The 113,168-nt window shown below is 66.1% G+C and carries 105 protein-coding genes and 1 tRNA gene (2 of these 106 only partly in view); 54 read left to right on the forward strand and 52 right to left on the reverse strand.

What is annotated here, in order from left to right; translation table 11 throughout:
• From C8J43_RS14660 to C8J43_RS14675, 4 genes are all read left to right on the forward strand, one after another.
• On the forward strand, nt 1-416 hold the 3' portion of the coding sequence (locus C8J43_RS14660) for an SUF system Fe-S cluster assembly protein (protein WP_133031571.1). 46 nt of this gene lie to the left of the window's left edge; only the last 416 of its 462 coding nucleotides appear in the window; the start codon falls outside the window, past its left edge; its stop codon occupies nt 414-416.
• Between the two features lie 138 nt (nt 417-554).
• On the forward strand, nt 555-908 hold the full coding sequence (locus C8J43_RS14665) for an iron-sulfur cluster assembly accessory protein (RefSeq protein WP_060523833.1): 354 nt from the start codon (nt 555-557) through the stop codon (nt 906-908).
• 308 nt (nt 909-1,216) lie between these two features.
• The gene (locus C8J43_RS14670) at nt 1,217-2,608 is read left to right on the forward strand and encodes an amino acid permease (RefSeq protein ID WP_133031572.1); all 1,392 of its coding nucleotides are present in this window, start codon (nt 1,217-1,219) and stop codon (nt 2,606-2,608) included.
• Nucleotides 2,605-3,474 carry an S-methyl-5'-thioadenosine phosphorylase gene (locus C8J43_RS14675; RefSeq protein WP_133031573.1) on the forward strand — a complete coding sequence of 290 codons (870 nt, stop codon included), beginning with the start codon at nt 2,605-2,607 and terminating at the stop codon, nt 3,472-3,474. The genes C8J43_RS14670 and C8J43_RS14675 overlap by 4 nt, the downstream gene beginning before the upstream one ends.
• Nucleotides 3,475-3,580: 106 nt before the next feature.
• On the opposite strand, the gene C8J43_RS14680 is transcribed toward C8J43_RS14675, so the two are convergent.
• From C8J43_RS14680 to C8J43_RS14695, 4 genes are all read right to left on the reverse strand, one after another.
• A complete protein-coding gene (locus C8J43_RS14680) occupies nt 3,581-3,850 on the reverse strand; it encodes a hypothetical protein (protein WP_133031574.1) in 270 nt (89 codons plus the stop codon).
• A gap of 209 nt (nt 3,851-4,059) precedes the next feature.
• On the reverse strand, nt 4,060-4,587 hold the full coding sequence (moaB, locus tag C8J43_RS14685; protein WP_133031575.1) for a molybdenum cofactor biosynthesis protein B: 528 nt from the start codon (nt 4,585-4,587) through the stop codon (nt 4,060-4,062).
• Between the two features lie 5 nt (nt 4,588-4,592).
• Entirely contained in the window at nt 4,593-6,479 is a 1,887-nt protein-coding gene (locus tag C8J43_RS14690) for a lytic transglycosylase domain-containing protein (protein WP_133031576.1), read from the reverse strand.
• Entirely contained in the window at nt 6,476-7,258 is a 783-nt protein-coding gene (locus C8J43_RS14695) for a uracil-DNA glycosylase (protein ID WP_133031577.1), read from the reverse strand. The genes C8J43_RS14690 and C8J43_RS14695 overlap by 4 nt, the downstream gene beginning before the upstream one ends.
• A gap of 139 nt (nt 7,259-7,397) precedes the next feature.
• Between C8J43_RS14695 and C8J43_RS14700 the strand changes: the two genes are divergently transcribed.
• The 6 genes from C8J43_RS14700 to C8J43_RS14725 all read left to right on the forward strand — a co-directional run bounded on the left by C8J43_RS14700 (nt 7,398) and on the right by C8J43_RS14725 (nt 15,439).
• Nucleotides 7,398-9,059 carry an electron transfer flavoprotein-ubiquinone oxidoreductase gene (locus C8J43_RS14700; protein ID WP_133031578.1) on the forward strand — a complete coding sequence of 554 codons (1,662 nt, stop codon included), beginning with the start codon at nt 7,398-7,400 and terminating at the stop codon, nt 9,057-9,059.
• A gap of 7 nt (nt 9,060-9,066) precedes the next feature.
• Complete coding sequence (locus tag C8J43_RS14705) at nt 9,067-10,473, forward strand: tetratricopeptide repeat protein (RefSeq protein ID WP_243645589.1); 1,407 nt, start codon at nt 9,067-9,069, stop codon at nt 10,471-10,473.
• Nucleotides 10,474-10,826: 353 nt separating this feature from the next.
• Nucleotides 10,827-11,759: a 4-(cytidine 5'-diphospho)-2-C-methyl-D-erythritol kinase gene (locus tag C8J43_RS14710; protein WP_133031579.1), complete on the forward strand. Its 933-nt coding sequence runs from the start codon at nt 10,827-10,829 to the stop codon at nt 11,757-11,759.
• A 633-nt stretch (nt 11,760-12,392) separates the two neighbouring features.
• The gene (gene recA / locus C8J43_RS14715; RefSeq protein ID WP_056047175.1) at nt 12,393-13,466 is read left to right on the forward strand and encodes a recombinase RecA; all 1,074 of its coding nucleotides are present in this window, start codon (nt 12,393-12,395) and stop codon (nt 13,464-13,466) included.
• A gap of 298 nt (nt 13,467-13,764) precedes the next feature.
• Entirely contained in the window at nt 13,765-14,787 is a 1,023-nt protein-coding gene (locus C8J43_RS14720) for a methyltransferase domain-containing protein (protein WP_243645590.1), read from the forward strand.
• A 16-nt stretch (nt 14,788-14,803) separates the two neighbouring features.
• Entirely contained in the window at nt 14,804-15,439 is a 636-nt protein-coding gene (locus C8J43_RS14725; protein ID WP_133031580.1) for a glutathione S-transferase, read from the forward strand.
• A 153-nt stretch (nt 15,440-15,592) separates the two neighbouring features.
• Here C8J43_RS14725 and C8J43_RS14730 read toward each other — a convergent pair whose 3' ends face one another.
• Nucleotides 15,593-16,930 (reverse strand): dicarboxylate/amino acid:cation symporter, encoded by a 1,338-nt coding sequence (locus C8J43_RS14730; RefSeq protein WP_107953686.1) that lies wholly within the window; start codon nt 16,928-16,930, stop codon nt 15,593-15,595.
• Between the two features lie 71 nt (nt 16,931-17,001).
• On the opposite strand from C8J43_RS14730, the gene C8J43_RS14735 reads away from it, so the two are divergent.
• Both C8J43_RS14735 and alaS read left to right on the forward strand, forming a co-directional pair.
• Complete coding sequence (locus tag C8J43_RS14735) at nt 17,002-18,282, forward strand: Xaa-Pro peptidase family protein (RefSeq protein WP_133031581.1); 1,281 nt, start codon at nt 17,002-17,004, stop codon at nt 18,280-18,282.
• A gap of 352 nt (nt 18,283-18,634) precedes the next feature.
• Nucleotides 18,635-21,286, forward strand: a complete 2,652-nt coding sequence (gene alaS / locus C8J43_RS14740; RefSeq protein WP_133031582.1) for an alanine--tRNA ligase — start codon at nt 18,635-18,637, stop codon at nt 21,284-21,286.
• 293 nt (nt 21,287-21,579) lie between these two features.
• Here the strand turns inward: alaS and C8J43_RS14745 are convergent, their stop codons facing one another.
• The gene (locus C8J43_RS14745) at nt 21,580-23,220 is read right to left on the reverse strand and encodes a thiamine pyrophosphate-binding protein (RefSeq protein ID WP_133031583.1); all 1,641 of its coding nucleotides are present in this window, start codon (nt 23,218-23,220) and stop codon (nt 21,580-21,582) included.
• Between the two features lie 104 nt (nt 23,221-23,324).
• Between C8J43_RS14745 and C8J43_RS14750 the strand changes: the two genes are divergently transcribed.
• From C8J43_RS14750 to nadA, 16 genes are all read left to right on the forward strand, one after another.
• On the forward strand, nt 23,325-24,035 hold the full coding sequence (locus tag C8J43_RS14750; RefSeq protein ID WP_133031584.1) for a CoA transferase subunit A: 711 nt from the start codon (nt 23,325-23,327) through the stop codon (nt 24,033-24,035).
• A gap of 185 nt (nt 24,036-24,220) precedes the next feature.
• Nucleotides 24,221-24,967: an HAD family acid phosphatase gene (locus C8J43_RS14755; RefSeq protein ID WP_243645631.1), complete on the forward strand. Its 747-nt coding sequence runs from the start codon at nt 24,221-24,223 to the stop codon at nt 24,965-24,967.
• On the forward strand, nt 24,967-25,275 hold the full coding sequence (locus tag C8J43_RS14760; RefSeq protein WP_165899641.1) for a DUF5076 domain-containing protein: 309 nt from the start codon (nt 24,967-24,969) through the stop codon (nt 25,273-25,275). The genes C8J43_RS14755 and C8J43_RS14760 overlap by 1 nt, the downstream gene beginning before the upstream one ends.
• Nucleotides 25,275-25,910: a 3-oxoacid CoA-transferase subunit B gene (locus tag C8J43_RS14765; RefSeq protein ID WP_133031587.1), complete on the forward strand. Its 636-nt coding sequence runs from the start codon at nt 25,275-25,277 to the stop codon at nt 25,908-25,910. The genes C8J43_RS14760 and C8J43_RS14765 overlap by 1 nt, the downstream gene beginning before the upstream one ends.
• On the forward strand, nt 25,910-26,593 hold the full coding sequence (locus tag C8J43_RS14770; protein ID WP_133031588.1) for a glutathione S-transferase family protein: 684 nt from the start codon (nt 25,910-25,912) through the stop codon (nt 26,591-26,593). Before C8J43_RS14765 ends, C8J43_RS14770 begins: the two co-directional genes overlap by 1 nt.
• The gene (locus C8J43_RS14775; RefSeq protein WP_133031589.1) at nt 26,593-27,495 is read left to right on the forward strand and encodes an alpha/beta hydrolase; all 903 of its coding nucleotides are present in this window, start codon (nt 26,593-26,595) and stop codon (nt 27,493-27,495) included. Before C8J43_RS14770 ends, C8J43_RS14775 begins: the two co-directional genes overlap by 1 nt.
• Before the next feature lie 231 nt (nt 27,496-27,726).
• Nucleotides 27,727-28,947, forward strand: a complete 1,221-nt coding sequence (locus C8J43_RS14780) for a hypothetical protein (RefSeq protein WP_133031590.1) — start codon at nt 27,727-27,729, stop codon at nt 28,945-28,947.
• A gap of 87 nt (nt 28,948-29,034) precedes the next feature.
• Nucleotides 29,035-30,474: a 3-isopropylmalate dehydratase large subunit gene (leuC, locus tag C8J43_RS14785; protein WP_133031838.1), complete on the forward strand. Its 1,440-nt coding sequence runs from the start codon at nt 29,035-29,037 to the stop codon at nt 30,472-30,474.
• A gap of 97 nt (nt 30,475-30,571) precedes the next feature.
• Nucleotides 30,572-31,201, forward strand: a complete 630-nt coding sequence (leuD, locus tag C8J43_RS14790) for a 3-isopropylmalate dehydratase small subunit (protein WP_133031591.1) — start codon at nt 30,572-30,574, stop codon at nt 31,199-31,201.
• On the forward strand, nt 31,164-32,162 hold the full coding sequence (locus C8J43_RS14795) for an NADPH:quinone oxidoreductase family protein (protein WP_207893414.1): 999 nt from the start codon (nt 31,164-31,166) through the stop codon (nt 32,160-32,162). Before leuD ends, C8J43_RS14795 begins: the two co-directional genes overlap by 38 nt.
• A gap of 113 nt (nt 32,163-32,275) precedes the next feature.
• Nucleotides 32,276-32,599, forward strand: coding sequence for a DUF1476 domain-containing protein (locus tag C8J43_RS14800; protein WP_056047222.1), 324 nt, complete (start codon nt 32,276-32,278; stop codon nt 32,597-32,599).
• Between the two features lies 1 nt (nt 32,600).
• On the forward strand, nt 32,601-32,831 hold the full coding sequence (locus tag C8J43_RS14805) for a BolA family transcriptional regulator (RefSeq protein ID WP_133031592.1): 231 nt from the start codon (nt 32,601-32,603) through the stop codon (nt 32,829-32,831).
• Nucleotides 32,832-32,853: 22 nt separating this feature from the next.
• Nucleotides 32,854-33,177 (forward strand): Grx4 family monothiol glutaredoxin, encoded by a 324-nt coding sequence (gene grxD, locus C8J43_RS14810; protein ID WP_107957228.1) that lies wholly within the window; start codon nt 32,854-32,856, stop codon nt 33,175-33,177.
• A 439-nt stretch (nt 33,178-33,616) separates the two neighbouring features.
• The gene (locus C8J43_RS14815) at nt 33,617-34,474 is read left to right on the forward strand and encodes an MBL fold metallo-hydrolase (protein ID WP_133031593.1); all 858 of its coding nucleotides are present in this window, start codon (nt 33,617-33,619) and stop codon (nt 34,472-34,474) included.
• Nucleotides 34,456-35,181, forward strand: coding sequence for a DUF4230 domain-containing protein (locus C8J43_RS14820; protein WP_133031594.1), 726 nt, complete (start codon nt 34,456-34,458; stop codon nt 35,179-35,181). Before C8J43_RS14815 ends, C8J43_RS14820 begins: the two co-directional genes overlap by 19 nt.
• 28 nt (nt 35,182-35,209) lie before the next feature.
• The gene (gene nadA, locus C8J43_RS14825) at nt 35,210-36,208 is read left to right on the forward strand and encodes a quinolinate synthase NadA (protein ID WP_133031595.1); all 999 of its coding nucleotides are present in this window, start codon (nt 35,210-35,212) and stop codon (nt 36,206-36,208) included.
• Nucleotides 36,209-36,212: 4 nt separating this feature from the next.
• Here the strand turns inward: nadA and C8J43_RS21925 are convergent, their stop codons facing one another.
• Nucleotides 36,213-36,362, reverse strand: a complete 150-nt coding sequence (locus C8J43_RS21925) for a hypothetical protein (protein WP_165899642.1) — start codon at nt 36,360-36,362, stop codon at nt 36,213-36,215.
• Nucleotides 36,363-36,525: 163 nt separating this feature from the next.
• Here C8J43_RS21925 and nadC point away from each other — a divergent pair, with 163 nt between their 5' ends.
• Genes nadC through C8J43_RS14840 form a run of 3 tightly spaced genes read left to right on the forward strand, consistent with a single transcriptional unit; the run spans nt 36,526 to nt 38,584 of the window.
• A complete protein-coding gene (gene nadC / locus C8J43_RS14830) occupies nt 36,526-37,389 on the forward strand; it encodes a carboxylating nicotinate-nucleotide diphosphorylase (RefSeq protein WP_133031596.1) in 864 nt (287 codons plus the stop codon).
• 53 nt (nt 37,390-37,442) lie between these two features.
• Entirely contained in the window at nt 37,443-37,874 is a 432-nt protein-coding gene (locus C8J43_RS14835; RefSeq protein ID WP_133031597.1) for a hypothetical protein, read from the forward strand.
• A complete protein-coding gene (locus C8J43_RS14840; RefSeq protein WP_133031598.1) occupies nt 37,871-38,584 on the forward strand; it encodes a ribonuclease T in 714 nt (237 codons plus the stop codon). The genes C8J43_RS14835 and C8J43_RS14840 overlap by 4 nt, the downstream gene beginning before the upstream one ends.
• 150 nt (nt 38,585-38,734) lie before the next feature.
• Here C8J43_RS14840 and C8J43_RS14845 read toward each other — a convergent pair whose 3' ends face one another.
• Both C8J43_RS14845 and C8J43_RS14850 read right to left on the reverse strand, forming a co-directional pair.
• Complete coding sequence (locus tag C8J43_RS14845; protein ID WP_056047244.1) at nt 38,735-39,160, reverse strand: DUF4112 domain-containing protein; 426 nt, start codon at nt 39,158-39,160, stop codon at nt 38,735-38,737.
• A 5-nt stretch (nt 39,161-39,165) separates the two neighbouring features.
• Nucleotides 39,166-40,656, reverse strand: coding sequence for an ABC transporter substrate-binding protein (locus C8J43_RS14850; protein ID WP_347812512.1), 1,491 nt, complete (start codon nt 40,654-40,656; stop codon nt 39,166-39,168).
• 137 nt (nt 40,657-40,793) lie between these two features.
• On the opposite strand from C8J43_RS14850, the gene C8J43_RS14855 reads away from it, so the two are divergent.
• Nucleotides 40,794-41,225, forward strand: coding sequence for an excalibur calcium-binding domain-containing protein (locus C8J43_RS14855; RefSeq protein WP_243645591.1), 432 nt, complete (start codon nt 40,794-40,796; stop codon nt 41,223-41,225).
• Between the two features lie 42 nt (nt 41,226-41,267).
• On the opposite strand, the gene ychF is transcribed toward C8J43_RS14855, so the two are convergent.
• Nucleotides 41,268-42,365: a redox-regulated ATPase YchF gene (gene ychF / locus C8J43_RS14860; RefSeq protein WP_133031599.1), complete on the reverse strand. Its 1,098-nt coding sequence runs from the start codon at nt 42,363-42,365 to the stop codon at nt 41,268-41,270.
• Nucleotides 42,366-42,716: 351 nt separating this feature from the next.
• Between ychF and C8J43_RS14865 the strand changes: the two genes are divergently transcribed.
• Nucleotides 42,717-43,781, forward strand: a complete 1,065-nt coding sequence (locus C8J43_RS14865) for an NAD(P)-dependent alcohol dehydrogenase (protein WP_133031600.1) — start codon at nt 42,717-42,719, stop codon at nt 43,779-43,781.
• A gap of 305 nt (nt 43,782-44,086) precedes the next feature.
• On the opposite strand, the gene C8J43_RS14870 is transcribed toward C8J43_RS14865, so the two are convergent.
• From C8J43_RS14870 to C8J43_RS14885, 4 genes are all read right to left on the reverse strand, one after another.
• Complete coding sequence (locus C8J43_RS14870) at nt 44,087-44,692, reverse strand: TIGR02466 family protein (RefSeq protein WP_133031601.1); 606 nt, start codon at nt 44,690-44,692, stop codon at nt 44,087-44,089.
• Nucleotides 44,689-45,258: an aminoacyl-tRNA hydrolase gene (gene pth, locus C8J43_RS14875; RefSeq protein ID WP_133031602.1), complete on the reverse strand. Its 570-nt coding sequence runs from the start codon at nt 45,256-45,258 to the stop codon at nt 44,689-44,691. The genes C8J43_RS14870 and pth overlap by 4 nt, the downstream gene beginning before the upstream one ends.
• Before the next feature lie 228 nt (nt 45,259-45,486).
• The gene (locus tag C8J43_RS14880) at nt 45,487-46,185 is read right to left on the reverse strand and encodes a 50S ribosomal protein L25/general stress protein Ctc (protein ID WP_056488652.1); all 699 of its coding nucleotides are present in this window, start codon (nt 46,183-46,185) and stop codon (nt 45,487-45,489) included.
• Nucleotides 46,186-46,764: 579 nt separating this feature from the next.
• Nucleotides 46,765-47,631: a TraB/GumN family protein gene (locus tag C8J43_RS14885; protein WP_133031842.1), complete on the reverse strand. Its 867-nt coding sequence runs from the start codon at nt 47,629-47,631 to the stop codon at nt 46,765-46,767.
• Between the two features lie 189 nt (nt 47,632-47,820).
• Here C8J43_RS14885 and C8J43_RS14890 point away from each other — a divergent pair, with 189 nt between their 5' ends.
• The 3 genes from C8J43_RS14890 to ppdK all read left to right on the forward strand — a co-directional run bounded on the left by C8J43_RS14890 (nt 47,821) and on the right by ppdK (nt 54,063).
• Entirely contained in the window at nt 47,821-48,660 is an 840-nt protein-coding gene (locus C8J43_RS14890; RefSeq protein ID WP_056047263.1) for a glycine--tRNA ligase subunit alpha, read from the forward strand.
• Between the two features lie 232 nt (nt 48,661-48,892).
• Nucleotides 48,893-51,307 (forward strand): glycine--tRNA ligase subunit beta, encoded by a 2,415-nt coding sequence (glyS, locus tag C8J43_RS14895; protein ID WP_133031603.1) that lies wholly within the window; start codon nt 48,893-48,895, stop codon nt 51,305-51,307.
• A 92-nt stretch (nt 51,308-51,399) separates the two neighbouring features.
• Nucleotides 51,400-54,063: a pyruvate, phosphate dikinase gene (ppdK, locus tag C8J43_RS14900; protein ID WP_133031604.1), complete on the forward strand. Its 2,664-nt coding sequence runs from the start codon at nt 51,400-51,402 to the stop codon at nt 54,061-54,063.
• Between the two features lie 222 nt (nt 54,064-54,285).
• Here ppdK and C8J43_RS14905 read toward each other — a convergent pair whose 3' ends face one another.
• From C8J43_RS14905 to C8J43_RS14940, 8 genes are all read right to left on the reverse strand, one after another.
• Nucleotides 54,286-54,678, reverse strand: coding sequence for a hypothetical protein (locus tag C8J43_RS14905; RefSeq protein ID WP_133031605.1), 393 nt, complete (start codon nt 54,676-54,678; stop codon nt 54,286-54,288).
• A 69-nt stretch (nt 54,679-54,747) separates the two neighbouring features.
• Nucleotides 54,748-55,740, reverse strand: coding sequence for a type II secretion system F family protein (locus C8J43_RS14910; protein WP_121903874.1), 993 nt, complete (start codon nt 55,738-55,740; stop codon nt 54,748-54,750).
• A gap of 10 nt (nt 55,741-55,750) precedes the next feature.
• Nucleotides 55,751-56,722 (reverse strand): type II secretion system F family protein, encoded by a 972-nt coding sequence (locus C8J43_RS14915; protein ID WP_133031606.1) that lies wholly within the window; start codon nt 56,720-56,722, stop codon nt 55,751-55,753.
• Nucleotides 56,722-58,011: a pilus assembly protein CpaE gene (locus C8J43_RS14920; protein ID WP_133031607.1), complete on the reverse strand. Its 1,290-nt coding sequence runs from the start codon at nt 58,009-58,011 to the stop codon at nt 56,722-56,724. Before C8J43_RS14920 ends, C8J43_RS14915 begins: the two co-directional genes overlap by 1 nt.
• Nucleotides 58,011-58,640: a CpaD family pilus assembly protein gene (locus C8J43_RS14925; RefSeq protein WP_056047277.1), complete on the reverse strand. Its 630-nt coding sequence runs from the start codon at nt 58,638-58,640 to the stop codon at nt 58,011-58,013. The genes C8J43_RS14920 and C8J43_RS14925 overlap by 1 nt, the downstream gene beginning before the upstream one ends.
• A 48-nt stretch (nt 58,641-58,688) precedes the next feature.
• Complete coding sequence (locus tag C8J43_RS14930; RefSeq protein WP_133031608.1) at nt 58,689-60,293, reverse strand: type II and III secretion system protein family protein; 1,605 nt, start codon at nt 60,291-60,293, stop codon at nt 58,689-58,691.
• Nucleotide 60,294: 1 nt separating this feature from the next.
• Nucleotides 60,295-61,332, reverse strand: a complete 1,038-nt coding sequence (cpaB, locus tag C8J43_RS14935) for a Flp pilus assembly protein CpaB (protein ID WP_133031609.1) — start codon at nt 61,330-61,332, stop codon at nt 60,295-60,297.
• A gap of 49 nt (nt 61,333-61,381) precedes the next feature.
• The gene (locus tag C8J43_RS14940; protein WP_133031610.1) at nt 61,382-61,855 is read right to left on the reverse strand and encodes a prepilin peptidase; all 474 of its coding nucleotides are present in this window, start codon (nt 61,853-61,855) and stop codon (nt 61,382-61,384) included.
• Between the two features lie 19 nt (nt 61,856-61,874).
• On the opposite strand from C8J43_RS14940, the gene C8J43_RS14945 reads away from it, so the two are divergent.
• From C8J43_RS14945 to C8J43_RS14960, 4 genes are all read left to right on the forward strand, one after another.
• Nucleotides 61,875-62,885, forward strand: coding sequence for an alpha/beta hydrolase (locus tag C8J43_RS14945; RefSeq protein ID WP_133031611.1), 1,011 nt, complete (start codon nt 61,875-61,877; stop codon nt 62,883-62,885).
• A complete protein-coding gene (locus C8J43_RS14950; protein WP_133031843.1) occupies nt 62,885-63,970 on the forward strand; it encodes an FAD-binding oxidoreductase in 1,086 nt (361 codons plus the stop codon). The genes C8J43_RS14945 and C8J43_RS14950 overlap by 1 nt, the downstream gene beginning before the upstream one ends.
• Before the next feature lie 401 nt (nt 63,971-64,371).
• Complete coding sequence (locus tag C8J43_RS14955) at nt 64,372-65,013, forward strand: hypothetical protein (protein ID WP_133031612.1); 642 nt, start codon at nt 64,372-64,374, stop codon at nt 65,011-65,013.
• A 22-nt stretch (nt 65,014-65,035) separates the two neighbouring features.
• Nucleotides 65,036-65,392 carry a hypothetical protein gene (locus C8J43_RS14960; RefSeq protein WP_133031613.1) on the forward strand — a complete coding sequence of 119 codons (357 nt, stop codon included), beginning with the start codon at nt 65,036-65,038 and terminating at the stop codon, nt 65,390-65,392.
• A 24-nt stretch (nt 65,393-65,416) separates the two neighbouring features.
• Here C8J43_RS14960 and rnhA read toward each other — a convergent pair whose 3' ends face one another.
• The 3 genes from rnhA to ispH are packed head-to-tail and all read right to left on the reverse strand — an operon-like array spanning nt 65,417 to nt 67,790.
• The gene (gene rnhA / locus C8J43_RS14965; RefSeq protein WP_121886083.1) at nt 65,417-65,872 is read right to left on the reverse strand and encodes a ribonuclease HI; all 456 of its coding nucleotides are present in this window, start codon (nt 65,870-65,872) and stop codon (nt 65,417-65,419) included.
• Nucleotides 65,869-66,819 carry a homoserine kinase gene (gene thrB / locus C8J43_RS14970; RefSeq protein ID WP_133031614.1) on the reverse strand — a complete coding sequence of 317 codons (951 nt, stop codon included), beginning with the start codon at nt 66,817-66,819 and terminating at the stop codon, nt 65,869-65,871. Before thrB ends, rnhA begins: the two co-directional genes overlap by 4 nt.
• Nucleotides 66,820-66,833: 14 nt before the next feature.
• The gene (ispH, locus tag C8J43_RS14975; protein ID WP_133031615.1) at nt 66,834-67,790 is read right to left on the reverse strand and encodes a 4-hydroxy-3-methylbut-2-enyl diphosphate reductase; all 957 of its coding nucleotides are present in this window, start codon (nt 67,788-67,790) and stop codon (nt 66,834-66,836) included.
• 80 nt (nt 67,791-67,870) lie between these two features.
• On the opposite strand from ispH, the gene C8J43_RS14980 reads away from it, so the two are divergent.
• On the forward strand, nt 67,871-68,551 hold the full coding sequence (locus C8J43_RS14980) for a hypothetical protein (protein WP_243645592.1): 681 nt from the start codon (nt 67,871-67,873) through the stop codon (nt 68,549-68,551).
• A gap of 67 nt (nt 68,552-68,618) precedes the next feature.
• Here C8J43_RS14980 and C8J43_RS14985 read toward each other — a convergent pair whose 3' ends face one another.
• Nucleotides 68,619-69,221 carry a DNA starvation/stationary phase protection protein gene (locus C8J43_RS14985; RefSeq protein ID WP_056047308.1) on the reverse strand — a complete coding sequence of 201 codons (603 nt, stop codon included), beginning with the start codon at nt 69,219-69,221 and terminating at the stop codon, nt 68,619-68,621.
• A gap of 190 nt (nt 69,222-69,411) precedes the next feature.
• Between C8J43_RS14985 and C8J43_RS14990 the strand changes: the two genes are divergently transcribed.
• The 3 genes from C8J43_RS14990 to C8J43_RS15000 all read left to right on the forward strand — a co-directional run bounded on the left by C8J43_RS14990 (nt 69,412) and on the right by C8J43_RS15000 (nt 74,251).
• Nucleotides 69,412-70,326 (forward strand): ROK family protein, encoded by a 915-nt coding sequence (locus C8J43_RS14990; protein WP_121886081.1) that lies wholly within the window; start codon nt 69,412-69,414, stop codon nt 70,324-70,326.
• A 107-nt stretch (nt 70,327-70,433) separates the two neighbouring features.
• Complete coding sequence (locus C8J43_RS14995) at nt 70,434-72,353, forward strand: EAL domain-containing protein (RefSeq protein ID WP_133031616.1); 1,920 nt, start codon at nt 70,434-70,436, stop codon at nt 72,351-72,353.
• Nucleotides 72,353-74,251, forward strand: coding sequence for a CHASE4 domain-containing protein (locus C8J43_RS15000; protein WP_133031617.1), 1,899 nt, complete (start codon nt 72,353-72,355; stop codon nt 74,249-74,251). The genes C8J43_RS14995 and C8J43_RS15000 overlap by 1 nt, the downstream gene beginning before the upstream one ends.
• 27 nt (nt 74,252-74,278) lie before the next feature.
• Here the strand turns inward: C8J43_RS15000 and C8J43_RS15005 are convergent, their stop codons facing one another.
• On the reverse strand, nt 74,279-75,457 hold the full coding sequence (locus C8J43_RS15005; RefSeq protein ID WP_243645593.1) for an SET domain-containing protein-lysine N-methyltransferase: 1,179 nt from the start codon (nt 75,455-75,457) through the stop codon (nt 74,279-74,281).
• 174 nt (nt 75,458-75,631) lie between these two features.
• Nucleotides 75,632-76,714, reverse strand: a complete 1,083-nt coding sequence (gene dinB / locus C8J43_RS15010) for a DNA polymerase IV (protein WP_133031618.1) — start codon at nt 76,712-76,714, stop codon at nt 75,632-75,634.
• Between the two features lie 99 nt (nt 76,715-76,813).
• Here dinB and C8J43_RS15015 point away from each other — a divergent pair, with 99 nt between their 5' ends.
• The gene (locus C8J43_RS15015) at nt 76,814-78,241 is read left to right on the forward strand and encodes a phospholipase D-like domain-containing protein (RefSeq protein ID WP_133031619.1); all 1,428 of its coding nucleotides are present in this window, start codon (nt 76,814-76,816) and stop codon (nt 78,239-78,241) included.
• 203 nt (nt 78,242-78,444) lie between these two features.
• Here C8J43_RS15015 and C8J43_RS15020 read toward each other — a convergent pair whose 3' ends face one another.
• From C8J43_RS15020 to C8J43_RS15030, 3 genes are all read right to left on the reverse strand, one after another.
• Nucleotides 78,445-79,146, reverse strand: a complete 702-nt coding sequence (locus C8J43_RS15020) for a response regulator transcription factor CtrA (protein ID WP_055872989.1) — start codon at nt 79,144-79,146, stop codon at nt 78,445-78,447.
• Between the two features lie 203 nt (nt 79,147-79,349).
• Nucleotides 79,350-80,696: a HAMP domain-containing sensor histidine kinase gene (locus C8J43_RS15025; protein WP_133031620.1), complete on the reverse strand. Its 1,347-nt coding sequence runs from the start codon at nt 80,694-80,696 to the stop codon at nt 79,350-79,352.
• Nucleotides 80,697-80,737: 41 nt separating this feature from the next.
• On the reverse strand, nt 80,738-81,403 hold the full coding sequence (locus tag C8J43_RS15030; RefSeq protein ID WP_133031621.1) for a response regulator transcription factor: 666 nt from the start codon (nt 81,401-81,403) through the stop codon (nt 80,738-80,740).
• 126 nt (nt 81,404-81,529) lie between these two features.
• Here C8J43_RS15030 and C8J43_RS22195 point away from each other — a divergent pair, with 126 nt between their 5' ends.
• Nucleotides 81,530-82,207, forward strand: coding sequence for a hypothetical protein (locus C8J43_RS22195; protein ID WP_207893415.1), 678 nt, complete (start codon nt 81,530-81,532; stop codon nt 82,205-82,207).
• Nucleotides 82,208-82,258: 51 nt separating this feature from the next.
• Here C8J43_RS22195 and C8J43_RS15040 read toward each other — a convergent pair whose 3' ends face one another.
• From C8J43_RS15040 to C8J43_RS15050, 3 genes are all read right to left on the reverse strand, one after another.
• The gene (locus tag C8J43_RS15040; RefSeq protein WP_133031622.1) at nt 82,259-82,492 is read right to left on the reverse strand and encodes a hypothetical protein; all 234 of its coding nucleotides are present in this window, start codon (nt 82,490-82,492) and stop codon (nt 82,259-82,261) included.
• Nucleotides 82,489-83,619 (reverse strand): PepSY domain-containing protein, encoded by a 1,131-nt coding sequence (locus C8J43_RS15045; RefSeq protein WP_133031623.1) that lies wholly within the window; start codon nt 83,617-83,619, stop codon nt 82,489-82,491. Before C8J43_RS15045 ends, C8J43_RS15040 begins: the two co-directional genes overlap by 4 nt.
• 329 nt (nt 83,620-83,948) lie before the next feature.
• The gene (locus C8J43_RS15050; RefSeq protein ID WP_207893416.1) at nt 83,949-84,623 is read right to left on the reverse strand and encodes a fumarylacetoacetate hydrolase family protein; all 675 of its coding nucleotides are present in this window, start codon (nt 84,621-84,623) and stop codon (nt 83,949-83,951) included.
• Between the two features lie 124 nt (nt 84,624-84,747).
• Here C8J43_RS15050 and C8J43_RS15055 point away from each other — a divergent pair, with 124 nt between their 5' ends.
• From C8J43_RS15055 to C8J43_RS15065, 3 genes are all read left to right on the forward strand, one after another.
• Entirely contained in the window at nt 84,748-85,842 is a 1,095-nt protein-coding gene (locus C8J43_RS15055) for a catalase family protein (RefSeq protein WP_133031625.1), read from the forward strand.
• Between the two features lie 7 nt (nt 85,843-85,849).
• Complete coding sequence (locus tag C8J43_RS15060; RefSeq protein ID WP_133031626.1) at nt 85,850-86,605, forward strand: metallophosphoesterase; 756 nt, start codon at nt 85,850-85,852, stop codon at nt 86,603-86,605.
• A gap of 215 nt (nt 86,606-86,820) precedes the next feature.
• Nucleotides 86,821-87,834 carry a VacJ family lipoprotein gene (locus tag C8J43_RS15065; protein ID WP_243645594.1) on the forward strand — a complete coding sequence of 338 codons (1,014 nt, stop codon included), beginning with the start codon at nt 86,821-86,823 and terminating at the stop codon, nt 87,832-87,834.
• 21 nt (nt 87,835-87,855) lie between these two features.
• On the opposite strand, the gene C8J43_RS15070 is transcribed toward C8J43_RS15065, so the two are convergent.
• Nucleotides 87,856-88,641 carry a hypothetical protein gene (locus C8J43_RS15070; protein ID WP_133031627.1) on the reverse strand — a complete coding sequence of 262 codons (786 nt, stop codon included), beginning with the start codon at nt 88,639-88,641 and terminating at the stop codon, nt 87,856-87,858.
• Nucleotides 88,642-88,819: 178 nt separating this feature from the next.
• Here C8J43_RS15070 and C8J43_RS15075 point away from each other — a divergent pair, with 178 nt between their 5' ends.
• Nucleotides 88,820-89,125: a hypothetical protein gene (locus C8J43_RS15075; RefSeq protein ID WP_133031628.1), complete on the forward strand. Its 306-nt coding sequence runs from the start codon at nt 88,820-88,822 to the stop codon at nt 89,123-89,125.
• 302 nt (nt 89,126-89,427) lie between these two features.
• On the opposite strand, the gene C8J43_RS15080 is transcribed toward C8J43_RS15075, so the two are convergent.
• From C8J43_RS15080 to C8J43_RS15135, 11 genes are all read right to left on the reverse strand, one after another.
• Entirely contained in the window at nt 89,428-91,194 is a 1,767-nt protein-coding gene (locus C8J43_RS15080; protein WP_243645595.1) for a HAMP domain-containing methyl-accepting chemotaxis protein, read from the reverse strand.
• A gap of 326 nt (nt 91,195-91,520) precedes the next feature.
• The gene (locus tag C8J43_RS15085; RefSeq protein WP_133031629.1) at nt 91,521-92,231 is read right to left on the reverse strand and encodes a hypothetical protein; all 711 of its coding nucleotides are present in this window, start codon (nt 92,229-92,231) and stop codon (nt 91,521-91,523) included.
• Nucleotides 92,232-92,835: 604 nt separating this feature from the next.
• Nucleotides 92,836-93,363 (reverse strand): hypothetical protein, encoded by a 528-nt coding sequence (locus C8J43_RS15090; protein WP_207893417.1) that lies wholly within the window; start codon nt 93,361-93,363, stop codon nt 92,836-92,838.
• 150 nt (nt 93,364-93,513) lie between these two features.
• Nucleotides 93,514-93,590, reverse strand: a tRNA-Arg gene (locus C8J43_RS15100).
• A gap of 135 nt (nt 93,591-93,725) precedes the next feature.
• The gene (gene nth / locus C8J43_RS15105) at nt 93,726-94,427 is read right to left on the reverse strand and encodes an endonuclease III (protein WP_133031631.1); all 702 of its coding nucleotides are present in this window, start codon (nt 94,425-94,427) and stop codon (nt 93,726-93,728) included.
• A gap of 4 nt (nt 94,428-94,431) precedes the next feature.
• The gene (gene dapB, locus C8J43_RS15110) at nt 94,432-95,211 is read right to left on the reverse strand and encodes a 4-hydroxy-tetrahydrodipicolinate reductase (RefSeq protein WP_121903572.1); all 780 of its coding nucleotides are present in this window, start codon (nt 95,209-95,211) and stop codon (nt 94,432-94,434) included.
• A gap of 60 nt (nt 95,212-95,271) precedes the next feature.
• Nucleotides 95,272-96,039: a nucleotidyltransferase family protein gene (locus C8J43_RS15115; protein ID WP_133031632.1), complete on the reverse strand. Its 768-nt coding sequence runs from the start codon at nt 96,037-96,039 to the stop codon at nt 95,272-95,274.
• Nucleotides 96,036-96,929 carry a hypothetical protein gene (locus tag C8J43_RS15120; RefSeq protein WP_133031633.1) on the reverse strand — a complete coding sequence of 298 codons (894 nt, stop codon included), beginning with the start codon at nt 96,927-96,929 and terminating at the stop codon, nt 96,036-96,038. Before C8J43_RS15120 ends, C8J43_RS15115 begins: the two co-directional genes overlap by 4 nt.
• Nucleotides 96,926-98,014: a diacylglycerol kinase family protein gene (locus tag C8J43_RS15125; RefSeq protein ID WP_165899643.1), complete on the reverse strand. Its 1,089-nt coding sequence runs from the start codon at nt 98,012-98,014 to the stop codon at nt 96,926-96,928. Before C8J43_RS15125 ends, C8J43_RS15120 begins: the two co-directional genes overlap by 4 nt.
• Before the next feature lie 85 nt (nt 98,015-98,099).
• A complete protein-coding gene (locus tag C8J43_RS15130) occupies nt 98,100-98,561 on the reverse strand; it encodes a DUF2141 domain-containing protein (RefSeq protein WP_133031635.1) in 462 nt (153 codons plus the stop codon).
• Nucleotides 98,562-98,692: 131 nt separating this feature from the next.
• Nucleotides 98,693-100,057 carry a lipopolysaccharide biosynthesis protein gene (locus tag C8J43_RS15135; protein ID WP_133031636.1) on the reverse strand — a complete coding sequence of 455 codons (1,365 nt, stop codon included), beginning with the start codon at nt 100,055-100,057 and terminating at the stop codon, nt 98,693-98,695.
• 139 nt (nt 100,058-100,196) lie between these two features.
• Between C8J43_RS15135 and asnB the strand changes: the two genes are divergently transcribed.
• On the forward strand, nt 100,197-102,146 hold the full coding sequence (gene asnB, locus C8J43_RS15140; RefSeq protein ID WP_243645596.1) for an asparagine synthase (glutamine-hydrolyzing): 1,950 nt from the start codon (nt 100,197-100,199) through the stop codon (nt 102,144-102,146).
• Nucleotides 102,147-102,300: 154 nt separating this feature from the next.
• On the opposite strand, the gene C8J43_RS15145 is transcribed toward asnB, so the two are convergent.
• The 3 genes from C8J43_RS15145 to C8J43_RS15155 form a co-directional block, all read right to left on the reverse strand.
• Complete coding sequence (locus C8J43_RS15145) at nt 102,301-103,425, reverse strand: CDP-alcohol phosphatidyltransferase family protein (RefSeq protein ID WP_133031637.1); 1,125 nt, start codon at nt 103,423-103,425, stop codon at nt 102,301-102,303.
• Nucleotides 103,426-103,640: 215 nt separating this feature from the next.
• Entirely contained in the window at nt 103,641-104,756 is a 1,116-nt protein-coding gene (locus C8J43_RS15150; RefSeq protein WP_133031638.1) for a hypothetical protein, read from the reverse strand.
• A complete protein-coding gene (locus tag C8J43_RS15155) occupies nt 104,753-105,505 on the reverse strand; it encodes an NTP transferase domain-containing protein (protein ID WP_133031639.1) in 753 nt (250 codons plus the stop codon). Before C8J43_RS15155 ends, C8J43_RS15150 begins: the two co-directional genes overlap by 4 nt.
• Nucleotides 105,506-105,611: 106 nt before the next feature.
• On the opposite strand from C8J43_RS15155, the gene C8J43_RS15160 reads away from it, so the two are divergent.
• Complete coding sequence (locus tag C8J43_RS15160) at nt 105,612-106,691, forward strand: mechanosensitive ion channel domain-containing protein (protein WP_121903565.1); 1,080 nt, start codon at nt 105,612-105,614, stop codon at nt 106,689-106,691.
• Nucleotides 106,692-106,844: 153 nt separating this feature from the next.
• Here the strand turns inward: C8J43_RS15160 and C8J43_RS15165 are convergent, their stop codons facing one another.
• The 3 genes from C8J43_RS15165 to otsB are packed head-to-tail and all read right to left on the reverse strand — an operon-like array spanning nt 106,845 to nt 110,814.
• The gene (locus tag C8J43_RS15165; protein ID WP_121903867.1) at nt 106,845-108,233 is read right to left on the reverse strand and encodes a trehalose-6-phosphate synthase; all 1,389 of its coding nucleotides are present in this window, start codon (nt 108,231-108,233) and stop codon (nt 106,845-106,847) included.
• Complete coding sequence (locus tag C8J43_RS15170; protein WP_056060739.1) at nt 108,230-110,026, reverse strand: glycoside hydrolase family 15 protein; 1,797 nt, start codon at nt 110,024-110,026, stop codon at nt 108,230-108,232. Before C8J43_RS15170 ends, C8J43_RS15165 begins: the two co-directional genes overlap by 4 nt.
• The gene (gene otsB / locus C8J43_RS15175; RefSeq protein ID WP_243645597.1) at nt 110,023-110,814 is read right to left on the reverse strand and encodes a trehalose-phosphatase; all 792 of its coding nucleotides are present in this window, start codon (nt 110,812-110,814) and stop codon (nt 110,023-110,025) included. The genes C8J43_RS15170 and otsB overlap by 4 nt, the downstream gene beginning before the upstream one ends.
• A 501-nt stretch (nt 110,815-111,315) precedes the next feature.
• Here otsB and C8J43_RS15180 point away from each other — a divergent pair.
• Entirely contained in the window at nt 111,316-112,797 is a 1,482-nt protein-coding gene (locus C8J43_RS15180; RefSeq protein ID WP_133031640.1) for an efflux transporter outer membrane subunit, read from the forward strand.
• Nucleotides 112,797-113,168, forward strand: the start of a protein-coding gene (locus C8J43_RS15185; RefSeq protein ID WP_133031641.1) for an efflux RND transporter periplasmic adaptor subunit. The gene runs 1,011 nt beyond the window's last position; only the first 372 of its 1,383 coding nucleotides appear in the window; the start codon lies at nt 112,797-112,799; its stop codon lies off the right edge, out of view. The genes C8J43_RS15180 and C8J43_RS15185 overlap by 1 nt, the downstream gene beginning before the upstream one ends.

A 113,168-nucleotide genomic window follows, 5' to 3' on the forward strand; every position in this document is an offset into this window, starting at 1 on the left:
CGCCCAAGGCGCGCGTCGTGATGGAGACGGACTCCGACGCGGAGCGGAAGCGTGATTATCTCGCAGGCTTCCTGGCGCAGAAGCCGCAGGTGGACTCGCCCGGCGAGCCCGGCGGCGCGGTGTACGATGCGATCATCGACGCGCTGAAGGAGATTTACGATCCCGAGATCCCGGTGAACATCTATGATCTGGGGCTGATCTACGGCGTCGAGGTGACCGATGACGGGCATGCGGTGGTGGCGATGACGCTGACGACGCCGAACTGCCCGGTCGCAGAGTCGATGCCGGCGGAGGTCGAGATGCGCGTCGGGTCGGTGCCGGGCGTCGGGTTCGCGGAAGTGAATCTGGTTTGGGATCCGCCTTGGGATCCGCAGAAGATGTCGGACGAGGCTAAGTTAGAGCTGGGCATGCTCTAGTTTCTACTTCCCCTCCCGCAAGCGGGAGGGGGCAGGGGATGGGCACGCGCTCACCTCTCGAACGACGGTTATGAGTGGCTGGCCGGGAGCCCACCCCCGGCCCCTCCCGCACGCGGGAGGGGGGAAGGAAGGACGATCATGGCGACGACATTGCGAGCACGGCCGGCGGCGCTGAACCTCACCGAGACGGCGCATGCGCGGATCGCCGACCTTATGGCGCGGGCTCCGGAAGATGCGATCGGGGTGAAGCTGTCGACGCCCAAGCGTGGGTGTTCGGGGCTGGCCTATTCGGTGGATTACGTCACCGAGGCCAAGCCTTTCGACGAACGGATCGACACGCCGGGGGGGACCTTGTTCGTCGATGGCGGGTCGATTTTGTACCTGATCGGGTCGACGATGGACTGGGTCGAGGACGACTTCACCGCGGGGTTCGTGTTCCAGAATCCCAACGCCAAGGGCGCGTGCGGGTGCGGCGAGAGCTTTACCGTTTAAGTCCCAACGTAAGGTAGCTTGTGTCCCCGCGAAGGCGGGGACCCAGACTGGGCTCCGGCTTTCGCGGGAGAACAAGGACGAGCGGACTGCCGTTCGATCTCAGCTTCCCTTCTACCACTCCGGCGAAGGCCGGGGCCCAGTTGGGAGACGCTGCTGACATAGCGCTGTGCATCGTCACAATGACCTTGCCAACTGGACCCCGGCCTCCGCCGGGGAGGATATTTTCGCTGGGGTAGGTGGTTGGCCGCTGGCCTTGCCCCCCGGTCCCGTCCTGTGCCACTCCCCGCGCCAAAGAAGAGGGGATATACGTGGCAAGTCTGTTTCGCCGAAAAATCGTCACCGAGCAGCCGCCCGAGCATCAACTCGCGCGCACCTTGTCGTGGCCGCACCTCGTGGCGATGGGCGTTGGCGGGATCGTCGGCACCGGGATCCTGACGCTGATCGGCGTGGGGGCAGGGCTCGCCGGGCCGGCCGTGATCCTTTCGTTCGTCATCGCCGGCGGCATCTGTGCCTGCGCGGCGCTCGCCTATGCCGAGATGGCGACGATGATCCCCGCCTCGGGAAGCGCATATACCTACAGCTATGTCGTGCTCGGCGAGCTGATCGCCTGGGTGATCGGCTGGAGCCTCATCCTCGAATATTCGCTCGTCGTGTCGACCGTCGCGGTCGGCTGGTCGGGCTACGCGGCGCCGTTGTTGCGCGGTGCGTTCGGCTTCCCCGAGGCGCTGACGCTCAGCCCCGAGCTCGGCGGCATCCTCAACGTGCCGGCGATCTTCATCATCGCGGTCGTGGCGGGCGTGCTGTCGTTCGGCACGCGCGAGAGTGCGACGCTGAACGCGGTACTGGTCGGCGTGAAGATGATCGCGCTCGCCGTGTTCGTGTTCATCGCGCTGCACTATTTCAACAGCGCCAACCTGCACCCGTTCATTCCCTACGGCTTCCCCAAGGCGGTGCAGCCCGACGGTGCCGAGCGCGGCGTCATGGCGGCGGCGGCGATCATCTTCTTTGCTTTCTATGGCTTCGATGCGATCTCGACGGCGGCGGAGGAGACCAAGAACCCTGGCCGCGATCTCGCGATCGGGATCGTCGGGTCGATGGTCGCCTGCATCGCGATCTACATCCTCGTCGCGGTCGCCGCCGTCGGCGCGCTGTCCTACACCAAGTTCGCCGGCAGCGCCGAGCCGCTCGCGCTGATCCTGCGCGAGATCGGCCGGCCGGGGTTCGCAACCTTCCTCGGCGCCTCGGCCGTGATCGCGTTGCCAACGGTGCTGCTCGCGTTCCTGTTCGGCCAGAGTCGGATCTTCTTCACAATGGCGCGAGACGGCCTGCTCCCACTGAGCCTCGCCAAGGTCTCGCGGCGCGGCGCTCCCGTCCGCATCACCTGGATCACCGCGGCGATCGTTGCCGTCATCGCAGGCCTGTTACCGCTCGCAGAGATCGCCGCGCTCGCCAACGCGGGCACGCTCGCGGCGTTCGTCGCGGTCTGCGCCTGCATGCTCGTGATGCGCCGCCGTGCGCCCGATGCGATCCGAACGTTCCGCGCGCCGGCCGCAACTCTGGTCGGCACGATCGGCATCCTCGGCTGCCTGTACCTCTTCTTCAGCCTCCCCTCGAAGACGCAGCTGTATTTCGGGCTGTGGAACCTGCTCGGCCTCGCGATCTACTTCATCTACGCGCGGCCGAGGGCGCTCGCCAAGTGACCGGCTGGACGATCGGCATCATCGGCGGGTCGGGGCTGTACGCGGTCGACGGCATCGAGGACGGCCGCTGGCAGACGGTCGAGACGCCGTGGGGCGAGCCATCGGACGCGATCTACACCGGCCGCGTCGGGCATGTCGGCGTCGCATTCCTGCCAAGGCACGGCCGAGGCCACCGCATCTCTCCCTCCGAGCTTAACGCGCGGGCGAACATCGATGCGCTGAAGCGGCTCGGGGCGACCGATATTCTTGCCGTGTCGTCGGTCGGCTCGCTCGTCGAGCAGCGCCCGCCCGGCAGCTTCACCGTCGTCGATCAGTTCGTCGACCGCACCAAGGGGCGCCCCTCGAGCTTCTTCGGCACCGGCCTCGTCGCGCACGTCTCGATGGCCGACCCGGTCTGCCCCCGCCTGTCGCGCTATGCCGCCGACGCCGCGCGCGAGGCAGACGCGCAGGTCGACGACCGCGGAACCTATCTCGCGATGGAAGGCCCGCAATTCTCGACGCGCGCGGAAAGCCGGCTTTACCGGCAATGGGGCTGCGACGTCATCGGCATGACCGCGATGCCCGAGGCGAAACTCGCGCGCGAGGCGGAGCTGCCCTACGCGCTGGTCGGCATGGTGACGGATTACGATTGCTGGCGGGAGGATGAGGCGGGCGTCGACGTCGCGCAGGTGATCGCGCAACTCGGCGCGAATGCGGCCAAGGCCCGCGCGATGGTGATGGCGCTCCTCCGCGCGTTACCGGCGGAGCGTTCGGCATCGCCGATCGATACCTGCCTCGACAGCGCGATTATCACCGCCCGCGACGCGCGCGATCCGGCTCTGGTTGCGAAGCTCGCCGCGGTCGCCGGCCGGGCCTTGCGCGGTTAGCGCGGAGGCTCGGTCGAGATATCCTCCCTCTCGAGGGGGAGGGTGGTTCAGCCTAGAACGGCGGGGCGACATGCTGGCCATGTCGCCCCGAGCGTCGGTTCGAGCGTTACTTCTCGACGATCGTCGCAACCGTCCTCGTGTCGCCGATCGCCGCCTTCGGCATGTCGAGCCCGTCGGCGCTCCACTGCGTCGCGGTCTTGCACGTCTTGCGCTGAAGATGGCTGCCGGTGACGGCCGGATCGGTCACGCAGTATTTTTGCGTCTTCGCGTCGTATTTCAGTTCGGTCGTCGGTTGCGATCCACCGGCAGCAAGAACTGGTGCGGCGGAGACGAGCGCGGTGGCGACGATCAGGCTCTTGAAGATGAACGATGACATGAGGGCGTCCTTCGGATTGTTGGCGTTGCAATCTGATCGGATTGCCTGATCACCAATGCACCGAGTGTGCCAGTTTGTTAGTACAGCGACACGCTACCTTCAACGCACTCACAAAGCGTCATAAATTGTCGAATTTCTTCCAGGGCAGCTAGCATTGCGCACCGAACGCAGCACCATGATCTGGCGCGTGATACGGGAGGTTGGTGCGTTTACCGCTCCAGCAGCCGCGGCATCAGCTCGACGAAGTTGCAGGGCCGGTGGCGGCTGTCGAGCTGGTCGCGGAGAATGCCGTCCCAGCCGTCCTTCACCGCACCGGTCGAGCCCGGCAACGCGAAGATATAGGTGCCATGCGATACGCAGGCGCACGCGCGCGACTGGACGGTCGAGGTGCCGATCGTCTGGTAGCTGAGCATCCGGAAGAGTTCGCCGAACCCCGGGATCATCTTCTCCGCGACCTGCTCGACCGCCTCCGGGGTCACGTCGCGCCCGGTGACGCCGGTGCCGCCGGTGGTGATGATGCAGTCGATCTCCGGATCGCCGATCCACGCATGCAGGCGCGACACGATCGTCTCGATGTCGTCCTTCTCGATCCGGCGGTCGGCGAGGACGTGGCCCGCCTCGGTCAGCCGCGCGACCAAAGTGTCACCCGAGCGGTCCTCGGCAAGGCCCCGCGTGTCCGACACGGTCAGCACGGCAATCCGCACCGGCAGGAAAATCCGGCTTTCATCGATCGGCATGAAACTCAGTCCGCGCGCGTGACAGTGGTGGAGCGTGGCCCGACGCTGGCATTGACGGCGACGGTCGCGTTCAAGGGCGCCGTGCTGGCCTGGTATTGCGTGTACGGCTTGGCCGCCATCCGCACCGCGGTCGCACCCGGCAGGCCGGGGAAGCGCGGCCACATGCCCTGCGCCAGGGCATTACGGCTGACCGACGCCTTCTTGCCGCCCTGCGCTTCGTACATCCAGTAATTGCGCAGCACGGTGGTCACATACCCGCGCGTTTCCCAATACGGGATGCTCTCGATATACATCAGCGGATCGCCGTTATCGTGGACGATCGCATTCCAGTCGCCGACCGGGCGCGGGCCGGCGTTATACGCCGCGATCACCTTCGGCAGCAGCCCGCCGGTGACGCCCGCCATGTCGCGCAGCCGCTCGAGATGACGCTGGCCGACATCCATGTTGGTGCTCGGCTTGGTCAGCGCCTTCACGTCGATCGAGGTGCCACGCTCGCGCGCGAAATCGGTCGCGGCGGCGGGCATGATCTGCATCAGGCCGTACGCGCCGGCCGGGCTCTTCACGGTGTTGCGGAACCGCGACTCCTCGAGCGTGTGTGCATAGACCAGCGCCTTGTCGATGTGCCAGCCGCTATCGGGCGTCCAGTTCGGCGTCGGATAGCGCGCCTCGGCGGTCGACGTGACCCCCTGCGGGCAATTGTGCGCGAGCCAGACGGTCGTAGCGGGCAGGCTCAGCGCTTCCGCCACCCGGACCAGGTTGGCAAACTCGCGCGGATCGCCGATCTTCGCCTGCTGGCGGATGACGGTATCGGCCAGGTCGGTCTCGCCGACCTCGACCAGTGCCGCTGCGACACGAACGTTCGGACGCTTGCCGACGACCTTCCAGTCGCTGGCCACGAGCCCGCCGACCGACGTGCCCTTGTCCTTCATCGCGAGCTGCTGGCGCGCAAGCTGGCCGTAGAAGCTCTCGCCGAACTGCGCCGCCGCCTTCAGCCGGCCCTCGATCTTGTCGGGGCGCGAGCACACCATGTCCGCACGCGACGCCCAGTATAGAGCGGCGGCGCGCATATCGACGTCGCCGGCCCGTGCCGCGACACCCTCGAATCCGGTCTCGGCATTCGCGCAGTCATTCTGCCGCCACGCCGACAGCGCGCCGACCCAGCGGCCCTGGACGGCCCAGTCGCCGACGCCGTCCTGTGCCTTCGCCGCCATCACGCGCGCGTTCACGTCGTCGCCCTGGAGGAAATAGATCCACGCGATCTTCTGCTGCCACTCGGTCAGCGCCTCTGGGGTGAGCCCCGGCGTGCTTTCCAGCAGCGACTGCGCCTCACGACCCATGTCCGCCTTGACGTAGGGCTGCATCTTCATCGCGAGATCGGCGGCGATCATGTCGCCCTGCAGGCTTTTGGCGCGGACCCGACGCGGCGCGCCATCCTGCCAGATCAACCGCTGCGCTACGGGCAGGGGCGGCAAACCGACCGCGCCGCGCGTCGTCGCAAGGCGCGAGATCTGCGCGGCTTCGGGCAGTTCGGGTGCTTCGTTGAGCAGCGCGACCAGCGGCTCCATCTCGACGCGTGGCGAGCCCTTCGCCGTGTACATCTCGGCGCGCGCGATCGCATGCAGCGGGCCGGGCTTCATCGTGTCGAGCCCGATCTGCGCGTCGGTCCACTTGCCGTCGCGGATCGCCGCGAACACCGTCTTGTAGGCCTCGCGCTGGCTGGCATCGAGCTGGTCGGGGATCTGCTCCAGCGTCGGCGCCCCGACCAGCTTGGTCGTCCCGAGCCGCGCATCGCCGGCAGGCTCGCCCGCGGCGGTCGCCGCCAAGGCCGGGAGGGGGAGGGCGCTGAGGCCCAGGGCGATAGCCGCCCAGGAAACCGATCGGATCCGAATCATCTCACACCCTCTTGCGACGTCAGTCCGCGCATCAGCATCTGCAAATCCTTCCAGGCCTCGGCCTTGGCCGCGGGCTTCTCGATCAGAAACCGCGGGTGAAAGCTCGCGACCACGCCGGTTTCGTCGGATGCTTCGCCAGACGCCGAACCGGACTCCGTTTCTCCGATCTTATGGTTAAACTCGTGTAAACGCCCGCGCGCCGCCTGTAATTCCGTCCCGAGGATCGCACGGCTCGCCGCATTGCCCAGCAACAGCAACCGCTTGGGCGCAACCAACCCGATGTGATGCTTGGCGATTTCCGACAGCCGCGCCTCGACCTCGCTCTGGATCCGCCCCGCCGTCGGCCGCTTTGCGCAGACCGCCGCGAGATGCACTTCGTCGCGCGTAAGCCCGATCGCCGCGAGCATCTTGTCGAGCAGCCGTCCCGACGCACCACTCAGCAACGCACCCGCATCGCCGTCGTCTCGGTCGGGGCAATCGACAAGCACCATGACCGTAGCGTCAGCGGGACCAACCGCGGCCAGCGAAACCCCGCTCCAGTCCGCCTCGGGAACCTCCGCGCTGCTCCGCCAGGCCAGGAAATCGGCTAGCAAAAGCGGCATGGTGGACGGTGCCACGACCGGCGCAACCGGCGTCGCGGCATGTACGACCAGTGGCTCAGGTGCCGCAAACCAGTCGCGCGGGACATCGTCGACCAGCGTGTCGACGCCAGCCTCGTGCCACCAGTCAAGCGCACTCGCCGCGGCGTTTCGCCAGTCGATGGTTTGGTCCGCCCCCACAGGGTAACCTATGCTGCACGGTTGACGTGGCGGTCAACTCGCGCAATCGCCATATTGGACAAGATGGTGCCGGCCCGAGCCCGAACGAAGGGTGGGGCGCAAAGCTGAGGCAAAAGGGGACATCCCCCGGGAGACGATGATGACGACACGTGAATCGATGCCGTACGACGTGGTGATCGTCGGCGCTGGCCCGGCCGGTCTCTCGGCAGCGATCCGCCTGAAACAGCTGGCCGCGGAGAAGGACGCCGAGATCAGCGTCTGCGTGCTCGAAAAGGGCTCCGAAGTCGGCGCGCACATCCTGTCGGGCGCGGTCATCGATCCCAAGTCCCTCGACGAACTGCTGCCGAACTGGCGCGAGGACGGCTGCCCGCTCGCCGAAGTACCCGTGACCGAGAACCATCACTGGATCCTGACCAAGACGAAGAAGAGCGAAATGCCGCACTTCGTCACGCCCTCGTTCATGCACAACAAGGGCACGTACACCGGCTCGCTCGGCAATTTGTGCCGCTGGCTCGCCGGCAAGGCGGAAGAGCTAGGCGTCGAGATCTTCCCAGGCTTCGCCGCGGCGGAAATCCTGTTCAACGACGACGGCTCGGTGAAGGGCGTCGCGACCGGCGACATGGGCGTCGCGCGCGACGGCACGCACAAGGGTGACTACACCCCCGGCCTCGAACTCCACGCCAAATACACCTTCTTCTCGGAAGGGTGCCGCGGGCACCTCACCAAGGAACTGATCCGCAATTTCGCGCTCGACAAGGACAGTGACCCGCAGGTCTACGGCCTCGGCATCAAGGAGCTGTGGGACATCGATCCCGAACTCCACGTCCCCGGCCGCGTCATCCATACGCAGGGCTGGCCGCTGTCCGAGACCGACGGCTCGAACGGCGGCGGCTGGATCTATCACCAGGCGAACGGCCAGGTCTCGATCGGCTTCGTCACATGGCTGAACTATACCAACCCGTATCTCTCGCCGTTCAGCGAGATGCAGCGCTGGAAGACGCATCCCGAGATCGCCGCGCTGCTGAAGGGCGCCAAGCGCGTCAGCTACGGCGCGCGCGCGATCAGCGATGGCGGGCTCCAGTCGATCCCCAAGCTCGTGATGCCAGGCGCCGCTCTCATTGGCGACAGCGCGGGCTTCCTCAACGTGCCGCGCATCAAGGGCACGCATACCGCGATGAAGTCCGGCATGATGGCCGCCGAGGCTGCGGTCGAGGCGATCGTCTCGCAGCGCGGCCACGACGAGCTCGCCGCCTATCCCGAGGCGTTCGAAAAGTCGTGGGTCAAGAAGGAGCTGTCGGTCGTCCGCAACGTCGTGCCGCTGGTCAAGAAGTTCGGCGACCTGATCGGTTCGGGGCTCGCCGGCGTGACGATGTGGATGGAACATCTCGGCATCAAGGTGCCTTTCACGATGCACCACCATCCCGACAACGAGAGCCTGTGGCGCAAGGATCTCGTCAAGCCGATCGTCTATCCGAAGGCCGACGGTGTCCTCACCTTCGATCGCCTCTCGTCGGTGTTCATCTCGAACACCAACCACGAGGAGGACCAGCCGGTCCATCTGACGCTCAAGGATGCGAGCGTGCCGATCGAATACAACCTGCCGATGTACGACGAGCCCGCGCAACGCTATTGCCCGGCCGGCGTTTACGAGGTCGTCGGCGAGGACACGTCCGATCCGAAGTTCGTCATCAACGCGCAGAACTGCGTCCACTGCAAGACCTGCGACATCAAGGACCCCACCCAGAACATCAACTGGGTCGTACCCGAGGGCGGCGGAGGCCCCAATTATCCCAACATGTAAGCCTGCATTGCTCGCGCTCGGTCTCGTCCTGGCGACCCCCGCCATGGCCGGGCCGGGTGATCTGTCCGCCTATCTGACGGCGCGCGCGGCCGACGCTGCCGGCGAGACGAGCCTGGCCGCCGCCAGCTATGCGAAGGTGCTGGCGGCTGCACCCGACGACCCCGTCGTCGCGATCCGCGCCTATCGTGAGGCGCTGGAAGCTGGCGACGTGCCGCTCGCCACCCGCGCCGTCGCAGTGCTGAACAAGGCCGGTGTCGCCCCCGCCGACGCCGCGCTGATCCCGCTCGCCGATGCCGCGCGACGGAACGATGCGAAGGCCGCCGGCGCAGCGATTGCGACGCTGTCGAGCGGCCCCCTCGTAGTCCTTGCGCCCTCGCTCCACGCCTGGGTCGCACAGGCCGAAGGTCGCGATCCCGAACCCTCGCTAGCGACCGCAGCGAAGGATCCCGTCGCCAACCGCTTCGCCACCGAAACCCGCGTGCTGATCGCCGCGGCACCGCGCAAGCAACCGCTGTCGATCGGCGTCTCGCGCCTGCTCGCCCGCCTCGCCAGCGACCTCAGCGCAGGCGAACCCTCGCCGCTGTCAATCGCGCTCTCCCAGGCAGCCCTGCGCGCAGACCCCAGCTACGACGCGGCGCGCGTCCTCCTCGCCGACGCGCTCGCCCGCAACAAGCTGGTCGACCGCGCGCTCGTCGTGCTCGACGGCGTCGACGCCAAGAGCCCGTCCGCACCGGCCGCCGCCGCCGAACGCATCGACATCCTCGCCACCGCCGACCGCAACGGCGAAGCGCTCGCCGCCGCCAAGAACCGCGTCGACCAGACGGGTTCGGCGCCCGCCGACTGGCAACGCTACGCCGACCTGCTGTTGACCACCGGCAACCCCGCCGAAGCCGCGACCTGGTACCAGCGCATCATCGCCGCCGACGGTGCAAGGGGCGGCAGCTGGGGCAATTGGCTGCAATATGGCGGCGCGCTCGATCAGGCCGGCCGCTGGCCCGAAGCGCGCGACGCACTGGAAAAAGCCGTCGCCCGCGGCCCAGCGCAACCGCTCGCGCTCAACTATCTCGGTTTTGCGCAAGTCGAGCATGGCGACGACATCCCCGCCTCGATCAAGCTGCTCGAACGCGCCAGCCGGATCGATCCCACCAACGCCTCGATCACCGACTCGCTCGGCTGGGCCTATCACCTCTCCGGCAACACCGCGCGCGCGCTCCCGCTGCTCGAAACCGCTGCGCAGGCCGAACCCACCAACGCCGAAATCGCCGACCACCTCGGCGACGCCTATTGGAGCACCGGCCGAAACTACGAAGCGCGCTACGCCTGGCGCGCCGCCTTGCTGACCGCCGAACCCGCCGACACGGCGCGCATAACCGCCAAGATCGCCAACGGCCTGCCGCCGAAAGCCCGCCGCTAAAATTCATCTCCCGCCGGGAGAGGGAAGGCCTCGCAGGTGTGGGGACGGCAAGGCGAGTTGATGACAAAGTGGCCGTTTTGCGAGATCGTCACCAAATTTCGAGCCGAATTCCGAGCGCCGAACGAGCCGTAAAAGTGATCGTGACAACGCCCAAAACTGGCGAGGTGCGCGGCACCTCACCTCCCCCGTCATCCTGACGAAAGTCAGGATCCAGAGTAACAATAGATGCCATGCTTGGCTCTGGATCCTGACGTTCGTCAGGATGACGGCCGCTGGAGGACAGGCCGCTAAAGTTGCCAGCGCCCACCCATCGGCTAAGCCATGCCCAAACCAGCCAAACCTCGAGACTGACAATGCCCGCCATCACCGAACCCGCCCCCGCCAAGATCAACCTGGCCCTGCACGTCCGCCGCCGCCGTCCCGACGGCTACCACGATCTCGAAACGCTCTTCGCCTTCGCCACCGACGGCGACCTGGTCACGGTAGAACCCGCCCAAACCAACAGCTTCACCATAACCGGCCCCTTCGCCGCGGCCCTCCTCCCCGCCCAAAACGCCACCCCGACCCCCAATACCCCCCCGGCGAAGGCCGGGGCCCAATTGGGGACCGACAATGACGAAGCACCCCGCTCGTCCGGCGCCGCCCCCTGGCAGGGCAACCTCGTAACCTCCGCAGCGGACGCCTTCACCACCGCCTTCGCCCCAGAAACCCACCACGCCATAACCCTGGAAAAGCACCTCCCCATCGCCTCAGGCATAGGCGGAGGCTCAGCCGATGCCGCCGCCACGCTCCGAGCGCTGGCCCGCCTCCACGGCGTACCCCCAACCGAACCCCGCCTCCACGAAATCGCCGCAAAGCTTGGCGCCGACGTCCCCGCCTGCCTCGCCAACCGCATCACGCTAGGCACCGGCAAGGGCGACATCCTCACCACCCTCGAAGGCCTGTCCGGCACCCCCGTCCTGCTCGTGAACCCAGGCGTCGCGGTCTCCACCGCCGCGGTCTTCAAGACTTGGGACGGCCACGACCGAGGCCCAATCCCCGAAGGCAATCTCCTCGACCGTGCAAAAGCCGGCCGCAACGACCTCGAGCCCCCCGCGCTGGCCCTCGCCCCCGTAATCGCCGAAGTCCGCACGCTCCTCGACGCAGCCCAAGGCACCCTCCTGTCGAGAATGTCCGGCTCCGGCGCTACCTGCTTCGCCCTGTTCGAAACCCCCGAAGCCAGAGACACCGCCGCCACCGCCGCCCAAGCCAAAGGCTGGTGGACGCTCGCAACGAAGCTCGCCTGATCGATCGATAGGCGGCGGCACCTTTGAGACGGGGCGTCACAGCGCCGCCACCGCCCGTCGTCCTGACGAAAGTCAGGATCCAGAGCCGCAAACGAACTGCCCGTCATAGACACCCTTCAAACTTTAGATCAGTCGGCCGTCAAAACCCTGCATCCAAACAACCCGAACCAATCTCGACCTAAGCGCCCACACCGCCGATCCCGTCCCTCGTCGGTCATCCCGAACGTGTTCGGCATTATCTCCCACAACAAAAGCACCTTCCCGGCGAAGGCCGGAGCCCAGTTGGGAAACGCTCCTGACGACAGCCGCACGCCGTCACGCCAACCTCTCCACCTGGACCCCGGCCCCCGCCGGGGAGGTGCACTTGCCCGAATCGTGTCCGCACCGAACGTCTTCCAACGCCTGCACTCCACGAACTCGCGAACGCGTGGCCCGGAGCTTCGGGCATGCAGACCCGGCAGATGCTAGAATGACGCTGTCCTCGCGGCCAAATGGTTCTGCACGACGCCACCGCCGCAAATTTCCCGCAACAAACCTACCGTTCCCCACTTGTTCCAAAAGAACAAAGAGAATACATGGTGTTTGACGCGTTGAATGGCACGCGCGCTTGCTTTAGCGATGGGAGCATATTCGATGGCCGCTAATCTGAAAGTGATCGACACCGGCATGGCAACCGCAACCAACGACCGGCAGAAGGCGCTCGACGCCGCGCTCGCGCAGATCGACCGCGCCTTCGGCAAGGGCTCGGCAATGCGCCTGGGCTCCAAGGAAACCATGCAGGTCGAGGTCATCTCGACTGGCTCGCTTGGGCTCGACATCGCGCTCGGCGTCGGCGGCCTGCCGCGCGGCCGCGTGATCGAGATCTACGGTCCGGAAAGCTCGGGCAAGACCACGCTCGCGCTCCACGTGATCGCCGAAGCGCAGAAGGGCGGCGGCACCGCGGCGTTCGTCGATGCCGAGCACGCGCTCGACCCGGTCTACGCCAAGAAGCTCGGCGTCAATATCGACGAACTGATCGTCTCGCAGCCCGACACCGGCGAGCAGGCGCTCGAGATCGTCGACACGCTCGTCCGCTCGAACGCGATCGACGTGCTCGTGGTCGACTCGGTTGCAGCACTCGTGCCGCGTGCCGAAATCGAAGGCGAGATGGGCGACAGCCATGTCGGCCTTCAGGCCCGTCTCATGTCGCAGTCGCTGCGCAAGCTCACCGGCTCGATCAGCCGCTCGCGCTGCATGGTGATCTTCATCAACCAGCTCCGCATGAAGATCGGCGTCATGTACGGCAACCCCGAGACGACGACCGGCGGCAACGCGCTGAAGTTCTACGCCTCGGTCCGCCTCGACATCCGCCGCATCGGCGCGATCAAGGCCGGCGAAGAGGTGACGGGCAACCAAACGCGCGTCAAAGTCGTCAAGAACAAGGTCGCGCCGCCGTTTAAGCAGGTCGAGTTCGACATCATGTACGGGCAGGGCGTCTCCAAGCTCGGCGAGATCCTCGATCTTGGCGTAAAGGCGGGCTTGGTCGAAAAGTCTGGCGCCTGGTTCAGCTACGACAGCGTCCGCCTCGGCCAGGGCCGCGAGAACTCGAAGACGTTCCTCAAGGACAACCCCGAAACCGCCGACCGCCTCGAAAAGCAGATCCGCGCGCGCACGGACAAGGTAGCCGAGGAAATGATGGCCGGCCCCGAAGAAGGCGACGACGCCTAACCCCACTTTCCCTCTCCCTCAGGGGAGAGGGAGGGACCCATTGCCTCCGCAATGGGAGGGGGCACGCGGGACATGATGCGTAGTGCATGGATCATCCTGCCGAGCATATACACGGCCGATGGTTCACACGCGTGGTAAACTAACACCGCGCCAATCTACCCACGGCACCACCCCGGCGAAGGCCGGGGCCCAATTGGTATGACCCCGCAAATAGAGTCCTGTGCCAAGCCAAGCCTTGTCGGATCATCAACTCCGTGTTTGACGACGCGCCCCTACACCCTTGATATCTCGCACTCCCTTGTTCTCCCGCGAAGGCGGGAGCCCAGTCTGGATCCCCGCCTCCGCGGGGCAACAAGGAAGAGCAGCGCGCCAGGCTCGGGAAACCCTCGAAATCTCGCAACACCAAACCCACGCCAGCGTCTACACTTCCTATACTTCACTCCAAACCACCGCCCCGAAACACAACCAAAAAGCACCCCAGCCCATGACCACCGCCTACGACTGGACCGGCAGAATAGGCGATGTCTGGGCCGCGGAATGGCGCCGAACCGACCGCAGCTTCACCAACCTGACCCCGCATTTGAACGCCGCGATCCTGTCCGCCGCCGCCCCCCAAACCCGCAAGATTATCGACATAGGCTGCGGCGCCGGAGCAACCTCACTGGCCACCGCGCAAGCGCTCCCAATTGCACGGATAACCGGCATAGATCTCTCACCAAACCTGATCGAGATCGCCAAACACCGCGCCAAAACCCAAGCCAACGCCAGCTTCGAATGCGCGGACATCACCGCCGCCGCCCCGAACCACGCCCCAATCGACCTCTACGTCTCCCGCCACGGCGTCATGTTCTTCGCAGACCCCGTCGCCGCCTTCACCACTTTGGCCGAAGCCGCCGCTCCAGACGCAACGCTCGTCTTCTCCTGCTTCGCCGACCGCGCTGCCAACCGCTGGGCCACCGAAATCATCACCGCGACCGGCGGCAATGCAGACGCTCCGGCAAGCACCGCACCCGGCCCCTTCACCTTCGCCGATCCAACCTACGTCGCGAGCATCCTCGAAAAATCCGGCTGGCACGTCGCGGCACCCGAGCGTGTCGAATTCGCCTACCGGGCAGGGGAGGGCGCCGCCCCCGTAGCCGACGCAGTCGACTATTTCCGCCGCATCGGCCCCGCAGCATCCGCCATTCGCGACGCGGCCCCCGAGGAACGCGAGCGCCACATCGCGCGTCTCACCCAGGTCTGCGACCGGTACAGAAGCGGCGACACGGTGGAATTCCCCGCCGCCGCCTGGATCTGGACCGCGCGCAAATCGTCCGAATAAAAACAGGGGGTTCAGCATGATCATCGTCCACCACCTCGAAAACTCGCGATCGCAGCGGATCCTGTGGATGCTCGAGGAACTCGGCCTCCCCTACGCAATCAAGCGCTACGAGCGGAACAAGGCAACGATGCTCGCCCCGCCCGAACTCAAGCAGGTCCACCCGCTCGGCAAGTCGCCGGTGATCGAGGATGCCGATGTTCAGGGTGGTCAGGTGGTCGCCGAAACGGGCGCGATCGTCGAATATCTCGTCGACAAGGCGGACGGCAAGCTCGGCGCCCCCGCCAACCGCGCCGACGCGCTGCGCTACCGCTTCTGGCTCCACTATGCGGAGGGCTCGATGATGCCGCCGCTGCTGCTGAAGCTGGTCCTCGCGCGCATCCCGATCCTGGGGAAGGCGGCGACCAAGAAGATCCAGCCGATGATCGACGTGCACCTCGACTATGTCGAATCCGAACTGTCGCAGCGCCCCTGGTTCGCCGGTGCCGAGATGACCGCCGCCGACATCATGATGAGCTTTCCCCTCCAGGCCGCCCGCAGCCGCGGTGGCCTCAACGAGTCCCGTCCCGCGACGATCGCGTGGCTGGCAAAGGTCCACGCGCGGCCGGCGTATCAGGCGGGGCTCAAGAAAGGTGGGCCTTACGCCTACGCCTGACCCGCTGCGATAGGGTCCGAGTCTACCCAACCACTCCGTCATCCTGGGCTCGACCCAGGATCCAGAGCCGCAAACACTGGCGCTCGTGGCTCTGGATCCCAGCGTTCGCTGGGATGACGGAACAGTGGTGCGACGCTTCGTGCAAGCGTCGACTCAAACCTGCCCCGGCCCGATCTTCTCATAGCTGTCCACGTCCACCTTCGGCCCGTGCCCGGTCGGCGCATGCGGAAAGTCCCGATCAGCCGGCTCGCGCTCATCGAGCCCACCCTCCCATTTCGCCACCACGGTCGCCGCCACGGCATTCCCGATCACGTTCGTCGCCGACCGCCCCATGTCGAGGAAGTGATCCACCGCCAGGATCAGCAGGATTCCCGCCTCCGGGATCTTGAACATCGACAGCGTCCCCGCGATCACTACCAGCGATGCGCGAGGGACCCCCGCAATGCCCTTCGACGTCACCATCAGCACCAGCAGCATCGCGATCTGCTGCCCGATCGGCATGTGGATACCGTACGCCTGCGCGATGAACAGCGACGCGAACGTCATGTACATCATCGACCCGTCGAGATTGAACGAATAGCCCAGCGGCAACACGAAGCTAGCGATCCGCGGGGGCACGCCGAACCGGTCGAGCGCCTCCAGCGTCCGCGGATACGCCGCCTCCGACGATGCCGCCGAGAACGCCAGGATCAGCGGATCGCGGATATACCGCACCAGCAACCGCGTCCGCGGCCCGATCAACAGGAACGCGATCCCGATCAGCATCGCCCACAGCAGCGCGAGCCCGATATAGAAGCTCAGCATGAAATAGCCGAGCTGGCCGAGGATCGTCGGCCCCCGCTCGGCGAGCGTCGCGGTCACCGCCGCGAACACCGCGAACGGCGCGAACCGCATCACGTAATTGGTGATCTGGAGCATCACCGCGACCAGCGCTTCGATCGCCTTTACGAGCGGCGCGGCCTTCTCGCCGACCGCGGTGATCGCGACGCCGACGAATACCGAGAACACGACGATCTGGAGGATCTCGTTGCCCGCCATCGCCGCGATCATCGAATCGGGGACGATATGCGTGATGAACTTGGCGAGATCGAACGCCGCGCGGTCGACGCCGCTAGACGCGGTGGCCGGCGGGATCGCGAGTGCGAGTCCGACACCCGGCTGCAACACGTTGACGAGGATCAGGCCCAGGGTGAGCGACAACAGGCTCGCACAGATGAACCAGCCAAGGCTCCTAAGGCCCACCCGCCCGAGCGCGCCGGTATCGCCCATATGCGCGATGCCCACGACCAGCGTCGAGAACACCAAAGGCGCGATGATCATCTTGATCAGCCGCAGGAACAGCGTCGTCACGATCGAGAAGTAGCCGGCGATGTCCTTCAGCCGTTCGGCGGACTCGGCCGTGCCGTCGTCGATCGACGCGTTCAGAATCCAGCCGACGACCATCCCCGCGACGAGGCCGAACAAGATGTAATAGGTTAGCCGCTTGGCCATTAATCGCTCCCGAGAATTGCCGACAGGGAAGGGGATTGCGGCGCCCGGGTCAAGGACCCTATCGTCCGGCGATGTCGACCGCACGCCACAAGCCCGCCTTCAGCCCCTCGCGTCGCGACCTGCTGAGCCTCGCCATCGCGGCGCCGTTGCTGTCGACCAGCGCGATCCTCCGCGCCGCCGAACCCGACCTGTCGGCACTGTCCGACATCACCGGCGGCACCAGGCCGATCGACGCCACCGAACGCGCCGCGCGGCTGGTCCGTGCGCAATCGCTGATGAAGGCGGCTGGCATCGGCGCGGTGCTGATCGAGCCGGGATCGTCGATGATCTACTTCACCGGCGTCCGCTGGCACACGAGCGAGCGGCTGACGCTGGCGATCCTGCCGGTCGAGGGCGAACCGTGCATCGTCACGCCGTTCTTCGAGGAACCGTCGGTGCGCGAGACGCTCGCGGTCCCCGCCGAGGTCCGCGTGTGGCAGGAGGACGAGAACCCGCTCGCCGTGGTCGCGGGCTTCCTGCGCGACCGCAAGCTCGCCGTGCGGCCGATCGGGCTTGAGGCGGAGGTGCGCTACTTCGCCTATGCCGGGCTCGCGCGCGTGTTGCCCGGGGCGAAGATCGTGTCCGCCGACCCGGTCGTCCGCGCCTGCCGGATGATCAAGACCCCCGCCGAGATCGCGCTGATGCAGGCGGCGACCGAGGTCACGCTGGCGGCGTATCGCTGGACGAAGCCGCGTGTCGAGAAGGGCATGACCGGCCCCCAGATCGGAACGCTGATGAACGCAGCGACCGAGAAACTCGGCGGCGCGCCCGAGTTCGCGCTCGCACTGATCGGCGAGGCGTCCGCCTATCCGCACGGCAGCCGCGAGATCCACCGCGTCGCCGACGGCCAGGTCGTGCTGATGGACTGCGGCTGCACCGTGCAGGGCTATCAGTCCGACATCTCGCGCACCTGGGTCCACGGCGCGGCAACCGCCGACCAGCGCAAGACGTGGGACCAGGTCGCACGTGGCCAGCAGATCGCATTCGCCGCCGCCAAGATCGGCGCACACGCCGGCAGCATCGACGACGCGGTCCGCCGGCATTACGAAACGCTCGGCTACGGGCCGGGGTACAAGCTCCCCGGCCTGTCGCATCGCACCGGCCACGGCATCGGCATGGACGGCCACGAACCGGTCAACCTCGTCCGCGGCGAGATGACCAGGCTGGCGGCGGGGATGTGCTTCTCCGACGAGCCGGGCATCTACATTCCCGGGAGGTACGGCGTGCGGATCGAGGATTGCTTCCACATGACGGATACGGGCCCGAAATGGTTCAGCGAGCCGCCCAAGTCGCTGGATGCGCCTTTGGGGTAGTGCCTCCAACGAGGCAGTCACGCTCACCGCGCACTCCACCACCCCGGCGAAGGCCGGGGCCCAATTGGGGGACGGCGGTAACGAGATGTTGCGCTCCGTTATTCCGACCTTTCCAATTGGGCCCCGGCCTCCGCCGGGGTGGTGGCACCCGCGAGGTGGTGGCCCGCGCCGTGGGTGGTGACTCGTACCGAACGGCAGCTCTTACCTTCCTTGTTCTCCCGCGAAGGCGGGAGCCCAGTCTGGGTCCCCGCCTTCGCGGGGAAACAAGCTATCTTCGTTTCAATCGGATACGTCCGCACCTCCTTACACACCTCACTTGAGCGAACCGCCCCGCTCGCCTAAGTCCCCGCGCATGACATCGACGAACGACATCCGCCGCGGCTTCCTCGACTATTTCGGATCGCAGGGGCACCAGATCGTGCCCTCCGCGCCGCTCGTGCCGCAGAACGACCCGACGCTGATGTTCGTCAACGCCGGGATGGTGCCGTTCAAGAACTTCTTCACAGGCCTCGAATCGCGCCCCTACACCACCGCGACCTCGTCGCAGAAATGCGTCCGCGCCGGCGGCAAGCACAATGATCTCGACAATGTCGGCTACACCGCGCGCCATCACACCTTCTTCGAAATGCTCGGCAATTTTTCGTTCGGCGATTATTTCAAGGAACAGGCGATCGTTCACGCCTGGACCCTGCTCACCCGCGAATGGGGCCTGTCGCCCGACAAGTTGACCGCCACCGTCTACCACACCGACGACGAGGCGTTCGACCTCTGGAAGAAGATCGCCGGCCTCCCCGATCACCGCATCATCCGCATCCCGACCAAGGACAATTTCTGGTCGATGGGCGACAACGGGCCGTGCGGGCCGTGCTCCGAGATCTTCTACGACCACGGCGACCATATCTTCGGTGGCCCTCCCGGCAGCGCCGACGAGGACGGCGATCGCTTCGTCGAGATCTGGAACCTCGTGTTCATGCAGTATGAGCAAGAGAATGCCGAGATCGTCGGCAACCTGCCCAAGCCGTCGATCGACACCGGCATGGGGCTCGAGCGCATCGCCGCGGTCATGCAGGGCGTCACCGACAATTACGACACCGACACGTTCAAGGCGCTAATCGCCGCGTCGGGCGCACTGACGCACACCGCAACCGACGGCGCCAACACCGCCAGCCACCGCGTGATCGCCGATCACCTGCGCACCGCGGGATTCTTGATCGCGGACGGCGTGCTGCCCGCGAGCGAGGGCCGCGGCTATGTCCTGCGCCGGATCATGCGCCGCGCAATGCGCCACGCGCACATCCTCGGCGCCAAGCAGCCGCTGATGCACCGGCTCGTCCCCGCGCTCGTCACCGAGATGGGCGCCGCCTATCCCGAACTGTCGCGCGCGCGACCGCTGATCGAGGCGACGTTGGAGCAGGAGGAAACGCGCTTCCGCCAGACGCTCGACAAGGGGCTGAAGCTGCTCGACGAAGCGACCACCGGGATGACCGACGGCACGCTGGCCGGCGACGTCGCGTTCAAGCTCTACGACACCTACGGCTTCCCGTACGACCTGACCGAGGACGCGCTGCGCGAACGCAACATCGCGGTCGACCGCGAAGGCTTCGACACCGCGATGGCCGAGCAGAAGCGCGCCGCCCGCGCCGCCTGGAAGGGCTCGGGCGCGAAGGCCTCGGACGACATCTGGTTCGACATCGTCGAGCAGACCGGCGGCACCGAATTCCTCGGCTACGCGTCGGATACGGGCGAGGGCGAGGTCGTCGCTTTGGTCAAGGACGGCGCCCGCGTCGACCACGCCACCACTGGCGACACCGTCGCGATCGTCGTCAACCAGACGCCCTTCTACGGCGAAAGCGGCGGCCAGGTCGGCGATGCGGGCCACATCTCGAACGACAGCGGCCTGCGCGCGAACGTCACCGAGACGTCGAAGCAGCTCGGCCGCGTGTTCGTCCACCATGCGATCGTCGACGCCGGCGAGATCAAGGTCGGCGACCCGGTCAAGCTCCAGATCGACGTTGCGCGCCGCGCACAAATCCGCGCGAACCACTCCGCGACGCATCTGCTGCACGAGGCCCTCCGCGAACGCCTCGGCACGCACGTCGCACAGAAGGGCAGCCTCGTCGCGCCCGATCGCCTGCGCTTCGACTTCTCGCAGCCAGTCGCGATGACCCCCGCCGACATCGCGCAGGTCGAGGCCGACGTGAACGCGCAGGTCCGCGGCAACGGCGCGGTGACGACGCTGCTGATGACCCCCGACGACGCGATCGCGATGGGCGCGATGGCACTGTTCGGCGAGAAATACGGCGACGAAGTCCGCGTCGTGTCGATGGGCTCGACGGAGGACGGCACCTATTCGATCGAGCTGTGCGGGGGCACGCACGTCAACGCGCTCGGCGACATCGGCCTGTTCAAGGTCGTCGGCGAAGGCGCAGTCTCCAGCGGCATCCGCCGTGTCGAAGCGCTTACCGGCGAAGCGGCGCGCGCTTATCTGACCAGCCGCGACGATCGCCTCCGCGAAGCCGCAGCAGTCCTGAAGTCGACCCCCGACGAGGTTCCGGCGCGCGTCGCGTCGCTGCTCGAAGACCGCCGCCGGCTCGAACGCGAACTTGCCGACGCGAAGAAGGCGCTTGCGCTCGGCGGTGGTGGTTCGGGCGAAGCGGCCGGCCCCGAACAGATCGGCGGCGTCGCGTTCATCGGCCAGGTGCTCAACGACTTCGAAGCCAAGGGCCTGCGCGGCGCAGTCGACGAAGCCAAGCAGCGCCTCGGCTCGGGCATCGCGGTAATGGTCGCGATCAAAGACGGCCGCGCCTCGGTCGCGGTCGGCGTGACGGCGGACTTGGTCGCCAGCCACAACGCGGTCGACCTGCTCAAGATTGCGGTGGCGACGCTGGGCGGGCAGGGCGGTGGCGGCCGTCCCGACATGGCGCAGGGCGGTGGTCCCGATGGTGACAAGGCCGCGGACGCCGTCGCGGCCGTCCGGGCTAAGCTCGAAACGATGGGCGGCTGAAACTCACCTACGTCGCACACTAACCGCAAGCAATGTTCCCCCGCGGACGCGGGGGCCCAGCTGAATACCGCTAGCTACCTTGGCTCCTGGGCCCCCGCCTTCGCGGGGGAACAGGCTGCGCTGATGAAGTCGCCCGCTACGCCTACCTCCACCCCGGCGAAGGCCGGGGCCCAATTGGCAAGGCCGATATAACGGAGGCTCGTCCCTCGTTACCACCGTCCCCCAATTGGGCCCCGGCCTCCGCCGGGGTGGTGCTCGTGTGTTGGGTAAGTGGTTCGAGCGGGAAACGAGGCTCAGCCCCCACGCACCTTCGACAGCGTAGTCCCCGCAGTAATCGCCTCGATATCCGTCACCAGGTGCAACATCCGCACCCCGCCACGCCCCATCGCCCGGTCCAAAGCCCCCGCAAAATCCTCAGTCCGCTCGACCGTCTCGGCCCAACACCCATAAGCCCGCCCCAGCGCGGCAAAGTCCGGGTTCCGCAACCCAGTCCCCGAAACCCGCCCCGGATATTCCCGCTCCTGATGCATCCGGATCGTCCCGTACCCACCATTATCCACCACCAGCACCAGCATGTCCGCACCATGCGCAACCGCAGTCGCCAGTTCCTGCCCGTTCATCAGGAAGCACCCGTCGCCCGCCAGCGCCACGACCGTCCGCTCGGGATGCCGCAACGACGCCGCAACCGCCGCCGGTACGCCATACCCCATCGCCCCGGCAGTCGGCGCGAGCTGCGTCCCCGGCCCGGCATACGCCCAGTACCGATGCCACCAGCCCGAGTAATTCCCCGCGCCGTTGCAGATGATCGCATCCGCCGGCAGCCGCTCGCGCATCGCCGCGACACACGGCCCAAGGTCCATGACCAGATCCCGCGGCGCCGGCGTCGACCATGCAACCCACTCCGCATGCGCCTCCTGTCCGGAAGTGCGCGGCGGCAGGTCGACCACCAGCAACGCCTCCGCAAACTCCGCCATCCCCGCACATACCGCCACATCCGCGCGGTAGGCCCGATGCAGCTCGTCCGGATCGGGATGCACATGGATCAGCCGCTGCCCCGGATGATCCGGCGTGATCAGCGCATACCCATCGGTCGTTGCCTCCCCCAGCCGCGGCCCGACGATAAGCAGCAGATCTGCCGCCTTAACCCGCTCGACCAGCGTCGGATTGGGCCCATACCCCAGGTTTCCAGCCCACACCGGGCAGTCGTTCGGAATAGCATCCTGCCGCCGAAACGCCGCTGCCACCGGAATGCCGTTACGATCCGCCCAGGTCGAGAACGCCCCCGACGCCGCCACATCCCAGCCCGCCCCGCCAACGATCGCCACTGGCCGCTCGGCCGTCGTTAGCAAATCCGCGAGCAAGTCCATCGTATCGGCGTCACAGCCTTGCGCGACCCGCTCGACCCGCGGCCGATCGACCGCATCGACGACATCGAGCAGCATGTCCTCAGGCAACGCCAGCACCACCGGCCCCGGCCGCCCCGACATCGCCGTCGCATAGGCGCGCGCGACATATTCCGGGATCCGCCGCGCATCGTCGATCCGCGCCGCCCACTTGGCGATCGGCGCGAACATCGCCTGGAAATCGATCTCCTGAAACGCCTCGCGGTCACGCGTCCCGCGGTCGATATCGCCCACGAACAGGATCATCGGCTGAGAGTCCTGCATTGCGACGTGCACGCCGATCGACGCGTTGGTCGCGCCCGGCCCGCGCGTCACGAACGCCACCCCCGGCCGGTGCGTCAGCGTCCCATCCGCGCACGCCATGAACCCGACGCCGCCCTCCTGCCGGCACACGACGAGGTCGATCGCGGGCGTATCGTGCAGCGCGTCGAGTACCGCCAGGAAGCTCTCCCCCGGCACCGTGAAGACGCGGTCGCACCCTTGTGCGATGAGTTGATCCACCAGAATGCGGCCGCCGGTACGCTGGGTCATGCAAATCTCCTCGCCGCATCCTAGCCGGGCGGCGCGCGCGAAGTCGAGGCGTTGCCGTCGCTGCCGCCGCGCTTTATGCGAGATGAAAGACCTGAGGAGGATGCATGGCGAACAAGCGCTACACCGATGCGGCAACGGCACTCGAAGGCGTGCTGTTCGACGGCATGACGATCTGCGCGGGCGGGTTCGGGCTGTGCGGCATCCCCGAGCGGCTGATCGACGCGATCGAGGCGTCTGGCGTAAAGGACCTCACGATCGCCAGCAACAATGCCGGGATCGACGGGCAGGGGTTGGGGAAACTGCTCCGCTCGCGCCAGGTGAAGAAGATGATCTCGTCCTATGTCGGCGAGAACAAGGAATTCGAGCGGCAATATCTCAGCGGCGAACTCGAGGTCGAATTCTGCCCGCAGGGCACGCTCGCCGAACGCTGCCGGGCAGGGGGGGCTGGCATCCCCGGCTTCTACACCAAGACCGGCGTCGGCACGCAGGTCGCCGAGGGCAAGGAAACCAAGGTCTTCGACGGCCAGGAATACATCCTCGAACGCGGCATCCGCGCCGATCTCGCGATCATCAAAGGCTGGAAGGCGGACGAAAGCGGCAACCTCATCTTCCGCAAGACCGCACGCAACTTCAACCAGCCGATGGCCACCGCGGGCAAGATCTGTGTCGCCGAGGTCGAGGAGATCGTCCCTGTGGGCAGCCTCGATCCCGACACGATCCACCTGCCGGGGATCTACGTGAAGCGGATGATCGTCGGCGCGCCGTACGACAAGCAGATCGAGTTCCGCACCGTCCGCGAGCGCGCGACGGCATGAACGCTCTGCCGCTCTCCTGCGAACGCAGGAGTCCAGGGTCACGGGTGCTGCGGGTGGTATCCTGGGCCCCTGCGTTCGCAGGGGCACTGGCTCTACAGGGATGCGTCAGCGTGTCAGCGCCGACGTCGATAGCGTCTTCGCCAAGCATTGCCGCCCCCGTCACCGTCGACGGCGTCCCCGCAGGCATGCAGTATCTTTACGCCTCGGGCGAAGCCGCAGCAGTCAGCATCCAGTCCTGGAACGCGCTCGTCGGCTATGTCCGCGCGCAACGCACACCAAACTCCGTCGTCCTCGCCCAAGGCGCCTCGCTCGCCGTCCCCACCTGGACCACCTGCGGCACCAAGCCAAAAGCCGCCGTGTTCGACGTCGACGAAACAGTGCTCCTCAATCTCGGCTTCGAATACGACGCATCCTCTGGCCAAGCATGGTCCGATCCCCGCTGGCAGGAGTGGGAGCGCACCGGCGTCAAGCAGGTCGCCCCCGTCCCCGGCGCGCTCGCCGCGCTCACCCAACTCCGCGCGATGGGCGTCACGGTGATCTTCAACACCAACCGCTCCGCCGCCAACGCCGCCCAGACTGAGGCCACGATCGAAGCTGCGGGCCTCGGCCCCGCGCGCCACGGCGAAACGCTGTTCCTCGCCGGCGACGACGCGATGGGCTCGAAGAAGGACGGCCGCCGTGCGACGATCGCCGCGAAATACTGCGTCGTCGCGATGGGTGGCGACCAGCTCGGCGACTTCAGCGACCTGTTCAACGCCGGCCAGACCCCAGCCGCCCGCCGCGCAACAGTCCAGTCGCCCGCGATTGCCGCGAAATGGGGAGCAGGGTGGTTCGTCCTCCCCAATCCGGTCTACGGCACCGCGCTGAAAGGCAACCGCGACGAGGTATTCCCGCCAGCAGTCCGCTGGGTCCCGACAGGAGGCGCACGCTGATGGCCGACCATCCCAACGCGATCGCACTCGACAAGGGCGCGCAACTCACCAGCGAATCGGTCGAGGTCGCGCGGATCTGGATCACCAATGGCGCGGGCAGCAACGTGCTGATCGACGCGGGCATTCTCGAGGATCCGACCGTGTTCGGCTACCTTCTCGCCGACACGATCCGCCACGCCGCGCGCGCCTATGCGGGCACCTGGGGCCTCGACGAGGATGCCGCGTTGCAGGCGATCGTCGACGGCGTCAGCACCGAGCTCCGCGAACAATTCACGACCATCACCACCATCCAGGAAGGAATGCACTGATGCCCTGGGACCGTAACCAGATGGCCGCGCGCGCGGCGCAGGAACTGAAGGACGGCTATTACGTCAATCTCGGCATCGGCATCCCGACGCTGGTCGCGAACAACATTCCCGAGGGCATGACTGTCACACTCCAGTCGGAAAACGGCATGCTCGGGATCGGCCCGTTTCCGTATGCGGGTGAAGAGGACGCCGATCTGATCAACGCTGGCAAGCAGACGATCAGCGAACTCCCTTCGTCGGTCTATTTCAGCTCGTCGGACAGCTTCGCGATGATCCGCGGCGGGCATATCGACCTGACGGTGCTCGGCGCGATGGAGGTCAGCGAAGGCGGCGACATCGCCAACTGGATGATCCCGGGCAAGATGATCAAGGGCATGGGCGGCGCGATGGACCTCGTCGCGGGCGTCAAGCAGATCATCGTCGTGATGGACCATACCGCCAAGGACGGCACACCGAAGTTCATCCCGTCGTGCACGCTGCCGCTGACCGGCAAGAACGTCGTCGACATGATCGTCACCGATCTGGCCGTGTTCCAGCGTTCCGATCACGACAGCCCGTTCAAGCTCGTCGAGATGGCGCCGGGCGTCACTGCGGACGAGATCGCCGCGAAGACCACCGCGCGCTACACCGCCTGATGCGCTACACCCTCGTCACCGCGAACCGCAATTACTCGAGCTGGTCGCTGCGCCCCTGGGTCCTGATGAAGGCGCTCGGCATCGACTTCGAGGACCGGATCGAGCCGTTCCTGGAGCCGGTGAATTACGAAGCGTTCCGCGCCTTCTCACCGACCGGGCAGGTGCCGGTGCTGATCGACGGCGAGCGGACGGTGTGGGATTCGCTCGGCATCGTCCTCTATCTCGCCGAGCGCCACGACGGCGTCTGGCCGATCGACGCCGACGCACGCGCGTGGGCGATCTGCGCGACCGCCGAAATGCATGGCGGGTTCTCCGCGCTCCGCAACGAGCGCACGATGAACGTCGGCGTCCGAGTCGATGCTGCGCCCGGTAGCGACGCGCTCGACCGCGACGTTGCGCGGATCGCCGAACTCTGGAGCGAGGGACTCGATCGGTTCGGCGGCCCCTGGCTTGCCGGCGCAGAGTTCACTGCCGTCGATGCGTTCTACGCCCCGGTCGCGTTCCGAGTCCGGACCTACGGGATCGACGTCGGTGCGGCAGGTCTGGCCTGGGTCGAGCGGGTCATCGCGCACCCGGCGATGCGCGAATGGGAAGCGACCGCGCTCGCCGAGACATGGCGCGAGGAAAGCCACGAGGCCGACCTCCTCACCTGCGGATCGATCACCGCGGACTTCCGCCGCTGATGCGCCGCGCCGCGATTATTGTTGCGATCATCGTGATCCTGATCGCGGGCGCGGCGTTCACCGCAGGCCCCGGTACGCTCAGCATCCTCGACGGCGTGATGGGCGGCGGACGCGGGACGGCGCGCATCCGCGAGGGTGTCCCGTTCGGCACGCACGGCCAGAAGCTCGACGTCTGGCGCCCATCCGGCGGCGCGAAGACCGGCCTGCCGGTGCTGATCTTCTGGTACGGCGGCGGCTGGGTCCACGGCTCGCGCGGCGCCTATGCGTTTGCGGCGCGTGCCTATGCGAAGGCGGGCTACGTCGTCGTCATGCCCGACTACCGCAAAGTGCCGGACGTCCGCTTCCCCGCCTTCCTCCAGGACGGCGCCGAAGCGGTGAAATGGACCCGCGACCACATCGCGCAGTCGGGTGGCGACCCGAACCGGATCGCCGTCGCCGGCCATTCCGCTGGCGCCTACACCGTCGCGATGCTGACGCTCGACCAGCGCTGGCTAAAGGCGGAGGGCGTCGACCCGCACATCATCAAGGCCGCGGTCGGCCTGTGCGGGCCGTACGACTTTTACCCCTTCACCGCCAAGCGAGCGATCGACGCGATGCAGGGCGCCGCCGACCCGGTGATGACCCAGCCGATCCACTTCGCGCGGCCGGACGCCCCGCCGATGCTGCTGATCACCGCCGGTGACGACACGCAGGTAAAGCCGCACAACGCGATCAACCTCACCGCGCGGCTGAAGGCACTCGGCGCGCCGGTGACGCATATCGACTATCCCGGTTTGAGTCACGAGAACGTTGCGATGGCGCTATCGAAACCGTTCCGCGGGAAAGCGCCGGTGCTCGCCGACAGCGTCGCGTTCCTGAACCGCGTGCTGGACGCATCGGCGAGCGTACCCGCCGTCCGCTAAGAATTTCGATAGTTCGCACGTCACGCCATATCGGATGCGATACTATTGGAATCTCTGATTCTGTTGTTGTGAGAGAGATCCTTAATGCTCCTGTAATGCTTCATAATGGACGCTGTCGTCGTTGACGATAGTAACCGAAGAGTCCGACCTTGCAGATGGCGCTGGAACGTCGGGAGAGGATCCGTAATCTTTGCCTGGTGGATATCTGCGTCTTTTTCTGAAAGGAAAGTCATGTCAGATCCCGGCACGGTTCTCGATACGGTGAACGCAAAATGGTACAATACGCTGGCCAAGGAGCTCAACCTGTCGGTGGAGGAGTTCCAGCTCTGCCAGGGTGACGTCATCCTGCCGCGGACGACCGACGAACTTTGGGACATGATGGACGCGCTGCCCGCCGACACGGTTATCCAATATTATTCGCCCGACACGCTGGTCAGCCTTTCGAGCCAATACACCTCGCTGCTGTCGTTCGTGCAGGCATCGAGCGTGGTGGATCTGAACAAGGCGATGGGCGCGGACAACACGAAGTCCTGGGCCGCCGCGAAGAGCGCCTATTTCCAGGCCAATCCCTCCGCATTCAGCGATTCCGCGATCGTTCTGCAGACCGCGTTGCAGAATCTGTTCCAGAACTGGTCGATGGCGGAATTGGTTCCGAACCCCGGATCCGCTGCGCAATGCTATACGCTGTACCGCGCCGGATTCGAGAATCCGATCTACATCGCGCAGGAGTTGCAATTGAACCTGCCGCTCGGCGGCCCGGCGGCATTCAACCAGACCTATGAAGGCGTGCTGGGCGACATCGGCGTCGCACCCGGCGTGAATTTTACGATGGAGTCGGCCCAAGCCTCGTCGGACATCAGCAATTCCTGGGCGAACAGTAGCAGCTCGACCGGCGGGACGTACTTCTATTCCAAGTCGAGCAGTTCGGCATCGACCGATTTCTCACAGACGTTCGCCTCGTCCTCCTTCACGGTCGCGGTGTCCTACGATCATTTCATCAACGTGGCGGCGCTGCCGCTCTCCGGTGAATCGATCGACGCCGACAAGACGACGTATCTGCCGTGGTATTATGGCGCCGCACTGGCCTACGCTTACAACAACAAGACGGCCGCGGTATGGACCGATCTGACGCAGTGGGATGCGCTGTTCGGCCCCGAGGGATCGATGCAATATGTCGTCACCAGCTTGATCATCGCCGACGGTACGTCGACGACGACGACATCGTCGCAGGCGTTCAGTACCGCGGAGCAGACCTATGCCAACGCGCAGAGCAACGAGGGCTATGGTTGCTGGCCCTATTATGTCAGCAACAGCTCCGACAGCACGACCAACACGAGCACGACGTTCAATGCGTCCAGCAATCTGGTCGTGACGACGACATCGGCGCTCGGCAATCCGATCGTCGTCGGTGTCCTGGTGTCGTCCGTGAAGGATCTTGCGCAGGACGCATAAGTCGAATGCGGCGATGCCTGCATGGATCAAGGCCGATAGTTGCGCCGGGGCTTTGCCCCGGCGCAACTATCGGTTAAACGCCCGCCCATCATGGCCACTCCGCAAACGCTGTACGAAAAGATCTGGGCGGCGCACGTCGTCGAACGCCGCGACGACGGCACCTGCCTGATCTATATCGACCGCCACCTCGTCCACGAGGTCACCAGCCCGCAGGCGTTCGAAGGCCTCCGCGTGGCAGGCCGTAAGGTCCGCCGCCCCGACCTGACGCTCGCCGTCCCCGATCACAACCTGCCGACCACCGCGCGCAAAGACGCCGCCGGCCGCGTCCTGCCGATCGCTGACCCCGAAAGCGCGCAACAGCTCGACGCACTCCGCCGCAACACCAGCGAGTTCGGCATCGATTATATCGACGCGACTGCGATTGAGCAGGGCATCGTCCACGTCGTTGGCCCGGAGCAGGGCTTCACACTTCCGGGCACCACGCTCGTCTGCGGCGACAGCCACACGTCGGCGCACGGTGCACTCGGCGCTTTGGCGTTCGGGATCGGCACCAGCGAGGTCGAGCATGTCCTCGCCACGCAGACCTTGCTGTTGTCGCAGGCCAAGACGATGGAAGTCCGCGTCGACGGCGAACTCGGCTTCGGCGTCAGCCCGAAGGACGTTATCCTCGCGATCATCGGCAAGATCGGCGCGGCGGGTGGCACCGGCCACGTCATCGAGTTCACCGGCAGCGTGATCCGCAACATGTCGATCGAGGGTCGCCTGACGATCGCCAACATGTCGATCGAGGCGGGCGCGCGGGCGGGCCTGATCGCGCCCGACGACACGACCTTCGCGTACCTCAAGGGCCGCCCGATGGCGCCGACCGGCGAGAACTGGGACAAGGCCGTGACGTGGTGGCGCAGTCTCGCGACCGATCCCGGCGCGCGTTACGACAAGTCCGTCGTGCTCGACGCCGCCGAGATCGCCCCCGGCCTCACCTGGGGCACCAGCCCCGAGGACGTCGTCCCAATCACCGGATTCGTCCCCGAACCGTCGAGCTTCGCCGATCCCGCCAAGCAGGCTGCGGCGCAGAAGTCGCTCGACTATATGGGCCTCACCGCCGGCACCGCGATGCGCGACGTCACGATCCAGCACGTCTTCATCGGCAGCTGCACCAACAGTCGCATCGAAGACCTCCGCGCCGCCGCGGCGATCGCCGACGGCCGCCATGTCGCGACCGGCGTCCGCGCGCTCGTCGTCCCCGGTTCCGGCCTCGTGAAGCGCCAGGCCGAAGCCGAAGGGCTCGACCGGATCTTCATCACCGCAGGCTTCGAATGGCGCGAACCGGGCTGTTCGATGTGTCTCGCGATGAACCCGGACAAAGTCCCTGCGGGGGAGCGTTGCGCTTCCACGTCGAACCGTAATTTCGTCGGCAGACAGGGTCCCGGAGCGCGCACGCATCTGGTATCACCCGCGATGGCGGCAGCGGCGGCGGTGACCGGTAAGCTGAGCGACGTCAGAGAGTTGATGGGGGACAGAGCGTGAAGAAAGTTTTCGTATTGCTGGCGGCTGGCGCGATGATCAGCGGCGTCGCGGCCTATGTCGCATCGGCGCGTGTCGTTCCGGAGCGTACGGAACAGCGATGACCCCCGTCACGACCGTCTCGGGCCGCGCCTATCCATGGGGCGCGAAGAACATCGACACCGACGTCATCATCCCGGCGCACTGGCTGAAGACGATCACGCGCACCGGCCTCGGGCGCGGCGCGTTCGAGACGGTTCGCGCGCAATCCGGCAACATCTTCGACGATCCGCGCTATGCAGGGTCGCCGATCCTCATTGCCGGCGATAATTTCGGCTGCGGCTCCAGTCGCGAGCATGCCGCGTGGGCGCTCGCCGACATGGGTATCACCGCGGTGATCGCGCCGAGCTTCTCCGACATCTTCTCGGGCAACGCGTTCAAGAACGGCATCGTCCCCGTCGTGCTGCCCCAGGAGGCGATCGATCGCCTGCTCGAGGTCGCGCAGGACCAGACCGTGACGGTCGATCTCGAGACGATGACCGTCACCACCCCGTTCCAGGACCGCTTCACCTTCGAACTCGACGCATTCCGTCGCCAGTGTCTCATGGAAGGGCTGGACGAAGTCGGCCTGACGCTGGCAAGGGATACCCAGATTTCGAAATTCGAGGAGGCGGTCGCATCGAATCGCCCCTGGACGACGGTGGAGAGCGGGTATGCGAGCATTGGTGTCGAAGGCAGTCGGCGGACCTGAAACTCTGGAAATGGTCGAGCTGCCCGATCTGGTGGCCGGCCCCGGACAGGTCGTCGTGGCGGTCAAGGCCTGCGCGATCAACTTCCCCGACGTCCTGATCATCGAGGACAAATACCAGTTCAAGCCGCAGCGCCCGTTCGCACCGGGCGGCGAGATCGCCGGCACGATCGACTCGATCGGCGAAGGCGTGACCGGTTGGGAAATCGGCGACCGCGTCATCGCGATGCTCGGCCACGGTGGTCTGTGCGAGCAGGTGATCGCCGATCCCGCCAAGATCTATCGCCTTCCCGAAGGCCGCAGCTTCGCCGAGGGCGCGTCGCTGATCCTCACCTACGGCACGACGATCCACGCGCTGCTCGACCGCGGGCATATCGAGGCGGGGCAGACGCTACTCGTGCTAGGCGCGGCCGGCGGGGTAGGGCTCGCCGCGATCGAACTCGGCAAGGCGTTCGGCGCGAAGGTCGTCGCCGCGGTCTCGTCCGAGGAAAAAGCCGCCGCAGCCAAGTCCGCGGGTGCCGACGAAACGCTGATCTACGCCCGCGCGCCGTTCGACAAGGACCAGTCGAAGGCGCTCGCCGAACAGTTCAAGGCCGCGGTCGGTCGCGATGGCGCGCACGTGATCTACGATCCGGTCGGCGGCGACTATGCCGAGCCCGCGCTCCGATCGATCGCGTGGGAGGGCAAGTATCTCGTCGTCGGCTTCCCCGCCGGTATCCCGAAACTACCGCTCAACCTCACGCTGCTGAAAAGCTGCGACGTCTGCGGCGTGTTCTGGGGCGCGTTTGCCGCGCGCGATCCGAAGGCGAACCAGGCGCATATCGAAACGCTGTTCGATCTATGGGAAGCCGGCAAGATCGCGCCGCGCGTGACAGAAGTCTTCGCGTTCGAGGACGGCGGCAAGGCGATCGCCAAGATGGCCGCACGCGGCGCGATCGGCAAACTGGTGGTCGAGGTCGGCTGACCCCGGCGGCTCGCGCCGAGGTTCGCGACACCGCGTTCCACGGCCATTATTGCGCATACGCGGTCCGCGACCTATCTCCGGCTGGATACACGGCTGTACCGGGGACTAGCGCAATGACCAGTTTCGACGATCGCGAACGCGCCAGCGAGGCGCATTTCGCGCGCGAGGAGGAGATGGCGTTCCGCATCACCGCGCGGCGCAATCGCCTGCTCGGCGGCTGGGCGGCGCATGAGATGCAGCTGACGCCGGAAGAAACCGACGCCTATGCCACCGCGCTCGTCCATGCCGACATGGAAGGCGGCGGCGACGACGACGTCGTACGCAAGCTCGTCGGCGACCTGACCGCAGCCGGGCTCGATCACGACGAGGCGACCGTCCGCCGCGCGCTCGCGCAGCAGATGATCGAAGCGCGCCGCCAGTTGCTGGAGGCACAATAAGATGCCGATGGCCGCCGATGACATCGCGACGATGATCCGCGACGCTATTCCCGATGCACAGGTCGAGATCACCGATCTCGCCGGTGACGGCGATCATTATGCCGCCAAGGTCGTCGCGCCGAGCTTTGCCGGCCTGAGCCGCGTGAAGCAGCACCAGGCGGTCTACGCCGCGCTCGGCGGCCGCATGGGCGGCGTCCTGCACGCGCTCCAGCTTACCACCGCAATTTCCTGAGGACCCGGAGATGACCCAAGACATGACCGACGACACGAACGCCCGCATCGACGCGGTAGTCAAAGCCAGCCCCGTGGTATTGTTCATGAAGGGCAGCCCGCTGTTCCCGCAGTGCGGCTTCTCCAGCCGCGCGATCGCGATCCTCAATCACCTCGAAGTCGAGTTCGAGAGCGTCGACGTGTTGCAGGACCAGGGCATCCGCCAGGGCATCAAGGCCTATTCGGACTGGCCGACGATCCCGCAGCTCTACGTCGACGGCGAGTTCGTCGGCGGCTCGGACATCATGATGGAGATGTACGAAAGCGGCGAGCTGGCGCAGCTGTTCGAGAAGCAGAAGACGGTCTGAAGTTTCCGCTGGGGGCGGGGCGGAGCATCCGGGGGATCACCTCGGCCAGCATGCCTCACCCCACCCCCGTCATCCTGACGAAAGTCAGGATCCAGAGCCACGAGGTGCTGCGTCCGGTTACCCTGGATCCTGACTTTCGTCAGGATGACGGGAACTTGGTCACGATGACGGGGCGGGGCGTAAGTCTGATGAGTCACCGGGGAGGGTGGATCGATGCGAGACCGGACGGTAGCGATCGATCCACCCTGCTTGAACGCCGCAGCGTTCGGTGACGTGACAGACGATGCAGTGCGCGTGCCATAACACGGTATCCCACCGATCTACGCCACATATGTTAGTTAATCCCCGAAACGCCGATCCGCGATGTGTAAAATCCGTCGACACTACCGCCTGATGACGGGGTCTTGCCATCCCCGCTCGCAACGGCCATCTCGGTCGCATGGCTGAGCACCCGACCGGTATCCCGATCCAGCTCGAGCCGCTCGTCGTTCGCGTGCTCGCGCCCAATCCGTCGCCCTACACCTACACCGGTACGCAGACGCATATCGTCGGCACGACCGATCTGGCGGTGATCGATCCCGGCCCCGACGATCCCGCGCACATTGCCGCGCTGATCCACGCGATCGACGGCCGCCCCGTCACCGCGATCGTCGTCACGCACCATCACCGCGATCACAGCCCAGCGACGCGCCCGCTTCAGGCGATCACCGGTGCGCCGATCGTCGGCGCAGCGCCGTTCGATATCGACACCGCGCACGCGCGCGGCGATGCGTCGTTCGATGCCGCCTATGCGCCCGATCGGGTGATGGCCGAGGGGGACACGATCACCGGCGAGGGCTGGACGCTGGCGGCGATCGCGACGCCTGGCCACACCTCGAATCATCTCGCCTTCGCCTTGCCCGAGACCAACGCGTTGTTCTCCGGCGATCACGTGATGGGCTGGTCGACCACCATCGTTTCGCCACCTGATGGCGACATGGCGGCGTACATGGCGAGCCTCGAAAAGCTGATGCGCCGCGATGACCGCGTCTATTATCCCGGCCACGGCGAAGCGGTCGACAAGCCGCAGCGACTGGTCCGCGGGATGCTCGGCCATCGCAAACAGCGCGAGGGACAGATCCTGCGTCTGTTGCGGAGCGAACCGCAGCCGATCGGACGGATGGTGGCGCAGATGTACGTCGGGCTCGACGCGCGGCTTACGCCCGCCGCAGAGCGTTCGGTGCTCGCGCATCTCTACGACCTGCAAAACCGTGGCTTGGTGATCGAGGAAGGCGAAACATGGCAGATCAAGATTTGAATGCGCCGAATACCGGTTCCGGAGTCGACGGCTTCCTCGCCAAGGCGGCGGGGTTCGTCGTCATCCTCGTGCTCGCCGGCTTGCTCGCGCTGTGGGGCGTGCAGCGCTATGTCAGCGACCGGCTGACCCCCGATCCGACGACGATCGCGAGCGCCAGCCTTGAGGGCCTGCGCGAGCAGAACCGCCTGTCCGCCTTCGCCGCGCGCTATGTCGCGGTCGTCACCTCGAAACAGTCGCAGCTCGGCTTCACCACCGAGAAGACGCTGATCATGCCCGGCATGGTCCGGTACGAGGTCGACATGGGCAAGCTCACGCAGGCCGACGTCGCGTGGGACGGCGCCACCAAGACGCTGGCGGTACGCCTGCCCGCGGTCGAGGCGGATGGCCCGCAGGTCGATCTGAACGCGGTCCGCGAATATGGCTCGGGCGGCGTGCTGACCACCTTCACCGACGCCGAGAAGCGGCTCGACGACGCCAACCGCCGTGCCGGCCAGATCGAGCTGATCCGCCAGGCGCGCGAACCGGCGATGATCAAGCTCGCGCGCGACGCAACCCGGCGTGCGGTGGAACGCAGTTTCGCGATGCCGCTGCGTGCCGCCGGGATCGACGCGACCGTCGCGGTGCGCTTCGCCGACGAGCCGGTCGCGAACGGGGAGCGCTGGGACACCTCGCGCTCGCTGCAGGACGTGCTAGGGAACCGCCAGTAAACGCGATCGGGCTATTCGGGATACGACGATGGAATTGAACCAGAACTTTGCGGGTATCGACATCCGCGCCGAGATCGAGCGCCTCCGCAAGGAGAAGAACGCGGTCATCCTCGCGCATTATTACCAGAAGCCCGAGCTTCAGGATCTGGCCGATTTCGTCGGCGACAGCCTCGATCTGTCGCGCAAGGCAGCCGCCACCGATGCCGACGTGATCGCGTTCTGCGGCGTGCGCTTCATGGCCGAGACCGCCAAAATCCTGTCGCCCGACAAGATCGTCGTGCTCCCCGACATGGACGCCGGGTGCAGCCTCGAGGACAGCTGCCCGCCCGAGCAGTTCGCCGCGTTCCGCGCGAAGCATCCCGATCACATCGCGCTGACCTACATCAACTGCTCGACCGAGGTGAAGGCGCTCTCCGACATCATCGTCACGAGTTCGTCGGCGGACACGATCCTCGCGCAGATCCCGCCCGAGCAGAAGATCATCTTCGGCCCCGACCGCAACCTTGGCGGCTATCTCGCGCGGAAGACCGGCCGCGACATGCTGCTATGGCCGGGTGTGTGCATCGTCCACGAGGCGTTCAGCGAGACCGAGTTGATGAAGCTCAAGGCGCAGCACCCCGGCGCGCCCGTCGTCGCGCATCCCGAATGCCCGCCGATCATCCTCGACCACGCCGATTACGTCGGCTCGACGCGCGGCATCCTCGATTACGCGCTGGCGATGCCCGGCGACACGCTGATCGTCGCGACCGAACCGCACATCATCCACCAGATGGAAAAGGCGTTGCCGAACAAGCGCTTCATCGGCGCACCCGGTGCGGACGGCAATTGCAACTGCAACATCTGCCCGTACATGGCGCTCAACACGCTGGAAAAGCTCTATGTCGCGCTGCGCGATCTGAGCCCGCGAATCGAGATCGAAGAAGGCCTGCGCCTCCAGGCGAAGAAGAGCCTCGATGCGATGCTGCGGATGGCGTCGAACACCGTCGGCAAGGGCGATCTCGGCCCGGCCGGCGGTGCGAACGCCTGATCCGTCAGGCCGAGGGCGCAGCCTTGGGCACCTGGGCCAGCGCCTGATCGATATGGATCGCGGCGATGGTCAGTTCGAGCGTGTCGGCCAGTACGAGGGCCTCGCCAAGCAGCTGGGTCAAACGTGCTGTCTCGGCCATCGTCTTGGTATGCATCGATCGTTCCTCGGTATCGATCAGGCAAACTCGCCTGCGGATGTTCGGTTCCAACGCGAAAATCTTTATGGTGCAGACAGATGCGGCGATTTCGCTGGCCCCGCATCATGCTCGTCGGCATCTGCACTGATACGACCGACGGGTCGCCACTGGGAGTCTTGAGATGAACGCAGCATTGCCCGATGTCGGATTGCCGGCACAGTTCGTCGTCGACGCGTTCGTCGCATCGACGCTGGCGGAGGATCTGGGCACGATCGGCGACATCACGTCGAACGCGGTCATCCCCGCCGACGCGCGATTCACCGGCGTCATGGACAGCCGCGACCCGATCGTCGTCGCCGGGCTGGATCTCGCCGAGGCGTTCTTCCGGACGCTCGATCCCGACGTCCGCATCGAACGGCTCGTGCAGGACGGACAGCAGGTCGCGGCGGGGACGATCCTGATGCGACTCGAAGGGGCAGGGCGGGCGATGCTCACCGCCGAGCGGTCGGCGCTGAATACCGTCCAGCATCTGTCGGGAATCGCCACCATGACGCGCAGCTATGTTGACGCGATCGCCGGGACCGGCGCGATCCTGCTCGATACGCGGAAAACCATCCCCGGCCTGCGCGTGCTGGAAAAATACGCGACCCGGATGGGCGGCGCGCAGAACCACCGGATGGGGCTGTGGGATGCCGCGATGATCAAGGACAATCACGTCGCGGTCGCCGGCGGCGTTGTCGAAGCGGTGCGCCGGGCGCGTGATGCAGGAATCGCGCACATCATCGTCGAAGTCGACCGGATCGACCAGATCGCCCCCGCACTGACCGCGGGGGCGACGCATCTCCTGCTCGACAACATGCCGCCGGCGATGTTGCGCGAGGCGGTTGCGCTGGTCGGCGGACGCGTGCCGACCGAGGCGTCGGGCGGCGTCAACCTCGAGACGATCCGCGCGATCGCCGAGACCGGCGTGACCTATGTGTCGGTCGGCCGCTTGACGCAGTCGGCACCCGCGGCGGATATAGGCCTGGATTTCACGACGGCATGACCGGCTCGCCCGGCGCGTCCCGGTCGCAGCATGATCGATAACGGGGACAAGACATGATCAGGCCGGTATCCATAACGCGCTACGAACGGCTGTATCTCGCCTCGTTCGTGATCGGGCTGATCGTGTCGGCGATGAGCTGGGGGCCGCGGAGGGCGATGGTCGCGGCCACCCCGATGCTCGCGAAGATCGGCTGGATCCTGCCGACGTTCGAGGTCGCCGGGATCGTGATCACGCTGACGCTCTGGTATTTCACCGTGCGGGCGCCGAGTGGCGTGGCGCGGTGGGTCGTGATCGTGCTGGCCGCGCTCTCCGCGATCGGCATCGCGATCTCGCTCGTGCAGTTGGTGACCGGGCATGCGGTGCCGAGCGCGACGCTCGGGCTGTCGATCGTCGCGAGCGTGGTCTACATCGCCGCGGCGCTGCAACTCCTGAAACCCGATGCGAAACTCTGGTTCGACCAGGCTGGACGAGGACATGCCGCATGATCGTTAGACTGACCATCGCTGCGGCGGCACTGGCGCTGCCCGGAGTAGCCCAGGCGCAGGCCTATCAATGCTCGACCCCCGCCACCGTCGAGCGCGTCCGCCCCGATCTGCCCTCCGACAGCCAGCCCAAGCGAGTCGTCCCGATCGGCGGCTACACGCTCGCCATTACCTGGGCCCCGCAATATTGCCGCGACAACGGCACGCGCTCCGGGTCGCAGTTCCAGTGCGGCGCGGCCAACCGCTTCGGCTTCACGCTGCACGGTCTGTGGCCCGACGGCGTGGACAAGGACTGGCCGCAATATTGTCGCGCAGCCGAGTTCGTCCCGCCACCGGTGATCCGCGTGCATCTCTGCACGACGCCGTCGGCGCAGTTGCTCCAGCACGAATGGGCCAAGCACGGCACCTGCATGCCGGGCTATCGACCCGCGGAATATTTCAACCAGTCCGCCGGGCTGTACGGCAAGCTGCGCTATCCGGACATGGATGCGCTGTCGCGCGCGCCGCTGACCGCCGGGCGGTTCGCCGCGGCGATGGCGTCCGCAAATCCGGGGCTCAATGCCGACATGATGCGCGTCACCGCGACGAAACAGGGCTGGCTCGACGAGGTCTGGATCTGCCTAGACCGCCGCTTCCGCTACCGCCGCTGCCCCGTCCACCAGGGTGGCCTGGCCGACGGTGCCCCGCTGAAAATCTGGCGCGGCAGCCGCTAAGGAAAATTCCAATCCTCCCCCGCCAGGGGGAGGTGGCGCCGAAGGCGACGGAGGGGGAGGACACGGAGCAGAGGTTTCCCTTACCTCCCCCTCCGTCAGGCGCTGCCTGTCACCTCCCCCTGGCAGGGGAGGACGCTCAGGTACCCGAAATCACCCGTCGAGGGTCGTCGTCGACGGGTAGTGCCGGTCCAGATGCTTCTTGATGATCCGCAGGTTGCGTGTGTTGGATCGGAAGAAGAAGTCAGGGATCGCGCCGACGAACGGGATCATCCCGAGCGCCCAGTCGAACCCGATATTGCCCGCCATCCGCGCCACCTGGACCTTCGACATGCCGATGTTGCGCGCCTCCCACGCCATCCAGCCGCCGACCGCCGCGGCGATCGTGCTGCCCGCGAACGGCACGATATCGAGGATCACGTCGAGGCCGACCTTGCGGTTGGTGCCGGGGATCTGGAACAGCCCCTCCATCACGCGTTCCATCGCCTCGACGCGGCGGCGCACCGACAACGCGTCGCGCCCCATCGGCAGCGAGTCGAGGATCGATCCGGGGGTGATGCGGGTGACGGTCGGTTTCATGCCACCTAGTTGGTATCGGCGCGCAACCGGTTCAACGGGTGCCACGCGCGCGGGTTGGGCTGCCACTGCGCCAGCCTCGCGGTGACCAGCGACCAGCGTAGCGGCCGCGCCAGTGGGATGAACGCGACATCCTCGTTCATCGCCGCGTCCGCCGCGGCGATGCGGACGCTTCGCTCCGCCAGCGTCGGCGCCTCGCGCGCGGCTTCGACCGCCGCCTGCGCAGCCTCGCCGCACACCACGCACGCGCTCGCCAGATACCAGCGCGCGCTGTCATAGGGGGCGACCGCATCGACCAGCTTCAGCTCGGCATCGGCATCCAGCGCAACGCGCGACGGGGTGATACCGATCGCCATCAACGACGCGGCGACATGCGCGTACAGCAGCGTCGCACCGGGCCCCGCGGGCAGCGCGATCCGCACGCCGATCGGTCCGCCGGTCCACGCCGCCACGCGTTGCCGCGCCGCCGCGCGTCGTTCGTCCTGCGACAGCAGCGACCACGCCGGAACCTGCGGCAGCGATGATGAATCGAGGATATCGGGCAGGATGCGATCCGCGGGATCCCAGTTCGGCGCGATCGCGGTCGTCAGCGCGGTCCGGTCGATCGCCTCCGAGATCGCCGCGCGGTTGGCGGTCTCCGCGAGGAAACCGTCGCGCCGCACGATCGCCAACCCGAACAGCCCGACCGCGGGATCGACGCGGATGTTGGCGGGCGCGATGTCGGTGGTGGCCAGCAACGGCCAGTCGACGAAACTGCCGCCGCTGACCAGATCCGAGTCGCGATGGGCGAACCGCGCGATCGCCCGCGCGGCGCGTTCGCCGATCAGCCGGACGTCCTCTTCCGCCTTCACGTCATGCTGGTCGTCGGGGTCCGCTTCGCCGGGATCGAAGGCGGGGCGCAGCAACGGCGCGGTTCCGCCGCGCGCGATATGGAACGGCCCGGTGCCGCTGACGGGCTGCAATCGCAGCAGCGCGAGTTCGGGTTGCGCGAACAGCTTCAGCAGGTCGGGGCGCGGGCGCGACAGCCGCACCTCGATGACCTGCGGAGTCATCACGACGATCTCGTCGATCGCGGTCATGAATGGCGCCAGCGGATTGCGAGATCCCGGCCGGAATTGCCGTTCCAGCATCGCCACCACCTGCGCCGCGGTGACCGGCGTGCCGTCGCTCCATTTCACCTCGCGCAGGCGGAAGATATAACTCATCCCGCCGTCGATCACGATCCAGCGTTCGGCGATACCGGGCTCGATCTGTCCGGTCGCATCGAACCGCACCAGCCCCTGCGCGGTCGAGTCCATCAGCAGCCGCGCCGGGGTATCGAGCGCGACCCGGCTGGCATCGACCGCCTCCGGGTGCGCGCCGATCGCACTGACGACCACCGCCCCCGTATCGCGCCGCTGGTCGCACCCTGCCAGCGTGACGCAACCGGCGAGCAGCAGGGCCGCCCCGCGGACGAGGCCTGATCGGCTGACGAAGGACTCGGCTTTCTGGTTCGTCAATCGCCGCCCTCCGTTCGCAACCGCGCGCGATCGGGAATAGCCAGGGTCGGGGATCAATGACAGGGGGCATTGCCGCCCCGCACGTCCGCCGCGGCCGCTAAGCTTTCGTCAACGGATTCTCGGATAGCGTGGCGTTCATGGATCGATCGTTCATAGCGATAACCGCCACGGCCTCGGCGCTGATGTTCGCTGGCGTCTGGAGTGCCATGGCGCCGACCGGCTCGCCGCCGCCCGAAGCCCCGCTAAGTGCGGGCGCACCGATAGACGTGGCTCGCCCCGTCGACGCGGCCTCGCTGCCGGTTTTGGCAAAAACCCCGACGGCGGACGGACGGGCTCGGCTCACAATAGCCGCGCCGGCCCGCGACGCCGCACAGTACAACGTCACGCGCTCGGTCTATGGACAAGCCGCATCCCCGGTTGTGCGGTCCGCGCCCATCAATGCGGTCTATCGCGGATGTCGCGAGGCGCGCGCTGCGGGCGTCACGCCTCTGTACCGCGGAACGCCCGGCTATGGCGCCCATATGGACGGCGATGGCGACGGGATCGCGTGCGAAGACTATCGCCGCTAAGTCCGCCGCCCGGCTCCTATCGGTCCGGTTTATCCGCCCCGATCAGCTGTGCAGGAAGTGCATCACGTCGCCGTCGTTCACGACGTAGGCCTTGCCTTCCGCGCGCAGCTTGCCCGCCTCGCGTGCCTTCGATTCCCCACCCAGTGCGATGAAGTCGTCGAACGCGATCGTCTCGGCGCGGATGAAGCCCTTTTCGAAATCGCCGTGGATCTCGCCGGCCGCCTGCGGTGCGGTCGCGCCCTTGTGGACGGTCCAGGCGCGCGCTTCCTTCGGGCCGACCGTGAAGAACGTCAGCAGGTGCAGCAGCTTGTACCCGGCGGTGATGACGCGCGCGAGGCCGGTCTCTTCCAGCCCCAACTCGCCAAGAAACTCGCCGCGATCCTCCGCCGGCATCGTTGCGATCTCCGCCTCGATCGCCGCCGACACCACGACCGCCTCGGCGCCTTCGGCCTTCGCCTTCTCGAACACCCGCGCCGACAGCGCATTGCCGTTCGCCGCATCGCCCTCGTCAACGTTGCACACGTACAGCACGGGCTTGGCCGTCAGCAACTGCGCCTGCGCGAACACGCGCGCCTCGTCTTCGTCCTTCGGCACGGTCAATCGCGCGGGCTTGCCTTCGCGGAGCAGTTCGAGCGCCTGGCCGAGCACGGCGGCGCCGATCTTGGCTTCCTTGTCGCCCTGCATGCCCTTCTTGGCGAGGTTCGGGACGCGCTTTTCGAGGCTTTCGAGGTCGCTCAGCATCAGCTCGGTGTCGACCGTCTCGGCGTCGGCGATCGGATCGACCTTGTTGTCGACATGCGTCACGTCGCCGTCTTCGAAGCAGCGCAGCACATGGACGATCGCGTCGACCTCGCGGATGTTGCCGAGGAACTGGTTGCCGAGCCCTTCGCCCTTCGACGCGCCACGCACGAGGCCGGCGATGTCGACGAAGCCCAACTGCGTCTCGATGATCTTCTGCGATCCGGCGATCTTCGCCAGCGCGTCGAGCCGCTTGTCGGGCACGCCGACGTTACCGACGTTCGGCTCGATCGTGCAGAACGGATAGTTCGCCGCCTGCGCCGCGGCCGTCTCGGTCAGCGCGTTGAAGAGAGTGGACTTGCCGACGTTCGGCAGCCCCACGATGCCGCAGCGAAAACCCATGATATGCCCTTGGTATAAGAATGTGCGGGCGCTTTAGGGCAGGGCGGTGCGGAAGGCCAGTGAAGGCCGCGCGCGCGGTCAGAGTTCGTCCTGCTCCCCTCCCTGGAAGGGAGGGGCTGGGGGTGGGTAGGCCAGCTTGAGCCGCAAACGTTCCACTATCCGGACACCGACCCACCCCCAACCCCTCCCTTCCAGGGAGGGGAGAAGCTCCACGCCGTGCGCCAAGTCCCGCGTCCCGCCTGATCGACCCACTCGATTGCCGCAGTGCAGCAAAATAATCATACCGCTCGGTAGTTATCATATGGTCGAAGCTTATATTCCGATCCCAGCTTGAGATAGATCAGGAATTCCATGACCACGACCGCCCACGGCTACGCCGCGCAATCCCCCGAAACCCCGCTCGCCCCGTTCAGCTTCGAGCGCCGCGAACCCGGCAAGACCGACGTCGCGATCGACATCGCGTTCTGCGGCGTCTGCCATTCCGACCTCCACACCGCCAAGGGCGAGTGGGAAGGCACGCTCTACCCCTGCGTCCCCGGCCACGAGATCGTCGGTCACGTCACCGCGGTCGGCAGCGACGTCACCAAGTTCAAGGTCGGCGACGTCGTCGGCGTCGGCTGCATGGTCGACAGCTGCGGCGAGTGCCCGTCGTGCAAGGACGGCGAAGAGCAATATTGCGAGACCACCGGGTTCGTCGGCACCTATAACGGCCCCGATCCCGTGCTCGGCGGCCACACCTTTGGCGGCTATTCGGACAAGATCGTCGTCGACGAGGGCTTCGTGCTGAAGGTCTCGCATCCCGAAGCCGACCTCGCCGCGGTTGCGCCTTTGCTCTGCGCCGGCATCACCACCTATTCGCCGTTGAAGCACTGGAAGGTCGGTCCCGGCCAGAAGGTCGGCATCGTCGGTCTCGGCGGTCTCGGCCACATGGGCGTCAAGATCGCCAACGCGATGGGTGCCGAGGTCTATGTCTTCTCGACCTCGCCGAACAAGCGCGACGACGCCAAGCGTCTCGGTGCGAAAGACCTGATCGTGTCGAAGGACGAAGCCGCGATGGCCGAACACGCCAACAGCTTCGACTTCATCCTGAACACCGTCGCGGCGAGCCACAATCTCGACACGTTCACCGCGTTGTTGAAGCGCGACGGTACGATGACGCTGGTCGGCGTCCCCGAGCACGCGCATCCGTCGCCCTCGGTCGGCAATCTGATCTTCAAGCGCCGCGCAATCGCCGGCTCGCTCATCGGCGGGATCGCCGAAACGCAGGAGATGCTCGATTTCTGCAACGAGCACGGCTTGGTGTCGGACATCGAGATGATCCGCATGGACGAGATCGAACCCTCGTATCAGCGCATGGTGAAGAGCGACGTAAAGTACCGCTTCGTCATCGACATGGCCTCGATGAAGGCGGTCTGATCGGGCAGGGGCGGTGCTCAACGAGTGCCGCCCCAAACTCCCTCCCCTTCAGGGGAGGGTCGGGGTGGGGCAGTGCCGCGAGCGCATGCATGTGCGGCCAAGCCCCACCCCAACCCTCCCCTAAAGGGGAGGGGGTAAGAAGGTCCGGAGACGCTCCCCCAGACACTACCACCCCGGCGGAGGCCGGGGCCCAGGTGGGAAGGCTAATCTGATGCAAGGCAGTCCTTCGTTAGCGACGTTTCCCAACTGGGCCCCGGCCTTCGCCGGGGTGGTGCCATTTCAAGCACAGTGCCCGCCCGCCCCAATCACCACCGATAATTGAAACTAATACTGATCCGCTCGCCCTTTGCAGCATTCGGCACGACCTCATGCCGCAACCAGCTCTCCCACAGAAAAACACTCCCCGGCTTGGGCTCGGCATAAACGAACGTCCGAAGATCCTCCGCGGCATCCTCCAGCCGCGTCGGCGCCGCCATCATCATCGGCAACCGCGGATCCTCCAATTTGAGCGCCCCAGCCCCTTCCGGAATTGCCACGTACATCGTCCCGGAAACGACGCTATGCGGATGGATATGCCCCGAATGCGCGCCCCCAGGCTTCAGTACGTTCACCCAAAGGCTATCCAGCTTCAACTTCCGCCCGCCCAGATCGAACGCACAATCCTTCGCGAACTGCGCGACATGCTTGTTCAGCAGCCGCACCAGATCGCCGAACCGCGGATCGCGCAACGGCAGGTCGTTCAGCGACGCATACGAGGTATACCCGCGATACCCATGCGCCTTCGACCACGCGACCCCGGCGCGATCGGCCTTCGCCAGCTCGCGCGCAGCGTCCTCGAGTTCCTCGACCAGATCGTCGTCGCCGAGATCGGCCTCGTAGAACCGCGTGGCAAACAAGGAACGGGTGGTCATGGCTGCATCCTCAACGCGACATCGTTCATGAAGCGGACGTCGTCGCCCTCCGCCAGCCACTTGGCCTCCGCCGCGACCGCGCCGAGCATGTCGCTCAACGGCTCGATCTCCGCCTTCGCATAATTGCCGAGCACGTAACCGGTCACGCGATCCTTGTGCCCCGGATGCCCGATCCCCAGCCGCACGCGGCGAAACTCCGGCCCCAGATGCTGGTCAGTCGAGCGCAGCCCGTTATGCCCCGCGGTCCCGCCGCCGGTCTTCACCTTCACGCGGAAGGGCGCGATGTCGAGTTCATCGTGGAACACCGTCAGCGCCTCGACGCCGAGCTTGTAGAAGCGCAGCGCCTCGCCGATCGCGCGGCCGCTCTCGTTCATGAAGGTCGCGGGCTTTAGCAGCAGGATCTTCTCCGAGCCGATCCGCCCCTCCTGCGTCCAGCCCTGGAACTGCTTCTTGACCGCGCTGAAGCCGTGCACCTCGGCGATCGCGTCGGCGACCATGAACCCGACATTGTGCCGGTGCATCGCATATTGCGCCCCCGGATTGCCGAGTCCCGCCCAGATCTGCACGTGTGATTCTCCAAAACGAAACGGCTCGCCGGCCCGTTAACCATTGTTGTTCCCCTGCGAAAGCAGGGGCCCAGGATTACAGGCGATACAGCTGCTTGATCCTGGACCCCCGCGTTCGCGGGGGAACGGTGAGGTGCGTTCCGAGCCAGCAGCCCCATAAAACGAAACGGGCGGGAAAGCCCTAGCTTTCCCGCCCGCCAGATCATCCTAAGACGAAGGGCTGAACCCTCAGTCCTTCTTCTGCGGCGTGATCTTGTCGTCGTCGTTGTCATCGTCGTTCGGCTCAACGACCGGCTCTTCGTCCGAAGCAGCCTCGGCAGCCTGTGCTTCGGCGACTTCAGCCTCGAGCTCTTCGTCCTCGACGGTCGGCACGGTCGGCGGCACGATCGTGGCGATCGCGAAGTCGCGGTCGTCGATCGCGGGTGTCGCGCCCTTGGGCAGCTTCACGTCACTGATGTGGATCGAATCACCGATCTCCAGACCGGCTAGCGAAATCGTGATCTCGCTCGGGATGTCCGAAGCGTCGACGACCAGTTCGATCTCGTGGCGCGTGATGTTGAGGACGCCCTTGCCCTTCTTGATGCCCGGTGCGTCGTCCTCGTCGGTGAACGCGATCGGCACCGCGACGGTGACGGTCGAATGCTCGCCGATGCGCAGGAAGTCGACATGGATCGGGCGATCCGAAACCGGGTGGAACGAGACGTCCTTCGGCAGCGTGCGCACGCCGTTGACCATCACGACGGAATTCATGAAATGGCCGGTCATCAGCGCCTTCATCAGCGCCTTTTCCTCGAGGTGAACCGAGGTTGGTTCCTGGTTCAGGCCGTAGATCACGGCAGGCACGCGGCCATCACGACGCAGCGCCCGGGAGGCTCCCTTGCCAACCCGGTCACGCGTCTCGGCTGCGAGCGTCAACTGGTCGCTCATCTGTATTCTCCGAAACTCGTTTGTTGTCCTTCCCGCCCACGCCTCCAGGGATGACCATGGACCGGAAGCGCGGGCGCATAGCGGAGTTTCGTGCAAAAAACAACGGCTGCGGGGAAGGGGCCTGCATCCGGGCGATACCTGCTACGCTTCGACCGCTGGCAATCTCGCCAGTTCTCGAGGAGCAGAACCATGACGTTTGGCAATGTCTGTGTTCTGCTTCTGGTGTTGTTCGCCTTTGCGACCTTGATCTTGAAGGTCGTCGAGACGGCACGCCGGAAGTAGCACAACGGGCGGGGGGTGCGCGGCAACGTGCCCCCCAAACGATTGAACCCCCGCCACGGCAATGGCGAGGGTTCGTATCTCAAGGCACAGCCATGACGTTTGGCTTGTGATACATACGCCCGATTCAAAAAACCTTCAATGTCCCTCGCCCCTTCGGGGAGAGGGAGGGGCCCGCGTGCGCTTGCACGGGTGAGGGTGAGGGGAGTGGGGCTCGGGGCGTTTATCCCAACTCCCCCTCACCCTTCCGTCGCAAGGGCTCCTCCCTCCCTCTCCCCGAGGGGAGAGGGACTCGGAACCTCAATACCGAACCCGCTCCGCCTTCACCCCAAGCTTAGCCAACTGCGCCTGAACGCTGTCCTTGCCCGCCAGATGCCCCGCACCGACCGCGATAAACACCGTCCCTGGCGACTTCATCCGGTTCGCGACCCACTCCGCCCAGCGCGCATTGCGGTCGAACAGCAGCGCCTTCGCCACCTCGGGCGAGTCCTTCAGGTCGTCGTTCATCTCCCTGGCCAAAGCCTCGGGATCGCCCTTCGCCCATTCGTCGACCATCGTCGCCATCGTCTTCTCGAGCGTCGGCAGTTCGTCGATCGTGCTCCCCAGAAACTGGATCTGCGCCTTCTGCGACAACCCGCCGAAATACCCGAGCTGCTGCTCCGCCGTCTCCAGCCCGATCACCGGCTTCCCCGCAGCCTTCGCCGCCGCCGTGATCACCTGCTCAGGCCCGTTCGCCGCATCATAGCCAAGCTTGGACAAAGGCGCGATCGACAGGTTGGTCGCCGCCAGCCAAGGCTTGAACCGATCGAACGCATTCGCCGGCAGCCCCAAATCGGTCACCGCCTTGGCATACGCCGCACGCTTGTCCGCGGGCAGCTGCTCGGTCAGCGTCGGCCCGTCCTTCGACACCCCCGTCGCCATCACCAGCGACTGCATCTTCGCGGGATCCGGCATCACCAGCTCCAGCACCACCTGGTTCGAGCGATCGAACGCGGTCTTCACCGCCTCGTCGAACCACGTCATGCCGGGCTTCAACACATGGATCGTCCCGAACAGGTAGATCGTCGTGTCCTTGTCCTTCACTACCCAAAGCGCCGGATCGGCATCGTTCGCGGCTTGCACAGGCTTCGGCGCGACCTGCGCACAGGCGGGCAAAGCGAACGCCATAGCGATGGCAGAGAGCGCGGATCGGAACGAAACGATCTTCGAAAACAGCTTCAAGGGGAGGGCATCCTTACCGTGAGTTCGCCCCCATGTAGGACGCCGGACCTTAACGCACCACTTGCCTCCCGCACCCCCATCCGCCAAAGCCCGCGCGTGACCCAGCCCGTGATAAAGCCTCTTAGCTTCCAGCGCATGATCCTCACGCTCCACGATTACTGGAGCGAACACGGATGCCTGATACTGCAGCCCTACGACATGGAAATGGGCGCGGGCACCTTCCACACCGCCACGACGCTCCGCGCGCTCGGGCCGAAACCGTGGAACGCCGCGTTCGTGCAGCCCTGCCGCCGCCCGACCGACGGGCGCTATGGCGAGAACCCCAACCGGCTCCAGCATTACTACCAGTATCAGGTCATCCTGAAGCCGAGCCCCGCCAACCTCCAGGAGCTCTACCTCGGCAGCCTCGCGGCGATCGGCATCGACATGCTGAAGCACGACATCCGCTTCGTCGAGGACGACTGGGAAAGCCCGACGCTCGGCGCCTGGGGGCTCGGCTGGGAGGTTTGGTGCGACGGCATGGAGGTGACGCAGTTCACCTATTTCCAGCAGATGGGCGGCTTCGACATGAAGCCCGTCGCGGGCGAACTCACCTACGGGTTGGAGCGCCTCGCGATGTATATCCAGGACAAGGACTCGGTCTACGACCTGGCGTTCAACGATGCCGGGGTGACCTACGGCGACGTGTTCCTGGAAAACGAGCAGGAGATGTCGAAGTGGAACTTCGAGATCGCCGACACGGACTCCCTGTTCGACCAGTTCCGCAAGCACGTCGCCGAATGCGAGAACAGCCTGTCAGCAAAGCTCCCGATCCCAGCCTACGAACAGGCGATCAAAGCCAGCCACATCTTCAACCTGCTCCAGGCCCGCGGCGTCATCTCCGTAGCCGAACGCCAAGCCTATATGGGCCGCGTCCGAGACCTCGCGAAGGGCGCCTGCGCTGCCTGGATGGACAAACACGGATGGGCGGCGTGATGGCTGTTCGTCGACAAGAAGGGTTTTGCGCGCAGAGGCGCAGAGGCGCGGAGCAGAAGGAGGTGGAGTCGGTATATCGACCTGCAATCCGGCTTCGGCATGATGAAAGACGCCTGCGGCGTCACTTGGCCGCGCGCAGCGCAACCGCTCCAACCTTCTCTTCTACCCTTCTCCTCCGCGCCTCTGCGCCTCTGCGCGAAACCCCTTCTCTCTTCTTCGCGTGCGAACCCAAATGACCGACTTCCTTCTCGAACTCCGCTCCGAAGAAATCCCCGCCCGGATGCAATCCAAGGCGCGTGACGACCTCGCCAAGCTGTTCACCGCCGAACTCGCCAAGGCCGGCATCGCCACCAGCGCGATCGTCACCTACGCGACCCCGCGCCGCCTGACGCTGATCGCGCGCGACCTGCCGCTCGAGACCGCCGCCGTCTCCGAGGAAACCAAGGGCCCCAAGACCTCCGCGCCACCCCAGGCGCTCGAAGGCTTCCTCCGCAAGACCGGCCTCACGCGCGAGCAACTGATAGACCGCAACGGCACGCTGTTCGCAGTCACCGAGAAGCCCGGCCGCGCCACCGCCGCCGTGCTTGCAGACGCGATCCCCGCGATCGTCCGCGCGTTCCCGTGGCCGAAGTCGATGCGCTGGGGGGATGCGTCGGCCAGCACTGAATCGCTCCGGTGGGTCCGCCCGCTGCAAGGCATCGTCGCGTTGCTCGGCGAAGAGATCGTGCCGTTCGAGATCGCCGGCATCGCCAGCGGCGCCGCCACGCTCGGCCACCGCTTCCACCACCCGTACCAGATCACGATCGGCGGCGCGCACGACTATGTCGAGAAACTGCGCGCCTGCCACGTCATCGTCGACCACGACGAACGCGCCACGCTGATCCGCGACCACGCCCGCGAAGCCGCGATGCAGGCCGGGCTCGAACTGATCGAGGACGAAGGTCTCGTCGCGGAGAATGCCGGCCTGACGGAATGGCCGATTCCCCTGCTCGGCCAGTTCGACCCCGCGTTTCTCGACGTCCCGCCCGAGGTGATCCAACTCACGGCGCGCGTGAACCAGAAATATTTCGTCTGCCGCGGGGCCGATGGAAAACTGGCGAACGCGTTCGTCTGTACCGCTAACATCGCCGCGCACGACGGCGGCGCGAAGATCGTCGAGGGCAACCGGAAGGTCCTCGCGGCGCGATTGTCGGACGCCAAGTTCTTCTACGACACCGACTTGAAGGTCCCGCTCGCAGAGCAGGCGGAGAAGCTGTCGAAGATCGTCTTCCACGAAAAGCTCGGCACCGTAGCCGACAAGGTCGACCGCGTCGCGAAGCTCGCCCGCTGGCTGGTAGAAGAGGGCATAATCCTCCCCGGAACGGGGAGGGGGACCAGCGAAGCTGGTGGAGGGGGCGCGCCACGAAGCGCAGCGTCCGCGGAGAACCCCCTCCACCCTCAGCCTGCGGCTGACGGTCCCCCTCCCCTTGCAGGGGAGGAATTGGCAGACTTAGCAGACCGCGCAGCCCGCCTCGCAAAGGCAGACCTCGTCACCGGCATGGTCGGCGAGTTCCCCGAGCTGCAAGGTCTGATGGGCGGCTACTACGCCGCCGCGCAGGGCGAGCACCCCGCAGTCGCCACCGCCATCCGCGACCACTACAAGCCGGTCGGCCAAGGCGACGACGTCCCCACCGACCCGGTAACGGTCGCGGTAAGCTTGGCGGACAAGCTGGATACGCTGGTCGGGTTCTTCGCTGTCGATGAAAAGCCGTCGGGATCCCGTGACCCTTACGCATTACGACGGGCTGCTTTGGCGGTAATCCGTATCACCGTTAATCAAAATTTACGGTTGAAACTTGGCGATGTAATTCGTGTGACTTTGGTAGAGCTCGCTCGGCGGGCAGCTCAATTGGAGACGCGGGCCGATTTAGCAGCCTTGTGGACTGCGCTAGCTCGTAACGCTGACGATATTGAGTTAGTGCGGCAGCGATTTTTACAGTTGATCAACGACGATCAATTCACCCGTTCAAACGTAGCCCCCCATCTATCGTCTCGGTCAGCGGTTGATCTGATCGACTTTTTCGCCGACCGCCTAAAAGTCCAGCAACGCGAAGCCGGCGTCCGTCACGACCTGATCGACGCGGTGTTCGCGCTCGGCGGCGAGGACGATCTCGTCCGGCTGCTCGCGCGCGTCCACGCGCTCCAGGCGTTCGTGACCACCGAGGACGGTGCGAACCTGCTCGCCGGCTACAAGCGCGCCGCCAATATCCTCAAGAAGGAAGCACCTTCTGCTCCCTCTCCCCTCCGGGGAGAGGGTAGGGGTGAGGGGCTGCCAAGCAGTGCAGCGCCCGGTACTGCCCCTCACCCCGACCCTCTCCCCGCAGGGGAGAGGGAGAAGATGCTGTCCTACACCCCCGAACCCGCAGAGACCGCGCTGATGACCGCGCTCGACTCCGCCGAACCTCTCGCCACGGCCGCGATCGCGCGCGAAGACTTCGCCACCGCGATGGCCGCGCTCGCATCGCTGCGCGCGCCGATAGACGCGTTCTTTGATAGCGTTATCGTCAACGATTCCGACCCCGCCAAGCGCTCCGCCCGTCTCGCGCTACTTGAGCGAGTCCGTGCCGCAGTGCACAATGTCGCAGATTTTTCGAAGATCGAGGGCTGACTGGAGGGAAGTGCACACATCGCGCCAGCGTGTGAACTTTGTGAACTTCGCTCCTGCCCAACGTATAAAAACAGGCACTTAGAGGACCGACCATGACCCAATATGTGTATCGCTTCGGCGGCGGTGTTTCGGATGGCGGCAAGGGCGACAAGAACCTGCTCGGCGGCAAGGGCGCGAACCTCGCCGAGATGGCGTCGATCGGCCTGCCGGTCCCGCCGGGCTTCACGATCTCGACCGATTTCTGCGCGGTCTATTACGACGAGGGCGGCCAGTTCCCGCAGAGCCTGCGCGACGAGGTCGCCACCGGACTCGCGCACATCGAAGGCGTCACCGGCAAGAAGTTCGGCGATCCCGCCGACCCGCTGCTCGTGTCCGTCCGGAGCGGCGCCCGCGCCTCGATGCCGGGGATGATGGACACCGTCCTCAACCTCGGCCTCAACGACCAGACCGTCGAAGGCCTCGCTGCCAAGTCCGAGGACGCGCGCTTCGCGTGGGACAGCTATCGCCGCTTCATCCAGATGTACGCCGACGTGGTCCTCGAACTCGATCACGGCGCGTTCGAGGAAGCGCTGGAGATCGCCAAGGAAGACCAGGGCTTCACGCTCGACACCGAACTCTCCGCCGACGACCTCCGCAAACTAGTCGCCGAATATAAGGGCCTCGTCGAGAAGCTCTGGGGCAAGCCCTTCCCGCAGGACGTCCACGACCAGCTCTGGGGCGCGGTCGGCGCCGTCTTCGGCTCGTGGCAGTCCGAGCGTGCGAAGGTCTATCGCCGCCTCAACGACATCCCCGGCGGCTGGGGCACCGCGGTCAACATCCAGGCGATGGTGTTCGGCAACATGGGCGACACCTCGGCGACCGGCGTCGCGTTCACGCGCGACCCCTCGAAGGGCGACCGCGCCTATTACGGCGAGTTCCTGATCAATGCGCAGGGCGAGGACGTCGTCGCCGGCATCCGCACGCCGCAGTATCTGACCAAGACCGCGCGCGAAGACGCCGGCGCCAAGCCTGCTTCGATGGAAGAGGCGATGCCCGAGGTCTACCACCAGCTCGCCGACGTGTTCGACACGCTCGAAAACCACTATCGCGACATGCAGGACATCGAGTTCACGGTCGAGAAGACCAAGCTCTGGATGCTCCAGACCCGCGCCGGCAAGCGCACCGCCAAGGCCGCGCTCAAGATCGCGGTCGACATGGCCAACGAAGGCCTCATCACCCGCGAGGAAGCGATCCTGCGCATCGAGCCGATGGCGCTCGACCAGCTTCTCCACCCGACGCTCGACCCCAAGGCGACGCGCGACGTGCTCACCAAGGGCCTCCCCGCATCGCCGGGTGCAGCCTCGGGCGCGGTCGTGTTCGACGCCGATGCCGCGGAGAAGAAGGCCGCTGACGGCGTCGCCGTGATTCTCGTCCGGACCGAGACCTCGCCCGACGACATCCACGGCATGCACGCCGCCAAGGGCATCCTGACCGCACGCGGCGGGATGACGAGCCACGCGGCCGTCGTCGCCCGCGGCATGGGACGCCCCTGCGTTTCGGGCGCCGGCACGCTCTCCATCGACGCGAAGGCGAAGATCATGCGTTGCGGCGGCCGCGAGGTGAAGGAGGGCGACCTGCTCACCATCGACGGCACCACCGGCGAAGTGATGATCGGCGCGGTCGCGACCGTGCAGCCCGAACTGTCGGGCGATTTCGCCACGTTGATGGTCTGGGCCGACGAGGTCCGCCGCCTGAAGGTCCGCGCCAACGCCGAGACCCCCGAGGATTGCCGCGTCGCGCGCGAGTTCGGCGCCGAGGGCGTCGGCCTCTGCCGCACCGAGCACATGTTCTTCGAGAGCAGCCGCATCACCAACGTCCGCCAGATGATCTTGGCGAGCGATGAGAAGGGCCGCCGCGTCGCTTTGGAGAAGCTGCTCCCCGAACAGCGCAAGGATTTCACCGAGATCCTCGAGGTGATGGCCGGCCTGCCGGTGACGATCCGTCTGCTCGATCCGCCGCTCCACGAATTCCTCCCGCACGAGGAATCGGAGTTCGCCGAAGTCGCGACCGCGGCGGGCGTCGACGTCGACACCCTCAAGCGCCGCGCGGCGGAGTTGCACGAGTTCAACCCGATGCTCGGCCACCGCGGCTGCCGTCTCGGCGTGACCTATCCCGAGATCTACGAGATGCAGGCCCGCGCCATCTTCGAGGCGGCGGTCGACGTCGCCGAGAAGTCCGGCGCGGCCCCGATCCCCGAAGTCATGATCCCGCTGGTCGCCACCCGCCGCGAGCTGGAACTGATGAAGGCCGTCGTCGACAAGGCCGCCCAGGCCGTGTTCGCCGAGAAGGGCCGGACGATCGAATATCTCGTCGGCACGATGATCGAACTCCCCCGCGCAGCACTGCGCGCTGGCGAGATCGCGGAAGTCGGCGAGTTCTTCTCGTTCGGCACCAACGACCTGACGCAGACCACCTTGGGTGTCAGCCGCGACGACGCCTCGCGCTTCCTGGGTGCGTATGTCGAGCAGGGCATCTACGCGAAGGACCCGTTCGTCAGCATCGACGTCGAAGGCGTCGGCGAACTGATCGAAATCGCCGCGGAGCGTGGGCGCAAGACGCGGGCCGGCATCAAGCTCGGCATCTGCGGCGAACACGGCGGCGACCCGGCAAGCATCGCGTTCTGCGAAAAGGTCGGCCTCGATTACGTCTCGGCCAGCCCCTACCGCGTCCCGATTGCCCGCTTGGCGGCAGCACAAGCGGCACTGTCGAAGAAGTAACGCCAGCCTCAACCAAAGCACCACCCCGGCGAAGGCCGGGGCCCAATTGGAACGTCCAGAGTAACGAAGGACCACCCCCGGTTACTCAACGCTCCCAATTGGGCCCCGGCCTCCGCCGGGGTGGAGAAGAGAAGAATGTTTCCCCGCGAAGGCGGGGACCCAGACTGGGCTCCCGCCTTCGCGGGAGAACAAGGGGGCAGGGGCTAACCTAACCCCTACACCTCACCTACGATGGTCAAAATCAAACCAACCACGCTTGGTCCCATCGGCATTATACGCCGGCCGCGCCGAAGACAGCGCCCCAGTCCGCGACGTATCCACAATCGGCGCCCGCTCCACGACCTGCTGACGCTCGACAACCGCCGGAGCAACCCGCGCCGCGTCGACGTCCTTCACCAACCGAGCATTCTCCCGCTCAGCCTCAACCGCCCGCTTCTCCGCCGCCGCGGCCCGAACATCGCCGTCCTTCTTCACCGCAGCATGCGCATCCCGCTCGGCGAGATACCGCGCCTTCCACTTCTTCCCCCCCGGATGGCTCGCCAGTCCGAACAGCCAGCCGGCGACGAATACCAGCGCAAGCGCCGCAAACTGCGTAGGTGTAGAAAACAACGGCATCGTAAAACCCTCCTGTAACGGAAGCCCAACGATCCGCCGCGCTCACGGTTGCTTCAGGTCTTCAACCCCTCAAGTCTTTAACAGCGCATCCGAGATCGAACACGCCGCCGGCCCGAGGATGACGACGAACAGCACCGGCAGGATGAACAGGATCAGCGGGATCGTCATGATCGCCGGCAACCGCGCGGCCTTCTCCTCCGCCCGCATCATCCGCTCGTTGCGGAATTCGCCCGACAGCACGCGCAGCGCAGACGCCAGCGGCGTGCCGTATTTCTCGGTCTGGATCATCGTCGTGACGACGCCCTTCACCGCATCCAGCTTCACCCGCTGCGCCAAATTCTCGAACGCCGACCGCCGGTCGGTCAGGAACCCGAGCTCGATCGCGGTCAGCGTGAACTCCTCGCCCAGCTCGGGATACGCCCGCCCCAGCTCGCGCGCGACGCGGTGGAACGCCGCATCGACGGTCAACCCGGCCTCGGCGCAGATCACCAGCAGATCGAGCGCATCCGGCAATCCCTTGCGGATCGCATCCGAGCGCTTCTTGATCTTGTTGTCGAGATACAGGTCGGGCGCTTTGTAGCTCATGATGAAGGTCATCGCGACGAGCCCGTATTTCTTCAGCGGACCCCAGGTCGCAAACCCGTCGGTGCCGTACACCCAGTACAGCATCGCCCCACCCAGCACGATCGGCAGCACGAGCCGGCCGAAGATCACCGACGGCGCCCACTCCTTCGAGCGGACGCCGGCCTGCATCAGTTTCAGCTGGACCGCCTTGACCTGGCTGTCCTGGAGCACCTTCATCGACGACAGGATGCCGCGCAGCTTGTCCGCGGTATCGTTGCGCTGGACCAGCTTCGCGCGGCGCTTGGTCGACGCGGTAATGCCCGCCTTCAGCTGTTCGCGGCGATCGTTGAGCGCCTTGACGCGCTTGGTCATCGGATCGCTGACCGTCGTCGCCGCGTAGATCGCGATCATCACCGCGAACGCCGCGACGCCCGACAGGATCGTCGCGACGAGCAGGACGTCGATCCCGAGAATGGTAGGTCCGGCGGTTCCGCCCATCATCGTGTCCCTAAATCTCGAAGCTGATCATTTTGGACATGATGAAGGCACCGATCGCCATCCACACCATGCCGCCCATGCCGATCGCCATCAGACGTTCGTCGATGAAGAAATTCTGCATGTACCGGCCGTTGATCACCCAGATCATCCCGAACACGATGAACGGCAGCGCGCCGATGATGTACGCGGACGCCTTCGATTCGGACGACATCGCCTTGATCTTGAGCTTCATCTGGCCGCGCATGCGCAGCACGTTGGACAGGTTGGCGAGCGTCTCCGCCAAGTTGCCGCCGGTCTCGCGCTGGATCGCGATGGTGATGACGAAGAACTGGAATTCAGGCGTGCCGAGCCGGTCCGCGGTGTCCTGCAACGCGGCGTCCATCGTCCGGCCGATCTTCATCTTGTCGCTGACCGCGCGGAATTCCTCGCCGACCGGCCCCTCGACCTCATGGCCGACGACGCCGATCGTCTCGCTGATCGGCAGGCCCGAGCGAAGCCCGCGGACCAGCAGGTCGATCGCGTCGGGAAACTTGGCGGTGAACTTGCCGATCCGGCGCTGGATGGTCTTGCCGACGATGAAATGCGGCAGGCCGACGCCGACGAATGCGCCGAACAGCAGCGCGAGCAGGATCGGTAGGCCCTTCAACAGCATCAGCGCGGCGACGACCAGCGCGATCCCCGCGGTCGCCAGCCCGTATTGGCCGACGGTCCAGTCCTTGCCGGTCATCGCGAGGCGTTTGGCGAGTTGTACCGGGTTCGGCAGGATACGACCGAAGGCGAGATCCATCTTGGTATCTTGGGTCATCGAGATGCGCCGCAACTGCGCCTCGGCGACTACCAGCGCATCGCCGTGACGCTCGCGCACGGCAGCGATCCGACGCGATTGGGCGCGCCCGGTCGACGGACCGGCGAACGCGAACAGTACGATCCCCAGCGCCAGGGCGGAACCGATCATCACCAAAAGGAACGGCAGCATATCCATTACTTGGCAGGTGCCGGCTTGACCGTGCGCTTCGGCATCAGGCCCTTCAGATTGCTGAACTTGCCGATCAGCGACTTGCCCTTCGCGCCCTTCGCGACGCCGAGATCGGTGTCGACCGATGCAGCGGCCAGCTCGGCGGCGAGTGCCAGGATCGGCGCGATGGTCTTCGAAGCCTTGCCGACCTCGACGATCGGCTTGCCGAGCTTGGCCGCCTGCGCCGCCAGCTTCTGGTCGAACGGCACGATGTAATCGATCTTGCGCTCGATAGACCCTTCGAAATCCTTGCGGTTGATCTCGAGCTGGCCGCCCGCGTGCATGCGGTTGGCGATCACGTACACGGTCGTCTGCTGCGCGTTCGACTTGAGCCACGACAGGATCCGGATCGTATCGCGCGCTGCCGCCAGCGTCAGGTCGGTGACCAGGACGAGGAGCTTCACGTCGCTGATCAGATGCGGGTGCTGGATCAGCATGCCGCGCGGCAGGTCGACGACGGTGCATTCGAACGCCAGCCGCATCTCCTCCTGCAACTGGAAGAAGGCGGAGCCATCGGTGATCAGCGGTGTGTTGATCGGCGCCTCGGCCGACAGCACGGAGAGTTTCTCCGACGCCTTCACCATCGCACGTTCGATGAACAGCCCGTCGATCCGGCTCGGATTCTCGATCGCGTCGGTCAGGCCGCGGCCCGGTTCAAGATCGAGGGCGAGCGCCCCGGTCCCGAAATGGACGTCGAGATCGAGCAACGCGGTCGCGCGCCCTTCATGCTCGGCGAGCAACCAGGCGACCGAGGTCGCGATCGTCGATGCGCCGACGCCGCCGCGCGTGCCGATCACCGCGACCGAGCAATGCGCACGATCGGGCGATACCTCGACGTGCTTGGGCGCATTCAGGATCGTCTGCGCGTGCGAGAACGCCTCGCGCAGCATGTCGGGCTGCAACGGCTTCAGCAGATAATCCTGAATCCCGCTGGCGACCAGATCGCGGTACAGCCGGACATCGTTGACCTGGCCTGCCGCGATCACGACCGTACCCGGTTCGCAGACTTCGGCGAGCGCGTTGATGTCGTTGAGCGGATCACCCGATTCGGCGAGATCGACGAACAGAATCTGCGGCGAAGCGGATACCGACAGCGACTGGACCGCGTTGCGCAGGCCGCCCTTGAAGATCTTGTCGACCGACCAGCCCAGTTCGGCGGCGATCGGCCGCAGCGCGTCGGCCGTCACCTCGTCGCAGACATAGGCGGTAAACGGTTCGCGGTGCGCGATGCCGCCTGGCTTCCACGGAGCGTTCATCACTTTCCTCCCGTGGTGGTGGCGGACAGGCCACCGGCACCGGTCGGTGCCTTTTTGCGGTACGTGTCGATCGCCTTGTACGCGACCGCCGTGTCGGTGGTTTCGGCGCCGGGCGCGCCGCGGACGAGATCGGCAGGATTGGCGACCATCGCCGCGAGATTGCTGTTGATCGCGCAGCCATAGTTAGACGAGGTGTTCGCCTGGAACTCGTTGGACGCATCGCGCGACCAGTCGGGGCAACGCGGTACCCCGGCGTGCATCCTGGTCACGACCACGCGGATCGTGCCGGGCGTGAGCGGGGCAGGCGTCACCGGTGCATCGTCGCTGAGCAACAGCCCGTATTGCGCGACGACCGCGGCGACGTCGCCGCGCGCGCCCGGTGCTTCGCCGGCGGGATCGTCGATCGTGACGCGGTCGCCATAGCCGAGCCGCATCGTCGTCATCCAGCCTGCCAGCCGCTGCTGTTCGCCACCCGCCAGCGCGCCGCCGGACACGCCCAGATCGAGCGCATAATCGGATCGGCTGACGACCGGCTGGTGGACCGATTCGAGGCCGCGATTCTCGGTTCCCATACAGCCGCCAAGCAGCAGCGCGGGGAGGAGGGACGCTAGGATCGATTGCTTGATCATCGGAAATCCTTGAGACGTCGGGTGCAGGGGCATGTCACTGCGATCCGATCAGTTCGAGAAGCCGGGGGCGGGGACGACAGCCGTGCCCGGCTTGCTGCTCTTGCCTGTGCCGTTGGTGATCGGAGCCGGCGCTCTGACGTCGTCTTCGCTGCGGCGGATGTCGCTCCGCGGCACCGGCATGACCGGTGCGGTGGCGCCGACGGAGGGCTGGACATAGGCGGGCCGGGCCACGGTCGGCACCGGCCGCTTGCCGCCGCCGTTCGCGCTCAGCGTGCCTAGCAACACCCGATCGATGTCGGACGGTGCGCGCGCGCCGTCGGTCGGCAGGGCGATGTCGCTCGCGTTGTTGACCGGCTTGACCAGATACGGCGTGATCACGATCACCAGCTCGGTCTCGTTGCGCTGGAACGCGTTCGAGCGGAACAGCGCGCCGATGATCGGCAGGTTCGCCAGTCCGGGGGTCTTGTCGTACGAGTTGTTGTGGCTGTTCGACAGCAGGCCGCTGATCATCATGCTCTGGCCCGAGCCGAGTTCGACGGTGGTTTCGGTCCGTCGCGTCGTCAGGCCGGGTACGCGCGTCCCGTTGAGCGTGACCGCGTTCGAGTAATCGAGCTGCGACACTTCGGGACGGACGCGCAGCGAGATGCGGCCATCCGAAAGAACCGTCGGCGTGTACGCCAGGCTGACGCCATATTGCTTGTAGTCGACCGTGACGGTGCCGAGCGCCTGCGCGATCGGGATCGGCACTTCGCCGCCCGCGAGGAACGTCCCCGTCTCGCCCGACAGCGCGGTGAGATTGGGATTGGCGAGCGTCGTCACCTGGCCGGTGGTCTCGCCAAGATCGATCGCGGCCAGCAGGTCCATGCCGAGCAGTCGGCCGGCGATGCCAAGCGTGGTCCGCTCGGCTCCCGTCGTATAGGTGGATGTCTTGGCGCCAGTGGTCGGGTTGTAGGTTATCGTTCCCGGCGTTCCGGACGTGCTGCCGAACAGGAAGCCCGACCCGGTGCGGTCCTGCGTGAGCAGGTTGACGCCGATATTCTTGGCGAAGGTGCGGCTGACTTCGGCCACGCGTACCTGCAGGTTCACCTGCAACGGCGTCGCGGTCTTCAGCCGCGACAGGACCTTGGTCGAATCGCCGACGAACGCCTGGACGAGGCGCTCGGCCTCGGCGGCGTCTTCGGGCGCGGCCACCGTACCGGTCAACAGGATCAGGCCGTTCATCGGCGTCGCGACGACCTGTGCTTCCGGCATCGCCAGCCCGAGCATCTGCTGCACCGAGTCGAGGTTGTTGCCGACGCGGATCGTCGCCGAATAGACCACTGCGCCGCCCTTGGCGGTCGCCGAGATCGTCGTCTCGCCGGTCTTCTTGCCGAAGATGTAAAGCTGTGTCGGCGAGCGGACCTGGACATCGGCGATCGCATCGTCGGCAACGAACAGGTCGCTCATCGGCCGTGCGAGCGTCACCAACCGACCGCGGCCGGTGTTGACCTGGACGACCGGCGATCCGGCGGGGGCGGTCGCCCCGCGACCGCGCTGCGCCATCGCGGGGACCGAGGGCGCGGCGCTGGCTGCAACCAGGGCGACCACGAGCGGCCATCCCAACGTCGTTTTCTGGCGAGCCGCGCCAAAGGGGTGCGTCAACGGAATGCGCATTTCAATTCTTCCCCCCGACCGGAACGACGGTCATTGCGTTGCCGCGCGCCACCCGCACGATCGGCCCTTGCACGGCGACTGCACCCGTCGTGGGTCCTGCGACCGGCATCATCGGCATCCCGCCTTGTCCGCCGACACTCGCAGGCGGCTTTCCAGGGACCGAGCTGCGCTGGTAGCGCGAGACGTCGGCGCCGGTCTGGTAGCTTCCCGCACCGGCCGATGGCTGGCTCGCGAGCCGGACCATCATCGCCTTCTCGGCCTTTGGATCGTTACCGTTGGGCACGTGCACCGCGCCCGAGGCGATCGCCTCTTCGAGTTCGGCGGAATTGTCGGCGATCGAGCGCAGCGACAGCGACAGCGTGCCGAGCGTCTGCGCGACCGCAACCTGCTCCGCCATCTTGGGCGTCGCTTCGATCGTCACGTTCGAGAAGGTCTGGACCTTGGTCTTGCCATCCTCGCCGACGAGATTGTCGGTGCGCTGGTCGGTGGCCAGCACGCGGATGTTGCGCATGATCGTTTCCGACACCTTGAGCGGCTGGCCATCGCCGCCACCGGCGACGTTCTGCGTCAGGACGAGGTCGATGCGGTCGCCCGGAAAGACGAAGCCTGCAACCGCGGCTTGCGCCGATACGGGGACGGAGACCGCGCGCATGCCAGGGCCGAGCGCCGCGGCGAGAAATCCGCGGTCGCCGGGCTTCACCAGCGCACCCTGCGTGACCGGTTGTCCGGCCGTGATGATGCTGCGCACCACCGTGCCCTGCAACGACTGAAGGTTGGTCTTGTCCTTGAGGTAATAGGCGTTGTCGACCAGCTCCTTGGGCCAGGGCTGATACTTCAGCGCGGTCGCGTCGAGGATCGTGCCGACCGGCAGCGAGCGCGTCGCGACGAGCACTTCGGGCCCGTCGACGGCCGGCGCGGCCATGGCGGAGGCACCGGCTTGCGGTGCCGAACTTCCCGCCACAAGCGTTCTGGCAAAGAAGGCTGTTACGGCCGCGACTATAAGCGCGCCTACCAGCAGAATTATCTTGCGGCTGTCCATGACTACATCGTGCCTTTCAGGCGCCCGGTGTTCGTTCCGAGGTTAATCATCACTGAAACTGGTTAAGGAGTGGTTCGCGGAGTGCGAGAATACCGGCGAATGCTATAGCGACCCCATATGGAACCTCGATTTGTCCGGTATTCTTCTTGATCGTGCGCTCGATCATCATGACGATCGTGACGATACCGCCGGCGATAGACATGATCATCAGCATCGACAGGAACGCCGGGAACGGCAGCCACAGCGCGAGTGCGACGATCAGCTTGACGTCGCCGCCGCCCATCATCCCGAAATGGAACGCGATCAGAAACACGGCGAACACGGCCAGAGCCACGCCGAGCTGGAGCGCCATGTCCGGCCAGACATCCAGGCCGTTGGCATACCACCAGACCGGTGCGAGCAGCGCGACGGCGGCGTTCTTCCAGTTGGCGATTTCCCGAGTCCGCACGTCCTCGATGCCGGCGGAGACCAGCAGGCCCCCCAGCACGAAAATCAAGATTGGAAGCGCAATGTTGGACCCCATCGGCTAAGTCCTAACGGAGATGGCTTTCGAAAAAGTAACCGTGCCGCGCAAAAATACCGGCGATACCGCGGCTTGTGCGGCGCGACGGGCGATCCCGGTCGGCGCTCGCATCGGTTATTGGACCGCGCCGGCCGGCTGGAAGCTGCGTCGATTCGACTGGTCCGCCGCGACGCCGCGCGGGCGTATCCTGTTCCAGACCGGTCGTGGGGATATCTTCGAGAAATATCTGGAAACGTTCGCGCATCTCCGCGCGCAGGGGTGGTCGGTGACCGCGTTCGACTGGCGCGGGCAGGGCGGTTCGGGGCGACTTTCCGCCGATCCGCATGTCGGCCACGCCACCGATTACGGTGTGTACGACCGCGATCTCGCAGCGTTCTGGACGGACTGGAGTGCGGAGGATGCGCGATCGGCGGATGCACGGGACGCGGCGCTGCCGAGCGTCGTGCTCGGTCACTCGATGGGCGGCATGATGGTGATGCGTGCGCTCGCGGCACGGTCGATCCAGCCGGCAGCGGCGATCCTCGTGGCGCCGATGATCGGGCTGAAATCACCGTTCGGCACGGGCTTTGCCAGCAAGGTGACGCATTGGATGGCAGCCCGCGGCGATCCGGCGCGCGCGGCCTGGCGGACCAACGAGCGGCCCGGATCGGTCGCGTCGCGGCAGACTTTGTTGACGCACGACGCCGCGCGCTACGAGGACGAGCTCTGGTGGCAGCGGGAGTGTCCGGAGCTGGTACTCGGCCCACCGAGCTGGGCGTGGCTTGCGCAGGGGTTCACAGGCGCGGCGGCGCTGGCGAAAGATCCCCGCATCGAGTCGATCGATATCCCCGTGTTGATGCTGATCGCCGACGCCGACAAGCTGGTCGATCCGCGCGCCGCGCTCCGGCTGGCGGCCCGCTTGCCCGATGCGCAGGTCGTCCGGTTCGGCCGCGAGTCCGCGCACGAGATTTTGCGCGAGGCCGACGGCGTTCGCGACCGTGCGCTGTCGGCGATCGATTCGTTTCTCGCGGCGTGCGTGCCGCTCCGCTGATGGCGCCCGTCTACGACATCGCGATCGTCGGCGCAGGCATGGCCGGTGCGAGCCTTGCGGCGGCGCTCGGTCCGCATGCGCGCGTGCTCGTGCTCGAAGCGGAGGACACTCCCGGGTATCACGCCACCGGTCGTTCGGCGGCGTTCTGGTCGGAAACCTATGGCGGCCCCGATATCCAGCCGTTGACGACCGCGTCGGGGCCGTTTCTCGAGGCCGGCGGGCATCTCGCGCCGCTCGGCTCGATCCACATCGGTCGTGCCGAAGACGAAGCGGCGATCGACGCGTTCCTGGCCGAGTTCGCGGGCAGCGACGTCGTGCTCGACCGAGTCGACCCGTCCGCGTTCGTCCCCGGCTTGCGCGCCGAGTGGAAGCTCGGCGTGCAGGAGGCCAGCTGCGCCTATATCGATGTCGCAGCACTTCATGCCGAAAGCATCGCCACCGCACGCCGCACGGGCGTCGATTTCGTCAGCGATGCCGCTTTTTCCGGTGCGACTCGCGTCCGCGGTGTGTGGACGATCGACACCAGGGCCGGCGCGTTCAGGGCTCGCGTCATCGTCGATGCGGCGGGTGCGTGGGCCGACGCGGTCGCGGTGCGGGCCGGCGTCCGCCCGCTTGGGCTGCAAGCCTATCGCCGGACGATGGTCCAGCTGCGTACCGATCCCGGCGCACCCGACGGCTTGCCGCATATCGCCGACATTGCAGGGCGGTTCTATTTCAAGCCCGAACCCGGCGGTCGCCTCTGGCTCAGCCCGCATGACGAGACGCCGACCGCCCCCTGCGACGCTGCGCCCGAGGAAATCGACATCGCGATCGCGGTCGACCGATTCGAACGCGTCGTCGATTGGCGCGTTGCGGCGATCGAGCGGCGTTGGGCGGGGTTGCGGACCTTTGCCCCCGACCGCCTGCCGATCTACGGCTTCGACCCCGATACTCCCGCGTTCTTCTGGTGCGCGGGGCAGGGCGGGTTCGGAATCCAGACCGCGCCCGCTGCCGCGTTGCTCGCCGCCAGCCTGCTGCTCGGCATCGCGCCCGATCCCGCGGTCGCGGCGATAGATCCGGCGCGCTATTCGCCCCACCGGTTTTGAGCGAGCCTCGGTGAGCGTTCGGCGGGTAGCTGTAGCGTCGCCGAAAGGTTCACCAAAAACGCAATCGACTCGATCCACGTGAGCCGTGCCATCGCCCCTGTCGAAGGACTCCGATCGAGCAATTCGACTCGAGCCGGCCACGTTTCGTTCTGCAGATAACGCTCGCTTTCAGTAAAAACGGCGCGATTTATCCTGTCCGATGTGGCTGCATCGCTATTTTCGCACACCGAAGTGATGTGAAGATTCGCGAATCCATTGGAAAAAATTCCGATCTTCATTCGTAGAAATCGACAGGATCGGGTTAGTCCCAAAAACTAGATCGAGGTTAAATACGCGATATGGTTAACGCGAGATAATTCCGGGGCTGGCACAGTGCAGCCAGCTTTTTCGGTGTGTAGCGCATGGTTGATTTCTTCGTTGGCAGCTCGATTTCGACGATCAACGCGAAGGGCGAGCTGACTTTACCCGATCATTTCTGCGTGGCGATACAATCGCGCGCGATCCGCGACGATCTGTTCGTCGGTCTTCATGCGGATCACCCTTGCATGATCGTCTGCGACCGTGACAGCGTCGCGGTGCATCATCACGATACTCAGGACGCCCTGCTCGGCGGGTGGGAACGCGAGGCGCGCGAGGCGCTGTTGCGAAGACGGCTGGGGTTCGTCGCGCCCGCGCAGATGGACGGCAAGGGGCGGATTCGGATCGCGCCCTGGATGCGGTCGCGACGCGGCATTCGCCAGCGCGCGCTGCTGATCGGCATGGGCCGCCATTTCGAAGTCTGGAATCTCGATCTGGTGCTCGAACAGGGGCCGAGCGACCTGATCGTCCTCGCCGCGCTGCATCTCGATACATCGATCACCAAGGAGGATCGCCATGAACCTGCTATGCCACGTCTCGGGGCACGTCGCCGCGCCGCTCGTCCTGGAAAACCAGGGCTTTCTGTTCAGCCGGTGCCAGCGCTGCCGACACGACCTGATCCGCTCCGCCCGGCCGTCGAGCGACCCGGCGAGCGATCCGTCAAGCGAATCGTCGCCGGCCGATAGCTGGACCGCCGTCCCCGACGGAATGCGAGTCGCGTGGCGCTCGACGGACGTCTCGGCGTTCGACCAGCCATCCTGGCACGCACGGTCGTTGCAGCAGTTGCGCGACTATTCCCGTGACGCGGTCGTCACGATGACCGACGCGACGCACGTCGCGGTCGCGGTCGTCGGTTGGCACGGTGCGGATGCCGCGCGGCGGATCAAGGCGGCGGCGCTTGCGACGTACCGGTCGGGCCGCCGCGTCCTGCATCTGCCGAAGCCGACCCGACCGTCCTACGCGGGGATCGTCATCATCAATCTGACGCTGAAACGCGACTCGGCCTCGTGGCGCGACGACCAGCCTATGCAGGACACCCAGTTCGGCGACGTGATCGGGGCATGACCGCGCCGAATCGGGCGACGCGGGTCAGCGCCGTCCCGCCGCCACCGCAGCGTCGCTCGCCAGTTTGTCGGCGCGTTCGTTCTCGGGGTGGCCGGCATGGCCCTTGACCCATTGCCACTCGATCTTGTGGCGCTCGACCGCGGCCAGCAATGCGTGCCAGAGTTCGGCGTTCTTCACCGGCTTCTTGTCGGCGGTCTTCCAGCCGTTGCGCTGCCACCCCTTCACCCATTTGGTGAGGCCATCCATGACGTACTTGCTGTCGGTATACAGCGTGATCGCGCACGGCCTGGTCAGCGCATTGAGGGCCTCGATCGCCGCGGTCATCTCCATGCGGTTGTTCGTCGTCGGGGTTTCGCCGCCCGACAGTTCCTTTTCGTGCGCGCCCATGCGGATCACCGCGCCCCAGCCGCCGGGACCGGGATTGCCCTTGCACGCGCCGTCGGTGAAGATCTCCACCTTCGTCATCTCGCCGTCAGTCATGCGAACATATCGTCCTTTGCGTAAGCTTCGTAGCGTCGCCAATAGGCGAGCGGATCCTTCCGCGTCACCAGCGCACCCGCCGGCGTATTCAGCCAGTCCCACGCGCGCGTCAGCAGGAACCGCAGACACGCACCTTGCGCCAGGATCGGCAACGCGGCGCGTTCGTCGTCCGACAGCGGATGCCGGTCCGCATAGCCCTGGACCAGCGCGTCGCCCACCGCCGCGTCATAGCGCTCGCCACGGTCGTCGAAGCTCCATGCGCTGTGCATGATCGCCAGATCATAGGCACGGATATCGGTGCACGCGAAATAGAAATCGATCAGTCCGCCGACCGTATCGCCGCGCATCAGCACGTTGTCCGGAAACAGATCGGCATGAATCACCGCGCGAGGTAGCCTATCGGGCCATACCGAGACGACTCCGTGCAGCGCGGTCGACACGCGATCGAACAAGCCGGGCGCGATCGTGTCGAGATCGTCGCCACACTGCGCCAGCAACGCCCGCCATCCCGCCGGCCCCAGCGTGTTCGGTCGATCGAGCGCGAACCCGGCCAGGCTCTCGTGCATAGCCCCCATCGCCGCACCGGCGGCATAGGCCTGCGCGGCGGTCGGATGCGATACCGACACACCGTGCAGGAACTCGATCAGGCAGGCGGGGCGGCCGCACAGCTCGTGGATCAGCACGCCGTCGCGGTTCGCCAAGGCTCGCGGCACCGGGTTGCCGTCGGTCGCGAGATGCTCGAGCATCGCCATGAAGAACGGCAGGTCGCCCGCCGAGACGCGCTTCTCATACAGCGTCAGGATGAAACGCCCGGCCGTCGTGTCGACCAGATAATTGCTGTTCTCGACGCCCTCGGCGATCCCCTTGAACGAGACCAGTTCGCCGTGATCGAAGCCGGCGAGGAAGCTCGCGAGCGCTTCGGCCGAGACCTGCGTATAGACCGCCATGCTAGGCGCCCATCCTAAGCAGCGGCTTCCAGGCCACGCGGCAACTTGAACGCGATCGTCTCGCGCGTCGTCTCGACCTCGCGCTCCGTCACGGTGAAGCGTTCCGACAATCGTTCGACCAGTTCGCGCACCAGCAGTTCGGGGGCGGAGGCGCCGGCGGTGATTCCCAGCGTGCGGACACCCGCCAGGAAATCCCAGTCGAGTTCGCTCGCGCGCTGAATCAGCCGGGCCCGCGTTCCCTCGCGCTCGGCGACCTCGACGAGGCGGACCGAGTTGGACGAATTGGGTGCGCCGATCACCAGCATCGCCTCGCAATCATGCGCGATCGCCTTGACCGCGGTCTGGCGGTTCGACGTCGCGTAACAGATGTCCTCGCCCCGCGGCGGCAGCATTGCGGGGAAGCGCCGCTGCAACGTCGCCACCACAGCGGCAGTATCGTCGACCGACAGCGTGGTCTGCGTCAGGAAGGCGAGGTTGTTCGGATCGGCGGGCGCGAACGCCTCGGCATCCTCGACGGTCTCGATCAGCGACATCGCGCCCTCGGGCACCTGGCCGAACGTGCCGATCACCTCGGGATGTCCGGCATGGCCGATGAACACGATATGCCGTCCGGCGCCGACCAGCCGTTCGGCCTGGCGATGGACCTTCGATACCAGCGGACAGGTCGCGTCAAGATACTCCAGCCCGCGATTCTGTGCATCGAGCGGCACCGATTTGGGCACGCCGTGCGCGGAGAACACCACCGGCGCACCGTCGGGCACCTGGTCCAGTTCCTCGACGAAGATCGCGCCCTGCGCCTTCAGCGTGTCGACGACGAACTTGTTGTGGACGATCTCGTGGCGGACATAGACCGGGGCGCCATGCTTCTCGATCGCCAGTTCGACGATCCGGATGGCGCGGTCGACGCCGGCGCAAAAGCCTCGGGGTGCTGCGATCAGCAGGTCGAGCGGCGGCTTGTCGATTGGGCTCATGATGCGGCTGCCTCTACGCGATTGCTTGCCTGGACGATAGCCGGTTCCTATGGTGCGCGGCGACAGGGGCCGCTTGCGACATGCGGCGGCCCTTTCGCTCGTTCGAGAAGGTAAGCGTCGCCGTGAAAGCCCCCATCCTCGCCGTATCGGCCGTTGCTGTTCTTTTAGGAGGATGCGCCGGCAAGGGCGAAGTCGACGCGACCGGCGGTATCTCCGCGGTCCGTTCGGTCTGCCCGGCCGTGGCGATCCCCGCCGCTACTGGCGACGTCACGCTGTTCGATCCGACGACCAGCCGCGACCAGTCGGCGATCGACGTCGCCGCGCTGATGACCAACGTCCGCTCGACATGCGCCGACGCGACCGATCAGGTCGTCACCAACGTCACGTTCGATATCCGCGCCCGCCGCAACCGTACCGAGGGTGCGCGCGACGTGACGCTGCCGTATTTCATCACCGTGGTCCGCGGCGGCAGCGCCGTCGTCGCCAAGCGCGTCGGCCGCGTGACGTTGCATTTTGCCGCCGGTCAGGCGCTCGCCTCGACCTCGGCGACCGCATCGTCGACGATCTCGCGCGCCGCCGCGACGCTGCCTGACGATGTTCGTGAGAAGCTGACGCGCAAGCGCAAGGCTGGTGACCAGGATGCTGCGGTCGATCCGCTGAGCACCCCCGAAGTCCGGCAGGCGGTCCTGCGGGCGAGCTTCGAGGCGTTGGTCGGCTTCCAGCTCACCGACGATCAGCTGAAGTACAACGCGACCCGCTGATCGCCGGTCGCAACAGTGATGCGATGAATGCGGGGTCCGATTGCCAGGCAATCGGACCCCGTTTCGTTTACTTGTCGCTGCGGACCAGTTCGGTCTCGGCGAGATGCTCCGCCAGGAACCAGACCTGCGGCTCATGGGTGCGCACGATGTTGCTGACGAGCAGATCGTTGGTGCCGTCGTCGCCGGATTCGTCTGCCGCCTCGGCACCTTCATGCGCCTGGCGCAGGATGATCTCGTGCGCCTCGAGCAGCCGGGCAAGCTGAGTCGGGACGTCTTCGCGACCCTTGGGCGGGCGGGGGATCGTCGTCATTTCGGCAACATCATGCGCCATCGCGATCGAGATACCGCCCAGCGCCATGATCCGCTCCGCAACGAGATCGACGAGCGCAGCCTGCTCTTCGTAATGCTTGTCGAGCAGAAGGTGCAGTTGATAGAATGTCGCGCCCGACATCTGCCAATGATGCTTCTTGTACATGTCGCGCAAGGTCATCGTATCGGCGAGAACCTGGTTGAGGATCGACACGCTCTGCGCACGGGCGTTGTCCTCGAGTGCGATCGGCAGGCGCTTCAGCGTTCCGTAAGGCTGGATCTCGCGATACTCGACCTTGTACTGTGGCTGTGCTTCGACCGACGTATCGACCTTCGGCATCTTGAGGGGTTTCTTGGCCATCGGGAAATTCCTGTCTGCAAGCGGAAGAGAGCTACCCTAACGCACGACCACGCGGATCGATAGCGGACGAAAACATCGTTGAGCGTGATCGGTGTTTTCGGTCGTTCCGGACGACGCGGTCGGCCGAGCCTCTTGACTGGACGACGCCGGCAAAGGAAGCGGGCGCCGGTACATGCGTAGGGAGTTCAGGATGACGGAAGCACCTTTGGTCGCAGGGATCGAACTCGGCGGCACCAAATGCATCTGCATCCTCGCGCGCGGCCCCGACCAGATCGAGGAGACCGTCCGCATCCCGACCACCCGCCCAGAGGAAACGCTGGCGGCGATCGAGGCCGTGCTCGACCGGTGGAGCGGGTTCGTCGCGATCGGCATCGCCAGTTTCGGGCCGGTGTCGATTGATCGTCATGCCGGCGATTACGGTCACATCACCTCGACGCCGAAGCCGGGCTGGGCGGGGACGGATATCGCCGGCCGGTTGCATCGCCGCTACGGCGTGCCGACCGGCTTCCATACCGACGTCGTCGGGGCTGCGCTGGCCGAAGCGCGCTGGGGCGCAGCCACCGGGCTACCCGATATCGCCTATGTCACGGTCGGGACCGGGGTCGGCGTGGGTATGATCGCGAATCACCGCCCGATCGACGGGCTGACGCATTCCGAACTCGGTCACATCCGTCCGGTCCGGTTCCGGGGCGACGACTGGGTCGGCAATTGCCCGTTCCACGGCGCCTGCCTGGAAGGGCTCGTATCGGGACCCGCCATCGCCGCGCGGATCGGCAAACCTGCCGACCAGGCACCGGCGGAGGATCCCGTCTGGGACGGCGTTGCCGATGCACTCGGCCAACTCTGTCATACGCTGGTGCTGACCGGCATCCCGCGGCGGATCGTCATGGGCGGCGGCGTGATGGGCGCGACGCATCTGTTCCCGCGAGTCCGGGCGGCGATGACGCGAAGCCTTGGCGGGTACATCACGCTGCCCGAGGTCGCACTGACCGACACCTTCATCGTGCCGCCCGCGCTCGGTAACAATGCCGGTCCGCTCGGCGCGATCGTGCTTGGAGCTCAAGCACTTGGCCAACAACTTGCATCGTCGTTTACACCGTCTTAACCGCGTTCCGTTACCGCTTGCGTCAATAGAGAAGGGCATCGCGCAGTACCGTTGAGTGGCGGCCTGTTACGCTTGGCCTGCTAAGTGCGACATGGAGCGGTACATCGATGCGTATTCTGATCGTGGACGACGAGCCGGCGATGCACGACAGCTATCGGCGCAGCTTCGCCGGACAGCATCCGATCGGCGCCGACACGCTGGGTGCGATGGCGGCCGAGCTGTTCGGCGACGCCCTACCCGACGAAGCGCGCGATACCGCCGATGCGATCCCTGCCTTCGCGTTGACGCACTGCGACCAGGGCCTGGATGCGGTTGCGGCGGTCGAGCGTGCCAGCGCCGACGGCGATCCGTTCACGGTCGCGTTCATCGACGTTCGCATGCCGCCGGGGATCGACGGCCGGGAAACTGCGATGCGAATCCGGGCGATCGATCCGGCGATAAACCTGGTCATCGTCACCGGATTTTCCGATTTCTCGCCGGTCGAGATCAGCAAGGTCGCCGGGCCCGCCGACAAGATCTTCTACATCGCCAAGCCGTTCGAAGTCGCCGAGATCACGCAGACCGCGACCGCGCTCGCCAAGCGCTGGGAGAACGACCGCGAACTGGTGGCGGCACGCGATCAGCTCGCGGCGCAGGTCATCCAGCTCGAGGAGCAGGGTGCCGAGCTGGCGGCGAACGAAAGCCGCGCGATCCACATCGCCACGCATGATTCGCTGACCGAAGCGCCCAACCGTCTCGCCTTCCTTCGCGCGCTGGCGGAGCGCACCAAGACGCAAGGTGCGTTCGCGACCGTGATGGTCGACCTCGACCGGTTCAAGCTCATCAACGACACGCTCGGCCATCTGGCGGGCGACGAACTGATCCGCGAGATGTGCGCGATCCTCAATCGCGCGTCGCCCGAGGGCGCGCTGGTCGCACGGCTCGGCGGCGACGAATTCAGTATCCTGTTCGAAACCGCCGGCGAGGCTGCGGCGGTGATGGCGTGCGAGCGGGTCATCGCGGCCTGTTCGGTCAGCGTCCAGGTGTTCGGCAACTCGGTCCAGGCCGGCGCATCGGCGGGGCTGGTCGTCACCGAAGGCGGGCAGGGCGGCGACCCGGTCGATGTCATGCGTCGCGCCGATCTCGCGCTCAACGATGCCAAGCGTGGCGGTCGCGGGATCGTCCGGCTGTTCGACGAGAGCATGGACGAAGGCATCCGCTTTCGCCGCCGGGTCGAAGGCGGCCTCAGCCAGGCGATCGCCAAGGGCGAACTCAGTTTGGTCTACCAGCCGATCGTCTCGGGAAGCGCGATCGAGGTGATCGGGTTCGAAGCGCTCATCCGTTGGAACACTGGGGAATACGGGTCGATGAGCCCGGCCACCTTCATCCCGATCGCGGAGGAATCGAACCTCATCCACGAACTCGGCGACTGGGTGCTCGGCGAGGCGCTCCAGGTCCTGAAGCAGTGGCCCGGGCAATATGTCTCGGTCAACTTCAGCCCGCGCCAGTTCCGCCGCCAGAATTTCGTCGGGCACATCATGCAGAGCGTCCAGCGCGCCGGGATCGAGCCCGCCCGCCTGCAGATCGAGATCACCGAAACCGCGATCTTCGACGACGCCGAACGCGCCGCCGACACGCTCTACAAACTCCGCCAGATGGGCTTCCGGATCGCGCTCGACGATTTTGGGACGGGCTATTCGAGCCTCTACAACATCCGCAAGTTCGCGCTCGACTGCCTCAAGATCGACAAGTCGTTCATCGACGGCATGGGCCGCGAACGCGAAAGCGCAGCGATCGTCCATTCGATCATCCATCTCGGGCGTGCGCTCGGACTCGGCGTGATCGCGGAAGGCGTCGAGACCGAAGCGCAGATCCAGGCGCTCCGCCTCGCCGGTGCCAGCCATCTCCAGGGCTATTTCTTCTCGCGTCCGGTCAGCGCCGAAGTCGCGCTGGACATGGCCAATGCGCGGATCGTCGGCGGCAGCGACGACACCGCGGGCGATGGTCCGATGGTGTATCGCAAGTCGGGCAACGGGACGCGCGGCTGATGGCGCTACTCCCCGTCGGCCTGGTGCGGCGGTTCAGGCGAGTCCGCGGTCCGGCATCGCTCGGCGCCAAGCTCGTGCTGATCATGACCGCGGTCGGGCTGTGCGCGGCGATCGCGATCACGATGCTGCTCGCCGGTATCATCACGCCGAGCTTCACCCAGCTCGAGGACAAGGCGATCGCCGGGCATATCGAGCGGACCCGCGCGGCGCTGTCCGAATACGAGGCCAAGGTCGAAAGCGCGGTGCGCGACTATGGCGACTGGAACGACAGCTACGCCTATATGGTGGATCCCGACGCGACACCTCGGCGCGTGGGAGCCGAACACGCCCGATTCGAGAACGACAGCTTCTCGCCGCTGGCGATGAGCAACATCGGCGTCGATGGCATGGCCTATGTCGCGCCCGACGGCCGGGTCGTCATCGCCCGCTGGCGCGATCCGGTCAGCGGCGTCGAGCGGCCGGCGATGCGTCGCCAGCTGATCGCGACGATCGCGAGGACGGATCTGATGGCGGCGCTGCAGGGGCGGAGTTCGGGGCGGTTCTACGCGCGGATCGGTGACAGCGTCGCGGCGGTCGGGATCGCCCGCGTGCGCCGCTCGGACGGCAGCGGCGCGCCGCGCGGCTATGTGCTGATGGCGCGGGTCATCACCTCGCAACAGATTTCCGACCTGCTCCAGCTCGACGCCCGGATCGATCTGAACGCCGCAGGGATCGCCGAAACCGTGACGCCCCGGACCGGTATCCTGACGATCGCGGTGCCGATGAAGGGCGCCGACGGCCGCGGCGTCGCGAGCACGCGGTTCAGCGTGAGACGCGACGTATCCCTACTCGGCCGCCGCATGCTGCTGCTCGCGGTCGCCGGATCGACCGTCCTGCTGCTGCTCGTCCTGGCCGTCCTGCGACGGACGATCACCCGGCTCGTGCTGCGTCCGCTGCACCGCGTCGAAAGCCATATGGAGCGGGTGCGCGCGTCGGGCTCGCTGGCGCTGTTGAGCGAGCATGGACGCCGCGACGAGATCGGTTCGCTCGGTCGCAGCTTCAACGCGATGCTCCGGCAGCTGAAGGACCTGCGCGAGCAGATCGAGGTGCAGTCCTTCGACCTCGGGCGCAGCGAAAGCGCGGTCGCGGTGATGCACAACGTCCGCAACGCGCTGAACCCGATCAGCACGATCCTCAGCCAGGGTATTGCGCAGGCCCCACCGATCGAGCGCACCACGGTCGACCGCGCGCTGGCCGAGCTCGTCCGCACCGATGTTCCCGAGGCGCGTCGTCGCAAACTGGTCGCGTTCGTGGCCGCCGCGGTCGAGGCGGAATCGGCCAACCGCGAGGCGACGCGCCGCGAACTCGCGGTCGGGCGCGAAGCGATGGCGCACGTCCTCGAAATCATCGGCCAGCAACAGAAGGCCGCGCACGAGCGGCCGACCCTCGAACAGTGCGACGTCGCCGACATCATCGCGCGCAACGCGACGATCGCGCGCTATTCGCAGAATGTCTCGATCGCGTTCAGCTTTCCCGCCGGGCCGATCCTGGTGATGGCCAGCCGCGTGATCCTCAGCCAGGTGATCGGCAATCTATTCGGCAACGCATCCGAATCGATCGTCGCGCGCGGGCTCGGCGGCGGATCGATCATGACGTCGATCGTCGAGCAAGGCGACCGGGTCACGATCGTGATCCGCGACGATGGTGAGGGGTTTGCCCCCGACCTCGCGCCAAACCTGTTCCAACGCGGATTTTCGACGCGGCATCACAAGTCCGGCGGCCTCGGGCTGCACTGGTGCGCGAACTCGATGACCGCGATGGAGGGATCGTTGCGGCTGGAAAGCGACGGGCCCGGATTGGGCGCGGTCGCGATCCTGTCGCTGCACCGCGCGGTAGCGGGGATCGCCAAGGCGGCGTAGGCCGCTGCGGTCTGGACGCGCGCCCGGTCAGGCGGCGCGCGCGCCTTCAATCGCCGGGCGGAGATACGGTGCGACCATCTCCTGCTTGAGAAACCAGCGTTGGCGCGCGATCGGCAGCGTGTCGAACCCGCCGATGATCCCCCGACACGAGGCGCTCCCGCACGCACACGGCATCTGCCAGGCGGGATCGGCGAGCGTGGTCGAATAATCCCACGCGATCTCCTCGCCGACCGCGATATCGCGGATCGCCACTAGGAAGACATTGTCGCCGACGAACCGCAGCCCGGTGTTAGGCGAACAACTGTGGTTGATCAGGTCGTCGATTCGCCCCGATGGGCCCATGAAACTGCCTGCGGCCACCTGCATGAAGCGATCCGCGGTTCCGTGCATCGCCGCAGGCACGCGGTCCGCGGCGATCCGGCGCCCCGAAAAGCGGATGACGGTCTCGCCCGCGGCGAACCCCGCGGCGGCATACACCGTCTTGCCGAGATGCGTCTCGCCGACTGCGAACAGGTTGATCGTCGAGCGGTAGGAATCGAGGACGAAGAACCGGTCAAGCCGCAGCCCCAACGATCGCGCCGGATTAATCGTCGACAGTCCGACCATCAACCACACGCTCGCGTGGCAGAGCAGCTCGACGACGATATAGCCGTATTCGCCGACCCCCGAGCCTTGCGTCCGCGTCGCCAGCAACAGCGTCGCCAGATCGCCGAACGTCCACAGGCCCCAGGCGGGCGAACGTTCGCGCGTGCGATCCTCCCGGACACTCTGCCAGGTCGGCCAGAAGCTGATCGGCACGGCGGCAACGACCAGCATGTGCGCCCAGAAGGTTTCGTGAAACGCGACCCACAGCAGGATCGCGGCGAACGCGAACGCCATGCATAGTGTTTCGCTCGGGGTCGGTGCGCGCCACCGCGATCGCCGCCACATGACCAACGTGACGACGACGCAGGCTATCGCCGACCCGCCGAAGACGAGGCTTTGCGGAGCATGCGGATTGACCGCGGCATAGGTGGTCGCCTCGACTCCGGTCGCGGCGCTCCAGATGAGCCACGACGCGCGATTGGGCTCGACCAGATGACGCTGCAGCCCCGCGAGATAGAGCGCGTAGCCTGCCGCACTGAAACCGACTGCGATGAAGAACCAGAGTGCGATCGCGGTTCCCCCCGTGTCTCGTCCGCAAAGGGTAAACGCGGCGATAAGCAACGTCCACGGGAAAGCGCGATCCTCCTCTGCTCCCTCTCCCCTGCGGGGAGAGGGTCGGGGTGAGGGGCAGCCCAGCGATGCTCCGCCCGGAACAGCCCCTCACCCCAACCTTTGCCCCAAAGGAGAGAGGGAGCAGATTATTCCAGCTCTCTCCCCAGAGGCAGAGGGAGCACATCACAGCAAGCTCGGCTGTACCTCGTCCTCGTCGCCAACAATCCCCGACAGCGTCAGCCCCAGCAGCCGCACCCCGTCCGGCACCGGCAGTTGCGCCATCAACAGATCCAGCCCTGCCGCCAGGAACGCGGTCTTGTCCGTCACCGCCGACAGCGATGACCGCGCCCGCGTGATCGTCCGGAAATCGGCATGCCGCAGCTTCAACGTGATCGTCCGTCCCCGCGTACCGTGCTTTTCGATCCGGACCCACGCGGCGTCCGCCACCCGGTGGAGCGCGGCGCGCAGATCGTCGGGATCGCGCAGGTTGGTCTCGAACGTCCGCTCCGCGCCGACCGACTTGGCGGCACGATTGACGCGTACCGGGCGGTGATCGATGCCGCGCGCCGCGCCGTACAGATACTCCGCATAGCTGCCGAAATTTGCTTGGAGGAAGGCGAGGCTGCGCCCGAACAGGTCCGCGCCGGTCAGGATGCCGAGCCGTTCCATCTTCTGCGCGGTGACCGGCCCGACCCCGTGGAAGCGCTTGACCGGCAGCGACTGGACGAACGCCGCGCCGCGCTTGGGGGTGATGATGCAGATCCCGTCGGGCTTGTTCTGGTCGGAAGCGAGCTTGGCGATGAACTTGTTGTAGCTGACCCCGGCGGAGGCGGTGAGGCCGGTGTCCGCCTTGATCCGCGCGCGGATTTCCTCCGCGATCGCCGCCGCGGTGCCGAGCCCGCGGATGTCCTCGGTCACGTCGAGATACGCCTCGTCGAGCGACAGCGGCTCGACCAGCTCGGTGTAATCCGCGAAGATCGCGCGGATCCGGTCGGAGACGTCGCGGTACACGTCGAACCGCGGCGGCACGAACACGAGGTCGGGGCAGCGCCGGATCGCGGTAGCCGACGGCATCGCGCTGCGCACCCCGAACGCGCGCGCTTCGTAGCTTGCCGCGGCCACGACGCCGCGCGCGCGCGATCCCCCGACCGCGACCGGTTTCCCCCTCAGCGACGGATCGTCGCGCTGCTCCACCGACGCATAGAAGGCATCCATGTCGACATGGATCACCTTGCGCTGGGCGGGCGGCTGGGTAGGAGGACTCATCAGCGTGTTAGATAGGCGCGCGGGGGGCGGCGATACAGGTGCATCCGCAACCAATCGTCCAGCCGCAGGTATTGCCGACAGGCAAACGAAGGGACGCGAATGCAGGTCGGGACGGAATGCTGGCGGGTCGAACGCGCCGAACAGATGGCGGTGATCGTCGATGCGGCGGACTATTTCCGGACCGCGCGCGTCGCCATGATGGGCGCCAAGCGTCGCATCCTGCTGATCGGCTGGGACTTCGACGCGCGCATCGCCCTCGAACCCGGCGTCGATCGTCCCGGCGAGCCCAAGACGCTTGGCGAGTTCATGCTGTGGCTGGTCGACCGCGAACCCGACCTCGAGATCTTCGTGCTCCGTTGGGATACCGGCGCGATCAAGTCGCTGTTCCGTGGCTCGACCGTCTTCACGATGATGAAATGGATGAAGCACAAGCGCATCCACACCAAGCTCGACGGGCATCATCCGACCGCCGCATCGCATCACCAGAAGATCGTCATCATCGACGATGCGCTGGCGTTCTGCGGCGGCATCGACATGACCGGCGACCGCTGGGACACGCGCGATCACCGCGATGGCGATCCGCACCGTGTCCAGCCGTCGGGTAAGCCGTACAAGCCGTGGCACGACGCGATCAGCGCGGTGCAGGGCCCCGTGGCGCATGCACTGGGCGAGCTGTTCCGGCGGCGCTGGCACCTGGCTGGTGGGATGAAGATGGCGGCGGGCCAACCAGGCGGAAAACACTGGCCGGAGGGGCTACCGGTCGATTTTCGTGACGTCGACGTCGCGATCGCGCGCAGCGAACCCGAGATGTCCGATCAGGAACCGGTCTACGAAAGCGAGGCGCTGTTCCTCGGCCAGATCGCGCGAGCGAAGAAGCATCTATACATCGAGAGCCAGTATTTCGCGTCGCGGAAAATCGCCGAGGCGGTGGCGCGGCGGCTCGACGAGGCGGACGGGCCCGAAATCGTCATCATCAACCCGACCACCGCGCAAGGCTGGCTCGAACCGATCGCGATGGATACCGCGCGGGCGCGGCTGATGGAGGCGCTGCACCGGCGCGATACGCACGGGCGGCTGCGAATGTATCATCCCTACACCGCGGGCGGCGAGCCGATCTACTGCCACGCGAAGATCCTGATCGCCGACGACGACGTGTTCCGGCTCGGGTCGTCGAACATGAACAACCGCTCGCTGCGGCTCGACACCGAATGCGACCTCGCGATTCGCGCGACCGACGACGCGACCGCGCGGGGCATCGCCGCAATCCGCGACGGGCTGATCGCCGAACATCTTGGGGTCGAGGTGTCGGTGGTCAGCGATCTGATCGCCGAGACCGGGTCGCTGATCGAGACGATCGAGCGCCTGCGCGGTAAGGGGAAGACAGTCCAGCCCTACGAGGTCCCCGACCTGACCGCGGTCGAGGAATGGCTGGCGGACAACGAGGTGCTCGATCCCGAAGGCCCGGAAGAAATGTTCGAGGCGCTCAGCAAGCGCGGCCTGTTCCGGCGGCTGCGGCGGAAGAAATAGGTGGCGTCTCGCAATCCTCCCCCGCCAGGGGGAGGTGGCTGGCGCTTGCCAGTCGGAGGGGGCGGACACGGAACAGAGGTTTCGCGCGCCTCCCCTTCCGTCACCTCCGGTGCCACCTCCCTCTGGCGGCGCCCGCCAAACATGCGAAAGGCCGCGGCACCCCCCGGTACCGCGGCCTTCAGCGCTCCCAAAATACAGGGGAGTTACGCGACCTGCGCTTCGAGCACCTCGTCGGGTTCGCGCAGCACATAGCCGCGACCCCAGACGGTCTCGATGTAATTCTCGCCGTCACATGCCAGGCTGAGCTTCTTGCGCAGCTTGCAGATGAACACGTCGATGATCTTCAATTCCGGCTCGTCCATCCCACCATACAGGTGGTTGAGGAACATTTCCTTGGTGAGCGTCGTGCCCTTGCGGAGCGACAGCAGCTCCAGCATCGCATATTCCTTGCCGGTCAGGTGGACGCGGCTGCCATCTACTTCGACCGTCTTCGCGTCGAGATTGACCGCCAGCTTGCCGGTGCGGATGACCGACTGGCTATGACCCTTCGAGCGGCGGACGACGGCGTGGATGCGCGCGACCAGTTCCTCGCGGTGGAACGGCTTGGTGACGTAATCGTCGGCGCCGAAGCCGAAGCTCCGGACCTTCGAGTCCATCTCGTTCACGCCCGACAGGATCAGCACCGGCGTCGACACGCGCGCGACCCGCAGGCGCTTGAGCACATCGTAGCCATGCATGTCTGGCAGGTTCAGATCGAGCAGGATGATATCGTAATCATACAGCTTGCCCAGATCGAGGCCTTCTTCCCCGAGATCGGTGATGTAGACGTTGAACCCTTCGGTCGTCAGCATCAGCTCGATAGCCTTGGCCGTCGTCGGCTCGTCCTCGATCAGCAGCACCCGCATGCGTCGTCCCCTGTTCGCGAGACCGCTCGACACCTCATGTCCGCAGCTCGACTTCCATTCATTAACCACAGGACAAATGAAGGTAAAAGGTTAATTTCGACTTAAGTGCAGCAGCCCCGGCGAGCAGGGGCCAAGATCTTATTCGCCGGACAAAAATTGTAAGTTCCGAAATTCCCGAAGTTTTGTCGGGGGCTTAGCGAGCCTTACGCCTGGATCGGCAGCGTCAGCATGGCCGATAACCCACCGAGTTCGGACGATCGTCCCAGCGTTAACCCACCGCCGTTGAGCTCGGCGAGTTCGCGCGTGATCGACAGGCCGAAGCCATGCCCGTCGCCGCGTTCGTCGAGCCGACGGCCGGGCATCATCGCCTGGTCGATCACCGCATTGTTGAGCCCGTCGCCGTCGTCGGCGATCGCCAGGGACACGAGGGGGCCTTCTATAACGGCGATGACCGAGATTCGCGCACGCGCGTGGCGCCAGGCATTGTCGAGCAGGTTGCCGACCATCTCGTCGAGGTCCTGCGGGTCGATCGCCATCACGATCTCGGCCGGGACGGTGATGTCGACTGACAGCGGGCGCTCGGCATGGATGCGCCGCAGCACGTCGGTAAGATCGCCGATCGCGGGGGCGATCGCGGTCCGCGCGCGCGCGCCCGACCCGGCGGCGTCGGCGCGCGCGCGCCCGAGATGATGGCGGACGCGCGAATCGATCTGGTCGACCATGTCGCGCAGGTCGTCGCTCGCGTTCGCCTCGGCCAGCTTGAGCGACAGTGCGGCGAGCGGCGTCTTCAGCCCATGCGCGAGGTTCGCGACATGCTGGCGGGCATGGGCCAGCCCGGCGGCGTTCTGGTCGATTAGCGCGTTGAGTTCGACGACCAGCGGGCGCAGTTCGCCCGGCTGATCGTCGGGCACGTGACGCGCGCTGCCGCCCCGGACTGCCACCAGCGACGTGCGCAGATCGCGCAACGGCCGAAACCCGATCCGGAGCTGCACCAGCGTCGCCAGCCCGAGACCGATCCCGAGCAGCGCGAGCGAGCCGAGCAGCGGGATCATCGCCTCGCGCAACGGCGCCTCGACGATCCGCCGCGGGCCGATCGCGGTGATCGTCACCGGACCTGCGCGACTGGCAAGGGTCGAGGTGCGCGAATGCAGGCGTTGGCCGCTCCGGTCGCGCGTCTCGCCGGGGCGCGGCTGCCGGTCGTCGATCTCTGGCAGTGCCGGTGGCCGACCCGCGAGCGGCGGGCGAGGGAGGGCAGTGTCGGGGCCGGGCAGGGCGGCAGCCTCGGGCAATGCCCCGTCGCTGGTCCAGCGGCCCGCGGGACCGACTGCCTGCCAGGCCCAGCCCGATCCGGGCGTATCGAACCCGGCCAGATCGACCACCCGCGCCCGGTCGAGCGTCCCGTCGGGGCGGACCGCGCGCGCGACCACCGACACCTGCGCATCGAGCCGGTCGTCGAGCCCGTGCATCACGAAGCGTTCGAGAACATGGCTGATCGCGAACCCCGCGAACACCAGCGCGACCAGCGTCGAGATCGCCGAGATCGCCAGCATCCGGCCGTATAACGACCGGGGAACGAGCGACCGCCGCACGCTCACGCGCCGCCGCCCGTCAACCGGTAGCCGCGGCCGCGCACCGTCTCGATCATCTGCGCGCCGATCTTCCGCCGCAGCCGGCCGATGATCACCTCGATCGAGTTCGAATCGACATCGGCATCGCCCTCGTAGACGCGTTCGATCAGGTCGGCGCGTTCGATCACCACTTCGCGCCGGAGCATGAGCGCGGACAGCACGCGCCACTCGAACGCGGTCAGCTTCAGCGGCAGGCCGTCGAGCTCGAACGTGCCGAGCTGCGCGTCGAACGCCAGCGGTCCGCACGTCACGCGCGAGGCGGCATGACCCGCGGCGCGGCGGACGAGCGCGCGCAGCCGCATCACGACTTCCTCGACGCGGAACGGCTTCACCACGTAATCGTCGGCGCCGGCCTTGAACCCCTCGACCTTCTCCGACCATCCGTCGCGCGCGGTCAGGATCAGCACCGGCAGGTCGCGCCCGGCCGCCCGCCAGTCGCGCAGCACCGATAGACCGTCGCGCTTGGGCAGGCCGAGATCGAGCACCGCGACGTCGTAGAGTTCGGTCGCGCCGAGATGGCCACCATCCTCGCCGTTGGTCGCGACGTCGACCGCGAAATGCTCCGCGCGCAACGCCCGCGCCAACCCGTCGGCGATCGCCACGTCGTCCTCGACCACCAATACCCGCATGCGTGTTTCCCCTGACCCGCTGGCCTTATGCCTGAGTGCCAAACGGAAACTGAACGGCTTGGTTCAGCGGGCGTCGGCCGACTCGGCGTAGAGCGTCTCTCGTCAACCAACGAGAGGAAAGACATCATGTCGGAACACCCCGCCAATCCTTCGAAGTTTCGCCGCAATCGCCTGGCGATCGCCGCCGCCGGTCTGCTCGTCGTCGGCGGTGCCGCCGGCGCCGTCACGGTCGCCGCCACTCGCCCGACGGTGAGCATGGCCCCCGCCACGCCGGTCGCGATCCGCTCGCTCCAGTCGGACGGCATCGTCACGATCCGCGGCACCGTCGCCGAAGTCTATGGCAACAAGTTCGTGATGGCCGATCGCACCGGCCGTGCGCTGGTCGATCTCGGTCGCGAAGGCGAGGACGGCACGCTCGTCACCGCTGGGCAGCCGGTCACCGTCCAGGGCCAGTTCGACCAGGGCTTCGTCCATGCGTCGTATCTGGTCGGTGCGGGCGGCAAGGTGACCGCGCTCGGCCCGGTCGGTGGTCCGCCGCGTGGTCCTCGTGGCCCGGGTCCTGACGGCCCCGATGGCGGTCCCGGCGGCCCCGGTGGCCCAGGTGGACCCGGCGCGCCGCCACCACCGCCGCCAGCCGGCGTCGTCCCCCCGGCGCCGATGGGAACGGCACCCGGCACGCTGCCGCCGGCTCCAGCACCCGGTGTTACGCCACCGGCTCCGGTGACCGGCACCCCGCCGGCGCCGATGACCGGCACCGTGCCGGCTCCAACGACCGGTACTGCACAACCGGCGCGTGGCGTCTGAGCCGAGAACGAAACTGAGAAACGGGGTCGGCAATCCGCCGGCCCCGTTTCGTCACACCCGGCGAACTGCGGGCATGTGGTGAGCCGCGCCAGTGCGGTCGCGTCTGGTCTTCGGCGCCGTCCGCGTCCAATACCATCCGGTGATCGCCAGCGGCGCGGCGAGCAGCAGCCCGGCCGCAACGTCCCAGCCGCCATCGCCGATCAGCCCGGCGCCCAGCCCGAGCAGCGTGGCGATCCCAAGCAGAATCGGCACGCCGAAGACCTGCAGCGTCGTCCTTTGCCTCATGCTTCACCCGCCATCACGACTTCGCGAACACGCTGCTCGCTCGGCCCGCCGCGCCGCCGCAGCCACAGATACAGCCCGCTGCCGAGCACGACGATCGTCAGCGCGTCGAACACCGCCCAGACGATCTTCATCGCCATCCCGCCATAATCGCCAAAGTGCAGCGGCTGCGCGAGCAGCATCGCCTGCATGTACCACGGCATCGGCGTCACCGCGTCGAGCCGCCCGGTCGCCGCATCGACGAACCCCGGCAGCAGCAGTTTCGCCGTCAGCGGCGTCGTCCCGCGCAGGAACACGGCGTAGTGGTGCTTGCTGCTGAACACGACGCCGGGAAAGGCGATGAACTGCGGCGTCATGTCTGGCGCCTCGCGTTGCACCGCGTCGAGCGCAGCCTGCACCGACGCGCGCTGCGCGCCGAGCGGCGTCCGCGCCTCGCTAGCGATGATCGCCGCGAGCCCGTTCGCCTTCCAGATCCCGGTGATCGGCACGACCAGCGTGTTGATCGTACCCGTCAGCCCGACCACACTGGCCCAGACGAGCGTGACGATGCCGAGCAGATTATGCCGGTCGAGCCAGCCGAGTCGTGTGCTGCGGTTGCGGCGTAGAGTGCCGAAGTCGAGCTTCGCCATGAACGGCGCGTAGAGCACCACGCCCGACACGATCGCCGCGAAGAACAGCAGGCCCATGAAACCGAGGAAGATCTCAGCCCAGAAGCCTAGCAGCATGTCGGTGTGCAGCTTGAGGATGAAATCCATGACGCCGTCGACATGCGGCGGCAGCATCGCGCCGGTGCGCGCGTCGAGCGCGAGGAAATGCATCGCCGCGGGGACCGCATCGGGGGTTGGCCCGGTCGTGACATAGACGATCGGCTGGTGGTCGTCGAAGCTCAGATAGAGCGGGATATCGCCCGGCGCCTGCGCAGCGGCGCGCGCGAGGATGGTGTCGAGCGACAGCGCCGGGGTCGTCGCCGGCAGTGGCGCGAGCGGTGCGGGCGGATCGAGCCAGCCGTCGATCTCCTCGTGGAAGATCAACGGCAGCCCGGTCACGCACAGCATCAACAGGAACGCCGTGCAGATCAGGCTCGTCCATTTGTGGACGAGGTACCACGCCTTGATCGTACCGCGAGTCACGGGCGCACGCCGATCTTCCGTTCCGAATGTGCAGCGCCGCGCTCGTTCATCCGCGCAGTCGTATAGAAATGATAACGATGTGCAATAGCGGAACGGCGCTGGCCTCGCAGTCTGGGAAATCGATAGAGGTAGTACAGGCGACGGTAGACCCCGAACGGTCGACTGGGTCGCGCCATTCCCACAGTCTCTCCGTCACCCCGGACTGGTTCCGGGGTCCACCGTTCCGCAAACCAAATACTATTTATCGTGCGGCACCGTGGATGCCGGAACGAGCCCGGCATGACGAAAGTGGGTGGGATTTGCCGAACCGAACTTATTGGAGATCCCTCCTAGTCTTCGAACGCGATCTCCAGCGGCTCGAGGCCATCGATCGTCGCGCGGACGCGCTGGCCGCGCCGGATCGGGCCAACGCCGGCAGGCGTACCCGTGAAGATCAGGTCTCCCGGTGCGAGTTCGACGAAGCTCGACAGGGCCGCGATCACCTCGGCCACGCTCCAGATCATCATCGACAGGTCACCCGATTGCCGCGTGTCGCCATCGACCGCCAGCGCGATCGCACCCTGCGCGGCCGGCGCACCGGGCGTCAGCGCACCGATCGGCGCCGACCGATCGAACCCCTTCGCCATGTCCCACGGACGACCCGCCTTCTTCGCGACCGCCTGGAGATCGCGGCGCGTCAGATCTATGCCGACGCCAGCGCCGAAGATCATCGCCGCCGCCTCCGTCGCCGCGACATCCTTCCCGCCGACGCCGATCGCAACGACCAGTTCCACCTCATGATGGAGGTCGTCGGTCTGCGCCGGAAACAGCAGCGTCGTGCCGCTCGCGACCACCGCATCCGCCGGCTTCGAGAAGAAGAACGGCTGCTGCCGGTCGGGATCGGATCCCATCTCGCGGGCATGGTCCGCATAATTCTGCCCGACGCAGAAAATGCGGCGGACCGGGAAGCGGTCCGTGGTGCCGACGATCGCGACGGTTGGCGGGGTGACTTCGGGTATGTGCATCATGGGCTCCTTCGATGTCGCTGATCGGCGGTTGGCATCCGGTTTGCAACGTCGTGGTCGCAATTTCGCGGAACGTCTTTCGAGACCAAAGGGTTACGACGCGGTACGAAATGGAGTTCCACCGATGCCCAGCAAGCCCCCCGTCCGCTACGATCCGTCCGTCGAGACGGTCGCCTCCGACGAGCAGGAGACGCTGGCCGGCCTCAAAGACTCGTTCCGCGAGATTCTCGAGACGACGTCGCAGGATTATGGGCATGCGGTGCGCGCGGTTCATGCCAAGGCGCATGGTATCGCCCGCGGGACGCTGGTCGTCGCCGCCGATCTGCCGCCCGAACTGGCGCAGGGAATCTTCGCAACGCCGGGCGAGCACGAGGCGATCCTGCGCATCTCGACCAATGCCGGGGACATCCTCGACGACAGCATCAGCCTGCCGCGCGGTCTCGCGCTGAAGATCCTCGACGTCGCTGGCGCGCGGTTGCCGGGATCGGAGGACGCGACGACCCAGGACTTCATCATGGTCAACGGGCCTGCGTTCGCCGCAGCGGATGCCAAGGCGTTTTCGAAGAACTTGAAGCTGCTGTCGAAAACCACCGACAAGTTCGAGGGCGTGAAGAAGGCGATGTCCGCTACCTTCCGCGTCGTCGAAGCCGCGCTCGAAGCGGTTGGCGGTCAGTCGTCGACGCTGCAGACGCTGGGCGGCGCGAAACCCGTCCATCCGCTCGGCGAAACCTATTACTCGCAAACCCCGCTGCGCTATGGCGATTACATCGCGAAGGTCGCGCTGTTCCCCGTCTCGCCAAGCCTGACGCGTCTCACCGGCGACATGGTCGACATCACTGCGCGCCCCGACGCGTTGCGCGAGGTAGTCCGCGAGGAACTGATCGAGCATGGCGGCGCATGGGAGCTTCGCGTCCAACTCAACCGCGACCTCGAGACGATGCCGATCGAGGACGCGTCGGTGGTGTGGGACGAAGCGGAGAGCCCGTTCGTCACCGTCGCGACGTTGACGGTCGAGCCGCAAATCTCCTGGGAGCAGGGCGTGACCGACCGGACCGACGATGCGCTGGTCTACAGCATCTGGAACGGTGTCACCGCGCACCAGCCGCTCGGCGGGGTCAACCGTGCGCGCAAGGATACCTACGCGTTGTCCGCGAACTTCCGCGGCAAGTTCAACGGTTGCCCGGTGCATCAGCCCGCGTCGCTCGCCGAACTTGCGTGACCCTCGCATGCTGAAGCTGTTCCACGTCAGCGACGTGCATTTTGGCGCGGAGGATCCTGCGGCGATCGCTTGGTTCGACCAGTGCGTCGCCGCGGAAATGCCCGATGCGGTCATCATGACGGGCGATCTGACGATGCGTGCGACAAAGCGCGAGTTCGAACGCGGCGGCGATTGGCTGCGCTCGCTCGGCGTGCCGGTCACGCTAGAGGTCGGCAATCACGACATCCCCTATTACTGGGACCCGTTCCGGCGGATCTTCGCACCGTATCAGCGCTATGCCGCGGTCGAGCAGATGATCGAACGCCCATTGGAACTGCCCGGCGTGACGATCGTGCCGCTCAAGACGACCGCGCGCGCGCAGTGGCGCTGGAACTGGTCGAAGGGCAGGGTGGGGCAGGGCTCGCTGCGGCGTGCGCTGACGCTGATCGCCGACGCGCCGAAGGGCAATCTGGTCTTCGTCGCCGCGCATCACCCGCTGATCGAAGGCGGGACGACGGGTACGGCCAGGACGCGCTATGGCGACGAGGCGCTGACCGCTTTGGCAGAGGCGGGGGCGCATGCCGTCTTGTCCGGCCACGTCCACGATCCCTTCGATATCCCCGTCGATCGCGAGGGCAGGACGGTCCGCATGATCGGTGCGGGCACGTTGTCGAAGCGGACGCGCGGCACGCCCCCGGCGTTCAACGAGATCCAGGTCGACGGTCGTGGTTTCGTGACGCTGTCGCGCACGCTGTCGACCGACGCGAAGCAACCGCTTCGTTAGATGCGCCGACCGCCATCGGACGGCGGGTAAAATTCCTGTCACTGTATTACCGCATATGACAGTCCGGCATCATTAGGTGCTTGCTATGCCGCGCTAATCGTCACAGCGGCTGTAACCGATCGGGTTGTGGTGGCGCCCCTGCTTCGGCGAGCGCACAGTGCGGCCGGCTACAAGGGTGATGAGTGCATATGTTGGCCTGGACGACCGCGTTGCTGATGGCTGCAACATCGATGCAGGCGAACGGCGAGTCGCTCGCCGCGCAACAGCCGGTCGAACCGCCAGTGCGCGTCGACGATCAAGCGGTGCCGCCGCCGATAACGTCGCTGTCGATTACTCCCACGCCCGCACCGGTCCCCGTGTCGCCGCAAACCGATCGACAGATCATAGAGGCGACCCCTGCACCGCGGAAGGCCGGCAGCACCGCCGGGTCGCCGCACGATATCGTCGTCGTCGGGCGGAAAGCGCTCGCGGGCGATCCGCTCCGATCGGTCAACGCGACCGCGTTCGACGCGACCGAGGCGGTCGACAAGGCGTTCGTCGGGCCGGTCGCGCGTCAGTACAAGAAGACCGTCCCGTCGCCGATCCGCCGCGGCATCCACAATTTCCTCTACAATCTGCGCGAACCGATCGTGTTCGTGAACTTCCTGCTGCAGCTGAAACCCGGCAAGGCCGTCGAAACCGTCGGTCGGTTCGCGATCAACTCGACGGTCGGCGCGGTCGGCGTGCTCGATATCGCCAAGCGCCGGCCGTTCCGCCTGCCGCGCCGGTCGAACGGGTTCGCCAACACGCTGGGCTATTACGGCGTCAAGAACGGGCCGTTCCTGTTCCTGCCGCTGGTCGGCCCGACGACGCTGCGCGATCTGATCGGCGGCGGAGTCGATCGGCTGATGCTGCCGGTCGCGGTCGGCAAGCCGTTCACCAGTCCGACCTACACGATCCCGGCCGGCGTCCTAGGCGCGCTCGATCATCGCTCGGAGTTCGACGACACGCTGAAGGATTTGCACGACAACGCCGCCGATCCCTATGCGGCGTCGCGCGAATTCTACCTGCGCCGACGCCAGGCGGAGATCGATCATCTCCACGGCCGCAACGTCGACGCGATCCTCGGGCCGGGCGGGGTCACCGAACCGCCCCCGCGCGCGGCCATGCCGATCATCGAGCAGATGCCGACCGCGGAGCCTAGCGCGAGCGTCGTGCAACCCGTGGTGCCGGAACCGGCGCGACCCTGACGGTGCGAAGACTGCGGTCGCTTATGGCGCCGAGCCGGAATTGAACTCGATGTCGATCTCGACCCAGCCGCCGAGGATAGGCTTGCCGTTGACGCGCGGCGGACGGACGCGGAACTGCCACGCGGCCTGACGCATCGACCGGGCGAGACCCGACCCGACCGGGGACTCGCTTAAGGCTCGGCAATTCTCGACCTGATAGTTGGCGATCATCCGGCACGCGATCTTCGCCCAGCTGTTCGGTGGCGGCGCGCTCTTCAGATAGCCGTTCAGCTCCGCATCGGTCGGCCGACGATACCATTCGACCTTCATCAGACGCTCGCCGCCAGGACCCTCGCCCGGACCATAGACCGAACCGCTGTCCTTCCCCTTGCCCGACCCACTCCCACCGTCACCGCCGGCAAGCTGGTCGTCGGGATGCGACGGCATCTTCGAGATATCGGCTGCGTCGAACATCTCCATACCGCCGAGCATCTTGATCGGCAGCGGTGGCGGCGATTTGGGCGGCGCGGGGGGCGTCTGCGCGGCATCGGCGCGCGGCGCCGCACGTTGCGGAGAACCACCGCTCGCACGCTTCACCTTGGTCGGCGAAGGCGTCCGCTTGGCCGGGGTCGGCGTCGCCTGGTCGGGCGCCAGCTGGAACGTCACGGGGTTGCGCGGTTCCACCGGCTTGGCGACCATCGACGGCGCCAGCCGCAGCAGCAACAGGATGATCAGGATATGCGCGACGATCGTCAGACCGACCGCAACGCTCCGCCGCCGTGCCGACCCGCGCGTCTCGATCGACGAAGAATGGTACGCCGAACGCATCGGCTGTTCGCCTACCCGCGCACGGTCGCGCCTGCAACCGCCACCCGCGCCATGACGAAGACTTCATCGAAGCAAAGCCAACTGCTGAGCGCATAGCTCTTCGCCTGCCGCAGACCATAAGCGGCGGGATGTTGTAGAGGCGGTTGCGCGCCTAAAGGCTTGCGGCTTCCTCGACTGGATGCGGCGGTGCGTACCAATCGAGGATGCCCTGCCCGATGAGCAGCAGAGCGAGCAGATCTCGAACGCCTTCATCCTGCTCCAGCCGCCAACGGTGCCCGAGTGCGTGCGGCGCATGCTAAGTAAGCCGAGCGAGTTCGTCCGCGCCGTCGTCGAGAAGCTCGCGCGTCAGAAGAAGCTGGACACCGCGACGGTCGACGACGTGATCGCCGAGGTCGAGAACCCCGAGCTGCGCGCCATCCTCGCCCGCATCCGCGCCTTCGTTGATAGTGCAAATCCGCCGAGCGGTCACACAGAGGCGTTGTAAGATCTAAATGTAGAAGGAACGCCTATGGCATGCGCAGTTTGAAGCTTCACCAAGCCCCCGAGGCGCGAACCCAACGGGTTCAGCATCCAGCGACCGCGGGTGAGCGTGCCGGCTTGCGCCGTCCCGTGCATCCTGAGGAGGATGCGCGATTTCGGTGCCTTTCCAAACCGTTTACGTCGCGCGTCTTTGGTCTGTTGCGAAGTCGGATAGAGAAATATCGCAGGATACCGAAGCATGATTACCGTCGCGGGTTCCGAGCATGCCAACGCCATGTGGCATCAGTGTGAGTCCGGCTGCGTGTCTTACCCCGCCATTTCGAGGTGCTGTTCTCGGGTAGTGCGCGCACGCGGGGCAGTTTCAGCGTTCGTGTTAAAGCGTGCGGCCTGTTCCGCAAGCGCCAGCACCTCACTCGATAGAGTCCGCGCAGCAGCGGAGGTTTGCTCCACCATAGCGGCGTTCTGCTGGGTCGAACGGTCCATCGTGCCGATGGCGGCGTTGATCTGCGACACAGCGGTAGATTGAGCTTGGTTGTCATCGGCGATGCGTTTGAGCAGGCCATGCACTTCCACGACATCTGTCGAAATGTCGGCGAGTGCGCCGTCGACCCGTTGCACCAAGCCGACTGCCGTAACGATACCGGCCTGCGTCGCGGTAAGCTGTTCACGGGCCCGGCCGGCCTCCTCCTCTGCTCGCATTGCCAGCGCTGAGACGAGATCGGCAACCACGGCGAAACCGCGGCCCGCGTCCCCGGCGCGGCCGGCTTCCACTGCGGCATTCATGGCGAGGACGCGGGTCTGGAAAGCGATCTTGTCGAGCCCTTCGATCACGTCATCGATGTCCTTGGCGCTGTCCGACACGCGGGTCATCGCCTGCACCGCTTCTCCGGCAACGGTGCGGCCATTACCGACGCTGGCGATGGCGCCATCGGCACGTTCCACGGTGCGAATTGCCGATGCGGCGGTTGCTTCGAGCCGGGTATCCATCTGCGCCACGGAGGCGGAGGTTTGTTCGAGACTGGCGGCGTTCGATTCAGTGCGACGCGCTAGGTCTTCGGAAGCGTGCGCGATCTCGCCCGACCCGGTGCTGATCCTGGCCGCACTTTCGCTCACCGCCGCGATCAGCGTGCGCAAGCCCGCCAGTGCGGCGTTGAAGTTGGTCTTGAGTGCAACATAGGATTGCGGGAAGTCGCCGCGAATCTCCGCGGTGAGGTCGCCGCGGTGGAGCGCCAACAGGCCGCTGCTGAGCGCAGCCGTTACTTCCTGCTGTTCGGCGGCGGACCGGGCATCCTGCGCCGTGCGCGCGGCCGATGCCGAACGGAACTGCTCCACAGCATCGGCGATGCGGCCCAGTTCGTCGCGGCGGCCGCGGTGCGGCACGGTCGCCTGTTCCCCAACCGCGAGCCGTGCGGTTACGTCCGACACCTCCACCAACGGGCGGACCACCTTGCGGAGCAGCGTGTAGGATGCGGTGACGATCAGCACGAGCAGCAGCGCTGCCAGACCGCAAAGCCAGATCAGCGCCGTCCGCAGCACCGCAGCAGCCTCGACTTCAAGCGCAGACTGATAGGTAGTGGCGGTCGTCACCAGTGCGTCCACCTGCTGGCGGTGCGCGGTGTAATAGCCGGTCAGAGTTGCATAGCTGCGGTCGGCCGCAACCCGGTCGCCGCGTTGAACCGCGGGAAGGTAGTTGCTTTCGAGTTCATGCCAGAAGGCGGCAGCGGGGGCGTGGGTGGCCTCGGTGACACCCCGTTTTAGCTCGGGCGCAAGGTTTGCTCCGACCCAGTAATTATGACGGGTCGTATAGTCCGCGTGGAGCTTTTGCAGGCGGGTTCGTACCTCCGCTATCCGTTGCGGCTGTTCACGCAGCAACATGACCTCCAGATAGGGCTCGATCACGTATTCCGGCGGCGGAAGGACGTCAGCGATCAGATCGGCCGCCTGTTGCGACTTGACCTGCATGTCACCCCCCATGCGGATCGCGTTAACCCTGGTTGCTGCCACCAGGGCCGCAACCAGCAACAAAGTTATCAACGCCGCCGTTCCGGCGCGTACCATGTTCGCGATCGACATATGCTTCGTAGGCCCGTTTCAGTAATATTTCTACAATCATAGGAGGATCGAGTCAGGGAGCGGGCACTGTTGGCTATTTAAGTGCTTATTCGACGGTTCAGCATCCAGCATCCAGCGACCGCGAGTGAGCGTGCCGGCTTGCGCCGTCCCGTGCATCCTGGGAGGAATGCGTGATTTCGCGCGAACTAAAAAATGCGCTTCGCTGCCCTCTGCTGGCAGCGGAGCTTTAAGAATTCGTTCCTAAAAAAAGACATGAATGGCCTAGTCTAGTGAGCAGCATTGACCAGTGTTTGGTCAGTTGGATGTATCAACGCGTGAACACCGCGTTATTTTTTCGGTGTCGTAATTGTTGAACGTGACAACCCTCGAAGATTTGTGGGTGGACGGACCGTTCTCTCGGGCGGCTTGATTTTAATCCTGGATCGCCAGTCCGTCGCTGCAAGGACGTGCGCCGATGAGCTTTCAATGAGTGATTCCGATACTGCTTCGTCTGATAGAATTTCCTCACACTTTAGCTTGAAGCTTTCGTAAACAATGTCAGCTTTGTCTATGAATGATCGAACTGGGTTGGTCGCTGGAGTTTCGCCTAATTCGCCCGGAGTGTCGAGGCCGGCGTAAAAGTAAAGTTTGAATGATATAAGGCCTGGTCCAGTATCATTAATCCATCTTAGTACTTCTATCTCTTTTTTAATTGGGCCCCAATGAGTAAATCCAAAATCTACAACGGCATTAGGCATTCTAACTTCAATATCTCTAATATCCGCTGACGCGCCTAGCTTTATTCCGACATCATGCTTTCGATTAGAAAGAAATGCCATCTCTCTTATGATATTATCACCACCATTCCCTGGAGGAATTGGGTCGAGGAATGAGAGAATACTGATCAATTTCTGGAAAGGGCCGGGGACCTTTTTAAGGTAAACATTTAGTTTATCAAGGTTTTCTGCCCAAGGGTACATCACTCTTTTTGTGGGGTAACCTGTTGTCTCGTAAGCGGCATGAAGTACTTGGTCAAAAGAGCTGCGAGCCAATGTCAAGCTTGGTTTATATGCCGTCGGAAATCAGACGGGATATCTTCTAACAACCTGACTTTTAGGATATTAGAGCCCGATGCGGGATCTCGTTCTACAAACTGCTCAGTATGGGCAGGATTTAGAAAAAAACCGGATATTGCGGCCTCCGGCTCATCGATCGATTGACGAGCCCATCTGACGGAATCGAAGGCTGGCTCGAACAGATCATTTGATCTTGTCATGTTTATTTATGCCTCACTGACAACGCCGCAGTATTTCATTGCGTATATTGAGCGGTGAAAAACTGCAGGTCAACCGACGTCATTTAGAATCAGTTCTATTTGTGCCGCTTAGCACCTGAACAGACCACATTACGATGCCGGCTAATTTTGGATTCAGCTCCGCCCAATTTTTGAACACACGTTTGCGCTGCGAACATGATGTGGGCTAGGCGGGGGGCCTGCGCCTTTTAGATGCGTAATTCAGCGCGATTTTAAAACACGCATGTCGGCCTTGCTGAAGCACCCCAGGTGCGGCAATCTGCATCCAATCCATGCGCTCGAAACCGCCCCTTAGGGCTAGGTTTTCCGGTCCTCTGCGGCACATCGCAAACTGCATCGAAAGCCACCTAAAAAGCTTGCGGGCGAGGCAGGGGTTCTTGCGCTGTATTTGGGGTAGAAGGGCCGAGGGGGACGTCGGGCCGCCCCCGCGGGTCGGGGAGGGCGGGACGATGATCAGGTTGCTCCGATGGCTCGAGCTGGTCGTCCCGACCGGCGTATGCGTAACCGATCTGTTGAGCGGACTCTATGGGATGATCCGGCTGTTCCTCGCGTGAGGCGAGGACCTGATCGAACCGGCGCCAGACCATGTCATAAGTGAGCTTGCCGCGCGCACGGCTCAGTTCGATCATGAGGTCGACGCTGAGCGGCACGCCTACCTCGCGACAGATCCCCGTCAGGTACGTCCGCGCATAGGTCTGGCGTGTATCGTTCTCCATGCTGTGGGTGATGGAACCGAAATCGTCGATGACGATCTGCCAGAATCCATCGAACACCTCGCGGTTCGCCGAATTGCTCGGCGCACGGCCTGCGCAAAGCCGCCGCGCGGCGCTGAGGCCGGTTGCTCGAACCAAGAGATCAAGGCGTGGACCGGTCATACGACCGACAGCGAGGTCGCGCGGTACACTGCAGCGGCTGATCAGCGCACGCTTTCAGACACTGCCGCAGACAAGCTTTTGGCTAACCTTGCGGAAAGGTTAGCCAAAGATGCCGCTAAGGCGTTAAATTAGGGGGAAATAAATGAAGTTTGGTGCACCCGACTGGATTCGAACCAGTGGCCTCTGCCTTCGGAGGGCAGCGCTCTATCCAGCTGAGCTACGGGTGCCGGATGGCTCGCCTAGCAAAGCGTGGCGGGCTGCGCCAGCCGTTTTCATGCTGATCGCTGTCGCGCTGTGTCGGTCGCGCGCGTATTAGTCGCACGAGACGGTGATATGCATCCGTTAGACCTGTGCAAAACGCGTCATGACTCCGTATTTGGCATACTTGGCAAGCTCGCCGTTCCGCCCGTGCTCTTGCCCCGCTCCTTGGGCCGCGGCGTCTTAGGTTTGTAATTGCACAGGTCGTTGACGATGCACCGCCAGCATTCGGGCGTCCGTGCCTTGCAGACATAGCGGCCGTGCAGGATCAGCCAGTGGTGCGCGTGCAGGCGGAACGGCTGCGGCGTCGCCTTGTCGAGTTTCAGTTCGACCGCGAGCGGGGTCTTGCCGCGGGCGAGGCCGGTGCGGTTGCCGACCCGGAAGATATGCGTGTCGACCGCGAACGTCTCCGCGCCGAACGCGACGTTCAGCACGACGTTGGCAGTCTTGCGACCGACGCCCGGCAGCCGCTCGAGCGCATCGCGGTCGTTGGGCACTTCGCCGCCATAGTCGTCGATCAGCATCTGCGAGAGCGCGATGACGTTCTTCGCCTTGGTGTTGTAGAGCCCGATCGTCTTGATGTGCCCCTTCAGTGCATCGAGCCCGAGCGCGACCATCTTCGCGGGCGTGTCGACCTCGCGGAACAGCGCGCGCGTCGCCTTGTTGACGCCGACATCGGTCGCCTGCGCCGATAGCGCGACCGCGACGACCAGCGTGTACGGATTGACGAATTCGAGTTCGGTCTCGGGATGCGGATCGGCCTCAGCCAGCCTCGCATAGAATTCGACGACGTCGGCCTTTTTCACCGCGTTAGAGACCGAGCACGTCGCCCATCCGGTATCGACCGGCGGGCTGTCCGGCGAGCCAGATCGCCGCCTGCACGGCGCCGCGCGCGAAAATCGACCGGTCATCGGCGCGGTGGTTGAGCTCGATCCGCTCGCCTTCGCCCGCGAAGATCACGCTGTGGTCGCCGATCACCGACCCGCCGCGCACCGAGGCGAAGCCTAGCGTGCCCTCGCTGCGCGCACCGACCAGACCGGCGCGGCTGTCGACGCGGAGTTCCGCCAGCGTCGTTCCGCGCCCCTTCGCGGCCGCCTCGCCGAGCAGCAACGCGGTGCCCGACGGCGCATCGACCTTGTGGCGGTGATGCATCTCGACGATCTCGATATCCCAGTCGGCACCGAGCCGCGCGGCGGCATCGCGGACCAGGATGTTGAGCAGCGTCACGCCGAGCGAGGTGTTCCCGGTTTGCAGCACAGCGATGTCGCTGGCGGCGGCATCGATCAGCGACTGGTGCTGCGGTGACAAGCCGGTGGTGCCGATCACGATCGCGGTGCCTGCGGCGCGTGCCGCGGCAAGATGCGCCTCGATCGCGGACGGAGTCGAGAAATCGACCATCACGTCCGCGAGCTTCGCGATCGCGTTCGGGTCCTCGCCGGCGTCGACGCCGCCGGCCAGCGTCGCGCCGGCGCTCTCGATCGCGTCGGCGATCGCGCGGCCCATCCGGCCGGCGCTGCCGTAGATGCCGATCGCGGTGGTCGCGGACGCGGCGGGGCGGTTCGGGCGGGCGGAAAGCGTTGTCGTTTGCATGCCGCCGCCCTGCCACAAAACCGGCCGCCGGGGCAGGTGGTTCTGCCTGTTAGCGGTAAATTAGTGCGCGGCGCGCTGCTCGGCGAGGAGCGCACGGACCAGATCGAGATCGCCGGGTTTGTCGACGTCGACCGCCGCGAGACCGTACGGCGTCGCGACCGCGGCGGCGTTCAATCCCGCCATCCGGCCGAGATGCGCAACCGCATCGACCAGCGTCAGCCTGCCGGACAGATAGCGCAGCGACGTGCCGACGCCCAGCCGACGAACGATCCGCCACGGCCGTTTGCGATCCGCCTCGACCTGCGCCCAAAGATCGAGCGCAGCGATCGAGCGCGGGGTGGCGAACTGGAACAGGTTGCAGCCCGACCAGGCGCCATCGGCGAACCGCAGATAGGTGCGTTTGGTTCCCGGCGCCGCGCGTTCGATCACGTCACGCCGCGCGAGCAGGACCGCGACGTCGGCACTCGGCGGCGCATCGGCCCGGAACCGGCGAATCCAGTCGGGGTGGAGGAGGGCGTGGTCGGCGGTTGTCACCATCAATGGCGTGCCCAGCGCGGCGATGCCCTGGCGCACGCTGAGGCTGGGGCCGTTGGCGGCGGTCAGCACGGTGAGCCCCAACGCGGTCGCCTCCGCGCGGACCGCGTCGTCGGATACCGAGACGGCGATCCGCGTCGCTCCCGCATCGCGCAAAGCCCGCGCGACACGCGCGAGCAACGTCTCGCCCTCGAGCACGATCAGCGCCTTGTGCGAAACGCCCGCATACCCCGCGACGGGATCGACCCCGCCGCGCGATCCCGCCAGGATCAACGCACTGAACCCCTCGCTCATGCAGGGTTCGCCCGCGCGCGCCATACCCGCCAGAATATGCCGGGTGCCGCGAGGATCGGGTGCTTCTCTCGCCACGGGGTCAGGGGCACCGCGATCCCGGTATGGCGCTCGACCTTCCACAGCCCGTATTGCGCAGCGCCCTCGAAGGTGAACGCGGCCCGGACCAGCCGCGCGACGTTGATCGGTTTGCCGGCCCGGCGGCGGCGGCGCCAGGCACGCAACAGTCGGTTACGGCTCTCGGTGGAAAGGCTCGGGCGCAGCACGCCTGCGTCGTCGGCGAACGCGATCCCGTCGGCGGTCCACGCGAGCGGCAGCAACCGAGCGTAGCGGTCCGGATCGAAGCCGAGAATCTGCCCCTCGCGTCCCTTGCGTTCGACGCGCAGTTCGGCGGCGTAGGTCTGGCGGAACAGCGCGCGCCAATAGTCGTCCGCCGTACCAGCGTCCGGCCCGAGCGCCGCCGCGAACCGGGCCGCGGATTTGGTGGCCTCGCCGATCGCCGCGGTGACCGCATCAGCGGCGCTGGAGTCGCGCGCCCAGACCAATGCCGACGGTTGCACGAACCGCGTCCAGATGGTGGTATCGAGCGATTTGGCCGCGGCGGCCTTTGCAAACGTCGCCATCCGCATCGTCGCGATTTTCGCGCGCAGCGTTTCGCCCGACATCGCGAATTCGCGGTAGCTGACGGTCGGCCAGATACCCCGCTCGGGCGGACCGGCGGTCAGCACGTAGAAATCGAGCACCCCTTCGGTCGCGCCGGTCCGCAAGTTGGACCCGTAGAACAACACCGCGACGACATCGGCATGGGCGGCGAGAATCTCGGCGATATCGCGTACCGGCTGGATCGTCGGGACCGCCAGTTGACGCCGCACGACGTCGGCCAGCGCGCTCAAGGGACGACGAAGCGGAGCGGCTTGCCTTCGCGCACGGTCAGGTCGCCACCGGGATAGACTTCGCCGTCGAGGATGAACCCCGAGCCCATCGACAGGTCGAGCGACGCCGAATCGATCCGGTGATAGCCCGCACGATCGAGCCACGCGGCCGGCGATCCGGTCACGATCAGCGGTGTCGCAGCGGCCAGCCAGCGCGGCGGGGCGTCGACCACCAGCGTCTTCAGGCCTTCGCGCGGCGTGCCGAACGGCCGGATACCGACCGGCATGTGCTGGAGCGTCGACGCCAGCATCAGATACCGCGCACGATCGGTGTCGGCATTGGCGCCAGCGGCGTAGGCTGGTGCCGCGCCACCCTGATACCGGATCCGCATGCGATCGCCCGCGCGCCATGCGCTGTTGGCACCGCCGAACAGCGTCTGCAGGATCGCCCAGCACAGCGCCAGTCCGACCGCGACGCCGTTGAACGCGCCGGCCCGGTGGGTGCGCTGCGCCAGGGCCGTCGCGTGCACGAACGCACCGGCCCCGAACAGGAAGCCGTGCAGGCGGGTGCCGTCGGTCTTGCGCACCACCTCGATCGGGCTGCGGACCTTGACGGTCCCGTCGCGCGCCGCGGTCAGCGCCTGATCGAGCGTCCAGTCGTCGGGAATGCCGAGATCGAGCGCGAGCGCATTGGTCTTGCCCGACGGAACGATCGCGACGCGCGGGGCGGCACCGGTCCAAACGCGGGCGGCCGCGGTCAGCACATCGCGGATCGTGCCGTCGCCGCCGTCGATCACCAGCAATTCGATGCCGTGGCGCGCGAAATCGGTCAGTACTTCGGCGAGTTCTGCCTGCGTGCGCGGCGTCACCGCGAGCACCGTGCCCGACAGGAACGGCTTGGTCGCCTCGACGCTGCTGCGGTTGCGATGGCTTTTGGGATTGCAGATGATACCGGTACGGATCTTCGCGGCGGCCTCGCGCGGGGTCACGCCGTACCGATCGGCGACGGCCGGATCGAACAGGCCGTCGGGCCGCCATGCCGGCGGTGCCGGTGGCGAGAGCGAAGGCCCGCTGAATGCATTGAAGTTCGAAACGACATTAGCCACGATAGTAGATACCCGTCGCGGCACATAACCGCTACAAATTTGTGTCAGGAAGATTTCCGTTCAATGTCTGTGAACGGGGTTTAGTTCATCGACGATACCGCATCTTCATCCGCACGGTCGTGCCCGAGGCGGGCAGGGCGGTGCGGACCGACGCGAACGATGGCAGTCCGATCGACGTCGGAGCGTCATTCGAAAAGCCGAATCCCTCCTTCGGCACGAACAGCGTCCGGTTGAAATCATGATCGCTGTTTTCGTCGTGATATTGCGCGATGGCGTAATAGCCGGGCTTCAGCCAGAAACAGGCGTGTGGGCTCGCGGCGGATACGCGCGCCCGGACGAGCTTGCCGCCCTTCGCCAGAAACCGTTTCTTGTCATCGGGATACACCGTGAAGGCGACCTCGCCGACGGCGTTGTGCATCGTCGTCGCTTCCAGGATCAGCCTGGCGTTGCCATTGCCCGGCGTACCTTGGCAGCTCTCGGCCGCCTGCGCCTGGATCGGCGCGAGCACCGCCACCGCGGCCAGGATCATAAGGAATAAAGGGTTCATCGACAGACTAAGACCGGGTAAAAGTGGCGATACAGCGGCGCGCTGATGACATTTACGCCGTGAACGCAGCCTTTATCGCCGTCTTTGTCGCAGCATGGGGTGCAACGGCATGCGCCGTCGAGCCATGCTGACTAAGCCGTTTCTGCCCCGACGCGCGGCGTGCGGGTCATTCGCGCGGCGGCAAATCCGAGCAGGATCGCGACTGCCACCGAGCCGACGCCGACCGCCGCGGCGATTCCCGTCGAACCATAAGTCGGCATCAGCGCGAACGCCGCGACGAACAGCAGCAGCACGCCCACCGCGCGGATTGCGAAGACGGTGCCGGCGCGGTGGAGCGCGGTCATCACCGTATCGAGGCTGACCGTGGCGAGGTCGAAACAGCCCGCTGCCGCCAGCCACAGCAGCACCGGATAGGCATGGCCGAACGACTTGCCGCCGACGAGCTTTAGGATCGGCTCGCCGACCAGCGCGACGATCGCCAGGATCACCAGCGCCGCGGCGGTACTCGCCAGCATCGTCCGGATCAGGATACGGCGCAGGCGCGACGGCTCGGCAGTCCGCACCGCGCGGACGATCTCGGGGAAGGCGGCGCGTGACAGCATCTGCGACAGTTTGGCCAGCGCCTGCGCCAGCTGAGTCGCGAGCCGGAACGCGCCGGCCGCGGCGGGGCCGATCGACGCGCCGACCAGCAGCAGCGGGATCTGCTTGCTCGACAGGCCCAGCGTCGCACTCGCGTTGGTGCTCAGCGAGAAGCGGACGATGCCGGGGTTTTCGTCGCGCACCTGCCGCCACGGGCCCCGGCCGCTCGCGAGCAGGCGCAGATCGCCGCTTTTCGCGACCATGATCCAATAGGTCGCGGCGGTGACGATCTCGGCGAGCGCCCAGGCGAGCATGAAGCCGCGGATCGTCGGTTCGAAGATCATCGCAGCGCCCGCGCCGACGAAGCGCATGATCGGTGTCATGCTGTCGGCGACCGCGGACAGCGAGAATTTGTCGCGCAACCGCAGGATCCCCAGCGGGGTCGAGCGGATCGTGATCAACTGCACCACCGCGAACATCAGCGTGTCGCGCATCAGGTCGGGCGGGATGCCGAATCCGTCGCTCCACGCGAACAGGATCGCGACGGTCAGTCCGGCCCCGACCAGCGCGCTGCACATGTCGAGGATCGCCGACAGGCGGAGCAGCCGTGCGAGCCGCGGCGTGTCGCCGTGCTGGATCGGCTCGACGCCATATTGGACGATGATCTGCCAGGTCTGGAACCCGACGAAGGTCGCCAACGCCTGCGCGGCACCGGTGATCAACGCGAACCGGCCGAAATCGACGACACCCAGCGTGCGCGTCGCGAAGCCGAGATAGAAAAGCGACAGGATCGCGAGAACGCTGCGGCTTGCGAGCAGCCAGCCGAGATTGCGCGCGGCCGCCCGGAATATCCCGGTCGTGCCGGCGCGCGCCGACGCATCCGCCGGAGCCGGAGAAGGAGCGGGGTCCTGAACCATCTGCGACCGGCCCCTAGAGTGCGGCGACGACTGCGGCAAGATGCGCGCGGGCGGAGCGCGCAGCCGGGGGCAAAGCGCGCAGCGGGGCAGAGGTGACAAAGCGGCGGGCGGCTCCTAGACCGCGCGCGATCGGGCGGCGGTGCCGCCGTCATGCGAGGGATCGTTCGTCATCTGCGGAATTGCCGGCCTTTACGCGCGAGGTAGCGCTGCCGTTTCGCCCCGCCTCGTCACCGCGCCGCTCATTACCGCGCAGTGCGACGCGATCTTGCACCGCGGGCCCGACGACCAGGGCGTGATGACCGATGGCGATTTCGGCTTCGGGATGCGCCGGCTGAGCATCATCGACATCGAGGGCGGGCATCAGCCGTTCCATTCGCCCGACCAACGCTACGCGCTCGTCTTCAACGGCGAGATCTACAATTTCCGCGAATTGCGGCGCGAGTTGCAGGCGCTGGGCCGCGTGTTCGAGAGTGCGGGCGATACCGAGGTCATCCTCGCCGGCTATGAGCGCTGGGGCGACGACGTCTGGGCAAGGCTCGACGGCATGTTCGCGGTCGCGGTGTGGGATACGCATGCCCGCCGCCTGACGCTGGCGCGCGATCCGATCGGGATCAAGCCGCTCTATTACACCGATCAGGCCGCCGGGTTCGCGTTCGGTTCCGAGCTGAAGACGCTGACGCTGCTGCCCGGCATGGCGTTCGACGTCGATCGGCGCGCACTCCACGATTATTTCAGCTTCGGCCATGTCCGCACCCCGCGCTCGATCTACGCGCAGGTCCGCACGCTGCCGCCGGGTCATGTGATGACCGTCGAGGCGAGCGGTCCGCCGACGACGCGCGCCTATTGGACGCCGGCCTATCATCCCTCTGAACCCAGGTCCGAGGCGGCGTGGATCGAGCGCTTCCGCAACGAATGGCTCGACACGATCGGCAAGCAGATGGTCGCGGATGTCGATGTCGGCGCATTCCTGTCGGGCGGCGTGGACTCGTCCGCGGTGGTCGCGGCGATGGCGCAGGTCTCGGATCGCCCGGTGCGCACCTTCACGATCGGCTTCCCCGACCCGCGCTTCGACGAATCGCCGCATGCCGAGGCGATCGCGCGGCATCTCGGCTGCCACCACGTCACGCGCACCCTGGAACTCGCAGACGCGCAGGCGATGCTGCCTGAGGTTCAGCATTGCTATGACGAGCCGTTCGCCGATCCCTCCGCGGTGCCAACCTGGTACGTCAGCCAGATCGCCGCGCAGGAGGTGAAGGTCGCGCTGTCGGGCGATGGCGGTGACGAGCTGTTCTTCGGCTACAAGCGCCACGCGACCGAACGGCGGATCGGTGCGCTGCCGGCCCCGCTGCGTCGCCTGGCACGCGCGCTGGATGCGGTCCCGACTTTGCCCTCACGCCATGCGAACGCAGTGCTGCAACGCTGGCGGAAAACCACCGGCAGCGCCGCGCTCCCGAACGGCATCGCGCGGTTCTTCGCCAAGACGCAGATCACCAACGAAGCCTTCCGCCGCGAGATATTCTCGGCCGAGTTCATCGCCGAGGAGGAGGGCGGGATCGCCGCACTGGTCGCGGAATATTTCCCCGATGCGGACGCGATCTCGACCGACACGCTCGAGCAGTTCGGTCTCGCCGACCTAGCGCTCAATCTCCCCGGCGCGATGCTGACCAAGGTCGACCGCGCGAGCATGGCGCATTCCTTGGAGGTGCGCGTGCCGATGCTGGGGCAGGGCATGGTCGAGCTCGCGTTGTCGATGCCCGCCGACATGAAGCTGCACGGCAAGATCGGCAAATACGTGATCCGCCAGGCGATCGCGCCGTGGCTGCCGGAAGGGATTCTCGACCGCCGCAAACAGGGCTTCCAGATGCCGCTGGCCGCATGGTTCGCCGGCGATTTCGGCGCGTATGCGGAGCAGCTGTGGCGCGACAGCGGCGTGCGGGAGCAAGGCATCTGGCGCCCCGGCGCGGTCGACAAGGTGTTCGCTGATCACCGTGCGGGAAAACGGGATTACAGCCGCTTCCTGTACGCGCTGGCGATCTACTGCCTGTGGTGGATCGGGCGGCCCACCTCTCTTTCCGTTCGTGCTGAGTAGCGACCGAGTAGCTTTGCAGAAGCGTATCGAGGGCGCGTATCGAAGCATGGGTTCCGCGCGCCAACCTGTCCTTCGATACGCCCTCTCGATACGCTGCAAGAGCAGCTACTCGATGGCTACTCAGGACGAGCGGAAGGGGGGTGTTCAGCCGCGGCTACGCCATCCAACTCGTCAGCGTCTCACCCCGAGCCTTACGAACCATCGCCTGCACCAGCCGCACCAGATGCACCACCAGCGAGATCGCGGTCCACGCGGCGACCCCGATGATCCCCCAGTCCGGCCGCGTCACCAGCAACCCCGCGAACAGGATCACCATGTTCGGATTGCGTCGCGCGGTGATCAGCCGGAACCAGCTGTCGAACCGCTCCCACACGTGGATGTGCATCCCGAACCGGACGATGAACGCCCCCTCGATCAGCCGCTGCGCGACATAGCCGAACAGCATCGTCCCGATCACCGCCCAGAACATACCGTCCTCGAGCGGCCGCCCGTACGGCACGCACCCCGCCGCCCAGGCCCACCACCAGAACGGAGGATGCACCAGGTCGACCCCGTGATCCCACGCATTCCCCAGCTTCGACGAGGTGATCGTGCACCGCGCGAGCTTCCCATCGACGGTGTCGAGCACCATGAACACGAGGCCGGTCGCGAGGCCCGTCCAGAACCAGCCATACCAGAACGCCACGGTCGCAACGATACACAGCACCGAACCGAGCGCGGTCACCTGGTTCGGCGTGATCCCGGCGCGCGCGCAGACCCGCGTGATCGCCAGCGCCCATTCCGGCCACAGATACTTGGTCAGCAGGTCGGTGACACCCTTGTACGCACCGACATAGCTCGCACGCTCGATCGTCGGCACCGCAGCGGGGGTCAGGAGTTCGGCGAACGGCCGCTCGCGTTTGCGCAGTGCCTCGTTGAAAATGCCTTCCTCGGCCTCGGCGGCGATCACCGTCAGCCCGGTCACCAGCGGCGCCTCGCCGAGCATCGCCGCGGTCATCCGCGCACGCTCGTCGGCGTCGCGGACATGCGCAAGGACGGGCACGCCGGTGCGCGTGACGACGGTACCGGGCCGGGTCTTCAGATACGCGATCCACATCGGGTCGAACGCGTAGGCGAGATTGGCGAGGATCACCGGGCCGGTGTCGCCGTCGACATCGGTCGGCAACCCTTGCGCGACGCCGATCCGCCGGATCCGCTCGGCATTGGTCATGCCCCAGAGCAGCGTGTCGTTCGCCCGGACGGTCCGGAGCGCTGGCGTAGGGGCTGTCGAATCTACCATGCCGCACCCGTTACCCGATCTGGTCGTGAAAGCGAGAGGGGGAGGGGCATCGGCTCTCAAGGACCACCCCGAACCACCACCCCGATTGCATCACCCCGAGTCCACCACCCCGGCGAAGGCCGGGGCCCAATTGGAATGGCCGGCGTAACCTCGCGCAGTCCTTCGTTGGCAACGTCCCCCAATTGGGCCCCGGCCTTCGCCGGGGTGGTGCAGGTTTAGCGGGCGGGCGTGGCCTCCAACATTTGAACGATCTCTCCCGCCGCTCTCGCCGCGCCACCCTCGACCGCCCCCAGCGACCGCCCGGCAAACTCCGCCTGAACTGCCGCATAGTCTGCATGCCTCAATGCCGACCGATCCACCGCCGCGACAACATCCGCAACGTTGCCAACCACCTCGCCACAAACCCACATCGCGTAATTCGGATCGCCCTCCCAATCGGCACCCCCCGCATTGAGAAACACGCAAGGCCGCGGCCGCATCAGGAATTCGATCACCTGGCTCGACGTATCGCCCAGATACACGTCCGCGACGCCGGTATAGCTCCCGTCGACCATCGCGAACCCGTCGATGTCGCAGTGCACATGCGCCAGGTCACCAATCTCGCGCATCAGATCCGCCACCTCGGGCGCGCGCTCGACCAGTCGCTGGTGCGGCGCGAAGATCAGATTGTAGCGTCCGTCCGCGACGAGCCGCCGGACGACCCCCGCCCCCCAGCGCCACCAGGACGAGCGATGCTGCTGCCAATGCGGCGTATACAGGACGACCGGCCGCGTATCCGCGAACGGCGGCGCGGCGTGCGTCCGGTGCGTGAAGTCGGCTTTCACATAGCCGGTCGCGACGAACCGCTCGGCCGCGAACCCGCGGTCGATATAGGTCTGCCGCTCGAGTTCGCTCGGCACCAAAGTCAGTGCCGCCGCCCGCCGCCGCGGATCATCGCGCGCGCTCATCGAGCCAACCCCGTGCGAGGTCTTCACGAACTTCGCGCGCAGCGGAAACAGCCGCGGCAGCCACAGGCTCGTCTGCTCGGCGCACACGACGACCGCCGCGCTGCGAAGATACGGCAGCAGCCGGAGCAGCATCGGCATCTTCGACGGCAGCACCGGATTACGCCCGCTGCCGTCGTCCGCAACCACCCGAAACCCCGGTGCCCGCCGGATTCGAACGGTAGGGAAGGGCGCCGTCCACCGCGTCAGCAACGTCTCGTGCACCGACGTGCTCACCCAAAGCTCGATCGGCACGTCCGACGCGGCAGCGAGCGCCTCGACGATCGGATACAGATGCGGGATCAGCAGCGTCTCGCCGAGAAACAGGAACGCGACTTTCCGCGTCATGATCCCGAAGCGCCGCCCGCAGGTGCGTCGTGATCGTGCTGCCACAGCGCGATGTCTTCCGGCCGGTCGATCTCCTGCCAGCGGACATTCCCTGCGATCCGCACCGCACGTACGCCGACGGTCTCCGCAACGCGGCGGACGACGGCGTGGTGGTAGGCGTGGATACCATCCTCCTCGCCGATCACCGCGCGCAATGCCTCGGCATACGCGCCGCCGCCGGTCGACACGATCAGCCCGAGCGAGCGATCGGTCGCCTGATGTCCGACCAGATGCTTGCCGACCGCGACGACAGCGTCGCCGTCCGCCTCGACCAGCATATCGTCGAGCCCCGGCGTCACCAGCGGCTCGATGACCAGCTTCACGCCCGATCCCGGATCGCCGCCTCGATCAGCGAGCGCCGCGCGCAAAATCGCCGCATCGAACAGCGTGTCGCCATTCATCAACGCGAACGGCGCTTCGAGATATGCCCGCGACGCCCACACGCTGCCGATGCTGTTCGCGGCGGACCAGAACGGATTGAACACGAGTTCGGTCGGCAGGTCGGACATGCGTGCCGCCAGATGCGCCGCGACCTGCTCGATCCGATAGCCGCCGACGATCACCGCGCCCTCGAACCCGGCGTCCGCCACCGCGTCGAGCTGATGATCGAGGATCGCACGACCGCCGACCTGCACGAGGCATTTCGGCGTCGTCAGCGTCAACGGCAACAGCCGCGATCCGTGACCGGCAGCAAGGATGATGGCCTTCATGGGCGCGGACTTACGCACGAAGTGTGGCAGGAAAAAAGCTACCATGTATCGCGCGACCATGCTGCACTGCAGCGGAACATCCGCGGCCACGCACCGTTGCGCCTACATGCGCATATTCAGATCGCTTCACATACCCCATGAATGGGTCTGGCTGGAGAGCGTCGCCGTCGTCGCGGCGGCCGTCCTCGTCGCGCTGATCGCGCACTGGCTGACGATGCGGATCGGCGGCCACGCCCAGCGCCGCTCGACCGCCAAGACCGACGGACTCGTCCTCGCCCGCGTCCGTCGGCCGTTGCGTGCGGTATTCGTCTCGGTCGCGGTCGCGTTCGTCGCGCGGATCCTGCCGATGGACAACGACATCGAGGACCTGTGGAAGCAGTTGCTCGGGTTCCTGATCCCCGCACTGCTCGGCTGGCTCGCGGTCGCGGCGTTGCGCGCGTTCCAGGATGTCATCGAGATCCGCGCCGACATCTCGGTCGAGGACAATCTCCGCGCCAGGCGGAAACGCACGCGGGCAGCGATCCTTGGGCGGATCGGGACGTTCTTCATCGTCTTCATCAGCGTTTGCCTGATGCTGCTGAGCGTCCCCGGCATCCGCTCGATAGGCGTCACGCTGATGGCGTCGGCGGGTATCGCCGGCCTCGTCGTCGGTGCCGCCGCGCAGCCCGCGCTCAAGAACCTGATCGCCGGCGTGCAGATGGCGTTCACCGAGCCGATCCGGATCGACGACGTGCTGATCGTCGACGGCGAATGGGGGCGGGTCGAGCAGATCAACCTGACGTTCGTGGTCATCAAGATCTGGGACGAGCGGCGCCTCGTCGTGCCGGTGTCGAAGTTCCTCGAGCAGAGCTTCCAGAACTGGACGCGCGAGACCAGCCAGTTGATGGGTTCGGTGTTCTGGTATCTCGATCCGTCCGCGGATGTGCCGCGGCTGCGCGAGAAACTGGGCGAGATCGTCACGTCGAATCCGCGCTGGGACAAGCGATTCTACAACCTCCAGGTGACGGACGTGAAGACGGACTGCATCGAACTGCGCGGGCTGATGACCGCCAAGGATGCGGCGATCGCGTTCGATCTGCGGTGTGATGTGCGCGAGGCGTTGCTGAAGTATATCCGCGAGGAAATGCCCGAAGCGATCCCGCGCAACCGCCTGCTGATGGCGCCCGACCCGGTGAGCCGCGCCTAACTTCCCCCCTCCCTGGAAGGGAGGGGCCGGGGGTGGGTCGGCTTCGGCATAGTCCCAGGTGTATTGGCTGAAACTGGCCGACCAACCCCCAACCCCTCCCTTCCAGGGAGGGGGCAAGAAAGTTAGGCCCCTCCTATCCAGGGGGCCAAGAAGTCAGGCCTCGACGTGCTCCGGTACCGCCTCGAGCGCGGTGATGAACAGCTCGCACCACCACATCACGTCCTCCTTGCGGACGTTGTCGATCAGCTTCTCCCAGCGTTCCTTCCGCTCGGCCAGCGGCATCTTCAGCGCTCGGTCGATAGCGTCGGACATCTCCTCGGGGCTGTACGGATTGACCAGCACCGCGTCCTTCAGCTGCGTCGCCGCGCCCGCGAAGTGCGACAGCACCAGCACGCCCGGATCCTCGGGATCCTGCGCCGCGACATATTCCTTCGCGACCAGGTTCATCCCGTCGCGCAACGGCGTCACCAGCCCGACACGCGCCGCGCGATAAATTCCCGCCAGCACGTCACGCGGAAAGCCCTGGTTGACGTAGCGGATCGGGGTCCAATCGATGTCCGAATATTCGCCGTTGATCCGCCCCGACATCGAATCGAGGTTCGCGCGAATCTCCTGGTAGGTATCGACCTTCTCACGCGAAGGCGGCGCGATCTGCAGCATGTAGACCAGCCCGCGCCGGTCCGGATGCGATCCGAGGAAGCGCTCATAGCCCGCAAATCGCTCGGCGAGCCCCTTCGAATAATCGAGCCGGTCGACCCCGACGATCAGGCTGCGCCCGGTCGCCGACATGTACATCCGCTCCTTCGAATGCCGCGCCGCGTCGCTGTTCGCCGACTTCTCGAAGTCCGCGGTCTCGATCCCGATCGGCGTGACGATCGCCTTGATCGTGCGATCACCGACCGTCACCCAGCCATCCTCGCCGACCACGCCGTCGAGCTGGCTCGTGACGTAATGCAGGAAGCTGTCGAGCCAGTCCTGCGTCTGGAACCCGATCACGTCGTACGCGAACATCGATTCGACCAGTGCGCGGTGGCTCGGCAGCGACAGCAGCATCGCCATCGGCGGCCACGGGATGTGGAGGAAGAACCCGATCTTGTTCTCGACGCCGAGCTTGCGCAGTTCCTGCCCGAGCGGGACGTGGTGGTAATCGTGGACCCACACAAGATCCTCGGGCTCGATCAACGGCAGCACCGTCTCCGCGAACCGCTTGTTCACGCGAGCATAGCCGCTGGAGAAATCGCGCTCGAACTCGGTCAGGTCGATCCGGTAATGGAACAGCGGCCACAAGGTCCGGTTCGCATAGCCGTTATAATATTCGTCGAAATCCTGCTCCTCGAGGTCGATCGTCGCGGTGGTGACGCCCTTGCCCTGCTGGAAATTGATGTGCCCGGTGAAGGTCTCGGTGGTCGATCCCGACCAGCCGAACCACACGCCGCCCTTTTCGCGCAGGGCGGCGAGCAGCGCGACCGCAAGGCCACCCTGGTTGCCCGAGGGGGCATCGACCGACTGGACGCGGTTCGAGATGACGACGAGGCGGCTCATCGGACGGCACTCCACGGCTTGCTGAGCAGGACCGCGCAGTTGATCAGCCCCACCAGCGAATAGGTTTGCGGATAATTGCCCCACAGCTCGCCGGTATTCGGATCGATATCCTCCGACAGCAGCCCGGCAGGCGTCCGCCGCGCGACCATCTCGCAGAACAGCGCGCGCGCGTCCGCGGTCCGGCCGGTCGCATGCAGCGCCTCGATCAGCCAGAAGGTGCAGACGTTGAACGCGGTGTGCGGCAGGCCGAAATCATCCTCGGTTGCGTAGCGCAGCATGTGGCTGCCACGCCGCAGACCCTCCTCGACCGCCTTCAGCGTCGACTGGAACCGCGGATCGTCGGGTGCAAAAAAGCGCAGGTCGAGCAGCTGGATCAGGCTCGCGTCGAGATCGTCGCCACCGAACGTCGCCGAGATACGCTGCGTATCCTCGCGCCAAGCCGACTGCTCGATCGTCGTGCGAATGGTGTTGGCGCGCTCTTCCCAGAAGGTCCGGCGATCCTCGAGCCCGAGAACCTCCGCCGCGTTCGCCAGCCGGTCGCACGCCGCCCAGCACATCGCCGCCGAATAGGTGTGGACGTGCGCCTTGGTACGCAGTTCCCACAGCCCGGCGTCGGGCTTGTCGTAGGTCTCCCACGCGCGGTCGCCGACGAGTTCGAGGCTCTTGAAATCCTCCTCGCTCGACATCCGGAACAGCCGCTTGTCGAAGAACGCCTGGACGTCGGACAGGATGATCTGGCCGTACGCGTCGTGCTGGATCTGCTCGTACGCCTGGTTGCCGACGCGCACCGGGCCCATGCCGCGATAGCCGGGCAGGTCGCTCTCGATCCGCTCGATCAGCGTCGCCTCGCCGCCGACGCCGTACAACGGCTGGACATGGCCGCCCTTCGACGCATCGACTATGTTGCGCAGGTATTCGAGATACCCTTCGAGCACGTCGAGCGCACCCAGGCGGTTCAGCGCCTGCACGGTATAATAGGCGTCGCGGATCCAGCAGTAGCGATAGTCCCAGTTACGCTCCGACCCCTCATGCTCGGGGATCGAGGTGGTGAGCGCGGCGACGATCGCGCCGGTCTCCTCGTGCTGGCACAGCTTCAGCGTGATCGCGGCGCGGATGACGACGTCCTGCCACTCGACCGGCGTCGCGAGGCCGCGCACCCAGTGCCGCCACTCGTCCTTGGTCCGCGACAGCATCGCCTCCGCCGCCTCGTGCAGCACGCCTGCGAAACTCTCGTCTGGCCCGAGGAACAGGTGCATCTGGCGTTCGAGCCGGAACCAGTTCTCGCCGACGATATGCCCGACCGGCGCGTCGGTGGTCAGCCGCAGCGTCTGATCGTCCATCAGGAAGCGGATGTGGTTCGAACCCTGCGTGTGCTCGGTCGGCTTCCCCCAGTTCGTCGCGACCCGCATCCTAACGCGAATGCGCGGCGAGCCAGCAACCGGCTTGACGATCCGCACGAAGCTGGTCGGGCGATAGGTCCGCCCCTCACGCACGAAGCGCGGGCAGAAATCGATCACCTCGACCGCGTTGCCGGCCTCGTCCTCGTGGCGCGTGACCAGGATCGGCGTGTTGCGGATATAGGCCTGCGTGGTCTTCGCGCCGCCTTCGAGTTCGATCGCCCAGAACCCGGTCTTGGGCGCATCGCCGCCGAGCAGCGCGCAGAATGCCGGGTCGCCGTCGACGCGGGGCACGCAACCCCAGACGAATGTGCCGGTCTTGTCGATCAGCGCGGAGACCTGGCAATTGCCGATCGGCCAGAGATTCATGTCGGCTTTTTGGGTAGGTGCGGTCATCGTGTTTCCAACGTGGGTGTTTCCAATATGGCAGCAATCCAGTCGCGAAGTGCGGCAACGTCGTTCAGGCGGTAGGTGGCGGCGGTAGGCCGTTGCTCGCCGATCAGCACGCCCGCCCCGCCAAGGTCGTGCGCGGCCTCGAACCCGTCCTCGTCGGTGACGTCGTCGCCGAAGAAATACGGCACGCTGCCCGCCATCGCCGGTGCCGTGATCAGGTCGCGCAGCGCCGCGCCCTTGTCGCCGGGGGTGCGCAGTTCGACCATCATCTTGCCGCGCTGGAGCGTGAGGCCGTGGGTGACGGCAAGGTCTTCGGCGAGGCGGACCGCGGCGGGTTCGAAGTCGGGCGCCATCCGGTAATGCAGCCCGGCGCCGAGGCTCTTGGCTTCGTAGACGAGGCCGTTGGCGTCGGCGAAGTCGCGGAACGAGTCGGCGGCGGCTTCGAGCGAGGCAGGGCGCTCGGCGGCGACATGGCCGTCGTCGGGCGTACGCGTTTCGGCGCCGTGGCTGCCCGCGACCGCGAACAGGTGCGCGTGGCGGCCGAGCATCGCGTCGAGCTGCGCGATCGACCGCCCGCTGATAATCGCGACGCGACCGGGGAAGCGCTTGGCGAGCGTATCAAGCGTATCGAGCAGCATCTGGCTCACCACGACCGCATCCGGCGTTGCGGCCAAGTCGACGAGCGTCCCGTCGAAATCGAAGAAAAGGCTCACGGCGTCGGGCACGGCATAGGGCAAGGTGGGGGGCGGCGCGAGGACATCAGTCGCGGGCTGGCGTTCGGCTAGCATCATCCCTGAACCCCTAGCGCCACCGCTCCGTTCCGCTGCACTGCAAAATTGGAACGGGTGCGGTTCGATTTTCGGGGTGGGGAGGGGTGACTGCGGCAAACGCCACCGAAGTTACCCCATCCCACCACCCCGGCGAAGGCCGGGGCCCAGTTGGGGGACGGCAATGAAGCATGTTGCGCGATATCACCTCAGACGTTCCAACTGGGCCCCGGCCTCCGCCGGGGAGGTGCTAAAGGATGCGCATCTCACTCCCTTTCAGGCCTGCAAACCTTGTTTCCCCGCGAAGGCGGGGACCCAGACTGGACTCCCGCCTTCGCGGGAGAACAAAGCAGCGGGGAGTGACCCACGTTGGACAGCGCATCCACGTCCCAAAGGGATAGCAGCCGAGCAAGTCCGCGGCGCCGGCGCTAGCTGAAGCCGACCCCTCCAATCCACCCCACCTGCGACACCTCGCGACACAAAACCGCTGGACTAGCAAACGCCGCTTGGTCATGCCTGCCGCCCATGTCCCGCGTCCGCGTCCTTCTCTTCGCACCCGTATCCGCGGGCGTCCTGCTAGCCGGCTGCACCGTCGGCCCGGACTACCACCCCAAGGCCGCCGCCGAGCTGGGCGTCCCCGACGCATACTCGGTCACCCCCGAAACCAAGCCCGAAGACCTCACCCGCTGGTGGCAGAAGTTCGACGACCCCGTCCTCGGCCAGATCGTCGAGCAGGCTGCCGCCGCCAACCTCGACATCGCACAGTCGGTCGCCCGCCTCCGCCAGGCCCGCGAAAGCCTGCTGCAGAACCGCGCGTCGCTGCTCCCGACGGTCAACGGCTCGGCCGGCTATCAGCGCAACGAGAACGTCCGCGGCGGTGGACGCTCGTTCACGCTGCCCGACGGCACCGTCGTCGACACCGGCGGCGGCGGCACCAACAGCTTCACGGTTGGCGCCAGCGCCAGCTATCAGGTCGGCGTCTTCGGCGAGATTCGCCGCACCGTTGAGGCCAGCCGCGCCGAATACGCCGCGTCCGGCTACGACTACGCCACCGTGCTTATTTCCGTCGAAAGCGAGGTCGCCCGCAATTACGTCCTCGCCCGCTCGTATCAGCAGCAACTTGCCAACGCCCGCGCGTCGCTCGCGATCCAGGACGACAATCTCGAGATCGCCGGCTTCCGCGTCCAGGCGGGGCTCGTCTCCAGCGTCGACGCCGAACAGGCGCGGGCCCAGCGCGCGCAGACCGCCGCGACGATCCCGAGCCTCGACCAGCAATATGCCGCCGCTGTCGCCCGCATCGGCGTGCTGACCGGACAGGCCCCCGGCGCGCTCCGGACGATGATGGCGCCCGTGAAGGCGATCCCGACCGGCCCCGCCGCAGTCGGCGTCGGCATCCCCGGCGATACGCTGCGCCAGCGCCCCGACATCCGCTCCGCCGAACGCGCACTCGCCGCCGCCACCGCGCAGATCGGTGTCGCCAAGGCGCAACTCTACCCGGCGCTCGCGATAACCGGCAACCTGAACACCAATGCGACCTCGATCGGCAGCATTGGCGACGCGATCACCGGCAGCCTGTTCGCCGGGCTGACGCAGGCGATCTTCAACGGCGGCCGTCTCCGTTCGCAGGTCCGCACCAGCGAAGCCGCCGCCGACGGCGCGCTCGCGCTTTACAAATCGACCGTCCTGACCGCGCTGGAGGATGTCGAGAACGCCGTCGTCGCCTTGCAGGCCGCGCAGGAACGCGAGCGGCAATTCGCGATCGCGCTCGACGCGTCGAACAATTCCGCGATCCTCAGCCGCAGCCAGTACCGCACCGGCCTCACCGATTTCACCACGCTCAACCAGCAGGAAACCGCGCTCCTGTCCGCACGCAACGGCGCGACGCAGGCGCGCGCCGATGCCGCCACCGCGCTGATCGCGCTGTACGCGGCGCTCGGCGGCGGCTGGGATTCGACCGTCATTCCCGAAGCGCCACCGCGTGCGCAGAACACTTCAGAGGCACGCTGATGGCCGACGCATCGATCGACGATTTCCTGGGCGTAAAGCCGCAGGCGCCATGGCGGCGCTACGTCAAATGGGTCGCGATCGCGGTCGGCGTGGTCGTGCTGTGCCTGCTGCTCGCGAAGTGCTTCGGCGCGAAAGAACAGACGCAATATTCGAGCACACCGGCGCAGCGCGGCAATTTGACCGTCACGGTGTCCGCCACCGGCAAGCTCGCCCCGACCACGCAGGTCACGGTCGGTTCGCAGCTGTCGGGCCTCGTCACCAAGGTCGTCGTCGACGTCAACGACCGCGTGACCGCGGGCCAGCCGCTCGCGCTGATCGATCCCGAACAGCTCGACGACCAGATCCGCCAAACCAGCGCGCAGCTCGCGGCG

Origin of the sequence: Sphingomonas sp. PP-CE-1G-424, assembly GCF_004341085.1 — a bacterium.
Lineage (GTDB): Bacteria > Pseudomonadota > Alphaproteobacteria > Sphingomonadales > Sphingomonadaceae > Sphingomonas.

Excerpts from the sequence above, each read along its gene's own strand:
- C8J43_RS14960 (WP_133031613.1), top strand. The coding sequence starts at position 65,036 with ATGCGAGTCGCGTGGCGCTCGACGGACGTCTCGGCGTTCGACCAGCCA.
- C8J43_RS15030 (WP_133031621.1), bottom strand. The coding sequence starts at position 81,403 with ATGCGGGTATTGGTGGTCGAGGACGACGTGGCGATCGCCGACGGGTTG.
- C8J43_RS14950 (WP_133031843.1), top strand. The coding sequence starts at position 62,885 with ATGGCGCCCGTCTACGACATCGCGATCGTCGGCGCAGGCATGGCCGGT.
- C8J43_RS14855 (WP_243645591.1), top strand. The coding sequence starts at position 40,794 with ATGGATCGATCGTTCATAGCGATAACCGCCACGGCCTCGGCGCTGATG.
- moaB (WP_133031575.1), bottom strand. The coding sequence starts at position 4,587 with ATGCCGATCGATGAAAGCCGGATTTTCCTGCCGGTGCGGATTGCCGTG.
- C8J43_RS15115 (WP_133031632.1), bottom strand. The coding sequence starts at position 96,039 with ATGAGCGAGGGGTTCAGTGCGTTGATCCTGGCGGGATCGCGCGGCGGG.
- C8J43_RS22195 (WP_207893415.1), top strand. The coding sequence starts at position 81,530 with ATGTCGGAACACCCCGCCAATCCTTCGAAGTTTCGCCGCAATCGCCTG.
- C8J43_RS14885 (WP_133031842.1), bottom strand. The coding sequence starts at position 47,631 with ATGGCGTTCGCTTTGCCCGCCTGTGCGCAGGTCGCGCCGAAGCCTGTG.
- C8J43_RS14780 (WP_133031590.1), top strand. The coding sequence starts at position 27,727 with ATGTCAGATCCCGGCACGGTTCTCGATACGGTGAACGCAAAATGGTAC.
- C8J43_RS14925 (WP_056047277.1), bottom strand. The coding sequence starts at position 58,640 with ATGATCAAGCAATCGATCCTAGCGTCCCTCCTCCCCGCGCTGCTGCTT.
- nadA (WP_133031595.1), top strand. The coding sequence starts at position 35,210 with ATGGAATTGAACCAGAACTTTGCGGGTATCGACATCCGCGCCGAGATC.
- C8J43_RS15025 (WP_133031620.1), bottom strand. The coding sequence starts at position 80,696 with ATGCTGGCGATCTCGGCGATCTCGACGCTGGTCGCGCTGGTGTTCGCG.
- C8J43_RS14915 (WP_133031606.1), bottom strand. The coding sequence starts at position 56,722 with ATGGATATGCTGCCGTTCCTTTTGGTGATGATCGGTTCCGCCCTGGCG.
- C8J43_RS14945 (WP_133031611.1), top strand. The coding sequence starts at position 61,875 with ATGGCTTTCGAAAAAGTAACCGTGCCGCGCAAAAATACCGGCGATACC.
- C8J43_RS15000 (WP_133031617.1), top strand. The coding sequence starts at position 72,353 with ATGGCGCTACTCCCCGTCGGCCTGGTGCGGCGGTTCAGGCGAGTCCGC.
- C8J43_RS15130 (WP_133031635.1), bottom strand. The coding sequence starts at position 98,561 with ATGAACCCTTTATTCCTTATGATCCTGGCCGCGGTGGCGGTGCTCGCG.
- C8J43_RS15160 (WP_121903565.1), top strand. The coding sequence starts at position 105,612 with ATGCGCATATTCAGATCGCTTCACATACCCCATGAATGGGTCTGGCTG.
- C8J43_RS14990 (WP_121886081.1), top strand. The coding sequence starts at position 69,412 with ATGACGGAAGCACCTTTGGTCGCAGGGATCGAACTCGGCGGCACCAAA.
- C8J43_RS14775 (WP_133031589.1), top strand. The coding sequence starts at position 26,593 with ATGCGCCGCGCCGCGATTATTGTTGCGATCATCGTGATCCTGATCGCG.
- C8J43_RS14710 (WP_133031579.1), top strand. The coding sequence starts at position 10,827 with ATGCCCGCCATCACCGAACCCGCCCCCGCCAAGATCAACCTGGCCCTG.
- C8J43_RS14940 (WP_133031610.1), bottom strand. The coding sequence starts at position 61,855 with ATGGGGTCCAACATTGCGCTTCCAATCTTGATTTTCGTGCTGGGGGGC.
- C8J43_RS15180 (WP_133031640.1), top strand. The coding sequence starts at position 111,316 with ATGTCCCGCGTCCGCGTCCTTCTCTTCGCACCCGTATCCGCGGGCGTC.
- C8J43_RS14845 (WP_056047244.1), bottom strand. The coding sequence starts at position 39,160 with ATGAAACCGACCGTCACCCGCATCACCCCCGGATCGATCCTCGACTCG.
- C8J43_RS21925 (WP_165899642.1), bottom strand. The coding sequence starts at position 36,362 with ATGCATACCAAGACGATGGCCGAGACAGCACGTTTGACCCAGCTGCTT.
- C8J43_RS14930 (WP_133031608.1), bottom strand. The coding sequence starts at position 60,293 with ATGCGCATTCCGTTGACGCACCCCTTTGGCGCGGCTCGCCAGAAAACG.
- C8J43_RS14755 (WP_243645631.1), top strand. The coding sequence starts at position 24,221 with ATGCAGTATCTTTACGCCTCGGGCGAAGCCGCAGCAGTCAGCATCCAG.
- C8J43_RS14890 (WP_056047263.1), top strand. The coding sequence starts at position 47,821 with ATGATCCTCACGCTCCACGATTACTGGAGCGAACACGGATGCCTGATA.
- C8J43_RS15060 (WP_133031626.1), top strand. The coding sequence starts at position 85,850 with ATGCTGAAGCTGTTCCACGTCAGCGACGTGCATTTTGGCGCGGAGGAT.
- C8J43_RS15165 (WP_121903867.1), bottom strand. The coding sequence starts at position 108,233 with ATGAGCCGCCTCGTCGTCATCTCGAACCGCGTCCAGTCGGTCGATGCC.
- grxD (WP_107957228.1), top strand. The coding sequence starts at position 32,854 with ATGACCGACGACACGAACGCCCGCATCGACGCGGTAGTCAAAGCCAGC.
- C8J43_RS14795 (WP_207893414.1), top strand. The coding sequence starts at position 31,164 with ATGCGAGCATTGGTGTCGAAGGCAGTCGGCGGACCTGAAACTCTGGAA.
- C8J43_RS15080 (WP_243645595.1), bottom strand. The coding sequence starts at position 91,194 with ATGTCGATCGCGAACATGGTACGCGCCGGAACGGCGGCGTTGATAACT.
- C8J43_RS14920 (WP_133031607.1), bottom strand. The coding sequence starts at position 58,011 with ATGAACGCTCCGTGGAAGCCAGGCGGCATCGCGCACCGCGAACCGTTT.
- C8J43_RS14985 (WP_056047308.1), bottom strand. The coding sequence starts at position 69,221 with ATGGCCAAGAAACCCCTCAAGATGCCGAAGGTCGATACGTCGGTCGAA.
- nadC (WP_133031596.1), top strand. The coding sequence starts at position 36,526 with ATGAACGCAGCATTGCCCGATGTCGGATTGCCGGCACAGTTCGTCGTC.
- C8J43_RS14870 (WP_133031601.1), bottom strand. The coding sequence starts at position 44,692 with ATGACCACCCGTTCCTTGTTTGCCACGCGGTTCTACGAGGCCGATCTC.
- C8J43_RS15070 (WP_133031627.1), bottom strand. The coding sequence starts at position 88,641 with ATGCGTTCGGCGTACCATTCTTCGTCGATCGAGACGCGCGGGTCGGCA.
- C8J43_RS14690 (WP_133031576.1), bottom strand. The coding sequence starts at position 6,479 with ATGATTCGGATCCGATCGGTTTCCTGGGCGGCTATCGCCCTGGGCCTC.
- C8J43_RS14735 (WP_133031581.1), top strand. The coding sequence starts at position 17,002 with ATGTCGACCGCACGCCACAAGCCCGCCTTCAGCCCCTCGCGTCGCGAC.
- C8J43_RS14730 (WP_107953686.1), bottom strand. The coding sequence starts at position 16,930 with ATGGCCAAGCGGCTAACCTATTACATCTTGTTCGGCCTCGTCGCGGGG.
- ppdK (WP_133031604.1), top strand. The coding sequence starts at position 51,400 with ATGACCCAATATGTGTATCGCTTCGGCGGCGGTGTTTCGGATGGCGGC.
- ychF (WP_133031599.1), bottom strand. The coding sequence starts at position 42,365 with ATGGGTTTTCGCTGCGGCATCGTGGGGCTGCCGAACGTCGGCAAGTCC.
- C8J43_RS14880 (WP_056488652.1), bottom strand. The coding sequence starts at position 46,185 with ATGAGCGACCAGTTGACGCTCGCAGCCGAGACGCGTGACCGGGTTGGC.
- rnhA (WP_121886083.1), bottom strand. The coding sequence starts at position 65,872 with ATGACTGACGGCGAGATGACGAAGGTGGAGATCTTCACCGACGGCGCG.
- C8J43_RS15135 (WP_133031636.1), bottom strand. The coding sequence starts at position 100,057 with ATGGTTCAGGACCCCGCTCCTTCTCCGGCTCCGGCGGATGCGTCGGCG.
- C8J43_RS14955 (WP_133031612.1), top strand. The coding sequence starts at position 64,372 with ATGGTTGATTTCTTCGTTGGCAGCTCGATTTCGACGATCAACGCGAAG.
- C8J43_RS14815 (WP_133031593.1), top strand. The coding sequence starts at position 33,617 with ATGGCTGAGCACCCGACCGGTATCCCGATCCAGCTCGAGCCGCTCGTC.
- C8J43_RS14760 (WP_165899641.1), top strand. The coding sequence starts at position 24,967 with ATGGCCGACCATCCCAACGCGATCGCACTCGACAAGGGCGCGCAACTC.
- C8J43_RS14665 (WP_060523833.1), top strand. The coding sequence starts at position 555 with ATGGCGACGACATTGCGAGCACGGCCGGCGGCGCTGAACCTCACCGAG.
- C8J43_RS14835 (WP_133031597.1), top strand. The coding sequence starts at position 37,443 with ATGATCAGGCCGGTATCCATAACGCGCTACGAACGGCTGTATCTCGCC.
- C8J43_RS15150 (WP_133031638.1), bottom strand. The coding sequence starts at position 104,756 with ATGACGCGGAAAGTCGCGTTCCTGTTTCTCGGCGAGACGCTGCTGATC.
- C8J43_RS14680 (WP_133031574.1), bottom strand. The coding sequence starts at position 3,850 with ATGTCATCGTTCATCTTCAAGAGCCTGATCGTCGCCACCGCGCTCGTC.
- C8J43_RS15020 (WP_055872989.1), bottom strand. The coding sequence starts at position 79,146 with ATGCGGGTGCTGCTGATCGAGGACGAGCCGACGACGGCCAAGGCTATC.
- C8J43_RS14980 (WP_243645592.1), top strand. The coding sequence starts at position 67,871 with ATGCGGCGGCCCTTTCGCTCGTTCGAGAAGGTAAGCGTCGCCGTGAAA.
- C8J43_RS14745 (WP_133031583.1), bottom strand. The coding sequence starts at position 23,220 with ATGACCCAGCGTACCGGCGGCCGCATTCTGGTGGATCAACTCATCGCA.
- C8J43_RS15040 (WP_133031622.1), bottom strand. The coding sequence starts at position 82,492 with ATGAGGCAAAGGACGACGCTGCAGGTCTTCGGCGTGCCGATTCTGCTT.
- C8J43_RS15050 (WP_207893416.1), bottom strand. The coding sequence starts at position 84,623 with ATGCACATACCCGAAGTCACCCCGCCAACCGTCGCGATCGTCGGCACC.
- C8J43_RS14700 (WP_133031578.1), top strand. The coding sequence starts at position 7,398 with ATGACGACACGTGAATCGATGCCGTACGACGTGGTGATCGTCGGCGCT.
- C8J43_RS14725 (WP_133031580.1), top strand. The coding sequence starts at position 14,804 with ATGATCATCGTCCACCACCTCGAAAACTCGCGATCGCAGCGGATCCTG.
- C8J43_RS14805 (WP_133031592.1), top strand. The coding sequence starts at position 32,601 with ATGCCGATGGCCGCCGATGACATCGCGACGATGATCCGCGACGCTATT.
- C8J43_RS14995 (WP_133031616.1), top strand. The coding sequence starts at position 70,434 with ATGCGTATTCTGATCGTGGACGACGAGCCGGCGATGCACGACAGCTAT.
- C8J43_RS14910 (WP_121903874.1), bottom strand. The coding sequence starts at position 55,740 with ATGGGCGGAACCGCCGGACCTACCATTCTCGGGATCGACGTCCTGCTC.
- C8J43_RS14770 (WP_133031588.1), top strand. The coding sequence starts at position 25,910 with ATGCGCTACACCCTCGTCACCGCGAACCGCAATTACTCGAGCTGGTCG.
- dapB (WP_121903572.1), bottom strand. The coding sequence starts at position 95,211 with ATGCAAACGACAACGCTTTCCGCCCGCCCGAACCGCCCCGCCGCGTCC.
- C8J43_RS14905 (WP_133031605.1), bottom strand. The coding sequence starts at position 54,678 with ATGCCGTTGTTTTCTACACCTACGCAGTTTGCGGCGCTTGCGCTGGTA.
- thrB (WP_133031614.1), bottom strand. The coding sequence starts at position 66,819 with ATGGCGGTCTATACGCAGGTCTCGGCCGAAGCGCTCGCGAGCTTCCTC.
- C8J43_RS15170 (WP_056060739.1), bottom strand. The coding sequence starts at position 110,026 with ATGACCGCACCTACCCAAAAAGCCGACATGAATCTCTGGCCGATCGGC.
- C8J43_RS15015 (WP_133031619.1), top strand. The coding sequence starts at position 76,814 with ATGCAGGTCGGGACGGAATGCTGGCGGGTCGAACGCGCCGAACAGATG.
- C8J43_RS15145 (WP_133031637.1), bottom strand. The coding sequence starts at position 103,425 with ATGGTAGATTCGACAGCCCCTACGCCAGCGCTCCGGACCGTCCGGGCG.
- C8J43_RS14840 (WP_133031598.1), top strand. The coding sequence starts at position 37,871 with ATGATCGTTAGACTGACCATCGCTGCGGCGGCACTGGCGCTGCCCGGA.
- alaS (WP_133031582.1), top strand. The coding sequence starts at position 18,635 with ATGACATCGACGAACGACATCCGCCGCGGCTTCCTCGACTATTTCGGA.
- otsB (WP_243645597.1), bottom strand. The coding sequence starts at position 110,814 with ATGATGCTAGCCGAACGCCAGCCCGCGACTGATGTCCTCGCGCCGCCC.
- ispH (WP_133031615.1), bottom strand. The coding sequence starts at position 67,790 with ATGAGCCCAATCGACAAGCCGCCGCTCGACCTGCTGATCGCAGCACCC.
- C8J43_RS14865 (WP_133031600.1), top strand. The coding sequence starts at position 42,717 with ATGACCACGACCGCCCACGGCTACGCCGCGCAATCCCCCGAAACCCCG.
- C8J43_RS15055 (WP_133031625.1), top strand. The coding sequence starts at position 84,748 with ATGCCCAGCAAGCCCCCCGTCCGCTACGATCCGTCCGTCGAGACGGTC.
- C8J43_RS14820 (WP_133031594.1), top strand. The coding sequence starts at position 34,456 with ATGGCAGATCAAGATTTGAATGCGCCGAATACCGGTTCCGGAGTCGAC.
- recA (WP_056047175.1), top strand. The coding sequence starts at position 12,393 with ATGGCCGCTAATCTGAAAGTGATCGACACCGGCATGGCAACCGCAACC.
- C8J43_RS15155 (WP_133031639.1), bottom strand. The coding sequence starts at position 105,505 with ATGAAGGCCATCATCCTTGCTGCCGGTCACGGATCGCGGCTGTTGCCG.
- C8J43_RS15065 (WP_243645594.1), top strand. The coding sequence starts at position 86,821 with ATGGCTGCAACATCGATGCAGGCGAACGGCGAGTCGCTCGCCGCGCAA.
- glyS (WP_133031603.1), top strand. The coding sequence starts at position 48,893 with ATGACCGACTTCCTTCTCGAACTCCGCTCCGAAGAAATCCCCGCCCGG.
- C8J43_RS15090 (WP_207893417.1), bottom strand. The coding sequence starts at position 93,363 with ATGACCGGTCCACGCCTTGATCTCTTGGTTCGAGCAACCGGCCTCAGC.
- C8J43_RS14800 (WP_056047222.1), top strand. The coding sequence starts at position 32,276 with ATGACCAGTTTCGACGATCGCGAACGCGCCAGCGAGGCGCATTTCGCG.
- C8J43_RS14765 (WP_133031587.1), top strand. The coding sequence starts at position 25,275 with ATGCCCTGGGACCGTAACCAGATGGCCGCGCGCGCGGCGCAGGAACTG.
- leuD (WP_133031591.1), top strand. The coding sequence starts at position 30,572 with ATGACCCCCGTCACGACCGTCTCGGGCCGCGCCTATCCATGGGGCGCG.
- cpaB (WP_133031609.1), bottom strand. The coding sequence starts at position 61,332 with ATGGACAGCCGCAAGATAATTCTGCTGGTAGGCGCGCTTATAGTCGCG.
- C8J43_RS14750 (WP_133031584.1), top strand. The coding sequence starts at position 23,325 with ATGGCGAACAAGCGCTACACCGATGCGGCAACGGCACTCGAAGGCGTG.
- C8J43_RS15075 (WP_133031628.1), top strand. The coding sequence starts at position 88,820 with ATGCGGCGGTGCGTACCAATCGAGGATGCCCTGCCCGATGAGCAGCAG.
- dinB (WP_133031618.1), bottom strand. The coding sequence starts at position 76,714 with ATGAGTCCTCCTACCCAGCCGCCCGCCCAGCGCAAGGTGATCCATGTC.